Origin of the sequence: Streptomyces sp. SA15 (genome assembly GCF_002291145.1) — a bacterium.
Lineage (GTDB): Bacteria > Actinomycetota > Actinomycetes > Streptomycetales > Streptomycetaceae > Streptomyces.
Window position 1 is genome coordinate 1 of record NZ_NTGE01000042.1, and the last position, 115,343, is coordinate 115,343.

Consider the following 115,343-nt stretch of genomic DNA (forward strand, 5'->3'; position numbering starts at 1 on the left):
CCTCGCGCTGGTCCGGGCCGGCCGCGAGCGCGACGACGGCGACCTGCCGCGGCACCGACCAGCGCGCCCCGTGCGCCAGGTCGTGCACCGCCTCTGCGGACACCGGACCCTCACCCAGCAACAGGTCGAGCAGCCGCCTGCGCCGCCGCTCCAACTCGTCCGTGCTGCGCAGCCGGGCCTCCGCGTACCCGGCCGCCGCGGCCTCCGCCACCTCGTGCACCGTCCGGAACGCGAGCTCGCCCAGCGCGGCCACCACCGCCGAGTCCAGCCCGAGTTCCTCCGCCGTACGGCCCATCAGCCGCCAGGCGTGCAGCCCGCCGATGCGCAGCGCGGACTGCAACGCGTCCAGACCGCGGCCCTCCAGCGCCTCGCCGCGCCCGAGTTCGTAGTACGTCGCGAAGATCGCCTCACCCCGGCCGCGGGGGTCGGCGATGTGGTCGACGAACAGGGTCAGCGCCTGCACGACGCCGGCTCTGAGGTTCCTGCCGTAGGTCCCGTCGGCCGGCCGGGCGTACTCCGGCACCTGCCGGCGGACCTCCTGCTCCACCTCGTCGGCGACGGTCTCGAGCTGGGCGTACAGCAGTTCGGCGAGATCGGGCGGTAACGGTACGGCTCCGGGGTCGGCCGGCACGCCGTGCGGGGTGGGCACAGCCATCGCGGACACTCCTTTCAGCCGGAAGCGGCTCACCCGCGGGCTGTTTCCCGTGGGGCTCGTGGGGCGTCCTGTGTTGGACGGACGGCCCCCGCGCTCCGTTCCGTGCCCCGACGGCTCCGACATCACTCGGGCAGCCCCAGCGCACGGGCGAGCATCGGCCACGATGCCGCGAACTCCGGCTTCCAGTACGCCCAGTCGTGTCCTCCTCCCTGGTAGAAGTGCGTGGTGACGGGGACGCCGAGGCGCCGCAGCGCGCCGGCGAAGCCCTGGGCGGAGGGCCACAGGACGCTCTCCAGGACGCCGGGCAGCGGATCACCGCCGCTCCCCAGTCCGCTGCCGTTGGACACATACAGGGCGGTGCCGCGCAGCCCTGCGGCGCGGGCGCGCGGGTTGAAGTCGCGCCACGTCAGCAGGTTGAGGATCGGATGACCCCAGAGGGAGGCGGGCGACAGGTTCTCGCGGGCCACGATGGCATCCATGACGGCCGGGACGCCGGGTGCGGTGGTGTCGAGGATGCCGCTGTAGGAGGCGGCGGCGGTGAACGCGCCGGGGTGCCGGGCCGCGTGCGCCATGGCCCCGTAGCCACCGGTCGAGACACCGGCGACGGCCCGCACCCCGGAGGCCCGGTAGTCGCGGCGGAGCAACGCCGGGACCTCCTCCAACTGGAAGGTCTCGTAGTCGGATCCGTCGCGCCAGGCGGTCGGTATGCCGGTGGGGCCCGCGTCCGGCATCGCCACGATCAGATCGCGGCCCTCGGTGAAGGCCTCGATGTCCGTCTCCCGGGTCCACGACGTGTAGTCGTCGTGGGCGCCGTGCAACAGGTACAGCACGGGATAGGTCCGCCCCGGCTGCGTGTCGAAACCCGACGGCAGGATCAGCCGCACCGGCGCGCCGCGGCCCAACGCGGTGGAGGACACGGACACGTCCACGGTGCGCGGCCCGAGCCGGGTCGCGGCCCCGGCCCGGCCGGTGGCGGCCCCGGCGCCGAACAGGACGGCCAGACCGGCGACGGCCGCGGCCTTGGCGACGGTGCGCCGGGGGAGATCGGTGCTGCGGTGGGGCATGGCGGCTCCTCGGTCTCGGTTCAGCGGGCCTGCTCGGTGAGCGCTCGCCGCAGATGTACGGCGATCTCGTCGACGTGCGGCGGGTCGAGGAGCGACAGATGGTGCCCGGGCACCGGCACGACCTCCAGGCGCGGGCACACCTCGTCCCAGCCGAGCGCCTCGTCGTCCCGCTCGTACGCCGGGTCGCGCACGGTGTGCGGCGCGGGTTCGGTCGCCCGGAACAGCACCACCCTGCCGCCGTAGTCACCGGGCCGGTGGGCTTCGCCGATCCGCATGTCCAGGTAGGAGGCGCGCTGGTGCTCCAGCGCGGCGGGCGGAACGTCGGCGACCTCGCGCAGGGCCCGCAGCACGGCGTCGATACGGTCGCCGTCGTCCTCCATCGCCACCAGGTCGTCGTACGGCAGCTCCAGCCGGGCGCCGTACGTGTCGGCGACGTGCCGGGCGAAGCCCGCGAAGTGGGCACGGATCCTGTCGGCCGGAGTACGGCCGGGCTGCGGGAGGGGCCGCACGGAGTCGATGAGCACGACCAGCTCCACGTCCCGCCCGGCGGCCGTCAGTTGCCGCGCGGTCTCCTGGGCGACGAAGCCGCCGAAGGACCAACCGCCCAGCAGACAGGGCCCGTCGGGGTGGACGGCGGCGACGGCCTCGGCGTAGCGGCGGGCCTTTTCCGGCACGGTCCGCGCCTCTTCCACGCGCTCCAGTCCGTACACCGGCCGGTCGTCCCCCAGACGCTCCGCCAGCGCCCGGTAGACGTCGGACGATCCGCCGGCTGCGTGGGCGAGGAAGAGCGGAGGCCGGGAGCCGGTGGCGCGCAGCGTCCGCAGCGGCGAGTCCTCGTCCGAGGTCTTCGCGCTGACCGCCCGTTGGATGCGGGTGGCCGCGTCGGCGACGGTGGCCGCGCCGAGCAGGTCACGCAGGGGCAACTCGATCCCGAACTCGCGCTCCAGGGCCGTACGGACGCGGACGGCCATCAGCGAGTCCAGGCCGAGGTCGGCCGGCGCGGTGTCGGCGGTGACGCGGGTCGGCGGATGGCCGGTGACGCTGCTGATGTGGTGGCTCAGGCGGGCCAGGACGGAGGTGGCATCCGCCGTCAGGTCCGTCAGGTCCGCCGGGTCCGTCCGATCCGCCGGCCCGGTCCATCTGTCACGGGTCGCGGTGGCCGCACGGCCGTCCGTCCACCAGTGCCTCAGGTGCCGCCAGCGCGGCCCGGGCAGGTCGATGACCCGGCCGGACGGGAGCGGCAGGCGCCCGCCCGCGGCGTACAGCGTGCCCAGCCGTTGGACGAACGCGGCGGCTCCGTCCGCGTCGCGGCCCAGCGTGCCGAGGGCGAGCGCGTCGGGGACGGTGTCGGCGACGGCCCGCGTCAGGACCGGGTGGGGCGAGATCTCGACGAAGGCGGAGTGCCCGTCGGACGCGGCCGCGGCGATCGCCCGGTCCAGACGCACGGGCCGCCGCAGGTTGGCGGCCCAGTGGGCGGCGTCGAACACGCAGTCGCCGCGCGGATCGTCCAGGACGGTGGAGTAGACGGGAACCTGCGGCGGCCGACCCCGTATGCCGGACAGCGCCTCGGTCAGTTCCGGCAGCAGCGCGTCGACCTGCGGCGAGTGCCCGGCGCCCACCACCCGCATGGCCCGCGCGGGCCGGCCCTGTTCCGTCAGCCGTCGTACCAGCCGGTTCACCGCGGCCTCCTCACCGGTGACGACCTTCTGCCGGGGCGAGGAGTGAACGGCGACGTGCACCCCGGGGAAGTCCCGTGGCAGGGCGTCCAGTTCGGCGTCCTCCACGTCGACGACGGCCATGGCGCCACCGCTCAGCCCGCTCAGCAGCCGTGCCCGTACGGCGACGACCCGGGCCGCGTCGGCCACGTCCAGCGCGCCCGCGCACACGGCGGCGGCCACCTCGCCCATGGAATGACCGATCACGGCCGCGGGCTCCACACCATGGGTACGCCACAGCTCGGCGAGCGCCAACTGGAGCCCGAACAGGACCGGTTGGGCGACCTCCAGACGGTCGAGGTGGTCACCGGAGGCCAGATGGTCGTACAGGGACAGGCCGCACTCGGCGGCCAGCTGCGGGTCCAGCTTCTCCACGGCGGCGGCGAACACCGGCTCCTCGGCCAGCAGCCGCCGACCCATGCCGGTCCACTGGCTGCCGTACCCGGAGAAGACCCATACCGGACCACGCCCCACCACGTCGCGATCGCCCGTGACGACCCGCGCGTGCGGGCGCCGATCCGCCAACGCCACCAAGCCGTCGGCGAGTTCGTCCCGGTCGCGGGCCGTGATGGCGGCGCGCACGGGTCCCCGGCCGGTGCGCCCGGCGAGCGTGCGCGCCACGTCGGCGAGGCTGGCGGCGCTCCCCTCTGGGGTTCGGAGCCAGTCGGCGAGCCGGGCCGCGGTGTCGCGAAGGCGTTCGGCGTCGCGGTCGCAGAGCAGGTGCAGTCGGGCGGCGGGCTCCTCGGCGGCAGGGGGCGAGAGCGTCGCGGGCCGCCATTCCTCCAGTACCGCGTGGGCGTTGGTGCCGCCGAACCCGAAGCCGGATACCCCGGCGACGGCCGTACCGCCGTAGCGGGGCCACGGCTCCGGCTCGGTCACCACCCGCAGCGGTGCGTCACCCAGCGAGCTGCCGTCGGCGCAGTGCAGGGAGGCCGGGATGCGGTCGTGGTGGAGGGCGAGCACCGTCTTCACCAGGCCGGCGATGCCCGCGGCGGACTCCAGATGGCCGAGGTTGCCCTTGACGGAGCCGAGCAGCAGCGGCTGGTCGGGGTCGCGGCCCGTCCCGAGCACGGCATCGAGCGCGCCCGCCTCGATCGGGTCGCCGAGCGGGGTGCCGGTGCCGTGCGCCTCCACGTAGTCGACGGACGCCGGAGCGAGCCCGGCCCGCGTGCAGGCGGTCCGCAACACGGCCTGCTGGGCGGCCGGGTTGGGTGCCATCAGGCCGCTCGAGCGGCCGTCGGAGTTGACGGCGGTGGCGCGGATGACCGCCAGCACTTGGTCGCCGTCCCGCTCGGCGTCGGACAGCCGCTTCAGCAGCACGGCCGCGCACCCCTCGCCGCGGCCGATGCCGTCGGCCGCCGCCGAGAACGGCTTGCATCGCCCGTCCGGCGCGAGCGCCCCCGCCCGCTCGAACGCCGCGGTGACGGTGGGGGAGAGCAGCAGGTTGACCCCGGCGGCGATCGCCGCGTCGCTCTCGCCCGTGCGCAGACTGACGCAGGCGTGGTGCACGGCGACCAGCGAGGAGGAACAGGCGGTGTCGACGGCCATGCTCGGCCCATGGGTGTCCAGGACGTACGCCAGACGCCCGGCGGCGACACTGAGCGCCGCACCCGCAGGCGCCCACGGATCGACGGCGGCCGGATCGGCCCCGGTGAGCTGCCCGTACTCCGGGGCCGAGATCCCCACGAAGACACCGGTGTTGGTGCCGGCCAGGGACGCGGCCGGCACGGCGGCGTGGTCGAGTGCCTCGTGGACGACCTCCAGGAGCATCCGCTGCTGAGGGTCCATCACCGCGGCCTCGCGCGGGGTGATGTGGAAGAAGTCCGCGTCGAACCCGGCGACGTCGTCGAGGTAACCGCCGTACGAGGGCAGGCCCGCCGGCGGGAACGCGGCGAAGTCTCTCCACCGGTCCTCGGGAACCCGCCGGATCGCGTCGACGCCCTCGCTCAACAGCCGCCAGTAGTCGGCCGGTCCGTGCACCCCGCCGGGCAGCCGGCAGCCGACTGCGATGACCGCGACGGGCTCGCCGGGCGATGCCGGGGCGTTCGCCGTGGGAGAGGCGATCTCCTCCGCCCGGCCGCACAGACGCGCCACCAGCGCGTCCCCGGTGGGCGTCTCCCACAGCAGGGTCGACGGCAGTTCGCGGCCGAGGGCGTGCGAGAGCTCCCCGGCCAGGGCGACCGCGTCCCGCGAGGACATGCCGATGTCGGCGAGCGGCCGGTCCATCGGCACGGACTCGGGCGCCATGTCGTTCCAGGCGGCCACCCGCTCGACGATCAGGCGACGCAGCGCGGCCTCGTCGGCGGCCTTCATCCCGCGACCCTCGACCACTCGCCGGGCCGCGCGTAGGCGCCCTCGAGGTAGCGCTCACGCGTCAACGCCCGTGACACCTTGCCACTGGAGGTACGCGGCACGGTCCCCGGCGGCACGAGCACGACATCGGCCGGCCGCAGCCCGTGCCGGGCGGAGACGGCCCCGCGCACCGCGCGCACCAGCTCCGGCACGTCGATCTCGGCCAGGTTCATGGACCGCGCGTGCTCGGCCACGACCACCACCCGCTCGCCCGCCGTGCCCGGTACGGCGAAGGCGGCGAGCCGGTCGCGGCGCACGGCCGGGTGCGCGTCCTGGGCCGTGGCCTCGACGTCCTGCGGATAGTGGTTGCGCCCGTCGACGACGATCAGGTCCTTCAGCCGCCCGGTGACGACCAACTGCCCCTCCAGCACGGTCCCCAGGTCGCCCGTGCGCAGCCACCGGCCCGGCCCGGCCGCGGCGTCGGCGAGCTCGGCGCCGAAGACGTGACGTGTGTCCCCGTCCCGATTCCGGTAGCCGCGCCCGACGTTGGGGCCCTGCACCCAGATCTCACCGACCTCCCCCTCCGACAGGACGGCCCGCGTCACCGGGTCGGTGATGCGCAGCCGTTGGCCCGCCGGCGTGCCGCAGCCGGCGAGCAGCACGGCCCTGGGGTCGTCGGGGCGGGTGGGCAGCGCCTTTCCGGCGGCGAGGGCGTCACGGTCGAGCGCGAACCGGCGTAACGGCTCACCCGGCCGGGCGGCACTGACGAAGACGGTGGCCTCGGCGAGCCCGTACGACGGGCAATGCGTCTCGGGAGCGAGCCGCCGGTCGGCGAAGACGGCGTGGAAGCGGTCGACGGTACCGGGGCGGACCGGCTCACTGCCGTTGATCAGCGCGGCCACCCCGTCCAGCCGCAGCTCCGCCTTCTGCTCGGCGGTGACGGCGGAGGCGCAGTAGTCGTAGGCGAAGTTGGGTGCGGCACTCACCGCGCGCGGATGCGCCGCGAGCAACCGCAGCCAGCGCACGGGCTGGTGCAGGAACGCGGCCGGGTCCATCAGCACCGACGGCAGCCCTCGTACGACGGGAGCGGCGACGCTCAGCACGAGCCCCATGTCGTGGTAGAGCGGCAGCCAGCCGACGCAGGTCACGGGGTGGGCGTCGGCACCGTAGGCGGTCAGCGCCTGCCGGGCGTTGGCGACGACGTTGCCGTGCGTGATCTCCACGCCCGCCGGGGCCCGGGTGGAGCCGGAGGTGTACTGCAAGTAGGCGACCGCCCCCTCGTCGGCCGCGACCGGCTGCAGCTCCCCGGCGGCGGAGTCGGGCACCTGGTCCACCGCGACGACGCGTACCGGCGCGGGGGCGCAGAAGTCCCGTACCTCCTCCAGGAGACGGCTCGTGGTCACGACGACCGCGGGCGTCGCGTCGGCCAGCACGCCCGCGAGCCGGTCGGCATGGCCGGGCAGATTCGGCGGATACAGCGGTACGGCGACCTGACCGGCCGCCAGCGCCGCCAGGAACCCGGCGATGTACTCCGTGCCCTGCGGACACAGCAGTGCCACCCGCGCACCGGGCTCGGCCTCCTCGGTGAGCCGGGCGGTCAGCGCCCGTACGCGCAGGTCCAGGCGCCGCCAGCTCAGGGTGCGGTGGACGCCGCGCGAGTGCGGGGCGGGGTGGTCGACGAAGGTGAACGCCCGGCGGTCGGGGGTGGTGTCGGCCCAGTGCCGCACGTACTCCGGCAGGGTTCGGAACGCGGGCGCGAGCGGGGGGCGGCGGCTGTCCATCAGGGGGTGGCTCCTCACGTCGAGGGCAGACGGGCAGATGAGCAAGGGATCAGAGCGGGATGTTGCCGTGGCGCCGCTGCGGCATCGGCGCGCGTTTGCCGTGCAGCGCGCGCAGGGCACGGCAGACCTCGGCGCGGGTCTCACGCGGCGCGATGACGGCGTCGACGTATCCGCGTTCGGCGGCGAGGTAGGGCTTGCCGTGGGTGTCCTCGTACGCGGCGACTAGGCGGGCGCGCAGCGCCTCGGGATCGGCGGACGCGGCGAGCTCGCGCCGGTGCAGGACGCCCACCGCGCCCTCGGCGCCCATGACGGCGATACGGGCGGTGGGCCAGGCGAGGTTGACGTCGGCGCCCAGGTGCTTGGAGCCCATCACCGCGTACCCGCCGCCGTACGCCTTGCGCACCACCACCGTCACCTTGGGCACGGTCGCCTCGGCGTAGGCGTACAGCAGTTTCGCGCCGCGCCGGATGATGCCGCCGCGCTCCTGGCGGACGCCGGAGAGATAGCCCGGGACGTCGGCGAAGGTCAGCAGCGGGATGCCGAACGCGTCGCAGAACCGTACGAACCGCGCGGCCTTCTCCGAGGCGTCGATGTCGAGGACGCCGGCGGCGTGCAGCGGCTGGTTGGCGACGACTGCGACCGAGCGGCCCTCCACCCGGGCGAGGGCGCAGACGATGTTCGGCGCGAACAACTCCTGTACTTCGAGGAGCTCTCCGTCGTCGACGACCGCCCGCAGGATGTCGCGCATGTCGTAGGCCTGTCCCAGCCGGTCGGGCACGACCTCGTCCAGCGGCTCGCCGGAAGGCACGGCCCCGGGCGCGTACTCCGGAGGCCGCTCGAGGTTGTTGGGGGGCAGATACGACAGCAGGTCCCGTACGGTGTCGAGGGCGTCCTCCTCGTCGGTGGCGAGGAAGTGGGCGTTGCCGTTGACGGAGTTGCTGGTGCGCGCGCCGCCCAGGTCCTCGGCGGTGGTGCGCTCGCCGGTGACCGTCTCGATGACGTCGGGCCCGGTGACGAACATGTGCGAGGCGCCGTCCACCATCACGGTGAAGTCGGTGATCGCCGGCGAGTACGCGGCCCCGCCCGCACACGGACCCAGGACCACCGATATCTGCGGGATCACCCCGGACGCCTGCACATTGCGGCGGACCAACTCGGCGTAGAGGGCGAGCGAGGCGACGCCCTCCTGGATGCGGGCGCCGCCGGAGTCGTTGAGCCCGATGACCGGGCAGCCGGTCTTCAGGGCCAGGTCCATCAGGGCGACGGTCTTCTCACCGAAGGCCTCGCCCATGCTCCCGCCGAAGACGGTGGAGTCCTGGGCGAACACGCAGACCGGGCGGCCGTCGACCGTGGCGTGCCCGGTGACCACTCCGTCGCCGTAGGGGCGGCGGGCCCCGTCGCCGGCGTGCCGGGCCCGGACGAACTGGCCCGTCTCGGTGAAGGACCCGGCGTCCACCAGCCGTTCGATTTGCTCGCGGGCACCGAACTCACCCCGTCTTCTCGGCCCGCCCGGAGCCACCGCCAACGCCCGACGGCGTTCCAGATCGGCGATGCGGTCGCCGGTGCGGTCGGTGCTGCTGGTCACCTCTGTCGTCACAGCCACCTCCGAAGTCGCCTTCGAATATGGCAGCGACCGGGTAGAGGACCGGGTGGATCGGTGTGGCGTTTGCCTGAGGTGAGTGCTGCCGGGCGAGGGTTCGTCCGAGTGTGACAAGCGAGTGGCGGTCGAAAGTTTCGACGTCATGAGCGAATGTCGTTGCCGCTCGCCCACTCGAATCAACTGGAAGCGACCTGTGCGCTGAGCGTTGACGGTGCGAAAGGCCGGTCGTAACGTCTTCCGCACTCTTCGAGGAAGAGTCCGAAAGTTTCGACCTGTCATGACCTCGACAATCACTACAGGAAGGGGACGACATGGTCACCCGCACGTCCATCGGCGCCCTCGGCATGGCCGGGTTACTCGCCGCATCCGGTGTCATCGCCCTGTCGGGAACGGCCGACGCCGCGAGCACCCTGGGATCCGCCGCGGCCGGCAAGGGCCGTTACTTCGGCACCGCCGTCGCCGCGAACCACTTGGGCGAGGCCCCGTACGTCTCCACGCTCGACACCGAGTTCAACTCGGCGACGCCCGAGAACGAGATGAAGTGGGACGCCGTGGAGCGCACCCGCAACTCCTTCACCTTCGGCGCCGCCGACCAGATCGTCAGCCATGCGCAGAGCAAGGGCATGAAGGTGCGCGGGCACACCCTGGTCTGGCACTCCCAGCTGCCCAGCTGGGTCGGCACGCTGGGCACCGCCGACCTCAGAACGGCGATGAACAACCACATCACCAAGGTCATGCAGCACTACAAGGGGAAGATCCACTCCTGGGACGTCGTCAACGAGGCCTTCCAGGACGGCAGCAGCGGCGCCCGGCGCAGCTCCCCGTTCCAGGACAAGCTGGGCAACGGCTTCATCGAGGAGGCGTTCCGCACCGCACGCGCCGCCGACCCGGCCGCCAAGCTCTGCTACAACGACTACAACACCGACGGCGTCAACGCGAAGAGCAATGCCGTCTACAACATGGTCAGGGACTTCAAGGCACGCGGCGTACCGATCGACTGCGTCGGCTTCCAGTCCCACTTCAACAGCGCCTCCCCGGTGCCGGGCGACTACCAGGCCAACCTGCAGCGCTTCGCCGACCTCGGCGTCGACGTGCAGATCACCGAGCTGGACATCGAGGGCTCAGGCACGGCCCAGGCGGGCAGCTACAGCAACGTCGTGAAGGCCTGCCTGGCGGTCTCGCGCTGCACCGGCATCACCGTCTGGGGCGTCACCGACAAGTACTCCTGGCGCGCGAGCGGAACACCGCTGCTGTTCGACGGCAACTACAACAAGAAGCCCGCCTACACCGCCGTACTCACGGCACTCGGCGGCAGCAGCCCGGGCGGTGGCGGCGGTACGGCCGCCTGCACCGTCTCCTACAGCAAGCAGGAGGAGTGGAGCGACCGCTTCAACGGCAAGGTGACCGTCACCGCGGGCGGCTCGGCGATCGGCGACTGGACGACGACGGTCACGGTGACGTCCCCGCAGAAGATCTCCGCCACCTGGAACGGCACTCCCACCTGGGACAGCAGCGGCAACGTCATGACGATGAAGCCGAACGGCAACGGCAGCCTGGCGGCCGGGGCGTCGACCAGCTTCGGCTTCACGGTCATGAAGAACGGCAACAACGCGGCCCCGGTGCTCGGCTCCTGCACGGCATCCTGACAGCCGCAGCGCCGTACGGCCTGGCGGGGCGGCCGCCTCGCCAGGCCGTACGGTGTGACACGTCAGTGCCAGCCCGTCGCCACCAGCTCATGGCCGTCGCACGCGAGCAGGGCGCGCGAGACACGGCCGCTGAGGTTGTTGCCGATCATCGTGTAGGCGTAGCTGACGCCCGAGTCGACGGTCTCGGAGACCCATCCGTCGGGGCGCTGCGCACCGGAGTCCGACCGTTCCAGAACGGCCGCGCAGTTGGGCCGGGAGTTCTCGATCCGGGCGAAGGACCCGCACTTGCTGGAGTAGAAGTACTTCAGGGCCATGCCCTCGGCGTACCGCGTGGGGCCCACCTGCCCGAAGGTGCCCGCGCAGCTGGAGATGGTGGGGTACTGCCCCTCCATTCCGTAAGCCCCGTAGTTGCCGCCCGAGTGCGGTGCGGCCTGAGCGGAGACCGGGGTGAGCGCCATCACGGCGGCGGCGCCCCCCGCGGCCAGCAACGTTGTCAGCGATCGGCGGCTCATGAGCCCTCTTTCCCTTGTGGTTTCCCTTGTCGGCGATGCGGTGATCGAGCGATGGCGGCCGGCTGCACCGGCACTGCCCGCATCGCGACACTAGGAGACCTGGCCGCCGATCGGTGCCTGACAAATGTCAGGGTGAGTCGCTCAACAAGAGCCCCGTGCACAGCCGCCGTTCAGACGAGGTGGGCGAAGACCACCAGGTTCTCCGTGTAGTCCTTGGCCGAGTGGTCGTAGTCACCGGCACAGGTGATGAGCCGGACCTGGGCCCGCGGAGTGTCGGCGTAGACGCGCCGGTCGGGAAAGTGCTTCTTGTCGAACGTCTCCACGCTGTCGACCACGAATCTCGCCGTGCGCCGGTCCGCCCTCGTGACGCGGAAGGTGTCCCCCTCCTCGAGTTCACCGAGCTCGGCGAAGACGGCCGGGGACGTCGCGGTGTCGACGTGCCCGGCGATGATCGCCGTGCCCCTCTCGCCGGGGGAGGCCCCCTCGGCATGCCAGCCGACGAGGTTGACGTCGTCGGCCGGCGGGGCTTCGAGCTGCCCCGTCCGGCCGATGGCGAGGGGCGTGAAGGGGGCGTTGACCGAGATCTTCGGGATGATCAGACGAAGGGGCTTCGCCCGCGGCAGATGCTGTCCCGAAGAGCGCCCGGCAGCCGAGGCCGACGGGCCGGCCTGTGTCGTACGCGGCGGACGGGAGGCGTCGGAAGCCGCGGTGGACGGCGCGGCGGAGAGTGCGGCGGACGGCGTGCCGGAGGACGGGTCATGTCCGCCGAACAGGGTCACGGCCAGGAACAGGGCGGCCACGGCGCACAGCACCGTCACCCCCGTACGGGATCCCCGGCCGGTCGGCGCCGGGTCGTCGGCGGTGGGGGAGTCGGTGGGGGAGGAAGGGCCAGCTGCCATCGGACACCACCTCTCTCGGTCACGGCAGCACAGGGGACGGGGCACGCGGAAGGCCGGCCGGGCCGCCACACGGCACAGGAGTGGCGGCCCCGGCCGCTATCGCGTCCGGCACCGCTCAGGCCGCGGTTCCGGCGGACTTGTTGCGGCGCACCGCGTACAGACCGGTGCCGGCGACCGCCAGCACCGCCAGCCCGGCCCCGGTCATGGTCGGCGTGTCGAGCGCGCCGCCTCCGGTGTGCACTCCGCCGCGGGGCTTGTGGTGGTCGCCGCCGTAGGAGTCGGAGTCGTGTGTGTCCTCCTTGGAGCCCTTGAAGTGGTCGGACCCGTGCTCGGAGTCCTTGAAGCCGTCCGAGCCGTACTCGTGGCCCTTGGAGCGGTCGGAACCGCCCTCGGAGTCCTTGAAGCCGTCCGAGTCGTGCCGGCCGTCCTGGTAGGTGTCCGAGTCGTGCTTGGGGTCCTTCGAGCCACCCCACTCCTCGTCGTCGTTGACCGCGGTCAGTGCGCCGCCACCGGTGTGCATGCCGCCCCGCGGCGTGTCGTGCCTGCTGTCCTTGTCGTGCTCTTTGCTGTAGGAAGATTTCTCGTGGTCCCGCTCACCGTCGTCGGCATATGCGCCGGGTGTGGTGATCGCGAGGACGGCGGAAGCCGCCGCTGCGGCCAGGAGCATGCGGGTAGGGCGCATGTGACATTCCTTCCGCCTCGGCCGGGCAGCTGGCGCTTTGTCAGCTGAGGAGACCCGACCTCGACGTGATCCACCGTCAACCAGCCGTGGTGATCTCACCACTCAAGGCGCTCACTCGGGGGACCCGCCGCCTCCCGCCGCCCTGACCGGATCCGAACATCTGCTCGCCATGGTCAGCGGCGGAGCGCGTCCTGTGTGGGGCGCGCGAACTCGGGCAGCCGCTTCAGGATGAACGCTCCGAAATCCGTCGCAAACATGCCACAACAAGTCCGTGAGGAGCTGACCCGGAGGCTGCGCAAGAACAAGCGTGCCTTCCGCAAGGAGGACGTGCAGGTCGTCGAGCGGCCCCTGCTCAAGCGCGCGGTGGGTGCCTCCGCGCTCGGCAACTGCATGGAATGGTTCGACTTCGGCGTCTACAGCTATCTCGCCGCCACCATCGGGAAGGTCTTCTTCCCCGGCGCGTCACCGGCGGCCCAGGTCATCTCCTCCTTCGCGACCTTCGCCGCGGCCTTCGTCGTCCGCCCGCTCGGCGGCATGGTCTTCGGGCACCTCGGGGACCGCCTCGGCAGGCAGAAGGTTCTGGCCACCACCATGATCATGATGGCGATCGGCACCTTCGCCATCGGACTGATCCCCGGCTACGGCACCCTCGGCGTCGCCGCCCCGATCCTGCTGCTGGTCGCCCGTTTGGTCCAGGGCTTCTCCACCGGCGGTGAGTACGGCGGCGCCACGACCTTCGTCGCCGAGTACTCCCCGGACCGCCGCCGGGGCTACCTCTCCAGCTGGCTCGACTTCGGGACCTTCACCGGTTACGCCCTAGGCTCCGCGCTGGTCACCCTGCTGAACCTGATGCTCACCGACGCCGAGATGCTCTCGTGGGGCTGGCGCGTCCCCTTCCTGATCGCCGGCCCGCTCGGCGTCATCGGTCTGTACATGCGGCTCAGGCTGGAGGAGTCTCCCGCCTTCCAGCAGCAGCTGGACGAGCACGAGAAGAGCCTCGCCCAGGAGTCGGCGGGCACCGAGTTCAGGACCATCCTCAAGGACCACTGGCGACCGCTGCTCATCTGCATGGGCCTGGTGCTGCTGTACAACGTTCCCAACTACATGGTCACCGGCTTCCTGCCGACGTACCAGACGGAGACGCTGGGCCGCTCCAGCAGCTCCGCCGACGTCCTGGTGCTGATCGGCATGGTGTGGATCGTGCTGCTGATCACCTTCATCGGGCGGCTCAGCGACCGGGTCGGCCGGCGACCGGTGTACGGCGTCGCGGCCGCCGCGATGATCGCCCTCGCCGTTCCGTCCTTCCAATTGATCAAGATGGAGGGAACCTGGGCACCGATCGCCGGAGTGCTGATCCTGTCCACCCTGCTGGCCTGCTTCGCCGCCCCGAGCGCCGCCACCCTGCCCGCCCTGTTCCCGACCGCCGTCCGCTACGCGGCCATGGGCATCGGCTTCAACTTCGCCGTCGCCGCGTTCGGCGGCACCACACCGCTGGTCACCGAGGCGCTGGTGCACGTCACCGGCAACGACTTGATGCCCGCCTTCTACCTGATGGCGGCCGGTGCCATCGGCCTGGTGACGGTGAAGTTCCTGCCGGAGAACGCGCAGGTACCGCTCAACGGCTCGCAGCCGATGGTCGGCTCGGAGGAGGAGCAGCGGGAGCTGATCACCACGTCCACGGACCTGTACCGCGTCGCGCGGCACCACTCCGGCGTCCGTTGACCGCTCACGTCAGGACCACTTCCCAGGTGTCCACGGCGTAGTGGACGCTCATGCCGGCCCGCGCGTACAGCTCGGGAGCCCCGGTCGCGTTGGAGGTGTCCACGCCGAGCCCCACGGTGTCCCGCCCCCGGGCGGCGAAGGCCGCGAAGGCCTGCCGCAGCAGGAACCCGCCGAGCCCCCGGCCACGGGCCTCGCGCAGTACGCCGATGCTGCGGATCCATCCCATGGCCTCGCGGTCGTCGCGGGAGAGCAGGAAGCCGGCATCCCCGAGGTCGTCGGCAGCGACGATCCACACCAGGGACCAGTCGAGCCCGTCCGCGTCGATGTCGTGCAGCCACTGGTGGTAGAAGCGCGGCTGGAAGTCGAAGTGCTCGGCGAAGCAGGCCTGGTACAACTCGTGGACACGTTTCCGGTCCGCCTCGGCGGTGCACGACCGCACCCGCACACCAGCCGGCGCCTCGGGCGGCAGGTTCTCCGCGGCCCGAAGGTCCCGCCGCAGCACGTGGTAGCGCCGTACGACGGACCAGCCCCGCGCGCGGATCAGCTCGGTGTCGAGCGTGGGTGCCACGTTGAGGTGCAGATGCACCACGGCCCTCTCGGCGCCGTTGTCCCGCGCCTTCTGGAGCGCCCTGGCCTCCATCGCCTCCAGCAGGTGCTCCCCGGCCGGCTGGTGGTCGGGCAGCACATAGTGGTCGACGTCGATGCGTTCACCTTGCGACTCGTCCCACAGCAGCCCGTAGGCCACCAGCAGCTCCCCGTCGAAGGCCAGCCAGGAGTCGCGTCCGAGATCGATGTCGGGATGCTTCAGATCGGCCTCGATGGTGTGCAGGTCGGTCTCGGCCCGGCCGATCTCGATCCGGTCGACCTCGTTGAGCAGATCGGTAATGGCGGTTGCGTCGGCGAGTCCGGCAGGGCGGACGAGATAGGGCATGGGCGCCAGGATCGGGGGGAAGGCCGGCTACCGCAATGAGTTTAATCCGCTCTCACCGGCTGAGGGAGCGGCGACTTGGGCACGGTAGAAAGGACCCATGCCGGAGCGCGAGATCCCCGCGGGGGCCATGGACGACGTCGATGCGGTCACCCGCGCGGTCCTGACCGCCTCGCGGCTGCTGGTGGCCGTTTCCGCACGGTCGCTGGCCGAGGTGGAGGAGCGGGTGACGCTGCCGCAGTTCCGGATGCTGGTGGTGCTGTCCACCCGGGGAGCCACCAAGCTGGTCGCACTCGCCGATCTGCTCCAGGTCGCCCCGTCCACCGCGATGCGCATGGTCGACTGGCTGATCGCGGCAGGACTCGCCGACCGGCACACCAACCCCGACAACCGCCGGGAGACGCTCCTGCAGCTCACCGACGAGGGGCGGCGCGCCGTCGAGAACGTCACCGCCCGGCGGCGCGCCGAACTCGCCGCGATCGTCGAGCGCCTCGCACCGGGGCAGCGGGCCGTGCTCATCGAGGCGCTCACCGCCTTCAACGAAGCCGGGGGAGAGCCCCTCGCCCCGGCGCTGGACGACTCCGAAACACACCCCCTGGGCTGGACGGTGGGCGCCGCGGTCGCCCGCGACGCCTGACAGGATCAGCCGGCCGACGGTGAGGGCGCCGGTGTCGGGGCCGCGGTGTTGATGTTCAGGTCGGGGCGCGGCTTGAGGACGAGCATCGGCGATCCCGGCTGCGGCGGAGGCGGTGTGAGCTCGGCCTTGGGCAGCTTCGGCGGGTTGGTCTGCTGGAAGTTGACGTTCTCGTGATTGACCAGGCCGGTCTTCTCCAACACGGTGATGTGGTCCAGCACCGTGTCGTTGGCCAGATCGGCCAGCTGACGCACCATGGTGTTCCGGGTGTTGGCGCGGATCTTGGCGACCGTCGGGAAGATCTGACCGTGGGTCACCCGCATGATGGTGACCGCGGTGGAGTCGAACTCCTTGCCGGTGCTGCCGTCGACGGTCGCCACGAACTGCTGCTGCTGCGGGCTCGCCTGATTGGGGATCGTGACGCCGAGCTCGGTCGAGATCTTGCGGCACAACTCGTCGAGCCCGGCGTGCCCGACGATCAGGTGCTTGCCCGCCTCCTTCATGGCGTCGGTCGTTCCGCGCTCCATCACCATCTCGCCCAGCGGGTACTCCCACAGCCCGGCCGCACGCACCTTCACCACGAAGTCACGGTCCGCCTCGGTGAGCGGCCCGTAACGGGTGTTGGCGATGATGCGTTCCTGGCCGCTGGTCGTGTTCTCCACCCCGAGCATGGCAGGGTAGGCGAGGGCCGTGAGGGTCAAACCCAGCGCACCGAACACGAAGACGCTCCCCAGCTTGTTGCGGGAGATGGGCATCGGACCTCCTGACGTGAGCGGTTCTTACGGCAGGAAGTACGGATGGAGCGGCCTGATCCATCATTGCGCTGGGTAAATTTTGCACGCTGCTCTGTGTTGTGTGTCACATGGGGCCAGTGGTGCGCGCACGCGGTCACGCCGGCGCACGCCGCCCCCAGCGGTACGGCCCCGACCGCGGCGCCTGTCCAGGCCGCCGCGCACTCGGTGCCCGCCCCGCCGACCTGGTCGGTACGTCCCTTCGCGCTGGACCAAGTCGCCCTCGGTGAGGGCGAGTTCGGCGACAAGCGCCACCTGATTGGCCGTTTCGTGCGGGCGGTGCCCGTCCTCGCCGACAGCTGGCTGTCCGAGGGGCTGTTCACGCGCGAGGAACGGGAGGGTGCCGTCCGACGGAGCGTGCGCGATGTCTTGACGTGTACTTGACGTGGTGGCTTTATGGGAGCGCTCCCACGCTTCACTTCTGATGCCTGAGTTTCTTGGCGCTCACTCCCTGGAGTCGCAGTGAGAAGAACGAGAAGAAAGAGCCCCTTATCCCACCTGCTGGCCGGACTGGCGACCCTGCTCGGGCTCGCCGTCCTCGGCGTTCTCTCCCCGGCCATGGCCCACGCCCAGTCGCCCGGCGCCCTCGCCACCGGCCTCCACATCGACAACGGCCGCCTCGTCGAAGGCAACGGCAACGACTTCGTGATGCGCGGCGTCAACCACGCCCACACCTGGTACCCGGGCGAGACACAGTCGCTGGCCGACATCAAGGCGCTGGGCGCCAACACCGTCCGCGTGGTGCTCTCCAACGGTCACCGGTGGACCAAGAACAGCGCCGAAGACGTGGCAGGAGTCGTCGACGACTGCAAGGCCAACCGCCTCATCTGCGTACTGGAGGTGCACGACACCACCGGCTACGGCGAGGAGGCGGCGGCCGCCACGCTCGACCAGGCGGCCGATTACTGGATCGGCCTGAAGGACGTGCTCACCGGCGAAGAGAACTACGTCATCGTCAACATCGGCAACGAACCCTGGGGCAACACCAACCCCGCCGGCTGGACCGACCCCACGATCGCCGCCGTCAAGAAGCTGCGCAACGCCGGATTCGAGCACACGATCATGGTGGACGCGCCCAACTGGGGCCAGGACTGGCAAGGCGTCATGCGCGCCAACGCCCAGTCCGTCTACGACGCCGACCCCACCGGCAACCTGATCTTCTCGATCCACATGTACAGCGTCTTCGACACCGCCCAGGAGATCAACGACTACCTGAAGGCCTTCGTCGACGCCAAACTGCCCCTCCTCATCGGTGAGTTCGGCGGGCCCCCCGACCAGTGGGGCGACCCGGACGAGGACACCATGATGGCCGCCGCCGAGCAGCTCAAGCTCGGCTACCTCGCCTGGTCCTGGAGCGGCAACACCGACCCGATCCTGGACCTGTCGATCGGCTTCGACCCGGGCCGGCTCAGCTCCTGGGGCCAGCGCATCTTCAACGGCGCCAACGGCATCGCCCAGACCTCCAAGGAAGCCACCGTCTACGGCGGCGGCAACCCCGGCGACACCCAGGCCCCGACCGCTCCCGGCACCCCGACAGTTTCCGCGGTGACGGCCACTTCCGCCACCCTCGGCTGGACCGCCGCCACCGACAACGTCGGCGTCACCGGCTACGACGTCGTCCGCGTGAGCGGGGGCACCGAGACCAAGGTCGCGGCGTCCACCACCAACTCCGTCACCGTGACCGGCCTCGCCGCCGACACGGCGTACACCTTCGCCGTCTACGCCCGCGACGCGGCCGGCAACCGCTCGCCCCGCTCGGCCACGGTGAACGTCAGCACCGGCAGTGCCCCGAGCGGGACCTGCTCCGTCGGCTACCGAGCCACCAACGAGTGGCCGGGCGGCTTCCAGGGCGAGATCACCCTCCGCAACACCGGCACCACCGCCCTCAACGGCTGGACGCTCGCCTTCACCTTCGCCAATGGCCAGACCATCACCAACATGTGGGGCGGAACCCACACCCAGAACGCCGGCACAGTGAACGTCACCCCCGCCTCCTACACCACCACGATCCCCGCAGGAGGCTCGGTCACCGTCGGCTTCATCGCCGGCAAGGGCGCCACGAACACGGCCCCGACCACCTTCACTCTCAACGGCGCTGCCTGCACCACCACCTGACCCGGCCCGACCGGCCCCGCCCTCCAGGAGCGAGGGCGGGGCCTCGGTCCCTCCCGGGACACCTCCTGCGTGATCAAAACAGCGAGGCATTAGCATATGAGCGCCACCTAGCTCGAAAGTGAAGAACTGTGACTGTCAACGAGGACTCGTTCACCAACTGGAAGAACCGCGAGGAGATCGCGGAGTCGATGATCCCGATCATCGGGAGGCTGCACCGGGAGCGGGACGTCACCGTGCTGCTGCACAGCCGGTCCCTGGTGAACAAGTCGGTGGTGAGCATCCTCAAGACCCACCGGTTCGCCCGGCAGATCGCCGGAGAGGAACTCTCGGTCACCGAGACCCTGCCGTTCCTGCAGGCCCTCACCACGCTCGACCTCGGCCCGTCGCAGATCGACATCGGCATGCTCGCCGCGACGTACCGCACCGACGACCGCGGTCTGCCGGTGCCGGAGTTCACCGCCGAGGCCGTCGCCGGTGCCACGGGCGCGAACAAGATCGACCGCCGCGAGCCGCGTGACGTCGTCCTCTACGGCTTCGGCCGCATCGGCCGCCTCGTCGCCCGCCTGCTGATAGAGAAGTCCGGCTCCGGCAACGGCCTGCGGCTGCGTGCCATCGTGGTCCGTGGCGGCGGCGGCCGGGCCGCCGATGATCTCGTGAAGCGCGCCTCGCTGCTGCGCCGGGACTCCATCCACGGCCAGTTCCAGGGCACGATCACCGTCGACGAGGCGAACAGCAAGATCATCGCCAACGGCAACGAGATCAAGGTGATCTACGCCGACGACCCGACGTCGGTGGACTACACGGCGTACGGCATCAAGGACGCCATCCTCATCGACAACACCGGCAAGTGGCGCGACCGCGAGGGCCTGTCGAACCACTTGCGCCCCGGCATCGACAAGGTCGTCCTGACCGCGCCGGGCAAGGGCGACGTCCCCAACATCGTGCACGGCGTCAACCACGACACCATCAAGCCCGGCGAGCAGATCCTGTCCTGCGCGTCCTGCACCACCAACGCGATCGTCCCGCCGCTGAAGGCGATGGCCGACGAGTACGGCGTGCTGCGCGGCCACGTGGAGACCGTCCACTCGTTCACCAACGACCAGAACCTGCTGGACAACTACCACAAGGCCGACCGCCGGGGCCGTTCCGCGCCGCTCAACATGGTCATCACCGAGACGGGTGCCGCCTCCGCCGTCGCCAAGGCGCTGCCCGACCTCAAGGCGCCGATCAGCGGCAGCTCGATCCGCGTCCCTGTGCCGGACGTCTCGATCGCGATCCTCAACCTGCGGCTCGCCCGGGAGACCACCCGCGAGGAGGTCCTCGACCACCTCCGCGAGGTGTCCCTGACCTCGCCGCTCAAGCGCCAGATCGACTTCACCACCGCCCCCGACGCGGTCTCGAGCGACTTCATCGGCTCGCGCCACGCCTCGATCATCGACGCGGGCGCCACCAAGGTGGAGGGCGACAACGCGATCCTCTACCTCTGGTACGACAACGAGTTCGGCTACTCCTGCCAGGTCATCCGCGTCGTCCAGTACGTCTCTGGGGTGGAGTACCCGACGTATCCGGCGCCGGTGGTCTGATCGCGGCTGCAGGATCCGCGGATCAGTGCGCAAATGCAGGTACGAGATGCGCAACTAGATGCACAATTCCGGAACTTGGTGCGCACTGACTCCGCTCCGTAACTACCTCTTGTCGATCCTTTGTGATCTTTAGGTGCGTCGCGATGCTGAAGCTCCATACCGTCGAGGCATGGCGACTCAGAGTTCGACCCTGGCTCGCCGGGGGCACAGCGCCCCTACCGCGTCGTTCAGCGCTCACCGCCGAGGACTTCAGCACTTCGCTGTCAGCCTCGGCTTCCAGGCAGCTCAGTGAAGTCGGGCGAGAGCGTCTGGATTCGCGCAGTGCGCGAGTGGCTGGCCTTGCAGGAATCTTGCTACTTCCGAGGCCACGATGGAGGCGGCGTTGAAGGCGGTCTGTTTGCTGGCGCCGGCCAAATGGGGCGTCATGACGATGTTGGGGGTCGTCAGCAGGCGTGAGTTGGCGGGGATCGGCTCACGGGGGAAGACGTCGAAGGCGGCGCCGAAGAGCTTTCCGGCGTCCAGGGCGTCGCACACGGCGTCGTAGTCGACAAGGGATCCGCGGGCACAGTTGACCAGCACGCCGCCCGCAGGCATCAGGTCGATCAGCTGCCGGGAGATCAAGCCCTCGGTCTGCGGAGTCGCGCGGGCATGGACGGTGACGAACGTGGAGCGCCGCATGAGGTCCGCCAGGTCGGTGACCTCGGCCGGTGCCACGTCGTCCGGGCTGACAAAGGGGTCGGCGACGAGCACGTGTGCGCCGAATCCGCGCAGGATCCGGGCGACCCGGGACCCGATGGCGCCGTATCCCACGATGCCGACGGTGCTGCCCTCGAGCTCTGGCCCGACCTTGTCGAACATGTAGTAGTCACCTCGCCAGGTGCCTGCGGCGAGGTCCGCGTGGGTGGCGGGGACGCGTCGGGCCGCGGCCATCATCAGGGCGACCGTGTGCTCGGCGGTGGCGGTGGCGTTGCGCCCGGGGGCGAAGGAGACCGCGACGCCGTGCCGGGTGGCTGCTTCGAGGTTGGCGTTGACGGGGCCGCCGCGGCTGACGCAGAACAGGCGCAGATCGGGGCTGGCTTTGAGGATCCGTTCGGTGAGCGGTGCCATCTGGGTGACGCAGATGTCGACTCCGCTGAGGGCCTCGATGAGCTGGTCCTCGGTGCCCGATGCCTCCCGTACCTCGGCTACCTCCCCGAAGGGCTCGACCGGCCAGGGCAGGGTGAGTTCGCGGAAGGTCGCGCCGGGTGCGGCCGGCTGGAGCCTGTCGGTGAGCAGGGAGTTGAGGACGAAGTGGTCACCGGCGGCGAGGATGGTGGTCACTTGAGTGCTCCTGGTGTCACGGGGCGGTTCAGTGTCAGCAACGACGGCACGCCGTTGCTCAGGACGAGTTCGTTCAGGGCGCAGTTGGCCAAGAAGGGGAAGGTCCGGCGGTACTGGCGCAGAGGCAGGCCGAGTATGCGGCAGAGCGCGAGCCGGATCGCGGTGGAGTGGCCCACGACGAGGACGCGGCCTTCGCGGTGATCGGCCTGGAGGTCGGTGAGGAACTCCAGATAGCGGTCGCCGGCGGCCAGGGGGTTCTCTCCCTTGGGGAAGTGGTTCGTCACCGGGTCGGTCTGGAAGGCTGAAAGGTGGTCGGGAAACCGCTGTTGCATCTCCGCGCGCGTGAGGCCCTCGGCGATACCGAAGTCGAGTTCGCGCAGCCGTTCGTCCACGCTCACGGGCAGCCCGGTGCTCACCGCGCTGTCGCGTGCGGTTTCTTGTGCTCGCGTGAGTGGGGAGGCGAAGATCGCGGTCAGGTCCGCCTGTTCCGCCCAGTCCGCGAGCGCGCGTGATTGTGCGTGGCCGCGCTCGGTGAGCGCGATGTCGGTGCTGCCGGCATACCGGTTTTCGGCGTGCCACAGGGTCTCCCCGTGTCGGACGAAGATGACATGGAGGCTCAATGTGCCGTCCTTTCTCGTGCGTGGGTCGCGACGACGCCGGGGAGCCAGCCGCGTTGGACAAGCAGATCGAGCAGCCGGAAGTAGCCCTCGTCGTGAGGGTCTTTCTCTGAACGGTGTGGCTCGAGGGTCCGGTCGAGTCGCACCATCGCGGCGGCGACGCTGTCCAGCGGGGCACGGCTCGATGCGGCCAGCACTGCCATGCCGAGCGCGGGTTGCGCGTTGCTCGGAAGGCTCACCGGGCGTTGCAGTACATCGGCGCGCAACTGGTTCCACAGGGGGTTGCGGGTGGCGCCGCCGGTGAGGACGATCGCTCCGTCGGTCGGGGCGCCGAGCAGGTCCACGTAGTCGAAGCAAAGCCGTTCGACGTAGGCGGCGCCCTGCAGCAGTGCGGCGAAGGACTCGGCGCGGGAGGCCGGTTCGCGGCTGCCGAACGCGCGGGCGTCCGGGGCGACGAAGGGGAACCGTTCGCCCGGGGAGACCAGTGGGTAGCGCAGCAGGTCGGTGGGCAGTAGTGCCGCGGCCTCGCGGGTGAGCCGGTCCAGGTCGGCGTCCGCGAATTCGCGTGCGACCAGGCCGGCTCCGACACTGGAGGCTCCGCCGGGCAGCCAGTGACCAGAGGGCGATCGGTGGGAGTAGACGACCCCGTGCGGATCATGGACGAGGTCTTTGGTGACGCCTTTGAGTACGAGGGTGGTGCCCATGACCGAGTTCCAGCTTCCTACGGCGGTCGCACCGGAGCCCAGTTGTGCCGCGCAGCCGTCGGTCATCCCGGCGACGACGGCGGTGCCTTCGGTGAGCCCGGTCTCGGCGGCGGCCGCGGCGCAGACCTGACCGATGACCGTGCCGGGCAGTACCAGGTCGGGCAGCATCGCGCGGGGGATCTCCAACGCGGCGAGAACGGGCTCGGGCCATGTCACCTGTGCGGCGTCGGCGCCGGTCTTGAGCGCATTGCTGGTGTCGGTGGGTACCTCGTGCCCGACGAGCTTGCGGTTGATGACGTCGTTCTGATGCGCCAGTTCGCACCCGTGATCCAGGTTCTCGCCGGCAGGCTGCGATCTCCGGACGGCTCAGCCGCGATCTGCCCGTCCTGGAAGCGGAAGATGTCGAAGACGGCCATCCCGGGGGTGCCGGGGACCAGGACGCCCCTGGAGTGCAGGAGCACCAGGTCGCCCTCGGACAGGGCCCGCCGGACCTCGAGCGTGGCGTCCGGGAACTGCTCTCGCATGCCGGCGCCGAAGGCCTTCATGGCCTCGGGGCCGTCGGCAGCGAGGGGGTTGTGCCGGATGTAGTCCGGCCGTACGTGGCGGTCGTGTCCCGCATGACGGGCACACTGGAACAGAACTTCAAGAGCGCCCTGCGCCAGAGCAAGGCCGGCGGTGTCGACCGCATCGCCCGCACACCAGACTTCACCGCCAAACTCCGCCAGGCCGTTGTCTCTCAAAGCCGGTATCACGTTGAACGCTAACCACGCTCGGGAGCCCACCTTTACAGGTCGGCACCTCGCCGCGGAGCAAGCTCGGAACTCTTGTGCAGGGATCCACGCGCTCCTGGCCCGGGTTCTGCACTAACCAGACCGCCCTGGCACCCCCAGACGCCGGTCTCACGCAGCGTGACGATCCGGAGTGCGCGCCCTTCACTAGTTGCGCATTTGCCTCGGACAACCGATCCGGAACCGTTGCGCACGTCTGCTGGAACCGCAGGTCACAGCTCCGGCGTTGCGCACGAACTCGCGCACCTGACACGGCGACTGCCTGATCAGGCGGGCTCACAGCTCGGGCGCGCGGACCCGTCGGGGCCGCGCGCCGCTCAGCGCACTGTCTCCGAGGGCGGCGTCAGTGGTGGTGGCCGTGCCGGCCGAGGGTCTCCACGGGGGTCGCGCCGGGGCGGGTCCACTGCGGCACGGGGCGGCTGGTCGGGCCCCAGGTGGCGTTCCCGTCCGCGTCCGAGCGCCAGTACCAACACGGGCGGCGCCCCTCGGGCCAGCCTTTGGGGTTGTCCTCCCACGCCTCGCCGCGGCCGTAGGGCGTCATGTCGAGCAGGCCGAGGGGCCCGTTGACCGGCTCGTTGCCACGGCCCGTCGTGGAGTAGGTGAGGAACACGCGGTCGCCGTCGCGCAGGAAACAGGTGATGTAACCCATCTCTCCGCCGACCGGCGCGTCCACGTCGCGCACCGAGTACCAGGGCTGGGTGTAGCCCATGAACTCGACGTAGGAGGCCACCTCGTCCCAACGGCCCGTGGTCAGGATGGCGAACGAGACGCCGCGGGCGTTGAGGTAGACGGCGTCCTTCATGTGCCAGGCCGTGGTGGTGCAGCCCTCGCACTGCCCCTGGTGGGGCGCGCCGTCGTACCACATGTGCTTGTAGACCACGAGCTCGTCGCGGCCCTGGAACAGGTCCAGGAACGGGACCGGGCCGTCGGGTCCGACGACCTCGACCGTCCCGTCGAGCTCCACCATCGGCAGCCGGCGGCGGGCCGCGGCGAGGGCGTCGCCCTCGCGGGTGTGGGCCTTCTCGCGGACCAGAAGCTCGTCACGGGCGGTCTGCCAGGTGGCCAGGTCGACGACCGGCGGGCGGCCGGGCAGCGCGGTGGTCGGGTCACTCGGCGTGGTCGTCATGGTGTCCTCCGTGGTGTCTCGTGCCGGCAGCGTCGTACGGCGTCCTACGACGGTCACCAGAACAGACTCGCGCCCCTGCCGAAACTCATCGCGGCAGGGGCGCCCTCGGTCGAGCTGCTAGGCGATGTGGTGGACGAGCTGGCTGGTCAGCTCGTAACGGGCCCCGACGACGGCCAGCCGGCCGGCGGCCACCTTCGCGGCCAGGTCGGGCTCCGCGGCGAGCCGGGAGCGGACGGCTCGTATGTTGGCGTCGATCGTCGCGTCGACGCGAGCGTCGCCCTCCTTCGTGTGGTCGATGGCCGGACCGATCTGGTCGGCCAGATACTGGATGTGGTCGGGCAGCCGCTCGCCGGACTCCTTGGCATCGACGGCGGCGCGCACCGCGCCGCACGACTGGTGCCCGAGCACCATGACCAGGGGGATGCCGAGTTCGAGCACGCCGTACGCGACGCTGCCGAGCACGGCCTCGTCCAGTACCTCGCCTGCGGTGCGTACGGTGAGGAGGTCACCGAGGCCCTGGTCGAAGACGAGCTCGGGCGGCACACGGGAGTCGACGCATCCGAGGACGACGGCGAAGGGATGCTGACCCGACGTCAGGCTCTCTCGAACCGTGGGTGTTTCGTCCGGGTGCTGCTCTCGGTACGTGCGCCAGCGAAGGTTGCCGGCCGTCAGTTCCCGCAGGACTTCCGCGGGCGTGGTGGGCCGCCTCCGGCCGGCGTGTGGGGACGGCGCGCCGGGGGAGGCGGCGGCGGGCGTCGCACCGAGGGCGACCCCGGTACCCAGGGCCGCGGCCCCGGTCAGCCCGGCGCGCAGGAGAGCACGACGGGCGGGTGCGGTCGGCTCGTGGCCGACGGCTCTATGAGGGGTGACGTCAGAGTTCACGGCGAGGAATGTATGCCCGGAGCCGTGTCCGGTCCCGCAGGTTACTGAATCATGGACAGGCATGGAAAATTCGTGAACGAATACGGGGACGCCGTTGGTGTTCTCCGGTACCTTCCTTGACCTTTCCCAGGGGGACGGACCTCTCCGACGGCCATCCCGTGCCTGCGAATTGGTGGGTTCGAGGCGGAGGCGTGTGGATCTCGTGGAAATCGCCCCTGGGGCGGCGGCATATGGGGCATCGGGTGCGGGCCCGGAGAGGCGTCAGCCCACAATGGGGCTTGCAGTCGTATCTGTCGCGCACTGATTAAGTGAACTATGAATCTATTCGGCCGAAGTGCCTTCTCCCGCCACCAAACACCGCCCGTGGCTCCGAAACCCACGCCTGGCTCGTCGGCTTCCGCCTCCGCCGTCCTGCCGGATCCGACGCTGGAAGCACTGACCGGAGAATGGTTAATCGATCCCGCACACAGCCGGATCGGTTTCTCCGTCCGGCATGCCATGGTGACGACAGTGCGCGGTTCCTTCGCGGAATATGAAAGCCGCCTCTACTTCGACGGCCGCAACCCGGCTCGCTCACGTGCCGAAATCGTGCTGTCCACCGCCAGTGTCGACACAGGTGTGGAACAACGCGACGCCCACTTGGTCGGCCGTGACTTCCTGGACGCCGCGTCCTACCCGCGCATGCGGTTCGCCAGCACCGCCGTACAGCTCGCGAGCCCTGACGTGTACCGCATGACCGGTGACCTCACCATCAAAGCCACCACACGTCCCGTCGTACTGGAGCTCACTTACATAGGGCACGTCACGGATCCGTTCGGCTACGAACGGGTCGGCTTCGACGGCACCACCACCGTCAACCGCACCGAATGGGGCCTGACATACAACAGTAAGCTGGCCGAAGGCGGTGCGATGGTGAGCGAGAAGGTGCGCCTCCAGCTCGATATCGCCGCCATCCGCGCCCTCCCTGCCGGCTGACGGCGAGCTTCAGAGCGGAGCCCCGCCGAATCCGATCTGTTCCGCGAGTTCCCACACGGCCTCCGTGTCGCTCGCGATGAATGACGCCGGGGAGCCGAGCAGCCGTTCGTACCAGGCCAGTGCCGCTGCGTAGTCGTTGACGGGGATACCTGCGAACAGATCGCGGCCATCCGCTCATGCTATCGAGGAGGGGTCGTCCCCGTGACGGGCCCGTCTTGGTCGATCCTACGAACATGACACTCGCCGGGTTACAGCCCACGGCATCTGTTAGGAAACTTTCCTAACGATGTCAGGTGCAGACCAACCTGGCTGGCAAGCCCCCACCGCACTTGGAGTGCCCGTGATGCGCATGCCTGCGGCGGCAGCCCCCGCCGCCGCACCCGGACTCGACGACCCGGCGAAGAAGGAGATCGCCATGAAGCTGGTCGCGGACGCCGTCGTCACCCTAAAGGATCAAATTGCTTCTTATACTCAAAGGGACACAAACCTCCCGGAGTGGTCCATGTCCCGCAAGCGCCCCCCAGACGACGGTGACGAACTGCTGGCCAGACTCGGGGCGCTGACCGCTCAGGCACGCGAGCGGGCGGAGCTGCAGCGCTCTCTGGTCGAGCTCGCCGTCGCCCTGCAACGGGGCATGCTTCCCGGGGACATGCCGGTCGCCCCCGGGTTCCACTTGGCCGTCCAGTACTCACCCGCGTTTCAGGGACTCAATGTGGGGGGTGACTGGTACGACGCCTTCACGATGCCCGATGGCCGCATCGGGCTGTCCATCGGCGACGTCCAGGGCCACAACATCGAGGCCGCCGCCTTCATGGGGCAGGTCCGGGTCGCACTGCGTGCGCTCGCCTCCGTGACGAGCGAGCCGGGTGAGCTCCTGTGCAGAACGAACGACCTGCTCGTGTCCCTCGGCACCGACCTGTTCGCGACCTGCACGTTCATGCGGCTCGACCCGTCCACCGGAGTGCTGGAAAGCGCGCGGGCCGGACACATCCCGTGCGTCTGGGCCACCGCGGACGGGAAGTCCGGCATCGCCGAGGACGAAGGGGGACCGCCGCTGGGTGTCGAGAAGGGGCAGGACTACCCGGTGACCCGGTACCGGCTCGGCACCGGGGGAGTGTTCGTCCTGGTGACGGACGGCGTGGTGGAGGGGCCCTCACTGAGCGCCGACGAGGGGCTCGACGAGGTGGCGAGGCTCGCCGGAGTCGCCGCTGCGGCGGGCATGGACGCGGACTCGCTCGCCGCGGCCGTGATCAAGGGCGCCGAGCGTGTGGGTCATGAGGACGACGCAGCCGTCCTGGTCATCGGCCACGACGGACCCGGCGTACGGCGGTAGGGCGACACCCCACGCCTTTCGCCTCGCCGACCCGGCGGCGCCGGTATCTGATGGCTGCTGTGGTGAGTATTGAGGATCTGCGTCGACCGGCCGTCTACGCCCTTCAGACGCTGGCAGTCGCCGCCTGCTATTTCGCGGTGGGGCGGCTGGGCCTCGTGCGGCAGCTCGTGGTCCAGGGCGCCGTGGTCACACCCATTTGGCCGCCCACGGGCCTCGCGGTGGCCTGCCTGTTGATCTTCGGGCTGCGTTGCCTGCCCGGCATCGCCCTCGGTGTCCTTCTGGTGGTCATGTCCATCACCTCGCTCCGGCCCGCTGTGATCGGCACGGTGGCGGGCAACACCGCCGCTCCCGTCTGCGCGTATCTCCTGCTGTGCAGGGTGGGTTTCCGTACGGACCTCAGCCGGCTGCGGGACGGGGTCGCACTGGTGTTCCTGGGGGCCCTGGCCAGCATGCTGATCAGCGCGTCGGTCGGCGTGAGCCTCCTCGTCCTCATGGGCAAGCTGGCCGGGCACGCCTTCTGGCCCGTCTGGCTGGCCTGGTGGGTGGGCGATGCGATGGGCGTCCTGCTCGTCACCCCGTTGCTCCTGCTGCTCCACACGGCACGCTGGCCTCCGTCCATGTCCCGATGGAAGGAAGCCTCAGCGCTGGCCCTCATCGCCTGCGGACTCGTTCCGCTGGCCACGTACAGCCGCGTCAGCCTGCTGTTCCTGGTCTATCCGCTGCTGATCTTGGCTGCGCTGCGTTTCCAGCTGTGGGGCAGCATCCTGTGCGCCCTCCTCGCCTCCACGACGGCCACGATCGCGGCGACGGACGAGGCCGGCCCGTTCGAGCAGCTGACCCGTGTAGAAGTGATGATCGAGCTCCAGGCCTTCAACGGCTCCATGGCCCTGACCGCGCTGCTGCTGTCCGCAGTCATCACCGAGCAGCGCAACACCAGACGCTCGGTGGAACGGGCGTGCCAGGACCTGGTCGAGGTCCTGGAACACCTCACCGCCGGAGACTCCCCCCACCCCCGACCACCGAAGGACGTCGACGGCCCACGCAGCGAGCCGGAAGGGCAGTGAGCGGCTCCGAGCCTCGGCGTGCAGAGCCTGTGCCACATCACCGGTCGCCCGGCCGGGACACAGGCTCTCAGTCCGGCAGCGCCTTCCTCAGCCCGGCGTCCAGGCTCTCGGCCAGCGCCGCATCGCTCGGCGGGTCCTCGCTGAACAGAGGCCCGAGCTGTGCGGTGAACGTCTGCGTGAAGGCACCGTAGAGCGGCGTGCGGGGGCGGGAGACGGCCTGCTGGAGGGCCGGGAGCAGGATCCGGCGGGCGTAGTCGGGGCGGCCCGCCCCGTCGCGCGGCATACGGTCGGCGCCCTCGCCGGCGGGGGAGGAGGAAGCGGGCGTGTCGGCCATCGCACACTGGACGCCGTCGTCCACGTACGCCGACGTGCGCGTGGCGGCGAAGCCGGCGTCCAGCAGGCAGCGCTCGCTCTCCCGGCCGGTGAGGAACGCGATCAGCTCGGCGGCCTTGTCCGCCCGCTGCGAAGCCCCGGTCACCGCGAGGTTCTGGCCGCCCAGCACGGCCCGTCCGGGCAGCGGGGCCACCCGGAGCTGCTTGTCGGTGAAGGACTGGTACAGGGTGCGGTAGGCGTACGGCCAGTGCCGCAGGAACGTGGTGCGGCCGTCGGCGAAGTCGCCCAAGGAGGCGGCCTCGTCGGAACCGTCGGCGTCCGGGAGGGTGTACGACTCGTCGGTGCGGCGGCGAAGTTCGGCGATCCCTGCCGTCAAGTCGTCGACGGTGGCGTCGTAGTGGCCGTCCTCGTCGGTGAGGGAGAAGTCCTCCACCGCCGACGCGAACGCCTCGACGGCGTTGACCGTGCGGCCCTCGTAGGCGTCGAGCTGGGTGGTCCAGCCTCTCTCGTAGCCTTTGGGCTTGGGGTCGTTGAGCGTGTTGATCAGGCTCTCCAGCCGCCCCCACCCGATTCCGCCGCTCAGGTCGGTCTGCTGGATGCCCGCCTGACGCAGGTGGTCGGTCCGGTAGTAGAGCAGCCCGACGTCGCTGTTGAACGGCACCGCGTACACCCTGTCGTCCCACCGCGCCGTACCGGCCACGGACTCGATGACATCACCGTCGATCATCGTCTCGGGCAGCGGCCGGATCAGGTGGGCGGCGGCGAACTCCGGTACCCAGGTCACGTCGAGGTTGACCACGTCGTAGTCGGCGCTGCCGGACTGCAGCGCCCCGAGCAGCTGGCTGCGCTGTTCGTCGGCGCTGCCGGGCAGTTCGACCAGGCGGGCGTGGTAGCCGCTGTCGTCCTGCTCCTGGCGCGCGTTCCAGGAGTCGATGAGCTGCTGCCGGACACCGTTCTGGCCGGTCACGTCCCGGCCGCTGGCGACCACGATGGTGCCGGGCTCGTCGGCGGAGGGCGCCGGTGCCGCCCCGTTTCCGCCGCCACCGCAGGCGGCCACCAGGAGCAGGGTCAGCAGCGTCGCGAACCGTCGGGTCATCAGTCCTCCCCCGTGCCGGTGCGGGCGACCTCGTCGTGCAGAGCGGCACCGAGGTCCTCGTCGGCGTCCACGCAGCGGCCGCCGCTCGCCGCGGAGATCGCGGTGTCCGGCTTGTCCTCGTCGCAGCCGTCGCCCGCCAGCGACACCATCGTCACCGGCACCTGTGCCGAACGGGCCCGTGCCAGTACGGAGTTCAGGTCGCCGCCGGTCAACCGGCCCGCGTCCTCGTCGTCGGTGATGTACACGATCAGCTGAGGGCGCTCGTCGCCGGCACCGCGCCGTTCCATGTCGTCGAGCGCGGCGAGCAGGGCCGCGCGGGGGTCGGCCTCGGCGTTGCGCACCCGGGCGTTCCGGTCGATGACCTGCTCGGCGTCCCTGCGGGCGTGGTGGCCGAAGGGCAGCAGGGTCGCGTACGGCGGTCGGTCGCCCGTGCCCGACACGGCCCACACGGCGTACTCGTCCCCGTCGCCGAGTCCGCCCAGCGATTGTTTGAGCAGACCGGGGCCGCCGCTGGGTCCCTCCCACAGACCGGCCATCGAACCCGAGTTGTCGAGCAGGAAGAGGACCCGGCCGGGCCCGTTGGCGCCGCGGTACTTCGCCAGTGCGCCTTCCATCGCGTCCCGGCCGGCGGGCTCGACGAGCCCGTCGGGCGCGGGCAGCACCCCGGCGGCGATCTCGTTCGTGTCCAGCAGTGACCGGCTGCCGCTGCCGCTGGTCTCGCGGAAGCCGGCCCGGGCGAAGACCTCCCGGCCACGCTCACCGGCGAGCCAGGTGCGGAAGCCGTCGGCCGCACGGTCGCGCGCGGAAGCGTCGCGCTCGGCGCCCTGCCAGCGGACCCGGACGAAGACGGGCTCCAAGCCGGGCACGTTGCCCGGGTACTGGGCGATCCGCGGTTCGCGCCGGGCGCTGTCGCAGCCGACGCCGCTCTTCATCAGGAACTCGGGGACGAGGGCGGCGGCGCGCTGGTCCACGGCGTCGTCGTCGGGCAGCGTGCACAGCAGCTCGGTCGAGGTGGGGGAGGGCGGCCCCGGTGCGATCCGGTGTTCCGCGTGGCCGGGGACGGGCGCTCCGGTGCCGTACAGGCCGATCGTGGCGAGCAGCCCCGTGTCCGTGAACTCCGGGTCGGGGCGATGCACTTCGGCGTTCTCGTGCCGCTCGCGCAAGCTGTCGATCATCCGGATCAGCGAAGGTCCGACGCGCTCGCTCCGGGATGTGACGGCGAGCTCCTCGGGCACGGCGAGCACGATGGGGGAGTAGGCCAGGGGCACGTCCTCCGGGTGCAGGGTGGCGACGGCGTCCGTGTCCTGCCGGTCGGTGACCCGGGCGACGTCCGCGCGGGAGGCGGGAATCCACACGTCCGGCTGCGGGCCGACGTCGCGCTGCGGGTTGGTGCGCTCGTCGGGCGGCTCCTGCCAGGAGGCGGACCGCTTGCGCAGCGCGGTGACCGCGTCGGCGGCGCCCGCGCTGTAGACGGTCAGGCCGCTGCGGCGGCAGCCCTCGCCGGTGGTGTTCTCGTCCGACGTCAGATACGCGTCGGCGGCGGCGCGGACGGTCCGCTCCAGGTCGGGATCGGTCAGGACACGTAACTCCAGGGGAGGCGCGCAGGAGGAGTCGTCGCCGACGAGGGCGACAACGCCGTACGAGCCGAGACCCAGGGTGGCGAGGACGAGCAGGACGGCGGGGGCCGTGGCCCGGCGGCGGGGGCGCTGCGCGGGGCGGCGGACGAGGCCGAGCCGCCGGGGGCGCCCAAGTCGTGCGCCGACGGCTTCGGCGCAGGTGTGGAGGAGGGTGAGCGGGGCCGGAGGTATGGCCCGCTTCCGCCACCCGTCTCCGGCCGGTTTCCTGACGGCACGGCGGGTGCCCGGCTGCTCCCCGCCGTTGGGTGACACCGGCACCAGCGGTTCGGCCGTGTCCTTCGGCCCGCCGGTCGCCGGCCGGGCCGCACGCGCGGACAGCAGTACGTCCTCCGTCGGTTCCGTCCGGCTCTGCGGCTCCCAGGGCTCGCCGCGTACGGTCCGGTGACCGGCCGCAGCCATCCGCTCCCGCTGTCTGTCCGCGAGGTCCTGGAACCACGCCTCCTCGTCGGTGTCGAGGAGGCGTAGCAGCTCCTCGGTGAACGGGGTCGGCGTCCGCGGATCGCCCGCGTCGGTGCGGTGGTTGGCCTGCACGCTCATCAGCAGCAGCACGCGCCGCTTGTCGCGGAAGGTCTCCCACAGCCAGGCGGCGTTGCCCGCGAAGCAGCAGTCGAGGATCACCACGATGCGCCGGGCGGGACTGGTGGCGAGCACCGTCAGCACGGTGGTGAACATCTCCGCGCCGGGGAAGACGGCGTGCCCGCCCGCGACGACACTCGCGTTGCGCATCTGCAGGAACAGCTCGTCGCCCGCGCTGGGGATCGCGCCGTGCCCGGCGAAGTACAACAGCAGCAGCCCCTCGGCCTCGCCGGCGGCGGTGCGCAGGGCCCGGCTGAAGTCGTCCAGGGACGGCGACCGGGAGACGGTGATCTCCTGCTCCCCGAACACGCGCCCCCGCTGCAGCACGTCGCGGAGCCGGTTCACGTTGTGCTTGACGGCGGGCAGGTCGCCGGGCACGCCGTGCGGCGGCTCCGTGAGGTCGTACTCGGACACCCCGACCAGCAGCGCCCGGTTCACCAGCCCACGCGGGTCGAAACCGGTCACCGGGCTACCTGTCGTCGGGGTCCACAGTGTCGACGCGAGCCTCGGGAGGCTCGCCGTCCTCCACCTCGCTGCGATTGGCCCGCCAGGCCTCCACGGCCCGTTTGACCTGGTCCAGCAGCTCCCTGAAGACGACGGACGCGGCGCCGCCGGTCAGCGCCACGACGATCTCCATACCGACGCCCATCGGGGCCCCGGTCTCGTCCCCCCGGCTCCGTTCGTGAATCTGCAGCCTGCCCGAGCGGACCAGTTCGTCGAGTGGTTTCTCCCGCTCCAGCCACTTGCGCAGGGCGCCGACATCGCTCTCGGTGGCGTCCCCCTCCAACCGAACCCGGATGCCACGGCCCGCCACTTCGTCCCCCTCAGCCATAACTCACCATCATGGCACCGAGGTTGCGAACAGGGGAGGGTCTGGAAGCCGCCCTCGGCGCACTCTTACGGCCGCGCGCGGGCGCCCGCACCGGCTCGTCGGTCAGGCCCGCAGGGGATTGGCGCGTGCCGCCGCCAGCAGATACCAGGCGGTGGCCCCCGCGTGCCGGTACGGGTAGTAGCCGAACCCGAAACCGGTGTCGAGCGGGCTGCTCGCCGAGACGACTCCGGATTTCTCGGCCACCGCCCCGCCACCGAGGGTCTGGCCGCCGCCGAGCAGATCCTGGGCCCGCTCGATGGAGGCGATCAGCCGCCGGGCGCGTGCCTCGTCACCGCGGGTGTGCCGGTCCCGCAGGGCGAGCGCGAGGTGCGCCGTTCCTTCGAACCACACGCCGTTGCGGTCGGGCTTGGGCTGGAACTCGGCGATCGGGGCGTCCTCGTTCGCCAGGAGACTGGCGGAACTGAAGGTGACCCCTTCGTACGACTGGCCCGCGGGCACGGTGCTGTTGCGTCGGTCCGCCGTGTCCAGGACGGCCAGCTCGGTCGCGGCCCACTCCAGCGACCGGGAATGGGCGGGGGAGGCGAGGGCGAGATGGGTCCAGGTCTGGGTGTCCTCGGGGATCGGCGACTTGTTGATCGTCACGCCGTCGTTGGTACCGGTGTAGAAGAAGCCCCCGTCCGGCTCCCACATGTTCTTGACGAAGGCTTCGGCACGCGCGCGCCGCTCCCGCCACAGCCGGTCCCCGGTGAGCCGGGCGAGCCGTCCGAAGAGGCAGATCAAGTCGGTGTTGTGCTCGGTCGAGGTGAACGGCAGCTTCTCGTCGGCGCCGCTGACCCCGAACTTGTAGCCGCCGAGGGGTTCTTCGGTACGGCCGACGCGCTCGATCCACTCGCCGATCCGTACGGCGCCGGTGAGGAAGCGGCGTTCCCCGGTCCGGCGGGCGAGTGCGCTCAGCGCGATGCCGGCCCAGGCCATGTCACCCACGGCGGTGCCGGTGAAGCCGAACTGGGTGCCGACGTTGGCCGTGCCGTCCGCTCGCACGAAGCCGTACGGCTGCGGCGAACCGTCGAAGAAGGTGTACGGCCCGACGTTGTAGGCCTGACGCAGCCTGCCGTCGTCGTACACCGGGTCATGGGCCTGGGCGTAGAGCAGCGCGTCACCGAGCGCCGTGCCCCGGGACCGGCCCTCGTCGGTGCGGGAGGCGAGACAGGCCAGGATCACGAGGGCGTTGTCGTAGGTGAACGCCGTGCTGAACAGGCCGGCCTGGTCGGTGTAGCTCTGGGCGAGCCGGACGGTGCCGTGATCCGGATAGGCGTCCATGGCCGCGGCGAGGAAGGCATACGCCCGGCTCGGAGCCGAGGCTGTGCCGGCGGACGGGCGTTCCACAGCCCGCGCCATGCCGGAGCCGGCCGCGGCAAGGGCCGCGGCGCCGACACCGAGTCCGGTCCCGATGAGCGCACGGCGGCTGAACACCGGGCCTTGGCTGCCGGTCATGGGTCTCCTTGGAAGTCGCGGGTCACGGTGCGCGGCGTGGACACATGACGAGGGTGAGAGCGCTCTCATGCATGCGCGCTCATTGTGCTGTGGGGTGGAGTCCGGGTCAACGTACGGGGCATGAGCGTCAGTTGAGGAGTGAGGGGAGAGAGGAATTAAGGAGGAAGCTCGGGAGGGGTCCCGCAGGCGTGGCCGAACAATGCGGGCACCACACCCGTTCCGCGCCGGGGGAGATCAGGATGAGTGACCCCACGTCCGCTGTGCCCGCCGTACCCGCCATGCCGGAGTTCCCGCCTCCGCCGGTCAGGACGCACGACCCGCTGGCCGTCGCCCTCGGCAACGCCTCCTTGCTCGGGGTCGGTTACCTGATGCTGCGCCGGCGCAGGCTCGCCGTCGCGGCCGTTGCCGTCACCGTCGTACTCGTGTCGAGGCTCGCCTCGACCGCCTCGTCGTCGTACGAGATCGCCGTGATCGTGTGGTGGGCGGCCGTCGTCGCCCACGGCTGGTTCCTGGCGCGCAGAGGCGCCGTCCGGGGCACCGCGCGCGGTCAGCGCCTGGTCGCGCTCGGCATCACGCTGGTCGTGCTGCTGACCGTGGGGCTCGTGCGATTCGACGCCTCCAGGATCCAGCGGAGCGTCACCGAGGCCCGCGAAAGCGGCGACTGCGCACAGGTGGTGAGCGCCCAGGACAGGGTGTGGTTCGGACACCGCATCGCCGACGCCCCGCTGACCGCCCGCGGCGACGAGACCGTAGAGGCGTGCGACCGGCTGCGGACGGCCCGCGCCGAGCTGGCCACCGCGCTGAGCGGGGACACCGATGCCCTGGAGGCGGGCTTCGACACACTCGCCTCGGTTCTCGCGGAACCCGGCAACGACAAGACGGTCCAGGCGACCTTGGACGGATTCCTCGGCACCCTGCCCGCCAAGGACCCCTGCGACACGGTCACCGTCACCGACTGGCTCCGCGACCGGGAGCGGACCCACGACGTACTGGACCGGTCCGCCGACACGATCAGGCGGACCGAGCCCGCCGCGCTCGTCGGATGCGGTGACGACCTCATGGCGGACAGCAGCTGGGAATCGGCCCGGACGCACTACGAGCGGCTGCTCGACCAGTACCCCGGCGGCGACCTCGCGGACAAGGCCCGCAAGGGAGCCAGGAAGGCCACGCTGAGCATCGAGCTGGCAGGCGTCCGCGAACTGCTCGCGGGCGGGACCGACACCCAGCCCGAGTACTGCTCCAAGCCGGCGAAGTACAGCGGCGCCAAGCCCATGGGCAAGGGCACCAACCGCGCGCTGTTCTACGGCGACAACGACGCGTACGGCGAGGACTACACCGGCAGACTCCCCGGCTCCTGGAAGGCCAACGACCCCGCCAACGCCGTCCTGGTGGTCTGCATGGAACTGGAGGACTTCGGAACCTCCGTCGAGACGTGCCCGTACCGGGACAGGGACTCCGGTGCCCTCACGTACGTGAGCTTCCACAAGATCGCGATCCCGGTGAAGGTCTACGAGCTGCGCACCGGCAAGCTGGTCACCAACCGCAAGATTCAGATCAGTGGCTCGAGCTGCCCCGCGGTCATCTCGTACTTCACCTACGGCGACTCCGGCACCCCGCCGACGAACAGGTACGTCACGGAGTCCAAGTCCGATGTGCGCAACGCGTTCCGGTCGCTGGTCGTCCGGTGAGCGGCGACGCGGGCCGTCTCGCCCCCGGAACAGTTGTACGGCCGCTCCGCCGTGCCGGGCGGAGGCGCGGGCTCGACGACCTGCTGACCAGGCTCCTGACGGCCTCGCCGAGCGGTGGATCGAGAACATCCCGTGAAGGCGCCGTACGCGGTTCCGCTCGGCCAGTAGGTTCGGCCGGGGTGATCCGGAGCAACGACTGAGGGGAAACGGGTACGCCAGGGTACGACGGTCGGTGAGCGCTACCGGCTGACGCAAGGCCCTTCACGGGGGGAATGGGCGAGGTGTGGCTCGCCCGTGACCTGCTGCTGCCGAGGGACGTGGTCCTCAAGCGGCTGCACACGACCGACGCCGGCCCCGCCGTCCGACCGGCACGCGGCCGGACAGGCCCCGTCCCCCGCCCGTCACCAGGAGCCACCCTCTGACGGACACCGCCCCGCCCCGCCGTGCCCGTCCCGTCCCGTCCCGAGGCTTCCTGGTCGGAGCGGTGGCGGCCGTCCTCGCGCTGACCCTCGCCGTCCTGCTGGTCGTCGAGCTCATGGCGGGCGGTGGTCGGGAGACGGACAGGACGGTCGGGAAGGGCGGGGCGCGGGCGTCCGACTCCGCGGCGACGCCACCGGTGTCGGTGAAGGCGGAGGCCGTGTTCGGCGACCACCGCACCGCCGGCCTCTGCGCCCTGGCCGGCCCCGCCGTGCTGAGACGCTTCGGTGAGGCGGACCTCGACCGGGACTACGGCAACTTCGACCGCTGTGACGTCATCGTGGAGACGGGCGACGAAGGCTCCGTGGACGTGAAGTTCTGGTACGACAGCACCGGGCCCTCGGAGCTGGCGACGCCGAAGAAGACCGTGGGAGGCGTGAGCGTGTGGGACGAGGCGGACGACAGTGACGCCTGCGTCAAGGGCCTGCAGGCGGCCGGCGATCCCGACGTCACCGTCATGGTCGTCGCGACAGTGGACGGCGACGAGACCGACGCGCCGCTGTGCGAGATCGCCGAGACCGCCACCGGCCATGCCGCAGAGGTGCTCAACCAGGGCCGGCTTCCCCGGCGTTCGCCCGACCTGCCGGCGGACTCACTGATCCACCAGGACGCGTGCACCCTGCTCGGCGCGGACGCGCTCGAGGCCGTCCCCGGCATCGACGCCAAGGACCCGGACATCGGCTTCGGCAACTGGGACTGCGAGTGGCAGAGCACCACCAGCGACCTGTACGTCGAGCTGCGCTTCGACCGCGACCAGCCGCCGACGGCGGCCGAGGGAGGCCTGACCAGGATCGACGGCCGCACAGCCGTGGTCGAGCCGGACGTGGAGGACGCGAACACCTGCCGTATCCGGGTCGTCCACCGTTCCTACGTCCAGGACAGTTCGACCATGGTCGAGACCCTGAACCTCACGGTCGGCGGCGACCCGTCCGCCCGGCTGCTGCGCCGCCTGGCCACCCAGCTGGCCACGGCCGCCTCGGCCGGGCCCCCGCCGGGTAGACAGCGGACCGATGGAGGAGGGCCCGTGCCATTCGTACACCTGCCCGAGGACGCCATTCCCGGCGAGTCAGCCCTTGGGCAAGAACTCCAGCACCGCCGTACCAGTCGACGTCGGCCCCGCCCCCTCCTCGGGGCCGTCGTCCTGGCCGCCGCTGTTTCCACAGCCGGTGAGAACCACCATCAGGCCACAGACGGTGAGAACCACCATCAGGGCCGGCACCACCGTGACGCCGCCCCGGCCCTTGTCCGCGCTCATGCGTCAACCCCTCAACTCGTACGCCCACCGACGCCGTTGAGCCCCTGCGAGTGGGCACGCCCCTTTATACGGGCTCGTTTTGGGGAGGGGTCCCGGAGCAGACGCGGACCCTGGGGAGTGCGCGTACGCGCCCCAGAGTCCCACGAACCGAGGAGACCAGCGATGCCCCTCTCCGCCAGCCTCGCGCGCGGTGTCGCCCCCACCACGCCCGGCACCCTGCACGCCCGCACCGTCACCGGGGACCTCAGCGCCCCGCCCCGGCAGGGCCTGACGGTCCGCTTCGGGCGCGGCGAGAAGCCGGACGTGGACCTGGGCGTCGGCGTGGACGACCTGCGGGTGAGCCGACGTCACGGGGAGCTGACGTACCTCCAGGGGCACTGGTGGCTGCGCAACACAGGGCAGCAGCTCGTACGGCTGCCGCGCGGCCGGATGATGCACATGACCACCGAGCCGATCCCGCTCGCCACCGGCTACACGCCGCTGTTCGTGAAGGGCTCGGGCTACCGGGAACACCTCGTCGAGCTGTACGTGACGGGCCACGACGACCAGGGCCCGGTGTCACGCCGGCGTGCCGAGACCGTACGGCCGGAGATCTGGGCGCTCGATGACGACGAAAGGCTGCTGCTGGTCGTGCTCGGCCAGCGGTACCTGCTGTACGAGGAGGACCCGCGACCCCTGACGTACGCCATGGCCGCCAAGCAGCTCGCCTACCTCCGCCCGGACGACAACTGGAACGAGCGCAAGGTCGAGTACCGGATCGAGGCCGTACGCCGCCGCCTGGACCGCACCGGCTTCCGGTACCAGCTGATGCACGACAAGTCGCAGGGCCGCCCCGCCGACAACGGCCTGTTGCACAACCTGCTCAAGGGGTTGGTGGAGTCCACGACGCTCGTACCACCGGACCTGGACCTGATGGAGGACGACACCGCCTGGCCGGACCCCGGGCCGTGAAGGGGACGCCGGAGGCCTGGCCCACTGCGACGACCTGTTCCACGCACTGGGAGGATGGCACGGACCGCATCAGAAGAGAGGGGGATGAGCATGGCCGTGCTCGTCCTGTCCGGTGTCCTCGCGATCGTCGTCGGAGGGTGCGTGTGCGTCGTATGGGCGGCGCGGGGCGGCCCGCGCTGGGCGCGCACGGTGGCCGCTGCCACCCTGACGGCGGGCGAGCTGGTGCGCCGGGCCGGGAGCAGGGGCCGGAACTCGGGCTCCAGCTCGGGATCGGACGACTAGAGCCAGAGTCCTGACTGGGGCTCAGCTTCCTCCGGTGCCCAGTTGTGCGCGTAGTTCCGCGGCGGCGGGGGCAGCGAGGTCCCTGACCATGGCGCAGAGCTCGTCCACGGGCCGCTGCCCGCCGACGTGCAGGCGCAGCATCTCGGCGGCCGTCTCGGCGTTCTGGCCGCTGTACCGGCGGTATTCGACGAAGACCGTGCAGGTGTCGTCGCCGTTGCCCTCCGGTACGACGAAGGCGTCGTATCCGCTGAGTCTGACGAGGTCGCCATCGTCCGTGGTTTTGGGCTGGTCGCGGAAGAAGCCGACCTCCGTCTCCAGGTCGTCGACGTCGCTCGACCACTCGCAACTCCAGTTCGCGACGCCGACCTCCTCCGGCTCGGCCTTGAGACCGGGAACGACGTTCAGCGCTTTGGCGTCGACCAGCTCGCAGGCGTTCCCCCAGGCCAGCGAGTTGTCCGGGTACGGCGGGGAACGCCGGGGGAGCGGGCCCCGGTTCAGGACGTCGGCCGCACTCTGGCCGGCCACGTCGGCGACCGTGCACAGCGTCGCGCTGCCGCCGAGCACAGTGCCGTCACCCACGTTGACGCGGACCCCGACGACGGTGCCGTCGGGCGACGTCAGCAGCAGCGCGCACTCGTCGCTGTCCGGCGGCTCCTCGATGACGCCGATGTTCCCGATGGTTCTGGAGGGCTGCGACGACTCGGGTGGTGAGCCCGGGAGGAGTTGGATCGACACGTCGATGCGGGTCTTGTCGTCGGGGCGGACGAGTGTGTCGCAGCGGTCGAAGTTCCCGTAGTCCAGGTCGATTTCGGCCTTGCCGAACCGGCCGAGAGCGTCGGTGTCGGACAGGGCGCACAGGTCGGCGGTGTGCGGATCGCCGATCAGGGCCGCCTGCTTGGCGCCCGAGGCGCCCTCCTCGAGCCGGCTCCGGCCGGACTCCTGGGTGGCTTTGTCGTTGTCGCCGTCGCCGGGGATGACGACGAGCCCCAGGGCCAGTAGGACGGCGGCGCCGAGCGCCGCGGCGAGCAGTGGCCGGCGCCATCGCGGGCGCCCGGCGGACTCGCCCTCCGTGGCATCCGACTCGGGCCCGGCGATGGCCTCCAGGAGCCGCCTGACCTCGGCCGCGTCGGGGCGTTGCCGAGGATCGCGTTGCAGCATGGCGGTGAGCACGGGGGCCAGGGGGCCTACGGCGGCGGTGTCGATCTCGACGACGCCCTGCTCGGCCTTCCAGTACCTGAGGCGCTCTCTGTCCTCCGTGTCGCCTTTCTGCCGGTGGCCACCGTCCTTCTCGGTCTCGCCGCCGCGCGGTGGCGAGCCGGTGACCAGCGCGTGGAGGGTGGTGGCCAGGCAGAACACGTCCGAGGCCGGCTGGGGGACGTTGCCCCGGGCCAGTTCGGGGGCGGCGTAGTCCGGGGTGAAGCTGAACGGGCCGTTGGCCGTGATGGTCTCGGTGCCGCCGACCCGGTAGGCGGCGCCGAAGTCCAGCAGTTTCGCGGTACCGCGTCGGGAGAGGCCGATGTTGGCGGGCTTGACGTCGCAGTGGACGATGCCGGCTTCGTGCAAGGCGGCGAGGGCGTCGGCGAGTTGGGCACCGACGTGGGCCGCCCGGAGCGGAGACATCGGCGGCTGCCGGTCCAGGCCGCCGCCGGGCACGTACTCCGTGATGAACCAGTACGTGTCCGTTCCGTCCCCGTCCCCGTCGCCGTTTCCGTTCCCGTCCTGCGGCACGGTCACGACGTCGTACAGGGTCACGACGTGGGGGTGGTCGCGGAACTTGGCCATGGCACGCGGCTCGCCCAGCAGTCGCCGTACCGCGGTCTCGCGGTCGCCCTCGATCCGCTCCGGTTTCAGGGCGACGTCCTGCCCCACCACCGTGTCGTGGGCCAGCCACACGCTGCCGCTTCGTCCTGTGCCGATGACCTCTTTGAGGACATAGCGGTCGGCGAGTTCCTCTCCGGAACGCACAGTTTCCCCCTCACCCGGGTCCCGAACACGCTCGGCGACGTGCCCGCGCGCGTGGAACGAAACTACTGCGTGTGGCGATCAATACGCAGTGTCTCCCCTGAGCCTGCATCAGACGTCCTCATGCGTAGAGGCTGTGTGGGGTCGGTGAGACACCTGCGCTTCGCCCGCTGATGGCGTCGGGCCTCCGACCGCCTACCAGCGCAGCGGAAGGGTGGCGAGGTAGTTGTCGAGGAGGCCGGAGATGATCCGGTGGTCCTTGATTGAGGGGTGCCAGTCGCAGCCGAGGCGATCCAGGGCGGGATCGTCGTAGTACCAGTGGCGGACCCGGCTGTCGCCGCGCCGGTTGCGTTCCTGAACGATCCGCCGCGTGGTCCGGGCGAACGCGGTGGTGTGGGAGACGTGGGTGGCGCTGACGACGATGAACGTCCTGGGACCGTACAGGGCGCGCAGTTTGGCGACGAAGCCCTGGTAGGCGGTCTCGTAGGCGGCAACCAGGCCCTCCTCCGTGGTCCAACGCTCGCCCGGGTTCAGCGGGGTCGAGAAGTCGTTGATGCCCAGGCCGACCACGACGACCTGCGGTCGCCAGGTGTGCGGTGTCCGCCAGACGTCGCCGTCGACGTTCAGTAAGGCCCGGTCGTAGTAAGTGCGAAAGTCGGCATCGGGGCTGCTGCCGTTGTAGTTGCGGACCATGCCGAGGCCGGAGTAGGCGTTGATCTGGTAGTCGGCGCCCAGGCTCCGGGCGGTGAGGGCGCCGAAGGCGAGGTCGGCGTTGCTGTTCCGGTTGACTCCTCCGTTGCTCGAACAGTCGCGTGTTCCGGAGGTATTGCCGTAGCCGGCGGTGAAGGAGTCACCGATGAACTCGATCTGCCTGCTCCGCGGCCGGGGTCTGGCCAGGATCGCGCCGCCGGAGGCCGCGGCGAACCCGCCGAACCGGCCTGCGGCCCACGGGCTTTCCGTGCGTTTGACGAGCCGCACGGTGTGCTCGGTGTCGGGGAGGTCGTCGATCCAGGAGGTGCTCTGGCCCGGGGTCACCAGTGTCGCGAGGGTTGTTCCGTCGACCTGCACGTCGTAGTCGTTGTCGGAGTCGTCGAGGACGATGCCGACACCGGTACCGCGGAAGCGCCCCTCGAAGTAGACGCCGGGCCAGGTGTACTGCGCAGACCCAGGGACGGTCTCCTTGATCCGGCCCGCCGTGTGGAACCGGGGCCGCGCGCCGGATGCCTGCGAGGGGGAGGGGCCTGCGGTGACGAGGCCCGTGGCGGCGGCCGTGACGAAAGTCCTTCGGGACACATGACGAGGCGTCTGCATGGGGCCATCCTTTGGGGTGGTGGACGGTCGAGCAGGAAGCGGGAGAGAGTCCAGCGGGCGGTGGGAGCGCTCCCAAGTCCGGGCACTGTCGAAGGTGACCGCCACAGTGGCCGTCGTCAACCCCGCGGGAAAGCACTTTCACGTGGCCGAGGGGCAGCGCGTAGGCCGTCGACAAACATGACGGCGGGCGGAGTCCTGCTGGGCAAGGGCGTCGACGCCCTTGCGTACGCGAGCTCATACGATCGGGTGGAGTTGCCTGACCGAGGGACTGTCAGCCTTCCTCCTGGGCCTTTCTCCGCTCATGGTGTGATCATGAAAACTCCGCGATTGCACTGTGTGCACCGAACCCTCGCGCACTCGGCTGCTGCAGCTGTCATCAGCCTCGCAGTGGCTCTGACCTCGGCCTCAACCGTCGCAGCCCAAACCGCTCCAACGTCTGACTCTGGCGGAGCTGACTCTAGTTGCGAAGTGACTCACAAGCAGAAGCTGGGCCTCCAACCCATGCTTTGGGCTATCGTGTTCGGGCCCGAGGACTCAGTGGATCAGCAACATTGCAAATCTCACGCTGAAGGCCATGCTCAGAGCGAGGGCGAGGCTCGACACGAGGGCCAAGCTCGGCACGAGGGCCAAGCTCGGCACGAGGGCCAACCTCGGGTGGAGGGGCCAGCTCGGGTGGAGAGGCCGGCTCAGCTGGAGGACTAGGCCTGAAGATCGCATGCGGTGCGGCGATGCCGGTGATCGAGTTGTTGATCCGACTCAGCTCGGCGCTGACCTCTTCCCCAGGGGTCCAAGATCATCGGCAACGGCCGCCACTGAGGCCGGGCGATCGCAGCGCGCATGCCGCACGCGTGCATGATCCCGGCCGCCGTGTGGCGGACGACTGGTGGGAGCTCGCCACCGGCTACCGGCTACCGGCTGTCGGACTGGAGCGCCTCGGAAGGCGTTCGTCCGCCACTCGCGTCGGTGCGCCGACGTCCCGCGGGCATCCTTGGAGCTGCGGCCTGCCCGCCGAAGCGATCGACACGGTCGGCGCCCACCTGGCGGTGCAAGGACACACACGCCGACACGGAGCAGCGCATGACGAGCGAGCGCGTCCCCGTGCGGAACGTCGCCCAGTTGGTCATCCACCGGCCCTCCCACCTCGACCACGCGCCGGTGCGTGAATGCGTGGCGATCGGCGCGCCCGTGGAAGCCGCCCGCTGAGCACCGTGTCCGCTCCGGGCCCCCGCCCCTCTCCCGCCGCCTGCGCTTCCCGTGTCCCTGATCCGACGCCGAACCGGCGGTCCTTCGTGCGGACAGTCGCTTCCGTACCGCCTCTTGTGTGAACGCCCCGCAAGGCATGCCGGATTTACGCATTTCATCTGCTTAGCATGCAGGCTCCGCGCCCCCGGGGAACGGTGTCGCCACACAACCGCCAGGGGCGCGGACCGCGCCTGTCGGCCAGGGCTCGTTGTCGGCATGCGCTGGTGCGACTGCCCGGGGGCGACTCGCTCGTGGTGCGGTTCGTCCATCGATCCGCCCACCCGTACGAGAGGACACCAGATGGCGCTGACGTGCCGTCACAGACCACCGTCCGAGCATGCCTTCTCTCCGCACGACGCCGTGTTGCGCATCGCCGCCCCGCACATCGCCCGCCGTCGCTTCCTGACCGTCACCGCGGCGGCTGCCGCCCTGGCCTTCACCACGAACCTGCCGGCTCGTGGCGCGGTCGCCGCACCGGTGCGCGGCGCGGCGCGGATCCCCACCGACCCGTTCACCCTCGGTGTGGGCTCCGGGGACCCGCTGCCGGACTCGGTGGTGCTGTGGACGCGGCTCGCTCCGGAGCCGTTCGAGGCGGATGGCGGCTTGGGCGAGCAGCGTGTCCTCGTCCAGTGGGAGGTGTCCATGGACGAGTTGTTCGCCATCGTCGTGCAGCGGGGCACCGCCCTGGCCCATCCCGAGTACGGCCACAGCGTGCACGTCGACGTCAAAGGCCTCGATCCGGGCAGCTCGTACTACTACCGGTTCCGGACCGGCCCCTGGATCAGTCCCACGGGACGCACCCGCACCGCACCCGCCGAGGGCGCCGACACCACGCGCCTGAAGCTGGCCGCCGTCGCCTGCCAGGCCTACCAGGACGGCTACTACACCGTGCACCGGCACCTCGCGGGGGAGGACGTCGACGTGGTGTTCCACCTCGGCGACTACCTCTACGAGTACGCCGTGGACTCCGCGGGCGGAGCCCGCCAGTACGCAGCCGGCACCCTGCCCGACGTGTTCAACCGCGAGACGATGACCCTTGCGGACTACCGGATGCGCTACGCGCTCTACAAGAGCGACCCGGACCTGCGCGCCGTCCACGCCGCCCACCCGTTCGTCGTCGCCTGGGACGACCACGAGACCGAGAACAACTACGCGGACGACAGCAGCGAGAACGCCGAACCGCCCGAGCAGTTCCTGCTGCGGCGCGCCGCCGCCTACCGCGCCTACTGGGAGAACCAGCCGCTGCGCGTGGCGCAGCGGCCCCAGGGCCCCGACGCGCGGCTGTACCGCCGGCTCCACTGGGGCACGCTCGCCCAGTTCGACATCCTCGACACCCGCCAGTACCGCTCCGACCAGGCCTACGGCGACAGGCCGCACGTCCCGGGGCCGGAGTCCGACGATCCGGCGCGCTCCATGACCGGGGACGCGCAGGAGCGCTGGCTGATCGACGGATGGAGGGCATCCACCGCGGTGTGGAACGTGATGCCCCAGCAGGTGTGCTTCTCGCAGCGGAAGTTCGACCTGAATGCCGAGGCGAAGGTCTCCATGGACGCCTGGGACGGCTACCGCGCCTCCCGCGACCGGATCGTCGCGGGAGCGAAGGCGGCCGGTGTCGACAACTGGATGGTCCTCACCGGCGACGTCCACGTCGGGTACGCCTTCGACATCAAGGACGACTTCGACGACCCGCGATCCAGAACCCTGGGCACGGAGTTGACCTGCACCTCCGTCGCCAGCGGCAGCGACGGCGCCGAGAAGCCCGCCAACTGGGACATCTACATGCAGGCCAACCCCCACCTGCAGTTCTACAACGGCCAACGCGGCTACGTCCGCGTCGAACTCGGACGGCAGACGGCCCGCGCCGACTTCAGGACCGTCTCCACCGTCACCACGCCCGGTGCGCCCATCACCACCGCCGCGTCCTTCGTCACCGAGGCGGGCGCCCCGGGTCTGAAATCCGCCTGAGAAGCCCGGGAGCGGCTCGCCGGTCGCCAGGTGCCCTTCGCCGTACTGCACATGGCAGCCCCGAAGTCCCCCAAAGCGCGAAAGACCTTCGCCTCGGACATCGTTCCGGGCCTTACCGGCAAGGCCGCCTATGACTTCGCCACAGTCTCACCCGCACCAAGAAAGAGGTACACCGCATGGTCGGCAGACATGCCGCGGGCAGGCGCCACGCCGCCCTGACCGCGCTCGGCACCCTCGTCCTCACCGGGATCCCCGCGGCCGCGGCGGCCCAGCCGCCACCGGCGCCAGGACCCCCGCCCTCCGCCGCCCAGACCCTCGGCGCCGACAAACCGTCGGCCCAGGTGCTGCGGGCCATGGAACGCGACCTGAGGCTGACGCCGTCGCAGGCGGTCACCCGGTTGGTCAACGAGGCCGAGGCGAGCACCCGTGCGGGCCGCCTCCGCAACGCGCTGGGCGGGCACTTCGCCGGAGCCTGGGTGCGCGGGGCGACCTCCGCCGAGCTCACCGTCGCAACCACCGACGCGGCGGACGTGCCCACCATCCGCGCCCAGGGCGCGAAGGCAGCGGTCGTCAAGACGCCGTTGAGCACCCTGAAGTCCGTCAAGAAGAAGCTGGACGCGGCCGCCGTACGCGTCAGGACCCGCGACACGCCGGTCTGGTACGTCGACGTGCCGACGAACCGGGTCGTCGTCGAGGCGACGAAGCGGTCGGCCGCCACCGCCTTCATCAAAGCCGCCGGCCTCAAGGGCCGAGGCGTGGCCGTCCGGATCTCGGCGAACCGGCCCCGGCTGCTGGAGGACATCGTCGGCGGCGACGCCTACTACATCAACGGCTCCGCCCGCTGCTCCGTCGGCTTCTCCGTCACCAAGGACCAACAGCAGGGCTTCGCCACCGCGGGCCACTGCGGCAGGGCCGGTGCCAGGACCACGGGCTTCAACATGGCCGACCAGGGCACGTTCCAGGCGTCCACGTTCCCCGGCAAGGACATGGCCTGGGTGGGCGTCAACAGCAACTGGACCGCCACGGCCGACATCAAGGGGGAGGGCGGCCAAAGGACACAGGTCGCCGGCTCGGCCCAGGCGCTCGTCGGGGCGTCGGTCTGCCGCTCCGGCTCCACCACCGGGTGGCGCTGCGGCACCATCGAACAGCACGACACGAGTGTCAGCTACAACCAGGGCACCGTCGACGGCCTGACCCAGACCACGGTGTGCGCCGAACCGGGCGACTCCGGTGGCCCGTTCGTCGCGGGCGCCCAGGCTCAGGGCGTCACCTCCGGCGGCTCGGGTGACTGCACCACCGGCGGGACCACGTACTACCAGCCGGTCAACCCGATTCTCAGCGACTTCGGTCTCATCCTGACGACCGCGTCCGCCCAGACCGACACGCCCGCTCCGCAGGACAACGGGGCGGCCAACGCGTGGGCCGCCGGCCGGGTCTACGAGGTCGGGGCGACGGTGACCCACGCGGGTGTGCGCTACCAGTGCCTGCAGACCCACCAGGCACAGGGCGCGTGGTCGCCGAACGGCACTCCTGCCCTGTGGCAGCGGATGTAGGAGTCGTACGGCTCTTCGGGTGCGGGGGCGCCGCTCCCGCACCGTCCGCTGCCGTTCTCCTGCTACTGCGCCTACTCTTCCGCGAGGAACGCGTACGCGGTGGACACGAACGGGTCGCCGGCGCGGAAACGGCGGGTGCACAGCGCTGCCAGGGCCGTGCCGGTGTCGGGCCGGAAGCCCAGGAACGCCTGCTGGCCGAGGGTGGCCCCGCCGTGGAAGTACATCGGCCCGGCCTCGGTGGGATGCCGGAACCACGCCACGGTGTGCACGTGCCGGTGCCCCAGACCGCGTCGGAGCACCGGCGTGCGGACGGACCGCAGCGCACCTGCCACGGGTGAGCCGGACGGGTCGAGGTGGGCTTCGAGGAAGGTGAGCAGGTCGTGCGGGGTGGCACGGACGGCCCCCGCCGCCTGGAAACCGCCGGCGTCGAAGGCGGGGACGGGTGTGCGGCCGTCCTTGCCGTGTCCTGCGGCATCGATGTGCGGGCCATGGGCCCGCAGGGCTATGTCGCTCAGGGCGAGCGGACGCAGGACGTGCTCGGTGAGCAGGTCCCCCCACGCTCTGCCGCTCACTGCCGCGACGGCATGACCGAGCACGGCGACCCCGAAGTTGGAGTACCGCCACCGGGTGCCGGGCCGGTGCCTCGGGCGGTGCCGCAGGAAGGCGTCGATCACTCGCGCCGGTGGGTAGCGGGCGTAGGGGTTGGTGCGCCAGGCGGGCAGGGCGCGGGCGACGAAGCCGGCCGGCACAGTGGGCAGTCCGGACGTGTGGGTGATGAGGTGGGCGAGCGTCACCGGCGCCGCGTCGGTCCGCCGGGCCGGGTCCAGGCAGGCGATGGCCGGCTCGCCCCCGGACAGCAGGCCGCGCCGGATCAGCTGGGCCAGCAGCAGTCCGGTGAACGTCTTCGAGGCCGACCCGAGTTCGTAGCGCAGGTCCTGACGGGGGGTCGGCGGGGGCGGGGCGGTGCCACCGCAGTGGATCGCGCGGCGGCCGTGCCGGGAGACGGCGAAGACCACGTCGGGCGCGTCGGCGGAGTCGACGGCCGCCTCCAGCCGCTGGTGCAGTTCCTCGGCGTCCGTGCCGGTGGCTGCCGAGGGGGCGCTGGGCGTACTGGCGCCGTCGGTGCCAAGGGAGTCCTCCCCGTCGTGCGGGTCGCCCGGCCAGGGCGTGGTGCGGCCGGTCATGAGGAGGCGTGCGCCAGTTCGGTGAGGGCGCGGGACGTGGCCAGTACGGAGGCGAAGGCGGCGACCAGCGTCGGGTGGTAGAGGATGTCGAACACCTCCTCGGGATCGCCCTCGGGCATGGTCCGTACGGCGGGCATGGCACCGTCGGGCTGCTGTGCGGCGGCGAAGCCCTCCCAGGCCCGCTCGTCGAGGGTGGGGCGGGGCAGACAGGCGTCGACGACGAGGAGTTCGCCGAGCAGGTCCCAGCGCTTCAGGTCCAGCCAGTCGTCGATCCAGACCGGCAGCCACGTGGCCAGGTAGTCGGCGATGTCCGGCGGCAGGCCGTCGGGGTGCTCTCCCCAGTCGGTGAGGTGGAACACCGCGTGGGTGACGTCGTAGGCGATGTGCCCGGAGACAGTCCAGGGCTCGGGCGTGCGGCCCAGCCAGGTCGCGCCGACGAGGTCCGCCTCGGGCGGGCGGGACGTGAGGCCGAAGCGGCGCTGGAACGCGGCCAGCCCGAGGCGTCGGGTCGGGTACAGCTCGAGGGACGCCCAGCTGTTCAGCCCGTGGTAGAGGACGGTGGCACGCTCCACCTCGGGCTCGCTGTACCCGAGTTCCCTGTACGGGAGGTACACCTCGAACGGGATGGGCGAGAGCGGCTCGATGCGCTGGCCCCGTACCAGCATGCGGCCGCCGTCCAGCGTGTGCCGCCACGTGTGGTCCAGCAGCCGACGCGCCAGTTCGGCCTGCCGCGATCCGGCCACCCCCTCGCGGAACAGGACCCTGCAGATCAGGGCCAGTTCGCCGACCGGTTTGAACCGCTCCAGGAAGCCCACGTCCGGATCGACGTCGGGTTGCAGGCGGAATCCGTCGCGATGGGCCCACAGCCACTCCAGGGCGCGGACGCCGACGGTGTGTATCAGACGGGTGTCGGTCATCCGGGCACTCCTTGTTCCCCGTACCGGTTCTGGGTGGCGCCTGCGTCCGGCCAGAGGCCGGCCGAGTCCTCGTCGCCGGTGAGGCGCTCGACGGTCAGTGCCGCCGCGAAGGCGGCCATCAGGGTGGAGTGATAGCAGTGGTGGAAGTCCGGCTCGGGGGCCGCGCCCACGTCCTCCTCGGGGAGCGCGCCCGAGTCGTACCGCGCCCGCGCGATCCGTGCCCAGGCGTCCTGAAGTATCACGGAGTCGGGCGGGCCCGGGAGGCTCCCGGCCACGACCAGCAGTTCGCAGCCGAGGTCCCACATCCCGGCGTCCAGGCAGGTGTCGAGCCACGGTGGCAGCCAGTCGGCCAGATAGGCGGCCAAGCCGGCGGGGACGCCCTCGGTGGTGCGGCCCCAGTCGGTGAGGTGGAAGACGACGTGGGTGAGTGCGTACCCGGAGGGGCGCTCGAACGTCCATGGTTCCGGGCGGCCGCCGAGCCAGGTGCGCCGCAGCGCCTGCGCGGACTGCTCCGGTCGGTGGATGCCGCTGCGCCGCTCGGCTCGCAGAACGCCGAGCCGGCGGGTGGGTTCCTGTTCGGTGCTCCGCCAGCCGCGGGTGCGGGCCACCGTGGCGGCGGCGGCCTCGTACCCGGCGTGCCGGAGCCCGGCAGCGGCGAAGACGGAGTACACCTCCAGGGGGTACGTCGCGAAGGGCTCCAGCCTCTGCAGGTGCAGGAACAGCTGGCCCCGGCCGGTCTGCTGCCAGGCGAACCTCAAAAGGTCGGACACGCACGCGTGCACCGGGTCCGACGGCGCGGTGTGCAGACGTATGCTCGCGCATGTCTGAGCCAGTTCCCCGAGCGGTTTCCAGGTGAGGTCGACCTGGCCGTCGGCGGTGAGCGCGTCGTCCCCCAGCGCGAAGTCGCCGCGGTGCGCTGACAGCCAGGCGAGCGCGGTGGTCTCCACCTCCCGGATCTTCTGGACGTCCACAGCGGTCATACGACCGCTCCGGCCCATCGCATCGCCCATGCCGCCTCCACCTGGAGGGCGACGCGCGGGTCGTTGCCGCCCATCAGCTCCACGAAGTCCAGCCCGGCCTCCAGACCCAGTTCGTCAGGCACCCCGTCCAGCAGGGTCAGCCAGCGTCCGGCCCCGGCGGCCTGCTGCCAGTCCCTGCGGCGCACCGCCCGTACGAAGCCCCGGGCGACGTCGACCGGGCGGCGCCGGGCCGCGCGGGCCACCGCGCAGTCCTCGCCGGGCACCGCCAGAGGAGCCAGGACGGCGAGTTGGCGCGTCAGGAACTGCCAGGTCGCCCCCTCGAGCCAGTCGGCGTCGGGTGCCGCACCCTCGTCACCCGCGGGCGAGCCGGTCAGGGGCGCATCGAGCCGCCGTAGCGTGCGACGCATGGCCCAGTGGCTCCACACGACGGTGGGGGCCGCGTTCGCACGGGGCGGGAATGCCTCCACGCTCTGCCGGAACACACTGAGTGCCTCCGGGGCGGGCGGGGTGTGGGAGAGGACGTGCGGCAGCAGCAGGTCTGCTCCCATCACGCGTACGGCCGCGACGCCGAGGCCTCCCGCGAGGCCGTCCACCGCGCCGGTGCCGGACACCTGGACGTGGTCTCCGCCGCGGAGGGCGGAGACCACGTCGGACGCCAGGTCCTGCACCGCGCCCTGCAAGAGGGCAGAAGTGCCTGACTGCTCCATTCGGCTGCTCCCGTCGGCTCGTTCAGCCCTTCTTGGGGCGGGGGGTCGGCGGCGACAGCAGCAGTGTGGTGTCTGCGGAGAGGATTGCCAGAGCGGCGCATTCCCGGCTGTCGCGGTAGACGCCGTCAGGCTCTGCGGGGTCGAGTGCCGCCTCGACGTCGACGCTCCGTATACCGGTGAGTTCCTCGATCGCCTTGTCCGTGGAAGGCATACGACCATCTCCTCGGGGTTTGCCATCAGCCTTCGACTTCAGATCATCACATCGACACAGAACGCGCAAACTGCCACATGGATCACAATAGATAACTTATTCAACATTTGTGACATTTGCTGCATGGTGCGGGCAACCGGTCGACGGACGTGCAAGGGAGGGCTGGGCCGAGCCCCGGCCAGGGGCGGTGGCAAGGGCAGAAGGGGTTCCGCAACTCCCGGCCACTCGAGTGGAATTGATGCTTCATCAGCCTGGATGCCGCTGAAGAGATCATCAGAGAGACGCCCCGGACTTAAGGCCCGGGGCGTCTCTCGTACTCACTGGATGGGGGAGTCGGGCGGGGGGAGTCGGATGATGCGCTCCCGGTCGACGGAGTCGACACCGTCCACCGCCTCCAGGGCCGGTATCCGGTCCTCCGCGACGGTGCCGGAGAGCGTGCCGAGGATCGGCTGCTCGCCCGTGACCGTCAGCCCGGCCCGCCGCAAGGCCTCGACCACCTCCGCGAACCGGTCGGGGTCGACCGCGAGGACGACCCCGACCGGCGCGGACCGGGACGACTCGCTCACGGCGCCTGGAGCAGGCCCGCGCCTACGTCCCTTACGGGCTGCGGCAGCGGGAACGCACCGGCCTTCAGACTGGCCATGAGATCGGCCGCGGAAGCGTTGGGGTTCGCCTGGGCGAGCAGTGCGAGGACACCTGCGACGTGCGGCGTGGCCATGCTGGTGCCGCTCAGGTTCTGGTACCCGCCGCCAGGGGCAGCCGAGCGCACGTCCCTGCCGGGCGCGGCGATGTTGATCTCGCCGCCCTGGCCGTTGATGCCGCCGTTGGAGAAGACCGACGTCGTGATCGCCCTGTCGAGCGCGGCCACCGCGAGGATGGAGGGGCAGTTGGCGGGTCGGCCGACGGGCTGGATGCTCGGGGGCCGCACACTCTCGTTGCCCGCAGCGGCGACGATCACCGTGCCGCGCTCGAGCGCGCGCTGGGCCAGAATCTCGTACGTCTGCGGGAAGAGCTCACCCGGTCGGACCTGACCGCCGAGCGACATGGAGATCACCCGTGCGCCGCGGGAGACGGCCCAGGCCATGCCCGCCAGGATCTGGCCGTCGCTGCCGGTGCCCGCGTTGCTGAGCACCTTCACCGCGAGGATGCGGGCGTCGCAGGCCACGCCGTAGCGGGGTCCCTGCTGAGGGTTGGCCGGGCCGGCGGCGGTGCCGATGCAGTGCGTGCCGTGGCCGTTGACATCCTCGACGCTCTCGCCGGGCACGAAGGAGACCGTTGCCTCGATGCGCCCGACCAGGTCCGGGTGGTCGGTGTCCACGCCGGTGTCCAGGACGGCGATCTTCACATCGCGTCCGGTCAGGCTCGACAGGCTGGCCCGGATCGCCTGCAGGCCCCAGGTCCACTTCTGCTCGTCCCATGCCGGTCCCTGGGCGGCGGCGATTTCGGCCCTGGTGTGGCGGTCGACCACGTTCTCGTCGCTGCGGTAGGCCGGGAAGAACTCGGTCGGCGCCTGCTGCGGGGCGGTGATCGGCGAGGCGTAGACCAGGCGCTCCGGCTCGGCCGCGATGATCGTGTTCTCCGCCTCTGCCGTGGTCACCAGCGCGTGGCGCTGCTCGGGCCGTACTTCGACGACGGCGGCGGCGAGGTCTTCGAAGAGCACCGAGACGTCGGGGCGCTCAAGGAGTTCGGAGACGTTCGCGGCCTCGGTTCCGCGGACACGTTCCACGGGCGCGATGTCGGCGGAGGAGCGCAGTGCGTTCAGTCCGCTCTCCTGGTTACTCGGGTCGAGCAGGACCACGTACCGACCGGTGTACTCCGTTCCCTGGCCCGTGACGGGGCCATTGGGCCGAAAGGGCTGCTCGCCGAAGGCGCGTCTGTCCATGGGTCCGTTCGCCATTGAATTTCCCGCTTTCTTTTGCGCTTCCCGCGCGTCGGTTCATGGCGTGTCAGGTGCCAAGGGTGGTGGGGCGCGCGGTTCAGCCGTGTGTCGACGCGTGGTGCCGCCGCCTGGCAAGGCTGTCCCCTGCCAAGCCGTTCGGCATTGCCCCCTCACTCACCGTCGCACCGGGTACGAAGGCCCGCAACCCAGCGCCGCTACCCGTGGGAGGCGCTCCGACCTCCGCGGGAAGGGAAGGCCGCAGTGCCTCTGCGTGCGGGTGACGCTCCGTCACTCGGGGCGCGACGTCGGCGACATCAGGCACCCACACCTCGCCGCCGCGTCGGGGACCGTCGGAGCCGACGCAGTCGCCCTCCCGTGCGGTGGTGGTCGGCCGGGATGTCGGCCTGCGACGTGGAGTCGTCGGACGAGGAGCGATCTGACGGGCTGGGGTCGGACGGGGTGGAGGGCGCGCTCGTGGCGTCGGTCGGTGTGTTGCTCGCCGCGTCGGTCGCGGTCTCAGCCCCGCACGCGGTCAGCAGGGTGACAGCTAGGATGCCGCCGACGAAATGGGGGGCTTGTTTCCGTATAACGACTCCGGAGTGGTTCGCGGACGGTCGGGTGTCTGCTCGCCACAGATGTCTACCGGAACCGTCCGGGACCCCTCCCCGCGCCTTACCCGCACGCTCGTCGACGCCGGGGGCCGGACCGTCGGATGAGCAGAAGCCGGCCGAGGAGCAGGAGCCGGCCGAGGAGCAGAGGCGCTCCTGGGTGGCGCGTCACCCAGACCCTGCCCCGGTGATCCGCGGGCCCCTCGGCCCCAGCGGTCGGCGGCGGTGGCCGCTGCCAGGTCACGCCACACCGCCGACGCCACACCGCCGACGCCGGGCCGCGCACAGTGAGCGCCCGGCCCGGCTTCGGCGGCCGAGCGGTGAGTGACGGTTACGCGGCGAACCGGCCCGCGTATGCGGCGAGGCAGTAGTCCCAGCCACGAGGGGACTCCACACCGCCGCGCACCGCGGGCGCTCCGGCACCGTGGCGCTCGAAGTGGCGGTGTTCGAGCTCCACTCGGGTACGTCCCTCGCCCTCGGCGACGAAGCGCACCTCCACCTCGCTGGCGTGCGCCGGGTCCGGGTCGTACTGCCACTCGCCGTCCAGGTGCCAGGCCAGCACGAGACGGTCGGGCGGCTCGTACGCGAGCACCCGTCCGGTGTCGCACTCGGAGCCGTCGACCCCGACCTCGTACCAGCGTCCGCCGGCCTTGGGCTCGACGACGAAGTCGGCCATGTCGACCTTGCCGATGTGGTACTCCCTCGGCCACCAGCTGCCGAACTGCTCGGTGAACACCTGGAACGCTCGCTCCGGCGTGGCGGCGACTGTGATCGTCTTGCGCACCGCGTCCTGCGTCTGTGTGGGCTCGCTCATGATTTCGGTCCTTCCACGGGCTTGGGTGGTTGTGTCGCGTCCTGCTCCGTATCCGCTTCGGCGTCCTGCTCCACGGCCGCCGCGAACGCGGCCAGCGCGTGGTCCCACATCCGGTCCAGGTACTCGCGCATCGCGGCGATCGCGGCGGGCTGGACGCGGTACACCCGCCGAGTGCCCTCCGGCTGATCGGCCACCAGCCCGGCCTCCTTGAGCACCTTCAGATGCTGGGAGACCGCCGGGCGGCTGACGGGCAGCAGGTCGGCCAGCTCGCGCACCGGCTTCGGGGCCGCCACGAGGCTCTCGAAGATCGCGCGCCGGGTCGGGTCGCCCAAGGCTTCCAGCGCGCGCCCGCCATCCATTCGGTAAGTCTCCACTAACGGTAAGCTAACACTTACGAATGCCCACGTCGCCGGTTCTGACGAGGGTTTCCGAACAGATGTACCCGAACAGCTCCCTGGCCGGTTCGACGCGACCGCTGCGCAGCCCGGCGGTCAGTGTGCGGCCCCGATCGGTGAGGGACACCAGCTTGGCGCGCCGATCGGCCGGATGGGCTGCGCGGGCCGCCAGGCCGTCGGTCTCCAGCGCGTGCAGCAGTCCGGTGACACTGCGCGGGATGACGCCCAGCCGTGCGGCCGGCGCCCGCTGGGTCATCGGCCCGTCGTGGAACAGCGTCCACAGCGGCGCGGTCAGCGCCCGGGTCAGGCCGTGTTCGGCGACTCCGCGCTGCGCCATCGCGCCGAGCAGTTCGGCGAGCTCGAAGAGCCGGTCCAGTGAGACGCTGTCGGAAGCGGCCTCCTCAGGAACCCGCTGTCGCAGAGGACGGTGACCAGCCATGACCACTCGGACCAGGCCGCCTGGCCGACCTCATCCGCTCTTCGCCCGCTTCTACGCCAAGGTCGCCGGCCCCGCCCTCGACAAGGCCGGCATCACCCAGCACCGCAGTCGCCTGCTGTCCGGTCTGACCGGCGAAGTCATCGAGATCGGCGCGGGCAACGGGCTGAACTTTCCGCACTACCCGCCGCAGGTGACGCGTGTACTGGCCGTCGAACCGGAGCCGCGCCTGCGCGCGCTGGCCGAGCAGGTCGCCGACACCGCCCCCGTGCCGGTGGAGGTGACCGACGGGGTCGCTGAGCAACTGCCGGCCGAGGACGCCTCGTTCGACGCGGTCGTCGTCTGCCTGACCCTCTGCTCGGTGGCCGACGCGCACGCCGCGCTCACTGAGATCCACCGTGTTCTACGGCCCGGCGGGCAACTCCGCTTCTTCGAGCACGTACGCGCCGACTCACCCGCCATGCGCCGCGTCCAGCGCGCCCTGGACGCCACCGTCTGGCCCCTGCTGATGGGTGGCTGCCACACCGGCCGCGACACCCGATCCGCCATTGCCGCAGCCGGGTTCACCATCACCTCGATGGAGAAGTTCGCCTTCCCCGAGACCCGCCTGCCTTCCCCGGCGGCCACCCACATCCTCGGCACGGCCGAGCTCCGCCGACCGGAGGGCACACGATGACCACTCCCGAGCACGAGACTGTGCCCTCGGACCATTCCCCGTCCTGCGGTGTATGGCCTGCCCCGGCTCGTCGGGAGCGTGCAGAACACGGATGTGCCCTGCTGGGTGCGCTGCGCCTGGTTCCTGGCGACCAGCCCTTCGAGAGTGGTGCGCACCACGGTTGTGGCGATCTCCGCCGCCGAGCGCGGTTCGCTCCGCTCGGTGAGGTGACGTCGGACCAGGTCGACCAGCGTGGGCTGTGCCGTCTTCGCTGCTTCGAACCTTGCCTTCCCGCTTCTCGCCGGCCGACTTCCCGACCACGACTCGACGGGGCAACTCGCCCAGCTGCAGGCGGAGTTCACACGTCTGCAGTGGGTTGGGGTCAATTCTTCGGTACGACGGTGATGACGACGTTGCCGATCTTCTGCCCGGTCTCGACATACCGGTAGGCGTCGACGATCTGCTCCAACGGGTAGCGTCGGTCGATGACCGGCCTGAACTCCCCTGACTCGATCAGGTCCCGGAAGTACCGCACCATGTCCTGGTCCTGCCTCGGAAAGGGAAACTTCACCTTCCTGCCGTGGAAGAGGGCCGTGATGAGCGGCAGGAGCAGGTTCTGCCACCCGGGGCCCAGCTCCGAGGACAAGTACAGCCCGCCGGGTTTCAACAGCCGTCTGCAGCGGCCGAACGTGCTCTTGCCGACCGTGTCGAACACCGCGTCGTAGCTCTGCTCGTCCCTGGTGAAGTCCTGGGCCGTGTAGTCGACGACCCGGTCCGCGCCCAGGCCCTTCACCAGCTCCAAGTGCGCCGTGCCGCACACCGCGGTCACGGTGGCCCCGCAGTGCTTCAGGAGCTGCACGGCCGCCGAGCCGATGGCGCCGGTCGCGCCGTGGACGAGGACGTCCTGTCCGCCCCGGACGCCGGCCTTCTTGATGAACGCCAGAGCGTAGTGCGCGCCTTCGGTACCGGGAGCGGCTTCCTCGAAGGTCACGCCCGTCGGCATGGTCGCGATGGCGCCGTCCTGCGGAACCGACAGGTACTCGGCGTGGGTGCCGAATGCGCCCTCGTTGTACCCGAAGACCCGTTCGCCGACCGTGAAGGACGTGACGCCTGAGCCGACCGCTTCCACCACCCCCGCGTACTCGGTGCCCAGCACGGTACGCCGTGGTCGGGCAAGGCCGGTGAACGCGCGCATGAAGAAGGGGCTGGCTGCCCGGTAGGCGCAGTCTGTCCGGTTGACCGTCGTCGCGTGCACCCTGACGAGAACGTCACGGTCCCCGATCGCGGGCTGGTCCACCTCGGCGATCTGGACCATGTCCGGCGGCCCGTACCGGTTGTGCACCGCTGCCTTCATGGGCGAAGCCTAGCGGCGGTGTTCTGGTGCCGGGGCACTAGCGTGTGGGGAAATGACAGGGAAGTGTCAGGTCTGCGGGGGTCTGATCGAGCGCGGTGGCGGGCCGGGGCGGACCGCGTCGTACTGCTCGCAGGCGTGCCGTCAGCGCGCCTATCGGGAGCGGCGGCGGCCGGCCGTGGTTGCCGTCAGGGAGTTGATTTCCGATATCGGGGACCGGCTGGAGCGGCTGCGACTGGAACCCGGGCCCGCGTTCCACGCCGATGCCGAGGGCCTTTCGACTCGGTTCGCGCAGCTACGGCGCCTCGCGCGTCAGGCCCGTCAGGACCCCGCTCGGCAGACGGTCGCCACGGCAGCCGGTACTGGCGAGACGGAAAGCGTCACACCCGCCGACGTGACGAATCCCGGTGTCACGGATTCCGGTGTGACGCGCTTCCTGGGCAAGCAGAACCGGCGTCCGACTCCTTATGAACCGGTGCCGGGCATGGACTCCGGCGGCGGGCCGCCGCCACCGCGTCTGCCGTGGCTGCAGCCGTTTCCGGACGACCAGTTGCCCGAGACCCCCACACCCCGGCACGAGCCCGACGAACAGGCCATGGCGAGCGAGACCCTCGAACTGGTCTTCCCGCCCGTCGGCGGCGCCGGTCCCAGCTGCCCCCCGCCCACCCGGATGAGCCGACCGGTGGCCGACGCACAGGCACGGCGACCCTTCGACGCCGCCGGTGCTTCGGCGGCCGGAAAGCGGCGCTGAACCTGTGGGGAACATGAGAACATGTGTGATCTCTGGTGCGCCTGGGCAGACGCCGCCGTTATGAGCACCCCCCATCGGAGCACGGTAGACGAGGCCACGGAGCAGCAGAGCCTGGGCGTGCGAGCGGCGCTGCCGCTCGTCCCCTCGCAGGCGGAACGGCTCAGAGGCGGCGGGCGGGGCTTTTCGTCGGCACTGCGCGGTGGGCGGGTGGCGGGGCTGGACGGATTGCGGACGGTCGCCGTGGTGTTGGTGATCGTGTATCACGTGGAGCCGGACCTGGTGCCCGGAGGTTCGGTGGCCGTGGACGTCTTCTTCACGCTCAGCGGTTTCGTCATCACCCGGCTGCTGGTCGCCGAGTACGCCCGTACCGGTCGCATCGGCCTGTGGTCGTTCTACCGGCGGCGGTGGCTGCGGCTGGTGCCGGCCATGCTGGTGATGTGCGCTGTCACCGCCTTGCTGTCCGTGGCGCTCCCGCTGCCGCTGTTCGACGGGGCGTGGTTGGCGGCGGCGCTGGCCGCGGCCTCGGTGGTCAATCTCGTACGGGCCGGGGAGTCCGGGCCGTACTCGGATCTCACCGCGCCGCTCAGCCACACATGGTCCCTGGGGGTGGAGGAGCAGTTCTATCTGGCCTGGCCGCTCCTGCTGCTGGTGCTGCTACGGCATGCGACGGCGCGGACGGTGCTGGGCTGGGTCGCGGCGCTGTGCCTCCTGCCGGTGCTCTGGCGGACGGTGCTCTGGGACCCCACGGCGGCGCACCGCATCTACAACGGCCCCGACACCCGCGCCGACCAGCTCCTCGTCGGGGCCCTGCTCGCCGTCGTCCTGGCCCGACTGCGCGCCGACGACCCCCGACTGGCGCTGCTGCGCCGATGGGCGGGACGGCTCTGCCTGCCCGCGCTCGCGCTGCTGGGGCTGATCGCCTGGCAGATCCCGATCACCGAAGCGGGCGGGTGGAATCCTGTGTGGTACACGGTCGGATTTCTGGCCGCCGCCGTACTGTCGGCCACGGTGGTGGCAGCGCTGGACCTGTGCCCCCGGTCGTGGCCTTCCCGGCTGCTGTCGCTGTCCGCGCCGGCATGGGTGGGACGCAACCTCAGCTACGGGATGTACCTCTGGCACTACCCCGTCATCCGGCTGCTCTCCGACCTCGGTGTGGACGGCGGCTGGCTGCTCCCCGCGGGCGTCGCGGCGACGGTCGCGGCGGCCCTCGCCTCGTACGTCCTCGTCGAACGGCCTTTCCTACGACGCGCCCGGTTCCCAGTGCGCCGACTGGAGCCCGTTGACGCTGCAGCACGTTCACCAGCTCTGTGACGAGGGCCTCGTCCGTCCCACGCGCTACGCGGGGGCTATGCCATGACTGCGGGGGCTGTTGCCGTGAAGGCGTCCGCGTGCTCCGCAGACCACTTGGCGAAGGTGCGGGCCCGGTGGCCGGTGACCTTCTCGACGGTGTCGAGGACCGTGCGGCCCACCTCCGGGGTGTTGCCGTACGCCTCGAGCAGGAAGCCGATGACGTCCTCGGGGTGGCCCGCCGCCCGCCATTGCGCGACGGCCTGCTCCTCGGTCAGCTCGACCAAGGAGATGTCCCGGCCGCGGGCGGCGGCGATCGTCGCCACCTTGTCGCCGACGGTCAGCAGCTCGGGGCCGGTGATCACGTACTCCTGGCCCGCATGGCCCTCCTCGGTGAGCGCGACCGCGGCGACGGCTCCGATGTCGCCCTCGTGGACCATGGCGCTCAGCCGGGAGACGAACGGCTCGCGGACTTCGTCCGAGGCCACGATCCCGTCCGCCCACTCCAGGGCGTTGGCCATGAACTCGACCGGCATGAGCACGGTCCAGTCCACACCGTCGGCGGCACGCACGGCGTCCTCCAGCAGGGACGGCCCGCCGCCGTGCAGCACGGTGACCCGGCGTACGCCTGCCGCGCGGGCCGGCTCCAGGATGCGCGGGCCTGTCTCCAGCGGGGCGAAGTAGGCCCCGCCAAAGGTGATCAGATGGAGGCCGGTGACGCCCTCCAAGGCCGGGATCATGCTGTCGGGGGCGGTCAGGTCACCCTGAACGACCTCGACGCCGGCCGGGAGGGTGGCCCTCGCCGCATCCCGGGTGAGGGCGCGGACCGCGTGGCCGCGGGCGAGCAGTTCGGCGACGACCTGGCGGCCGACGGTTCCGGTGGCACCGGTGACAAGGATCTTCTGCGTTTGCGTCATGGCACGACCGTAGGAAGCCTTGCGGTCGGTTTCTGTCCGCAAGGCTCGGGGGGGAGGCGGCGATCACCTTGAGGCGACCGTTCTGGCCATGGGGCCGTGCCAAGTGATGGGGGAAAATCCGAGAGCGGCGGCCCGTCAGCGACACCGGCGGGCGTTGAGCCGGGCGGCCTGGCGCGTCAGGTGGGCGCGCTCGGCGAGGTTGGGTGCCTTGTGGGCCGCCTCGGCGTACAGCCGTGCCGCCGTCGCCAGGTCGCCGTCGCGCTCGTGGAGGTACGCCGCCACCGCGGCGTGGCGGGGCAGTGAGTCGTCCAGCGCCGCGAGAGCCGCCAGGCCGGCGCGCGGTCCGTCGGCCTCACCGACGGCGACAGCGCGGTTGAGCCGGACGACCGGGCTGTCGGTCAGACGCGCGAGCTCGTCGTACCACTCGACGATCTGCACCCAGTCGGTCTCCTCGGCGGCGGGCGCGTCGGCGTGGAGTGCCGCGATGGCGGCCTGTGCCTGGAACTCGCCCAGCCGGTCGCGGACGAGGGCGCCCTGCAGGATCTCGACGCCCTCGGCGATCAAGCCGGTGTCCCACCGGCCGCGGTCTTGCTCGGCGAGCGGCACCAGGCTGCCGTCGGGCGCGGTCCGGGCGGCGCGCCGGGCGTGGTGGAGCAGCATGAGGGCGAGCAGTCCCGCGACCTCGGGGTGGTCGATCGCGGCCGCGAGCTGCCGGGTGAGCCGGATGGCCTCGGCGGCGAGGTCGACGTCGCCGGAGTAGCCCTCGTTGAAGACCAGATAGAGGACGCGCAGCACGGTGGCGACGTCGCCGGGCTGGTCGAACCGCACGCCGGAGACGGTGCGTTTGGCCCGGCTGATGCGCTGCGCCATGGTCGTCTCGGGCACCAGGTAGGCCTGGGCGATCTGGCGGGTGGTCAGCCCGCCGACGGCGCGCAGTGTGAGCGCGACCGCGGACGACGGCGTCAGCGACGGGTGGGCGCACAGGAAGTACAGCTGGAGCGTGTCGTCCACCGCGGGCGCGGGCCCGGGCTCCGGCTCCTCGTCGACGAGGTCCTCACGCCGGCGGCGGGCGGCGTCCGCCCGGGTCGCGTCGAGGAACTTGCGCCAGGCCACGGTGATCAGCCAGCCCTTCGCATCCCGCGGCGGGTCGGCCGGCCAGACGCGGACCGCCTCGACGAGCGCGTCCTGCACGGCGTCCTCGGCCGCCGCGAAGTCGGCTCCGCGGCGGACGAGGATGGCGAGCACGCTCGGGGTGAGGCTGCGGAGCAGGGCCTCGTCCATCGGTGACGTCACTCCGTGATGGTGGGCGACACGCCGTAGAACGGGCGAAGCTCCAGCCACTCGTGGATCGGCTTCCCGCCCGCCCCAGGAGCGGCCGACAGTTCCCCGGCCAGCTCGATGGCGCGCTCGTAAGTGTCGACGTCGATCACCATCCAGCCGGCGATGAGGTCCTTGGTCTCGGCGAACGGACCGTCGGTGACCGGCGGGCGCCCCTCACCGTCGTACCGGACCCACGTCCCCTTGGGGGCGAGCGCCTGACCGTCGACGAACTCGCCGGTCTTCTCCAGCCGGGCCGCGAAGTCGTTCATGTACTGCACGTGCGCCGAGATCTCCTCCGGCGCCCACTGGTCCATGGGCACGTCGTTGACCGCAGCCGGGGCGCCTCGGTAGTGCTTGAGCAGCAAGTACTTGGCCATCGTGTCTCTCCTCGGTGCTGTGCGACCCATTGTGGTCGCGTTCATCGCGGGGACGGAGCCGGTCACGGGTTCTCGACATCGCCGTCCGAACTTTCTTGGCTCTAGTGGATGAACCTGGGTGAGCCGTCTCGCGGTGACGGGTCCATGGCGTGGCGCGAGGGCGTCGCTGTGCGTGTCGTCCTGGCGCGTCGTGGTGTGCTCGGAGAGATGAGTCGTTCGGGGTGGAGGGCATGCGCAGAAGGTAGCTGGTGACACGTGAACGGGCCTTGGCCGCACTGGCCCCGAGGGCTTCGGCTGAATCGGGACCGGTGACGGCTGCGGTGCGGCCAGATGTGCTGTTCCAGCGCTGAGTCGCTGGTCAAAGCCGCTCGAACCGGAACGGGGCCAGGACTTCGCCCAGGTCCTCGCCGAGCGCCTCGGCCGCGACCAGGTCGCCGGCGTGCACACTCAGGGTCGCACCGCTGTGCGAGACGGCGAAGTGGAAGTTGGGCAGGTCGACGGCCCGTCCCAGGACCGGTAGGCCGTCGCCGGGAATGGGCCGTTCACCCACCCGAACGCTTTCCACGGTCGCGGCTCGGATCCCGGGGTACAGCGCACGACCCGCCTCGAGCACTCTTGTCACTGCCGATCGCTCAACGCTGATCTCACCGGTGCCGGACACATACGCGGCACTGTCGGTCTCACGGGTGTGCAGAAGGAGCCGTCCGGCGCCGTCCGGGCGTAGGTGGACGTTCGGGGCATGGATGACACGCGACACCGCGACCGCGACCGGCGAGGTGTAGATGAGCACACCGCGGGTGTTGCGCATCGGCAGAACCAGGCCGGCGAGCTCGGCGATCCTGGCAGCCTGCGGCCCCGCACAATTGACGACCGCGTCGGCGGAGAGCTGCCGCCTCGAGGCGAGCCGAACAGCGCGCACCAGACCGGCGGTCGACTCCAGGCCGGTGACAGGGTCGTTCAGTACCATCTCGGCACCACGGGAGACCGCGCTTGAGAGCAGGTGGCCGATGAGGCGGGTCGGTTCGATCCAGCCCTCGCGCGGGAAGTAGGCGATCCCGTCCGCCGGCAGCCCGGCCGGGTCGATGTCGGGTTCGAGGCGCAGTGCCTCCGCCCGGCTGAGCCAACGCGCCTCGTATCCGTAGTCCAGTACGCCGGCGACCTTCTTGCGCAGTTCCTCGCGCTCGGTGTCGTCGTCGGCCCACTCCAGGTTGCCGCCTTCGTGGTACCAGTCGCCGCCGGGTGTTTCGGCCGCCAGTTTCCGGTGGGCTCGCATGCCGGCGACACTGAGATCGTGGTAGGGCCGCGGTTGCTTACCGCAGGAGTTGGTCCACGAGAACGTCGCACCGGAGGTGCCGCCCGCCGGCGCACCGGCGTCCACGACGGTGACGCGCGCACCCCGCCGCGTCAGTGAGGCAGCCACCGCCGCGCCGTAGACGCCGGCGCCGATGACGACTACGTGCTCGACCACGCTGATCTGCCTCCCTTGTCGCACCACGCAGAGCGAATTCTCGTGTCGGCCACCCCCACCGGGATGCAACGGGTTACAAGCCGAGCACGCACGGTCGCGTGCGGTCAACAGCCCGGCGGTCGGTCCTGCGTCCCCGGCGGTGCCCTCCGGCAGGGCGGGAACCGGGAGGAACCCCCTTGACGTTGAGCAGTAGGCGAAGGAAATCAGGGGGTTCCCATGGCGTACGGATCGCACTACGGCCCTGGATCCGGGTACGGACCGCACGGCGTGTCCCGCCCCGCGCCGGCACCGCGTGGCGAGCGGGCCAAAGACGCGGCTGTCCTGGTCGCGGGCTGGGTCGCCCTGCTGTGGGCGCTTGAGGTCATCGACACCATGAGCGGCCACTCCCTGGATACCCTCGGTATCACCCCGCGCGAGGTCGGCGAGCTGCGTGACATCGTGCCCGCCGCCTTCATGCACTTCGGCTTCGACCATCTCGCAGCGAACAGCGTGCCGTTGCTGGTCCTTGGCTTCCTCACCGCTCTGTCCGGCGTCCGCCGCTTTCTCGCCGTCGTCACCGTGATCATCATCGCCAGCGGCCTGGGCGTCTGGCTCACGGCACCCGAATACTCCGTGACCGCGGGCGCGTCCGGCGTCGTCTTCGGCCTCTTCGGATACCTGCTGATCCGGGGCTTTGTGGATCGCCGCGCCGGTGACGTACTCGTAGGCCTCCTCGTCGGCGCGGTCTACGGCTCGATCCTGTGGGGCGTACTGCCCACGACGGCCGGAGTCAGCTGGCAGGGGCATCTCTTCGGCCTGATCGGCGGAGTGGCCGCGGCCTTCGCGTTCCGGCGGCCTCGCGGCGTTTGACTGAGGTCAGTGTGGAGGGAGTGTGGCTCCGCCACGCCCGGCTGACAGGTCCCGTCCAGGCGCTGTGAAGTGCAGGCCTTCGAGCTCCCGCCCGTCAGCCGTCTTTGAGCATACGTGGCCTGCTACTTTTCAGGCCGAGTTCCTGCCGGTGCCGTAGCACGCACAAGTGCGCGCCGGGAGGCGGGACTCACCGCACCTCCTCCCGGCCCAGCAGAGGTCGGACGTGCCGCACGAGCAGTTGTCCGCTCAGTTCGCTCAGTCGCGTACCCCCGTCCTTGGAGGGACCCGCCAAAACTCGCATACGCGATCAACGATGGCCTGTCCGGCCGGTCGAGAGTGACAACCGGCCCGTCCGGTTACCGTGCGTGAGAGGTCTTACGAACCGTGACTCACGTCTCTGATGCCCGTATCCTCGTCAATGCCAGGTAATTCCGAAATGTGGATTATCTCCCGAATGAGTGAGGCGGAGCGTGGCTCGGTCCGACGCGGAACCGATACCGGCGGGGCGTGTGGCAGGTGGCACGGGGCCCGCCCGTCTGCGTGAGCGCTTCCTGCAGGGTGAGGCGGTCGAGGCGGGTGTGCGAACGTCGATCCTGCATTCCTGGCAGCGCAGCCGGTCCTTGGGGCTGTCGCCGGACCAGTCCGACCTTCCCTTCCGGGGGGACTTCGATCCGGACGAGCGGATCATCCGCGCAGCCGTGCCCGTGCTCGACCGGCTGCAGTACAGGTTCGCCGGCAGCGCGATGAACATCTCCGTCGCCGATGCGAGCGGGACGGTTCTCCTGCGTCGTTTCGGAGAGGCGTCACTGGCCAGAAGTCTCCCGGCGATCCAGAGCGTCCCGGGATTCGTGTTCGCCGAGCAGTCCGCCGGCACCAACGGCATCGGTCTCGCGCTGGCGGAGCGGCAGCTCATCAGGGTCTACGGTGCCGAGCACTTCGCCGAGCGTTCCCAGGGCAGCGCCTGCCGCGCGCTTCCCGTCCGGGATCTGCTCAGCGGCCGCATCGAGGGAGTCCTGTGCTTCGGCTATCCGCGCAGCGCCGAGGACGCGGCACTGGACACCGTGATACGCAAGGCCGCCGAGGCCATCGAGCGGCGACTGCTGGGGCAGAGTTCCGCGCGTGAGCGCGCGCTGCTGCGGTCGTACCTGGACGCCGGAGCCGAAGCCGCCGCAGGCCTTCACCACAGCGTCGGGGTGGACGCACTGGCCTTCGAACTGCACCCCGGTGACCGGGCGATCCTCATGGAGCAGGCCGCAGAGCTGATCTCCCTCGCACAGCGGGCCGCCGTCGACGTGTCCCTGTCCGGCGGTCGGCGGGTCACGCTCCTGAGCCGTCCGATGACGAGTGCCTCCGGAGTGGAAGGCTTCGCCATCGAGGCCGTCCTCCCCGGCCCCTCACCGCGCGAGCCGTTCGCCATCCCGCACCAGGTCGAACAGTCACCAGGCCGTCCCGCCGAGTTCGCCGTCCTGCTGGCCGCCCCGCCGTCCGGGCACCTTCCCGACGCCGCACCCGGCCCGGCCGCCGTAGACGGCGAGGGCGTCACGACCGCCGGCGTCGACGGCGCGAAGGACGATCACCTCGGCTCCCCGGCCAGGGGCCTCGTGCTGGTGGGGGAGCCGCACGTGGGGACGTACGCCCTGGCCGCGCGACGCCGCCTGGAGCTGCTGTCCGAGGCCGGTGCCCGCATAGGCACCACCCTGGATGTGCGCCGCACCGCCCAGGAACTCGCCGAGGCCGCGGTGCCGCGACTGGCCGACTTCGTCACCATCGACCTGCCCGAGGCCGTACTGCGCGGCGAGGAGCCCGCCGATCCCCGCACCGACCTGCGCCGTACGGTGGCCCACGGCATCCGCGACGACTGTCCCTTCAGCCCGGTCGGCAAGCAGGTCGAGTACGGCCCGGCCTCGCCCCAGCTGCGATGCCTGGCCGGCGGACAGGCAGTGCTGGAACCGGACCTGAAGGCTGCCGCGGGCTGGCTCGCGCAGGACCCCGAGCACTCCGAACAGCTGCTGAGCCACGTCCACTCCCTCATCGCGGTCCCCCTGGTCGCGCGCGGTGTCGTACTGGGCGTCGCCGCCTTCTACCGCGCGAAGGACCCCGCCTCCTTCGGAGACGACGACCGCTCGCTGGCCCAGGAACTCGCCGCCCGCGCCGCACTGTCCATCGACAACGCCCGGCGCTACACCCGCGAACGCACCATGGTCCTGGCTCTGCAGCGCAGCCTGCTCCCGCACGGTCTGCCCGACCAGGACGCCGTAGAGGTCGCCCATCGCTACCTGCCCGCCGAATCCGACGTCGGTGGAGACTGGTACGACGTCATCCCGCTCTCCGGTACCCGCATCGGCCTCTTCGTCGGCGACGTCGTGGGCCACGGCATGCTCTCCGCCGCCACGATGGGCCGACTGCGCACCGCCGCACGGAGCTTCGCCGAACTCGACTTCCCCCCGGACGAAGTGCTCACCCACCTCGACAACCTCGTGGGGCGCCTGGACCGGGAGGACCCCGTCTCCGACGGCGGCGGCATCATCGGCGCGACGTGTCTGTACGCCGTCTACGACCCGACCTCGCAGCAGTGCACCATGGCCCGCGCCGGCCACCCCCCGCCCGCCTTGGTCCATCCCGACGGCGACGTCTCGTTCCCCGACCTGCCCGCCGGGCCGCCTCTCGGACTCGGGGGCCTGCCCTTCGAGGCCGCCGAGATGCCCCTGCCCGAGGACAGTCAACTGGTCCTCTACACCGACGGACTCATCGAGGACCGCCACCGCGACGTCGACGTGGTCCTCGACCAGCTGCGCGCAGCCCTGGCCCACCCGGAACGCAGTCCCGAAGAGACCTGCCAGGCGGTCCTGGACACCGTGGCACCCGCCCATCCCTGCGACGACATCGCCCTGCTCGTCGCCCGCACCCACGCCCTCGACCCCCATCGGATCGCCACCTGGGACCTGCCCGCCGACCCGGCGCGCGTCAGCGAAGTCCGCGCCGGCGCCATGCGACAGCTGTCCGACTGGGGACTCGACGAGGCCGCGTTCGCCGCGGAGCTGATGCTCAGCGAGCTGGTCACCAACGCCATCCGCCACGGTGCCGGGCCCATCCGGGTGCGGCTGCTCCACGAGCGCACCCTGATCTGCGAGGTCTCCGACACCAGCAACACCGCCCCGCACCTGCGCCGGGCGGCCACCACCGACGAGGGCGGCCGCGGTCTGTTCCTCGTCGCGCAGCTGGCGCGGAGCTGGGGCACCCGCTACACCCCGGAGGGCAAGGTCATCTGGGCCGAATGCGGGCTCGACGGCGCGTGAGGGCCCGAGCGCGCCGCTGAGGCGGGCGCGACCGTCCGGACACGCGAGAAACGGGTCGGCTGACCCAATCGGCGGTCACTGACCCGTTGGGATCACAAGAGACGATAAATGTCTGAGATATGGCTATATGCCCGGCTAGTATCGCTCATGACAGTCGGGAAGCACGCGCCAGGCCGATCACCGGAGATGTCCGTGGAACCTCTTGTCCGCGTCCGCGGGCTCACCAAGCGGTTCGGCGGGACCCTCGCGCTGGCCGGGGTCGACCTGGACGTCCACACCGGCAGCGTTCTCGCCCTCCTCGGTCCCAACGGTGCCGGAAAGTCCACGCTCATCAAGGTGCTCGCCGGCGTCCACCACGCCGACGCAGGACAGATCACGGTGGACGGGCACCCGCTCGGGAGTCATGCCGCTTCCCGCAGTATGTCCTTCATCCACCAGGATCTCGGTCTGGTGGAGTGGATGACGGTCGCCGAGAACATCGCCCTGAGCGCCGGGTATCCGCGACGCGCCGGACTGATCTCCTGGCGGCGGGCCCGAGAGCGCTGCACGGAGGCCCTGCGGATCGTGGCCGGACATCTGGATCCCGACGCGACCGTAGCCCGACTCGCCCCGGCCGAGCGTTCCTTGGTCGCCATCGCCCGAGCCCTGGCGGCACGGGCGAAGCTGATCGTCCTCGACGAGCCGACCGCCCGCCTCCCCGCCGCGGACTGCGCCCGGCTGTTCCGCGTCCTGCACGACCTGCGCGACCGGGGGCACAGCATCCTCTACGTCAGCCACCGTCTGGACGAGGTCTACGAGGTCGCCGACTCCTTCGCCGTCCTGCGCGACGGCCACCTCGTCAGCCAAGGCGCGCTGGCGGGCTACAGCCCTGCCCGCTTGGTGCGCGACATCATCGGCGAGGAAATGACCGACCACCGCCCCGCCACGGCCCCGGTCGGCGGACCTGCCGTCCTCACCCTGGACGGCGTACGGACCGCCGGCGTCGGACCGGTCAGCCTGGAGCTCAGAGCCGGGGAAGCCGTGGGCCTGGTCGGTCTCTCGGGCGCCGGACACAGGGACCTGGGCCGAGCCCTCGCGGGTGCCCGGCCCTTCCTCGGCGGACGGACCCTTCTCGGCGGCCGCCCGTACAGGCCCCGTACGGTCGCCGACGCCGTCGGACTCGGTGTCGCGTTCGTGCCCGGCGACAGAGTGCAGGAGGGCTGCCTCGCCGAGCTGACCGTGCGGGAGAACCTTCTGGCCAACCCCCGCGCGGGAGGCATGCCGGCACCGCGCTGGATCAGCCCCCGCCGCGAACGCGCCGAGGCCGCCACCCTGATGGAACGGTTCTCGGTGCGCCCCCGCGACAGCGAGGCCCCCATCGCCGCCCTGTCCGGCGGAAACCAGCAGAAGGTCATGATCGGTCGATGGCTCCGGGCGGGCCTGCGCCTGCTGATCCTCGAGGAGCCGACCGCGAGTGTGGACGTCGGCGGCAAGACCGCCGTCTACCGACTGCTCGACGAGGCATTGGCCGCGGGACTCGCGGTCCTGCTCATCTCCACCGACTTCGAAGAGGTCGTGGACGTGTGCCGACGTGCCCTGGTCTTCGTCCGCGGGTCCGTGACGGCCGAGCTGAGCGGTCCGGCCCTCACCGTCGCCGGGCTCACCCGGGCGGCATCGGCCATGCCCCGCTCCGAAACCACAACGGACACGTGACCGCCTCGCCCCCGCCCTCCTCGCCCCGGCCGCGACCACATCGGCCGGGCCGGCTGAGCCGACTCGGCCGACGGGGCGGGCCGAGGTTCCCGGCCCGACTGCGCGGCCCGGGCGGGCACCTCATCGGCGCTTACGGCCTTCTGGCCCTCACCGCCCTGCTCTTCCTGATCTTCTCCCTCACCCTGCCGCGCACCTTTCCCACCCTGGACACCGTCGACTCGATCCTGTTCAACCAGTCGATCCCGGCCGTCCTCGCGCTCGCCGCCATGGTCCCCATCGTGACCGGAGCGTTCGACCTCTCCATCGGCTACGGCCTCGGCCTGGCGCACGTCATGGTGGTGCAGCTCGTCGTCAACGAGGGGTGGCCCTGGCCGCTCGCCTGCCTCGCGGTGATCGTGGGAGGGGTTGTCGTGGGCGTCCTCAACGGTGTCATCGTCGCGTTCGGCCGGATCGACTCCTTCATCGCCACTCTCGGGACCGGCAGCATGCTGAACGCCGTGACCGGCTGGGTCACCGACGGCGGCCGGATCGTCCCCGGCCCGCAAGGACTCCCGGCCGCCTTCACCGAGATCTACGACTCCACGTTCCTCGGCCTCCCCGTCCCAGCCTTCTACGTGCTCGTGCTCGCGGTCGCCCTCTGGCTGGTGCTGGAGCGGCTGCCGCTCGGCCGGTACCTGTACGTCCTCGGGTCGAACCCGCGCGCCGCCGACCTCGTCGGCATCCCGATCCGCAGGTACACGGTCTACGCCTTCGCCGCATCGGGTCTGATCGTCGGCTTCGCCGGAGTGCTGCTCGCGGCCCAGCAGCAGATCGGCAACCCGAGTGTCGGCCTCGACTATCTGCTGCCCGCGTTCGTCGGCGCCCTCCTCGGATCCACCGCGATCAAACCTGGCCGCCCCAACGCGATGGGCACTCTCGTCGCCGTAGCCGTCCTCGCCGTCGGTCTCACCGGCATCGGCCAGATGGGCGCTGATTTCTGGACGGTCCCGTTGTTCCACGGCGGCACCCTGCTCCTCGCCGTCGGCCTGGCCGGCTACTCCGCGCGCCGTCTGCGCACCGGCGTCGTCGCGGCCCGCGATGCGCCTGCCGCACCGCCGCCGTCCTCGCCGACGCAGGACGGTGGCGCAGCGGGCACTCCTCCATGATCCACGCCACGAGCACCACCTCAGTGCCCCCAGCCGCATCCTCCCGCTCATCTCCGCGAGGAGCCCTCGTGCACTGCAACCGCAAAGCCGCCCCCGGCGTCGGCAAGGCTCGGTCCGCCGCCACCGCCCTGCTGGTTGCGGCAACCGTCCTCGCCGGCTGCGAACGCGGCACGTCGACCGGCCCGGAGGGCTCCACCACGGGCCCGAGCGGCTGCCCCTCGGTCACCGCCAGGGCCCACGCCGCCGTCAGACAGGCGGAGAAGACGGACGCCCCCTGGAACGGACCGACCAGCGGCCCGCGGGCGGCGTCCGGCAAGACCATCGTCTACGTCGCCCAGACCATGACCAATCCCGGAGTGGCGGGCGCCGCGAAAGGCGTGAGGGAAGCCGCGCGGGTCATCGGCTGGGACGTCCGGGTGATCGACGGTGGCGGTACCCCCGCCGGAATCCAGGCGGCAATGAGCGAGGCCGTGGCCCTCAGGCCCTCGGGCATCGTCATCGGCGGATTCGACCCCCACTCGACCTCGCGGCAGGTCGCGCGGGCCAACGCGGCACGCATCCCGCTCATCGGCTGGCATGCGATCGCGTCCCCCGGCCCCAGTCGGCAGCCCCAGCTCTTCACCAACATCACCACCAAGGTCGAGGACGTGGCCGCGGTCAGCGCACAGTGGGTGATCTCCAGCTCCAACGGCAATGCCGGGGCCGTGGTCTTCACCGATGCCTCGATCCCCTTCGCCAAGAACAAGTCCGAAATGATCAGGAAGGAACTCGCCACCTGCTCGGGCGTGCAGCTGCTGGCGTACGTGAACATCCCGGTCCCGGACGCGAGCAGCCGTACGCCCCGGGAGGTCTCCTCGCTCCTGTCCCGCTTCCAGGACCGGTGGACCCACTCCGTCGCCATCAACGACCTGTACTTCGCCGATGCCGCCCCGGCCCTCCGCGCGGCGCGCAAGGAAGGTTCCGGCCCGCCCTTCAACATCGGCGCGGGAGACGGCGACCCCTCTGCCTTCCAGCGCATCAACAGCAAGCAGTACCAGGCGGCCACCGTGCCCGAACCGCTCTCCCTGCAGGGCTGGCAGATCGTCGACGAGTTCAACCGCGCCTTCTCCGGCCGCCCCGCCAGTGGATATGTGGCCCCCGTCCACATCAGTACGGCCGACAACAGCGAGGGTGCGACGTCCTGGGACCCGGCGGGCTACCGGGAGGCGTACCGGAAGATCTGGGGCACCTGACAGCGGCGTCGGGATCAGCTTGACTCACCCGGCGTACTCGGTGAGCAGGAGCGCGATGTCGTCCGCCCTGTCGGGGGACCGGCAGGCATCCCGCAGCAGCCCGTCGGCCAGATCCTCCAGGCGGCCGCTGCCCATGCGGGACAGTGAGGCCCGTAGCCGGTCGATGCCGGAACCGATGTCCGAGTCGCGCCTCTCGACCAGCCCGTCCGTGTACAGGGCGAGGACCGATCCGGGCGCGAGGCGCAGCTCCGACTCCGGATAGTCGGGCCTTGCCTCGACGCCGAGCGGAGGACCACCCGGCACATCCAGGATCTCGGCGTGTCCGTCGGGCAGGCGCAGCAGGGGCGGGCAGTGGCCCGCGCGGACGAGGCGCACGACCCCCGAGCGGGGATGGAGGCGGGCGTAGCAGCAGCTGGCGAGCAGCGTGGGGTCGAGGTCGAGATGGAGCCGGTTGGTGTCGGCGACGACGTCGGCCGGCCGGTGGCCGGCGGTGACGAAGGCCCGCATCGCGCTGCGCAGCTGGCCCATGGCGGCCGCGGCGGCGACGTTGTGTCCCTCTACGTCCCCGACGATCAGCGCGACCTCTTCGCCGACGGGGATGACGTCGTACCAGTCGCCGCCGATGTCCATCCCCCTGGTGCCCGGAAGATAGCGTCCCGTGACCCCAAGACCCGGCAGCGTGGGCAGCCGGTGCGGCAGCAGTGCGTTCTGCAGGCCGCGGGCGAGGGCGAATTCGGCGTCGTAGAGCCTGGCGCGTTCCAGGGCCTGGGCGATCAGGCCGCCCAGCGCGGTGAGGACGCCGCGCTCCTCGTCGGGGAACCTGTGGACGTCGTCGAAGCCGAGCATGCAGGCGCCGACCGGGCGGTTGGAGGCGATCAGCGGCAGGAACGCCCAGGACTTGGAATGTCCGACCAGGGTTCCGGGGTACGTCTTGAGGAGCTCCTCCCGGGACTCGACGAACAGGGGTGCACCGGAGGCCAGCGCATCCGTCACGGGCAGCCGGGCATACAGCGGGGTGCCTTCGAACCGGGCGAGAAAGCGCTTCGAGTAGCCGCGCTGCGCGAGCAGGCGCAGGCGCCGCTCCTCCACGACGGCGATCGCCAGCTTCTGGCCGCCGAAAGCGGGCAGCAACTGCTCGGCGACGGCGTCGAACACCTCCTGCGCGGTGACCGCCTCGGTGAGAGCGCTGCCCAACTGAAGCACCCGGTACAGGGAACCCAGGCGCGGGGCCGCGGGCGGAGGCGACAAGGAAACGGGCGGACCTTCCTGCGGGACGGGCTCCCCGGGCCCGGTCCCGGCAGGCACCGGCTGCCTGACGGGCGCCGCCCAGCCCGTCATGCCCTGCCCACCCGGATGCAGGGAGAAGACGAGCCACTCGTCGGGCGGGCGGCGGACCAGGAAGGAGACCGGCTGCTGGGAGACCACGGCGGCCCGGTAGCGGTCCTCGTACACGGGATCGGCCAGCCAGGGCAGCACGTCCCAGGGGCGCCTGCCGAGCAGTTCGTCCTGGCGGACCCGGAGCAGACTCTCCAGACTGTGGTTGGCGTAGGTGACACGTCCGTCCAGGGACAGCGCGAAGAAGCCGTCCGCGAGCCGTTCGAGCGCCGCCACGGCAGCCATGCCGCCTCCGGAGTCGAGCACGGCGCCGACCAGATGGGACGGCGCCCGCGGGTCGTGCGGGTGCTCGGGCACCCGGCCCCACAGCTCGACGGTGCGGAGCCCGCCACCGCCGTCCCGGATGCGCACGCAGTGCGCGAGCACGTGCCCCTCTTCGACCGCGGCGCGGGCGGCGGACCGGAAAGCTGGCAGATCCGCGGGCTCGATCCTGGCCGTCAGGGTGGCCGCCCGCCCGTCGAACTCACTGGGCGGGATGTCGAAGATCGCGCAGAGCTCGTCGTCGGCCGTGAGGGCTCCGGTGTCGAGGACCCAGTCGAACAGGCCCACCCGTATCACCGGAGCGGACGGCACCGGGACCACCACTGGAGCCGTCCGCTCGTCCCACTCGGTGAGCAGCCGACGGGCGCTCAGCCCGGCGAGGGCGGTGCCCAGACGGTCGGCCGCGGAGCGCAGCTGCCGGCGCTGCGCCCTCGACAGCCCCGTCCGGTCGGGCCCGGGCGTCCACAGCACCGCGATCGTTCCGAAGGTCCGCCCGCCCGCTCTGACGGGCACCGAGGCAGAACCGAACGGGTAGGGCACGGCGACCGAGAGCTGGGGGAAGCGCCGCATCGTCTCCTCCGCGTCGGCCAGATGGACCATGCGCCCTGAGCGGTACGCCTCCGCGACCGGGATACGGCTGTGCACCGGGATCCGACGCCACCCGCCCAACAGGGAGGGCGGTGTCCCGCACGCGGCGGCCAGCACGAGCGACTGACGGTCGCGGGAGAGCAGGAACACACTTCCGGCATGCGATCCGGTCACCTCCACCGCACTGACCACGGCGCTGACCAGCGCGTCGTCACGCTCGGGCGTTTCGCCGACACTCACGGCGCCGAACGGGTACGAGCTCGATGCCACACCGTTGGCCGACACGCTGCCCTCGATCATCCATGGAGGATTTGTTCCATTTTAGGGTGTCTTGCGGCAGGGGAGACCGGCCCGCCGATGGCGGGCCGTCCGCCGGGCTACTTCTCTGCCGCAGCCCGGTCCGGGGGCGGGCGGGGGCTTGTGCTGTCGAACCGGTTCGCCGGAACCTAGCACCGCCGGAAAAGGGCCGGCAATGCCTCCGACACGGATTCAACGGCGGTTTCCCGGAAGTGTGCGCAAGGTGTTGACAGCCACCCCGGCCACTCCTAACTTCCCTCCAGGCGAACCGGTTCGACAGTCGGCTCGCTCTCGAACCGGTTCGACGAAGGAGTGCCGTGAACATCGGTGAGATCGCCAAGCGGGCCGGTGTCTCGCGGAGCACCGTGTCCTACGCCCTCAGCGGCAAGCGCTCGGTCTCGGAGGAGACCCGTCGCAAGATCCAACAGGTCATCGACGAACTGGGCTACCGGCCCAACGCGAGCGCCCGTGCCCTGGCCAACGGCCGGACCAGCACCCTTGGTCTGGTCTTCCCGCCGGCCGGCAACCACTACACCGGAATGCAGCTGGACTTCATCGGCAGCGTGGTGGAGGCCGCGGCCGCCTACGACTACGACGTCCTGCTCTCGCCGAGCGGCATGGACAGCGACCGCTCGTTCCAGCGGCTGCTGGGCGAACGGCGGGTCGACGGCGCGATCCTGATGGAGATCAGGCTCCAGGACGACCGGGTCGACCACCTCGTCGCCGAGAAGTTCCCCGCCGTCTGCATCGGCCGCACCGCGCACCCGGACGGTGACTGGTGGGTCGGGCTGGATCACACCGCGCTGGTGGAGCGTTGCGTCCACCACCTCGCGGACCTGGGGCATCGCAGGATCGCCTTCGTGAACCGGCCCGAGCACCTGCTGCGGGCCGGCTACGAGTCGGCGCACCGCGGCCTCGACGGCTTCACCAAGGCCGCGGCCGAGCGCGGGCTCGCCGTACGCACGTACTGCTGCGGCGACGACGCTCCCTCGGGGCAGGCGTGCCTCGAACGGATCCTGCACGACGACCCGGCCACCACGGCGCTGGTCACCCTGAACGAGGCCGCGCTCGGCGGTCTGTACCGGGGTCTGGCTGTGGCGGGCCGCCATGTACCGCGCGATTTCTCCATCACGGGGGTCGTGGCCGGCCGGTGGGCGGAGACGGTGACCCCGCAGCTCACCGCGGCGGACGTACCGGCGGAGCAGATGGGGCGCCTCGCCGTCGAACTGCTCGTCGAGCGGCTCGACCACCCCGACGCGGCCCCCCGTCACCACCTCCTCGCACCGCCCATCTCCCTCCGTGCCAGCACCGGGCCCGCGCACCCCGGCCCCGCCGCTTGATCCCCTCGCACACCAGCAGCCGCTTCTCCTTCACCGGCCCGCTCGGCCGGCCACCTCCCGCCCGCTACTGCGGCATGCCCTTCTTCGGCATGCCTTGCCGAGATCAAAAAGGACCGCACCATGAACAGATCCACCGGACGGCGGCTCACCGCCGCGACGCTGACCGTCGTCGCCCTCGCCACCGGCACCACCGCATGCTCGTCCGACGGCAGCTCGTCGGCGAAGGGCGAGGACAGCGGCACCTACACCATCTGGGACCCCTACCCGCAGTTCGCCAAGGACTCGGCGTGGGCCAAGCTGCTGGACGGCTGCGGCAGCGAGGCCGGCGTGAAGATCGAGCGGACCGCCTTCGACACCAGCGACCTGACCAACAAGGCACTCCTCGCGGCACAGCAGGACAACTCGCCGGACGTGCTCATCGTCGACAACCCCGTGGTGTCGACCCTGGCGGAGGCCGGAGTCCTCACCACCACGGACGACACCGAGCTGGACACCTCCAAGGCCGACCCCAACCTGCTCGCGGCCGGCCAGTCGGGCGGGAAGACGTACGGCACCCCGATCGGCGCCAACACCCTCGCGCTCTACTACAACAAGGACGTCCTCAAGGCCGCGGGCGTCGACGTCGCCTCGATCAAGGACTGGAAGTCGCTGACGGCGGCGCTGGAGAAGGTGAAGAAGGCCGGTAAGAAGGGCATCACCTTCTCCGCAATCGGCACCGAGGAGGGCAGCTTCCAGTTCCTGCCGTGGTTCTGGGGCTCCGGCGCGAAGCTCACCGAACTCGACTCCGCCCAAGGCGCCTCGGCGCTGTCGCTGTGGACCGACTGGCTGGGGAAGGGCTACGCCCCCAACTCGGTCATCAACAACACCCAGACCACCAGCTGGCAGGAGTTCGCCAGCGGCGACTACGCCTTCGCCGAGAACGGCACCTGGCAGCTCGCGAACGCCGAGAAGGCCGGCTTCGACTACGGCGTCCTGCCCATACCGGCCTCCGGCGGGGGCAACGCGGCGGCCCCGACCGGCGGCGAGTTCGTCACCGTCCCCGTCCAGGGCGACACCGGCCGCTACACCACCGCACAGAAGCTGGTGACCTGCCTGACCAGCACCGAGAACCTCTACGCCACCGACACCACCCTGTCCTACGTGGCCCCCACCGCCGAGGTCCAGGACAAGCAGACAGCGTCCAACGCCGAGTTGAAGCCCTGGGTCGCGGCGGTCAAGGCGGCCAAGGGACGCACCAGCGACGACCTCGGCACCAAGTACCCCAAGATCTCCGAGCAGATGTGGAAGGCGGTCCAGTCCGCTCTCAGCGGGGCCAAGTCACCGAAGGACGCGCTCGCTTCGGCGCAGAGCGCGGTCAAGTGACGTGGGTCCGATGAAGCAGACGACACACCCGCCCGAACGCCGGCCCGCGCTCGACCGGAAGGGGGCGGCCGCCACCGCCCCGCTCCCGGCCCGCCCCGAGCCGAGGCGCCGCCCCACCTCCCAGCAGTGGGCGGCCTGGGCCTTCCTCACCCCGGTCACCCTTTACCTCATCCTCTTCTACGCCTATCCGCTGTACCGCAACCTCGACCTGAGCCTGCGCAATTACACCGTCCGTTCCTTCGTCCAGGGCGACGCGCCCTTCACCGGCCTCGCCAACTACCGGACCGTCTTCGACGACCCGACCTTCGGCCCGGCGCTGGTGCACACCGTGGTGTTCACCGCCGTCTGCCTGTTCTTCCAGTACGCCATCGGCCTGGCCCTGGCGGTCTTCTTCAACCAGCACTTCCGGCTCTCCGCGACCCTGCGCGCCCTGTTCCTCGTACCGTGGCTGCTGCCGCTGATCGTGTCGGCCTCCACCTGGTCGTGGATGCTCAACAGCGAATCGGGCGTCGTCAACGCCTTGTTGGGTGCCATCGGCATCGACTCGGTGGAGTGGCTCACCTCACCGTCGTGGTCACTCACCTCGGTGATCATCGCCAACATCTGGATCGGCGTCCCGTTCAACCTGGTCGTGCTCCACAGCGGCCTCCAGTCGATCCCCAGCAGCCTCTACGAAGCGGCCGCACTCGACGGTGCGAACGCCTGGCGACGCTTCTGGCACATCACCTTCCCGCTGCTGCGACCGGTCTCCGCCATCACCCTGCTGCTGGGCCTGGTCTACACGCTCAAGGTCTTCGACATCATCTGGATCATGACCAAGGGCGGCCCGGCCGACTCGTCCACCACCTTCGCCACCTGGTCCTACCGGCTCGGCTTCGGCAACCTGCTGCCCGCCTTCGGCCCCGGCGCGGCCGTCGGGAACCTGCTCGTCGTCGCCGCTGTCGTCTTCGGGCTGGTGTATCTGAGGGTCCAGCGAAAGCAGGCACTGTCGTGACCGGGACCGCCATGAACGCCTTGAACCGACGCAACCGTACGTGGTGGAAGACGGCCACGGGCCTCCTGCTCACCGCGGCCATGCTCTTCCCGGTCTACTGGATGCTCAACGTGTCCTTCACCCGCGACCAGGACATGCGCAAGAGCCCGCCGGACCTGTTCCCCGCGCACGGCACGCTGGAGGGCTACCGGGCAGTGCTGGACCAGCAGTTGCCCTACCTCGGTACCAGCCTCGTCATCGGCCTGGGCACCGTCGTCCTCACCGTGGCACTGTCCGCACCCGCCGGCTACGCGCTGGCCAAACTGCGCCCGCGCGGCGGCGGTGCGCTCAGCTTCCTCTTCCTGGTCGCCCAGATGATCCCCGGCATCATCATGGCGATGGGCTTCTACGCCATCTACCTCAGCCTCGGACTGCTCCAGTCGGTGCCCGGCCTGATCGTCGCCGACTCCACACTGGCCGTCCCCTTCGCGGTATTGATCTTCACCGCGTTCATGTCCGGCATCCCCGACGAACTGCTGCAGGCAGCGAAGACGGACGGAGCCGGGCCCCTGCGCACGTTCACCTCGATCGTGCTGCCCATGAGCCGCAACGCCGTCGTCACCGTGTCACTGTTCGCGTTCCTGTGGTCCTGGTCCGACTTCGTCTTCGCCAGCACTCTCGCGGGCGGCGGCGCACACGAGCCGATCACCCTCGGCATCTACCAGTACATCGGCAACAACAACCAGGAGTGGAACGCCATCATGGCCACCGCCGTCGTGGCCTCGCTGCCCGCCGCGGTGATCCTCGTCCTCGCCCAGCGCTACGTGGCCGCCGGCGTGACCGCCGGGGCTGTGAAGGACTGACGGACCCCTGAGAGCCTGTGTCACATCCCCTGCCGAAGAAACGAGTAGCCCTTCCATGACCGCCGCCCGACCCGGCCCGGCCTTCTCCCTCCACGACATCCCGTTCAGCACGCACGGTTCCTGGTTCGACATCTCCCCGGTCCTGGCGGAGAAGACGTACGCCGAAGACCTCCACCTGGTCTCCCACCAGAACGGCATGCACGCCGTCCTGCGCTTCGTACCGCTCGACGCCACGACGGGCGTCCGTGCCGAGACCCGAGTCTCGGCGACACCGAGTCTGCTCACCTGGAACCACGAGAGCGGGCGCATCGACCTCGCCTACGAGGCGCCGGACACCGTACGCCTGCGCGGGGCAGGGCCGGGCCTGCGCATCGGCGCGGCGGCACGGACCCTGACGCCGTTCACGGGCACGTACTTCTTCCGTGACCCGGCGGACGGAGGGTATGTGTTCACCTCGTACGAGACCGGGCGCCGCTACCGGGTCACCGCCCTGTCGGGCGTCGTGCGCGACACCGCCGGCAGCCAGGCCCTGGGCAGTGCCGACCGCGGCCTGACGATCACCGCGGACGCCGACGGAACCTGGGAGGCCGCCATCGAGGAGTTCCACAGCGGACGCCGCCCCTACATCGCCGGGACGACGTTCGGCGAGGTCGTGGCCGCGGCGGAGCGGGCCTTCGCCGGCTTCGCCGACGCGGTGGCCCCCTGGCGGTCCTCCCGTACACCGGCCGCCGAACTCGCCGCGTATGTCCTGTGGTCGGCGACGGTCGACCCGGCAGGTCTCGTCACCCGGCCGGCGGTGCTGATGTCCAAGCACTGGATGGACAAGGTATGGAGCTGGGACCACTGCTTCAACGCCCTCGCCCTGGCGCCGGGAGCGCCCGCGCTGGCCTGGGACCAGTTCTCGCTGCCGTTCGACCACCAGGACGAGAGCGGGGCCCTGCCCGACTCGGTGACCCACTCGGAGGTCCTGCACAACTTCGTCAAACCCCCCATCCACGGCTGGACCCTCTCCCACCTGCGCAGCCGCCTGCCCGAACCCCTCGACCGCACCGAACTCGCCGACACCTACGACCGGTTGAGACGCTGGACGGACTTCTGGCTCACCGTGCGCCGCGCACCGGACGCCGCCCTGCCCCACTACCAGCACGGCAACGACAGCGGCTGGGACAACGCCACGAGCTTCGACCCCGAACGCGCCGTCGTCACCGCCGACCTGGCCGCGTTCCTCGTCCTCCAACTGCGCGAACTCGCCGCCCTGGCAACGCAACTCGGTCGCACCGACGACGCCCGGGGCTGGACGCGCACCGCGGAGGCGACCCAGGCGGCCATGCTCGACGAGCTGTGGACGGGGGAGCGGTTCGTCGCCCGAGGCGCCGACAGCGGGGAGACATGGGGCAGCTCCAGCCTGCTCGACCTGATGCCCATCGCGTTGGGCGAGCACCTGCCCGAGAACATCGCAAAGACCCTGGCCGCCCGGATCGAGGCCCACCTGACCCCGTACGGACTGGCCACCGAACTGCCCACCTCACCGCACTACCGCCCCGACGGCTACTGGCGCGGCCCGATCTGGGCGCCCGCCACCGTCCTCGTCGAGGACGGCCTGCGCCGCGCCGGCCACCACCGCCTCGCCGACGAGATCAGCACCCGCTTCCTGGCCCTGTGCGAAACCCACGGCTTCGCCGAGAACTTCGACGCTCTCACCGGCACCGGCCTGCGCGACCGCGCCTACACCTGGACCGCCAGCGGGTACCTTCTCCTCGCCGAGGCGTACGAACTCCGGCACGCAGCACCTGCCGTACGGACCGGACAATGAGAGACGACGTGGACGCGGTGGCCTCGCCCACTCAGTCGTGAGTCTGCCCACCAATCGGGTGCCGGAGCCGCTGGACGCCGTGGCCCCTGCACGTCGTGGCGGGCCGGGTGCCCAACCCACAGGAGCTGTTACGGATGCGTTCCAAACTCTTGACGCGCAGCGTCTGACTGCGTAGACATGACAGCGCAGTCATAAGGCTGAGATCATCGGAGATCCAGCAAGCGGCCAGCAGGAGATGCCATGACGCGACCGGTAGGACGGGGCGGGAGTTCCGCCGCGCCGCGCAGTGTGGATGTGGCCCGGCTGGCGGGGGTGTCGCAGAAGACGGTGTCGCGGGTCTTCAACGACGAGCAGTACGTCTCCGCCGAAGTGCGCCGACGCGTGCTCGAAGCCGCTGAAGAGCTGGGCTACCGGCTGAACAACGCAGCCCGGGCGCTGGCCTCCGGACGGACGCGTTCCATCGGCGTGGTGACACTGGGGACGGCCTTGTACGGGCCCGCCTCGCTGCTCATGGGCATCGAACGGGCCGCCCGGGACACGGGATACGCGCTCCGTGTCGTCAACACGCTGGAAGGCGACCCGGGCGGTATAGCCGGTGCCGTGGAGTCACTGCTCGAACAGGGCGTGGACGGCATCGTCATCTCCGAGCCGATCGACGAGGGCATCGACGAGCCAGAGGTCTCCATCCATGTCGACGTACCGGTCCTCGTCCTCGGTGCGCCACCGGCCTTCGCCGGGCCCCGGGTGGTGACCGCAGGCGTCGGCGCCGACCTGCTCGCACGGGCCGCCACCGAGCATCTGCTCGAGCTGGGACACGTGACGGTTCATCATCTGGCCGGTCCGCGGCGGTGGTTCGCCGCCAGGGATCGGCTGGAAGGATGGCGAGCGGCGCTGGCGGCACACGGCAGAACCGAACCGCCTGTCGTCGAGGGCGACTGGTCGGCCTCGTCGGGGTACGCGGCAGGCCGCGAACTGGCTGCTGACCGCGACGTGACCGCGGTGTTCGCCGCGAACGACGACATGGCCATCGGTCTGGTCCGTGCGCTGACCGAAGCCGGCCGGCGCGTGCCGGACGACGTGAGCGTCGTCGGTTTCGACGACATCCCGGTCGCCGCCTACGTCAACCCTCCCTTGACCACGGTGCGTCAGCCCTTCGACGCCGTGGCGCAGACGGGACTCAAGCTCCTCGTGCATGCCATCGAGAACCCGCAGGCAGAACCCTTACTGGCGAGCGACCCACCGGTCGAACTCGTCGTCCGCACCTCGACCGCGCCCCCGCCGACCCTCCGCCCCGGCCGACCCCGGGACGTGGGCGACGCGTGACCTCCCGCCCCTGTGGCAGCCCACACGAACCTCCTGACTCAGACCTTGGCCCACCAACCCGCCGCTGATCAGCGCAGACCGGCCCGAGACACACCGCTCGTGGCCGGGCCGTGACCCCGGGGCAGATCGCCGCACCAGCCACTGCTCGGTTCGTTCCGTTCTGTTCCCACCGACCGTGCCCCCGGCCCCCCGTTCGCCCCGGACGACCCCGGGACCCCCGGGACGCTGGTGGCGCTCTATCAGCGGCCCCTTAGCCGGGGTTGCCGCACCGCTCTCTGCTCCGTCCCGCACCCGTACGGCAGCCGCCCCGCATCGGGCCGGCTCGTGTGGCGTGCGCCGGTCGCAGTCCGCGAGGACGTGCACCCGAACGTGCCGACCTCGATGCCCCAGGTGCCTCAGCCCCACTGCCTCAGTAGTCGCAGCAAGGCTTCTCCTCATCCCTGACCGGTGCGCCATCGCCAGGCGCGCCGTCGTCTTCGCCCATCGGCGGGAGCTCACCATGCCCAGATCCTTCACCAGCCACGCCCACATAGGCCGTCGGACCCTTCTCACCACCGCGGGAGCCGTGTCACTGAGCACCGCGCTGTCCGCATGCGGCGGCAGTGGCGGCACCGGCGATTCGTCCGCTTCCGCCAAGCCGGTCAGTCAGGCCGACATCGACAAGGCGATGAAGACGCCGACCGAGCTGACGTTCTGGACGTGGGTCCCGGACATCCAGCAGGAGGTCGCGCTCTTCCAGAAGAAGTACCCGGCCATCAAGGTCAAGGTCGTCAACGCCGGCCAGGGCGTCGCGCACTACACCAAGCTGCGCACGGCGCTGAAAGCCAGCAAGGGCGCGCCGGACGTGGTGCAGATCGAGTACCAGGCCATCCCGACGTTCACGATCACGGACAGCCTGCTGGACCTGCGGCCGTACGGCGCCGCCGAGTTGAAGGACACGTTCGTCGACTGGACGTGGGGGCAGGTCAGCGGCCCGAACGGCGAGGTCTGGGCGATCCCTCAGGACACCGGCCCGATGGGCATGCTGTACCGGCAGGACATCTTCGACGAGTACGGGATCGAACCGCCGAAGACCTGGGACGAGTTCGCCGCCGCGGCCCGTAAGCTGCACAAGGCCAACCCGAGGATCTACCTGACCAACCTCGCGGGGAACGAGGCCGCCGCCTGGCACGGCCTGCTGTGGCAGGCGGGTGCCGAGCCGTACGCGGCCTCCGGCAAGGGCAACGTCTCCGTCAACGTCAACGACGAGACGTCCAGGAAGCTGGCGGCGTACTGGGGCGGGCTCGCACAGGACGGAGTCATCAGCGCCGACCCGGACTTCACCGACGCCTGGTACGCCGGCCTCAACCAGGGCAAGTACGCCACCTGGCTCACCGCGGCGTGGGGGCCGGTCTTCCTCTCCGGTTCGGCCAAGTCGACCGCGGGTAAGTGGCGGGCGGCCCCGCTGCCGCAGTGGGACGCCGCCAAGCCGAGCTCGGGCAACTGGGGCGGTTCGACGAGCGCGGTCGTCAAAGCGACCGAGAACCCGATCGCGGCGGCGCAGTTCGCGCAGTTCCTCAACAGCGACCCCGCCAGCGCGAAGCTGTTCGCCACCAAGCAGTCCTTCTTCCCGGCGACGAAGTCGCTGCTCGCGGACCCCGGCTTCGTCGGTGACGCGCCCGCCTTCTACGGCGGTCAGAAGGTCAACCAGGTGTTCGCGGACGTCAGCGAGACGGTCAGTCCCGACTTCCAGTGGCCGCCGTTCCTCGACCAGGTGGTGACGGACTGGACCGAGACCGTCGGCAAGTCCCTCGCCAAGAAGACCGACACCGTCGGTGCGCTCGACCAGTGGCAGAAGCGGATCACGACATACGCCAAGAGCCAGGGCTTCACCGTCAAGGGTGCCCAATGACGAATCAGCTGCTCCGTGGCGGGCGCCGCCGTCCGGGCGGTGCGGCAGGACCGCTCTTCGTCGCACCGTTCATGGTGCTCTTCCTCCTGCTCTTCCTCGCCCCGCTCGGCTATGCCGCCTACATCAGCCTGTTCCAGGAGAGGCTCATCGGCGGGACGGCGTTCGTGGGCCTCGACAACTATGTGACGGCCCTCAAGGACCCGCTGCTGCGGGAAGGCGTGCTGCGGGTCGCGATGTTCTTCGTGGTCCAGGTCCCTGTGATGCTGGTCCTGGCGCTGCTCTTCGCGCTCGCCCTCGACAGCGGCCTGCTGCGCCTCGCGCGCGTGATCCGGCTGGGCATCTTCGTCCCGTACGCCGTCCCGAGCGTGGTCGCCACGCTCATGTGGGGCTACCTCTACGGGCCGGACTTCGGCCCCTTCGCCCAACTGAGCGAGAAGCTGGACCTGCCGGCTCCGCACTTCCTCAGCGACGGCTGGATGCTCGGCAGCCTGGCGAACATCGTGACCTGGGAGTTCGTCGGCTACAACATGATCATCCTGTACGCCGCACTGCGGACCGTCCCCGACGAGCTGTACGAGGCGGCCGCGCTGGACGGGGCGGGTTCGTGGCGGATCGCCTGGTCGATCAAGATTCCCGCACTGCGGCCGGCGCTGATGCTCACGCTGCTGTTCTCCGTGATCGGCAGCTTCCAGCTGTTCAACGAGCCGAAACTGCTGCAGAGCATCGCCCCGGACGTCATCGACAGTTCGTACACCGCCAACCTCTACGCCTACACGCTCGCCTTCACCGGCCAGCAGGTCAATTACGCGGCGGCGGTCTCCTTCCTCCTGGGACTGGTCATCGTGATCGTCTCCTACGCCGTCCTGCTCACCGCGAACCGCAGGAGGACCGCGTGACCACCTCCGTGGCTCCCACCTCCACGCCCCCGAGCGCCCCGACGACCGGACGGCCACGCACGGCACGCAACAACCGGCGCCGCCCGTCGTCGTCGCGTCGCCGCAGCACCCCGCTGACGATCGTCATGCTGGCCGTCCTGGCCTACTTCCTCCTGCCGCTGCTGTGGCTGCTCGTCGCCACCACCAAGAGCACCCAGGATCTGATCAACACGTTCGGGCTGTGGTTCTCCCGCGCTCCGCAACTACTGACGAACATCCGCCAGACCCTCACCCACGACGACGGAATCTTCCTGCACTGGCTGCTCAACACCGTCCTGTACTCGGTCGGCAGCGCGCTCGGGGCCGCGCTGCTGGCGGCCGCGGCGGGGTACGGGTTCGCTAGGTTCCGGTTCCGCGGCGACAACGCCGCCTTCAACCTCGTACTCGGCGCCATCATGGTCCCCACCACCGCCCTGGCCATCCCCACCTATCTGCTCTTCGCGAAGGTGGAGCTGGTCAACACCCCCTGGGCCATCGTCCTGCCCTCGCTCGTCAGCCCCTTCGGCCTGTACCTCATGCGCGTCTACGCACAGGACGCCGTCCCCGACAGCCTGCTGGAGGCCGCCCGCATGGACGGCGCGGGGGAGGCACGGATCTTCTTCCGGATCGCGCTGCGGCTGCTGGCACCGGGCCTGGTCACCGTCGTGCTCTTCACCCTCGTGGCGACCTGGAACAACTACTTCCTGCCGCTGATCATGCTCAACGACCCGAGCCTGTACCCCATCACGGTCGGGCTCTCCTCCTGGGCCGCCCAGGCCCAGAACGGCGGAGCCAGCGCCAGCAGCGACATGCTCGCGCTCGTCGTGACCGGATCCCTGCTCTCGATCATCCCGCTCGTCATCGCCTTCCTCCTGCTCCAGCGGTACTGGCAGAGCGGCCTGGCCACCGGCGGCGTCAAGCAGTAACACCCCCACTTGATCTCCTCTTGCTCTTCTCCGGAGGTTCCTTCATGGCGGTTCTGCCCGCCCGCGTCCTCTTCGGCGCCGCGTACTACCACGAGTACACGCCCGCCTACGATCCCGAGTCGGAGCCCGACGAACGGCTGAAGACCGACCTCGATCTGATGGCCCAGGCCAACTTCACCGTGATCCGGGTCGGCGAGTCGGTCTGGTCGACCTGGGAGCCCGAGAACGGACGGTTCGACCTCGACTGGCTCCAGCCGGTGCTCGACGGCGCCCACGAACGCGGCATCTCCGTCATCCTCGGCACGCCCACGTACGCCGTACCCCCGTGGCTTGCCCGCCAGTACCCGGAGATCACGGCAGAGCACGCCACCGGACAGCGCCTCGGCTGGGGCGCCCGCCAGGAGGCCGACTTCACCCACCCCGCGTTCCGGTTCCACGCCGAGCGGGTGATCCGCAAGATGGCCGCCCGGTACGCCGACCACCCGGCGGTCATCGGATGGCAGGTGGACAACGAGCCGGGCCTGCACCTCTTCCACAACCACGGTGTCTTCCAGCGCTTCGTCGACCACCTGCGCGAGAAGTACGGCGACGTCGAGACCCTCAACCGCGAATGGGGCCTGGTGTATTGGTCCCATCGCCTCTCCACCTGGGCCGACCTGTGGACGCCGGACGGCAACGAGCAGCCCCAGTACGACGTCGCCTGGCGGGAGTTCCAGGCCCGGCAGGTCACGGAGTTCATCGGCTGGCAGGCCGACATCGTCCGCGAGTACGCCCGGCCCGAGCACTTCGTCACCACCTGCATCTCCTACACCCGCCGCGGGGTGGAGGACGACGAGATGACCGACCGCCTCGACATCGCCTCGGGCAACCCGTACTACGACATGCAGGACGGCCTCGCGCTGCCCGACCCGACGCCCGAGGACCACGAGCAGATCTGGAAGACCACCGGCGTCTGGGCGATGTACCAGACCGCGGACTGGATGTTCTCCTCGCGTCAGGAGCCGTTCCTGGTCACCGAGACCAACGCGAACTCCATCGGTTTCCCGTGGGACAACCGCCCCGGATACGACGGCCAGTGGCGGCAGACCGCCTGGGCGCATGTCGCGCGCGGGGCGCGGATGATCGAGTACTGGCAGTGGCAGACGCTGCGGTTCGGCGCGGAGACCTACTGGGGCGGGGTCCTGCCGCACAGCGGCCGGCCGGGCCGTACGTTTGCCGAAATCGCCCGCCTGGGTGAGGAGTTCGAGGCCGCCGGACCGCTCGTCGCAGGCCTCGAACCGGACGCCGACATCGCGATGGTCTACTCGATGCCGAGCAAGTGGCTGATGCAGAAGTACCCCCCGCTCCCGACCCCCGACGGCGACCCTGACGCCGCCGCCTACCACCGGTTCTTCGACCCCTTCTACCGCGGTGCCTTCGACGCCGGCCGCCAGGTGCGGATCATCCACGCCCGGCAGCTGCACGACCCGCGTGGCATGGGGGTCCCCCCGGCCGAAGGCTGGGGGAGGGAGGGCATGACCCCCGAGGAGACCGTACGACGCCACCCCGTCCTCGTCGCCCCCGCCCTGTACGTCGTCGACGACACGACGGTCGACTGGCTGGAGGCCTACGCCCGAGCGGGCGGCCACCTCGTCCTCGGTCCGCGCACCGCGTACGCCGACCACGAGGCCCGGGCACGCCACGAGCCGGCACCGGGACGGCTGGTCGAGGCCGCGGGCGTCCACTACGACGAGTTCAGCAATCTCCTCCACGACGTCCCGCTCCGTGCCGTACCCGGCGGCCCGCTCCAGCTGCCGGCGAACGCGACCGCGACCCGCTGGATCGACGGCCTCACGGTCACCGACGCCGAGGTGCTCGTCACGTACGACCACCCGCACTTCGGCCGCTGGCCCGCGGTCACCACCCGCCGCCACGGCGCCGGCCGCGTCACCTGCGTCGGCACCGTCCCCGGCCGCGACCTCGCCCAGTCGCTGGCCGCCTGGATGGCACCGGAGCCCCGCAGGTCGTGGCGGGACCTCCCGGCGTCCGTCACCGCGACGACCGGCACGTCTCCCGACGGTCGCCGCGTCCACATCGTCCACAACTGGAGCTGGGAGCCCGCGAGCGTCCCCGCCCCGATGGACCTCTCCGACGCCCTCAACGGCACATCCGTCCCCGCGGGCACTGGGCTGGACCTCGGCGCCTGGGACGTACGCGTGCTCGTTCAGTCGAACACCTGAGCATCCGAGCTTCATCAAAGGAGGAACCATGCAGAGAAGAAAGCTGGGGAAGGCGCTGGGAACCTTCGTCGCGACGTCCGCGATGCTGGCCATACCCGCGTCCGGTGCGCAGGCGTACAACCCGACGGGCGGAATCCTCTACCAGCTCGGAAGCGAACCTTGCCTCAAGGGTCGGGGCAACTGCGCGATCTACCCGAAGTCGGCGCAGCTGCCGAGCGGACGTCTGGTCGCGTCGTTCGAGAAGTCCACGGTCGTGCCGGAGACGGGCAGCGCCGACAAGCAGACGCTCCCGGTCCACAAGAGCGACGACCACGGGACGACATGGCAGCCGCTGTCGGAGGTCAAGGCTCCGGCGTACCTCTCCAGTGACGCCAAGTACGCGAAGTACACGAGCAACTGGACGAACCCGTACCTCTACACGCTTCCGCAGGACGTCGGGAATCTGAAGCAGGGCACGCTGCTCCTCGCGAGTGTCGTGTCGGGCGACGACTACTACTACAAGGAGCACAAGGCGGCCGCCCCGAACTGGACGCCGTCCAACGACGGAGACCGCAAGGACCTGGCGATCGCCCTGTACTCCAGCACCGACGAAGGTGCGACGTGGAAGGTCGTCAACGTCATCGCGACCGGCGGCTGGCAGGGCGGCAGCGCGGGCGCGGTCGGGCAGAACATCGCGGGCGCGAACACGAACAAGCAGGTGGATCCCCTCTGGGAGCCGTACCTGATGGTCCACAAGGGCAAGCTGGTCTGCTACTACTCGGACGAGAACGACTACCTCGGCTTCGACCCGGCCACCGGCGTCCCCATGCTGGACCCCGCGAACGACACCGCCCCGGATTCCCATGGCCAGATCCTCGTCCACAAGACCTGGGACGGCCGCAGCGCGAACTGGAGCAATCCCGTCGTCGACGTCGCCGGCCTGACCCAGGACATGGGCGGCGGCAAGACGGAGATCGGCGGAGGGCGGCCCGGCATGACGAATGTCGTCCGGACGACGGACGGCAAATGGATGCTCCCCTTCGAGTTCTGGGGCGGCGGGGCCAACACCAGGTACGTGATCGCGGACAGCCCGTTGGAGTTCTACCGAGGGTCCCGCACAGGCACGGACATCGCTTCTTTGCCGGTCGACTCCGGTTCCCGCCCTCTCACGAGCGGCGGCAGTCCGGTCGTCATCAGGCTTCCCGGAGGGCGCCTGGTCTACAACGCCGCAGGCAGCGGCAGCGTCTGGGTCAACGAGAGCGGACGCAGCGACGGCGTCTGGAAGGAGTACCAGACGACCTCGCGGGCCGGCTACAGCCGCAACCTGCAGTATGTCGAGGGCACCGGCCGCATCGCGATACTCAACAACCAGGGCACGTCTACGCTCGCCTACGCCGAGGTCGATCTCGGCCACTCGGACGGCGCCTACTACCAGCTGGTCAACCGCAAGACCGACCAGGTGATCGGCACCGGGAACAACACCAACGACGCGAACCTCGGAAACGGAGACGTTCCCGACGTCGTCCTGGAGGACCCCGGTTCGGCGTCGAACCCGGACACCCAGTTCTGGCACGTGGTGGCCGAGCCGAACGGCGGCAAGACTCTGCTGAACAAGTCGGGCGGCCGCGCGGCAGCCATCTGGACCGGCAACGCGACGGTCGGCCAGCGGATCGGCCAGTGGGTCGACAACAGCGCCACGGGCAGCTGGAACCTCATCAAGACCGAGGACGGCTTCTACAGATTGCAGTCGGTCAAGAACACGAACCTGTACCTGACCGGTGCCTCCGATGATGCGCCGCTCACCTTGCAGAACGCGGTCGGGGACGGCTCGCAGGACTGGGAGCTCGTCGAATAGGCCCCGGCCTCTGAGCTTGTCGGGGGACGAGCCGGCCCCCGACAAGCTCAGTTCCCCAGCGGCGTAACGCGTTCATGTGCGGGACGTGGCAGACGGGCCGGTCAGCTGCTCGGTCGGTTGCCGCGTACCGCGGTGGAGGTGGGTGAGGCGAGCCGTCCGAGGCGTCAGGACCGGTCTCGGTGGTTCCGTCGGGGTGGACGACCGCGACCTGGTTGATGCCGTTCTGTGCTGCTGACGCCACGTTCTGGTCAATGGACTGGTGGCCGATGGGCGGGGCGGTAGTAGGACGCGACGGCTGGCTGGCCCGTGTGGTTGGGGCCGGCGTGCGGGTCGGCGCCCAGGTAGGTGAAGGGCAGGCTGATGCGGCGCCCGCCCCGCAGGCTGAGGCGGTGGTCGCGGGCCGAGTAGTGGAAGCCGGCAGCGCGCAGTGCTGCCAGGACTGGGCGGGAGGCGTCGCTGCCGTCGGGTCGCCGCAGCGTCGAGGGGTCGAGATGGGCGACCAGTAGGCCGGTGCCGGTGAGCCAGGAGGCGGCCCGCTCCAGCAGGGCGAGCCGGTCACTGATGCAGTGCAACCCGTGGACGCAGGTGATCAGGTCGTAGCGGCGCCCTGGGGACCAGAGGCCGAGGTCCGCGGTGATGAGTTCGAGGCCGTCGGGCAGCGCTGTCGGCAACAGCGGGCCGACCAGGTCCACGCCGGTGATCGCGGCGTGTGGGAGCAGTTGCGCCGCTGCGCGCAGGGCGAGCGCCTCTCCGCTGCACATGTCCAGCCAAGACGGAGCGGGTCCGCGGCTGTTCAAGAATTCGGCGGGGTCGAAGCCGAGTTCGCGACTGTAGCTGTTGACTCCTGTCAGGACCCGTTCGCGGTTCATGATGCTGTTGGCCACCAATGAGCGGGGAGCCCGCCGGTCGCCCCGGCGAGCTCCCCTGGATGCCGTCAGCTGGTGTCAGTGGTGAGGAACGTAGCTGCGGCAGTAGTTGCGGTAGTCGACACCGTTCTTGCCGAAGGCGTCCCCGATGACCTTGTCGCCGGTGTTCTTGCCGACGATGCCGTCCGCCTTGAGGTTCCGAATGCCCTGGTACCAGGCGACCCAGTCATGCGTGCTCTGACCGAAGACGCCGTCCTCGGTCAGGACGTTCTTGGACGAGTTGTACCAGCTGCGGTAGACGCTGTTGACCGCGACCTGGACGCACCAGACCCCGTGGCCCTTGTCGCCCTTCTGGAGCACCGCGGGCACGGCGGCCGAGACATCGCCCTTCGTCTCCTCGCCCGTCGTACGCAGCTGGGCACGGTCGTCGTGGGCCACGATGCGGGAGCCGGTGGCGGAGGTGTCGTCGGCGGCTGCCAGGGCCGGTCCGCCGCCGAGTGCGGTGGCGGCGAGGGCGATGGTGGCTGCGCCGAGGGTGAGGCGTCGGGAGGTATTCATGCGCGTTCCCCGTTCTGTGAGTCGAGTGCTGGGTGTCGCCGCCGTACGACGTGGTGTGGTGTGCACCGCACCGGGCGGCTCGAACGTTCTCGACGATGCGGGGTGCACCGCCTCCGGGTCCACCGGCCCCGCTCACATGAGGGCATCGTGGGACACCATGCCCCTGACCTGCGCGTCCCACCCTTTCGGTGACGTAGCGGTGAGAAGGTGGGACACCGCGGTCTCTGATCCCTGAGCTCGGTGACCACGGTGAGCTCGACTGGTCTCGGTGCGCGATCGACTCGGTGAGCATGCGGGCGCTGAAGGGGGCGAGCTGACGGGCCCGAATCTGTACGACAGCCGGGCGCTGCGGCCGCTGGTGTGCGGCGTCTCGCCGCAAGGGCGAACACGGCCTCGCATGCGTCGGCATCGCCTCAGCCCTCAGATGTCTTCCGGCAGGTTCCCTCGTCAGGTGAGTGGCGTGGCCTCGGCCTGCCGCGCGGTCAGGGCTGAGGTCCGGGCCTGACTCACCACGTCACTTCTCCTGCATCCAGGCGAGCGTGATGTGCATGTCGCTGAATCGCCAGCCCGCCGGGGTCCGCACGGCAGTGCACGCCGTTCGCAGACCGCTTGTCCGATGGGGCGCTTCGCCGTTCCGGTAGAAGTACACGAGCTGGTTCGCTGTGGCCTTCGCGCGGTCACCATCCACATGCACCAGCACGTCACCGTGCACGTGTTGCGTGTGTTCTCCCTCGACCTGGCTTCGCTTCAGGTGGGCGGTCACCTCATCGAGGCCGTGCAGCTCGACCCGCGGCGAGCGCACCACGATGTCGTCGTGATAAACGGTGGCAGCGTCCTCGTGGCGGCATTCGTCCAGCAGGTTGGCCAGGCGGGCGAACAGGTCGGCGATCTCGGCTCGGTCGGTGGTCCGGGCGGCAGCGGGCACGACGACTCCTTTGATGGTTGCTCCAACATTGGCAAGACCAACACTATGCACAGAGTGTTGGTCTTGCCAACACTCATAGCGCTAGAGTGGTCGCCATGGAGGAAACCCCCGAGCGTTTGGCAGCGAAGCCGAGTTGGCTGATCACCCAGCTGGCCGTGCATGCCCGCCGACTGGTGTTCGACGGCTTCACCGCTGCCGGGGCGCGCGGGTATCACTACCGCATCCTGGCGGCACTGCACGAGTTCGGGCCCGCGAGCCAGGCGGAGCTCGGCCGCCGGTGCCGCATCGACCGCAGCGACGTAGTGGCGGCCGTCAGCGAACTGGTCGAGCAGGGCTTCGTCGATCGGTCGCCGGACCCGGACCATGGACGGCGCAACAGAGTGACGCTCACCAAGGGCGGTGTCCGGCAGCTGCAGCGCATGGACGGGGTCCTCGATCAGGTGCAGGACGACCTGCTCAAACCGCTGTCGGCCGAGGACCGGCAGACTCTGACCCGCCTGCTCAGCCGAGTTCTTGCCCAGCACGAACCGGAATGACTGCCGTTCTCGCTCGACCCCGGATGGGCTCCGAGACAGCTTGCTGACGGTGCATCCGGATCCAGATGGCCTCGGCCCGCAGCGTAGCCGCGATGACGCCAAGTGAGACCAGCTCTGAAGCGACTCACACGCGGGAAGCCGGCATCACAGGGGACCGCGATGTCGCGCCCGGTGCGTAGGGAGAAGGCGCTCGCGGTGCTTGAGGCGGTGGATGCGGGGGAGCGGAAGTACGGTGGGCGGGGCCCGACTCGGCCTGCGCGGTCACGACCTGCTGGTCTACGCCCGCGTCCGGCCCAGGCCCGCCCCCGGCTCGCCGGGTGCGGGCCGGCTGCTTCGGCTGGCGCCGTCGCAGATGACGGCCCTGCGCCAGTTCGTCAGCCTCGTCGACCAGTTGAAGGTGCCGCCCGCGGACGGGCTGGCGGACCAGGTGCCGGCGGCGCGGCTTGATCGTGGGGTCAAGCGGTGGTTGTAGCTGTATTTGACGGAAGAGTAGGTGGAGTCGGTTACGTACGGGTTCTGGCTGCACCGGATGACCGGGTCCGCCAGGGAAGCCAACCGCTTCGCCGGCGACTACGGCACACCGGCACAGATGTCATCAGCGCTGTACGTCCTTCCCCAAGATTAAATCCACAGCTAATAATTTGGCTAAAAGCAGGGATAATTTCTGCTAGAATGTGGGTTGGAGGTGGCGTATGCCGGACCGGCCGAATCAGGATGAGCTGTTCGCAGCGGTGGACGAACTGCTGGCGGGTGAGCCGGAGTTGCCGGCGCCGGGGGAGAGGGCCCGGCTGCGTGAGGCGGCGGGCGTTACGCAGGCCCGGCTGGCTCAGGTGCTGCGGACGACGACGCAGACGGTGAAGAACTGGGAGAACGGCAGGTCCGAGCCACGCACGCCACGCCGTGAGGCGTATCTGCGGCTGCTGGAAGGCTGGGCGGCGAAGCACCCGGCCGAACCGGCCACCGAGCCCGTACCAAAGACCTTCACCGGGCCCACGCCCGCACCGGAGCAGCCTGCGTCCGGCGGCAGGAGTGCTGACGATGCGGCGTCTGGGCCCGGGAGCTCCGCGCGCCTCCACCGGCCTGCTTCTGCTGCGCCCCGTCCGGCGGGGGCGGTGAGGCCGGCGTCGACGTCACGGCGTCCGTCGCGGGCGAAGGCGGCCGCGCCCGCGGTCGATGCCCGATTCCCGCACGGGCCTCTCGCCGTGCTGGACGGGGACGGCACCGCGTACTGCCTGGGCGGAGTGCTGCTGGAGTGCCCGGCTACGACGATGGCGCAGTTGGTGGAGTGGGTGCTGAAGGAGTCGGGGATCGGTGCGGCGCGGCTGCACCGGCATGGCAAGGACTCCGACCCACTGATCGTGCTGACCGCCTCGGCCGCCGCCCGGTTCGGTCTGCCGGAGCAGCTGGAGGACCGCCGGGGCCTGCGCCTGGCGGAGGACCACCCGGTCGTCAGGCAACTGGCCAAGGCGAAGTGGAAGCTGACTCAGCGTGGGTTCGGCCCGTGGCCGCGGATCTACCGGCCCGCGCGGAGCGGCCAACGGCAGTGCGTGCAACTGGCGATCCTGCCGTGGGACGCCCTGGACACCCGCGCCTGGGGCGACGCCGCCCAGCTGCACCCCGCCGACCTCGCCCGCGTCCTCGGCGTGTTCGCGACCCGGGTGCTCACCCCGCGCGGCTCCACCGCGGTGACCGGCCTGGAGCTGATGACCACACTGCGACCGCCGACCCGGCCGGTCAAGGACGAGGCGACCGGCGAGTGGGTCTCTGGCCCCCACCCCGGGGCGCTGACGAAGCCGGTGGACCCGGCGCCTCCGGAGGCCCCGCCCGAGCATCCGGTCGCGCAGGGCTGGGAGCGCGGGTTCCTCGATGAGGAGGCCTACCAGTGGGTGCGCGACCCGCAGCTGCTCATCGATGAGGAGTGCCTGCTGCCCTACGCGGTGGGCATCGACATCAACACCGCCTTCCTCGCGGCTGCCGCCCGCCTCACCGTCGGCCTGTCGGAACCGGTGCACCACACCGCGCCCGTGTTCGACAAGAAGGCCCCCGGCACGTGGCTCGTGGACCTCTCCCACATCGAGCCGGACCCGCGCCTGCCCAACCCCTTCACTCCCAGCGGACAGCGTCCCGAGGGGCCCGGCTGGTACACCACCCCCACCCTCGCCTACGCGGAGGAACTCGGCTGCGAAGTGCGCCCGATCGAGGCGTACCTGCGTGAGGAGACGGGTGCGTATCTGGATCCGTGGCACGACCGGCTCAAGGACGCCTACCTCACCACCACCGCCGACATGGGCATCCCCGCCGACAAGGACACCAACCCGGTGGCGTTCCTGGACGCGATGGCGCTGCACAAGACATGTGCGGCCGCCGACGAGACCCACCTCGACGGCCTGCGCGCGGCACTCGCCGAACTGCCCGCAGGCCGCGCCGACATGAGCGACGAGGACCTGGCCGCCTTGGTGCGCCGGCACCGGCAGGGCGCGATGGTGCTGGCGGCGGTCAAGTCGACGGTCAAGGGCGGCATCGGCAAGCTCCGTGAACGGCCCCAGGGCCGTCACTACCGTGACGGGGAGCGCTGGCCCGCCCTGGAGCGCCCCACCTGGCGGCCCGACATCCGCGCCGCGGTCATCGCCAAGGCCCGGGTGAACATGCACCGCAAGATGGCCAAGCTCGCCGCCCTGACCGGCCAGTACCCCCTCGCGGTCCTCTCGGACTGCGTCGTCTACGCCAGCCGTGGCCCCTCCCCACTGGACTTCCTGCCGTCCAACGGCGACGGCACCCCCGTCTACGGCACCTTCCGCCTCGGCGCGAACCCCGGCTTCTGCAAGATCGAGGGTGTCCAGGAGATGGCCTGGGCCGTCGACCTGATGGAGCAGGGCTACAACCCCGCCCGCCACATCAAGGGCGGCGACGCCGTCCTGGACGAAGGGGAGTAGGCCATGGTGCGCCGTATCCGCCCGGAAGGCGCCGACGTCGACGACGCCCTCATCAACGAGGCCGTCGACCGCGCCGGCGAGGAAGTCTTCACCCGCCAGCCGCCCAAGACCCTCAAGGGCCGCATCAACTTCCTGCTGGGGAAGCTGAAGACGACCAAGGCGGTCGCCCAGGAACTGGGTATCACCCAGCGCTCCGTGGAGCGCTACCGCACCGGCGAGCGCAAGCACCCGCCCAAGGCGATCGCCGATCGGATCGAGGCAGCCGTGCGCGCCCGCTGGCAGCCGAAGGTCCGTGACCGGCGCCGTCGGCAGGCCGCCGCTGCGACCGGGATCACCGTGGAAGCCCGCGCCCGCTTCGGCTATACCGCGCCCATCGGCACCACCGACGACGGCCGCATGCGCCGTATCACCGTCCACCTGCCCGCCGAGTACGCCCGGCGTCTCTTCGACGCCCAGCGGGGCGTCGGCGCGCAGAGCCCCAATGAGGTCATCGCCGAAGGCCTCCAGGAGGTGTACTTCAAGGACCACGGACGCCGCGCCGACCAGCTTGAGGTCGAATTCACCAACATCGACTACATCGACGTCGCCTTCTGAGCTGAGCCGACGTCGGCCTGCGGTCGCCACCTCCATGAGCCGAAGCGCGATAGTTGTCACATAGGCAGGCTTGTTGTCACCGGCCGGACTGCAAGCCCATATGACGGCCTAGCTCCAGCAGCGGTTCGCTATTGGGATGTGAGGGCATCTTCGGGGTGCCGGCCAGCATCGCCTCGTAGGCTTTGCGCAGTCGCTGTAGCCGGTGCTGGCCGAACCCTGGAAGTACAGGGCCCCGATGGGCTCGTACAGCGCGAGCACGCCGTCGGTGCCCCCGGCCTCGGCGCGCTCGAGCCACAGCCGGCCCAGATTCTCGGGCTTGTGCGCCTTTCGCGACCGTGGTCGGTGACCGCCGGCTTCTAGGCCTGCGACGGGTTCTGGGAGAACATGTACTTGTGGATGCGCCACCCGTCCGGGGTGCGACGCAGCACGAACAGCTCGCGGAAGTAGGCCTGGGTGCGAGTGCCGTCGGCCACGGCAATCACCGTGACGGGCTGCTCGGATCGGACGATCGCGATCTCGTCGTAGACCTCGGTCGAGACCACCTCCACGTTGACCTCCATCCCGATGGCGGCGAAGGTGCTGGCGTAGAAGGAGTCAACGGCGTCGCGGCCGCGCAGGCTGGGCAAGTTCTCGGGGATGATCTCGGCCTCGTCGGCGTAGAGCCGCAAGATCGTGTCAGTGTCCTTGATCTGCAGCGCTTGCATGTACGCCTCGACTACGCCGACCGCGTCGGCGGTGCTGTTGTTGTTCGTCATGTGGTGCTCCTCTGATATTGGTTGGCAACCAACACAACACGTGCCGGTGACGTGCCAACTTTTCCGTTTGTGTGAGCCGGTCAGTACGCGACGTGGACGAGGCGGCGGGTGAGCTCGCCCCGCTGCAACTCGTCGACGAGAGCGACGGCGTAGTCCTCGGTGCTGATGTGGCTGTTGCCCTCGCCGTCGCTGAGCAGTTGGTGATCGCCTGTCCGGTACGCGCCCGTGCGCTCGCCGGGCTCGACCATCGCGGGCGGGGAGAGGTAGGTCCATTCCAGGTCGTCGGCGTTGTCCCGGACAAGCTCGAACAGCGCCACCTGGGCGCGAACCGGCGGCAGGGCGTCCTCGGGGAACCCGGGGGTGTCGACGACCCGTACACCGGGGGAGACCTCCAGGATGCCCGCGCCGCCCACCACCACCAGGCGACGCACCCCGGCCTTGCGTACGCCGTCCAGTACGCCGCGGCCCACCTCCAGCAGCGACTCGGTGGCCTCGATGCCGCCGCGTGGCGGTGACACCGCCAGGACCACCGCGTCGTGGCCGGCCGCCAGGCGCGCGACGGTGTCGGCGTCGCTCGCGTCCGCCGCGAGGGTGCCGTCCTTCCCTCTGCGCGTGACACCCGTCACCTCATGGCCCCGCTCGCCCGCCTCGGCAGCGATCCGGCTGCCGATCATCCCGGTGGCTCCGAACAGCAAGATGCGCATCCCACGACCTCCTTGTAGTCATCGCGTGTGCCGCGCACACGCCGTCACCGAGAAGGTATCAATGGGATACTAGTTACTTCAAAGATACTGAAGTACCCTTCGGATATGATGAAAGAAGCTGCCGACGACTCCGAGATCTGCTGCCCGTCCCGGCTGGTCCTCGACCGCATCGGTGACAAGTGGTCGGTGCTGATCGTGCTGAACCTGGGCGACGGCCCCAAGCGGTTCAGCGAACTACGCGGGACGCTTCATCACGTGACACCCAAGGTCCTCACCTACACACTGCGGGGGATGGAACGCGACGGCCTGCTCACCCGCACGGTCTTCGCCGAGGTCCCGCCCCGCGTGGAGTACGAGCTGACCCCGCTGGGCCACTCCTTGCGGCCCGTCATGGAGCCGATCACCACCTGGGCCGAGGAGCACGTCGACGAGGTCCTGTCCTTGCGCAAGGCCCACGACGCCCGCTCCGCGGACGAGTTCACGGGTTGATCACCGAGTAGCCCGACTGCGAGATACGGCCCGCCATGCACGAGACCATGGTGCCGTGGTCGATGACCGTGCATGGCGGGCGGTGCCGCTGGTCCCGGCGCCAGGTGAAGTGGCGCATCGGATCGCCCGACAGCGCCGGCTCGTGTACGAATTCCTGTACCGAGCAGGACGCTGCGTCTCCATCAGCCCGCCACGAGACCCTCCACCGCCTCGTCCAGCCCTCGCGCAGATCAAGTCCGAGCCGGCCCGCGCTGATGGATACCGACACGAACAGGTCCTCCCGGCTGCACAGATGCGACCAGACGGCCACCGGGTCAGCACCTTCTACTACCCTCTCCGGCCCAGCGCGTCTCCCTGCCATGGCCTTATGGAACCGTTCCAGACAGTCACGGGCTTTCGGTCTTCGCTACTTAACGTCCTTCCGGATCGGGCGCGGTGCAGTCGATTGCTCCGGCGAGTTGTTGGGCGTGTGCGTCGAGCAGCGGCTTGAGGGCTCGGTAGTAGGGGTGGTCGTCGGCAGTTTTGAGCCAGTGGCAGATGTTGTGCCGTTGTCGGCTCCAGGTGGAGCGGAGTTCGGGATCGTGGGCGATGTGTGGGCAGGGCGCGAACTCGAGTTCGCCTTCGGTGACGCGGGTCCAGATGTAGACGCTGACGGCGAGGCGTTTGCGGTCATCGCTGATGGATGTCCGATGTCCCGGAAGGATCGGCAGATGGGTGGCCATGCGCTGCCAGATGTCTGGTTCGAGGGTCCAGGAGCTCAGGGCTTCGCGGCGTTGCTGGTAGTCGATCAGGGGTCCTTCGTGGAGTTCGTCCGTGATGGCGTCGAGCGCCAGCTCGAAGTCGTGGAGTTTGCCGTGTGCGCGGAGGTACTGGTTCAGCTTGTTGCCGTAGCCGATGGCCTTGCCGGGGGTGCTGATGCCGAGGAACTGGGCGGCCTCGTTGATGTTGCCGCCTCGCGCGCGTCGGACGAGGAAGACGGACGCGCTGCGTCGGAGCATCTTGGGAGCGACGTCGGGGAAGGCCTGCAGGTGGCGGTCGGCCAGGGGCTGGGGCAGGGCGGCGGGGATGTGCTCGGGGCGGTAGCGGATGCCGGTGGCGGGGAGGCGGTAGCCGCCCCCACGGCGGTCGCGGCGGAAGGAGTGCACGACGGTGTCGGCGGCGAGTTGGAACCGCTCGGAGCACGCGCTGCGGTGCTTTCTGAAGGCCTGGTCCCAGACCACATGTCGCGAGGGCGTGACGCCGGTGAGAGTGCGGTTCTCCTCCGGCGCGAGAGGGACGAGCGCTTCGCGTAGGTCCTCGGCAGCCAGGATGCGGTCGGTGACCTGGAGCATCCCGGCGCAGGCCCGCGCGTCGACGGGCGCCTTGCTGGAGTGGTAGAGACGGCCGTCGGTTTCCTCGAGGATCGCCAGGTGCCGGTCGATGGCCGCGGCGAGTGACCTGGTGGTTCCGGCGGGCCGGATGCGAGGCCACGAGATCATGACCAGGCCGGCTAGCAGGATGAGTTCGGTGAAGTACTGGTGCGCCTCCTGCTCGGGGCAGTTCGTGCCGAACATGTTGACGATCTTGTGTTGAAGGGTGAGCAGGGCGGGCCCGGGGCGGTGGCCGCCAGGGGCGTCGTGTCCGAGGGGGGCTCCGCAGGGAGCCCCGGGCCGGATCTTTCCCCTGTCCTGTTCCTGGGTGGACCGGCAATGGGCGGGGTGTATCCCGGTGACGGCGGGTCGCGCGATCAGCTGGGACCGGTTGCTGGCGTTGATCGGTTCCTTGCAGCTGGGGCAGAGATGTTCCAGGAAGACGTCGTGGCGGGTGCAGGCGAAGACGACGGGCAGGCGCCAGAGGTTCTGCCACGGGCCGCCGTGCTCGTTCTGGATGGGGGAGCCGTCGCCGGTGAGGCAGACGGGGCAGTAGCGACAAGTGGTGGCGAACAGCCAGTCGGAGGTGTGGATCGTGAGGGTGCGGCCTGCCCGGATGCCGTCCAGGCTGCGGCCCAGGGGCGGGTAGCGGGAGGCGAGGGGTTCCAGCGTCATCGCGACGGCTTCGTCGGGAGTGAGCCTGGTCGCGGTGGCGAAGCCGCTGGCCTGCGACGGGGTCAGGAACGTGGACAACGCGGCCCGGGCGACGTGGGGTCGGTCGGTCATGCCGGTGAGCCGGGCCAGCTCGATGGGAGACACGCGCAGGCGGTGGGAGAGCCGCAGGACGAAACCGGCCAGCGACTCTCCGTCCAGGGGGTCGAGGCTGCGGCCGAAGGACCGCAGCCTGGTGCTCATGTCAGTCACCGGCGGCCGGCCTCTCGCCGCGGTCGTCGAGGACCGTGTTGCGTCCGCGCTTGCGGGGAGACTCCGGCTGCGGCGAGGTCACGTCCTGCGGGATCTCGGGGATCTCTCCGGCTCCCTCATCGAGATCGTTGAGGTTGCCCAGATGGATCGTGGTCCTCGCGAGCAGTTCCTTGGTGAGCCGTTCCTCGCGGGTGGTGATCGCTTCGGCGCAGCCGTCCTCGATAAGCCGCCGCAGCAGGCCGACGACTCCGCGGGTGCGGTCGAAGAGGTACTCGGGCATCTCCCCGGTGGTCAGCATGCCCGTGAAAGAGCGCAGGAGCCGCAGCTGTTCCTCGATCCCGGCCAGGTGGTCGAGGAAGGCGGTGATGCCGGCCAGCGTGGAGTAGTCGAACGGATCGAGATCGACCATGTCGAACCGGCGCCCGGTCTGCGTGGCGGCCATGGCCTCGTGATTTTTGCCGTTCTTGACGTCGGGGAAGACCCACTGGCCGGTGCGCGGGTCGACGTATGCGCCGCGCAGGAGTCCTGAGCCGGGGATGTCCACGCCGATCAGGACGAGGGTGACGTTGAGGTCCATCAGCTCGCGGATCAGGTCGAGGGTGTCCTGGTCGTCCTCGCGGTGCAGCCGAAGCCGGGTCACGTCGTCGATCAGCAAGGCGCTGGTGTGGTGGTCCCGGATCGCGTCCCGCACTGCCCTGACCAGATCGTCCAGCGTGCCGGGATGGGGATCGCCGTAGACGTTCAGGATCGCCTTGCACAATCCCTTGGGTGTCGCGCGGACCGGCAAACGGCAGTAGGCCACCGGCACGAAGACGTCCCGGGTGCCGGGAGTGCGGCCGGGCAGCAGCTGGTGGTGGATATTGCGCCGGACGTCCTCGAAGGAAGCAGCCGCATCGCACGCGGTCTCCGTCTTGCCCTGGAACCCGCCGCCGTTGATCATCAGGCCGTCGCGGGTGCCGGGCATGAACTTCATCGCGTTGTTCTGCAGCCGCCCGCGCATCAGGTTCGCGACCCGCATGCTCATCGGTGTTTCCTGCAGGCGCATGTTGACGTGCGTCGCCGTGCGGTGCAGGTCGTGCAGAGCCCGCCGCCGGGGACTCAGGTACTGGTGCTCAGCCAATGTCAGATGCGGCGCGGGCACGAAGGTGTCCCGGATCTTCCGCCATTGCTGCCAGCCCTCCCAGCGGGTGCGGTCCGGCGGAGGACCGGCGCGCAGGAACGGGACGACCGCGTGCTCATCCGGCGTCGTCTGGTCCACCACGGTCCTCCTCCAGGTCGTCCTCCTCGGGCAGAACGAACACGTTGCGGGTGCGGAAGCTGTGTCCCAGCTGCGGCGGCGGGGCCGGCTCAGGCCCGGCGGCCTCCCGTCTGCGGCGTCGCTCAGCGGCGACCGCGTCTTGGGTCTGGCGGGCCCGGCCCGGCCAGTTCAGTACCTTCGCCTGCTGACCTTGCTCTTCCGGTCCGGCTGCGGGCTTCGCGACCTCGGCGGACGGACCCGGCGGCCGGTCGGCCTGCGCGGCGTCGGCCTGGTGTGCCTCGCGGGAGTGCTCGACGCGCTGGGACTTCTTCAGCTGGTTCGGCCACTTGCTGACCGGGATGACGGAGCCGATCAGCTCCAGCAGCACGGGCAGCAGTTCGGTGTCCGACTTCGGCTTCAGGCCGGCCGCGTCGGCCTTTCTGAGCAGGTCACTGGCCCGTGTATCCCCGAAGGCTGGCATCTGCCCGGCCTGCGGCATGCCCGTCCAGGGCAGCGGGTGCCAGGCATGGCTGATCGGATCCTGGAAGAACACCTGGCGCCGGTCGCGCGGGTCGCGGCGGATGAGCCACTGGCCCTTGTGTCTGCCGCCCCGTGTCGACAGCTCGCCGCGGTAGTCGCGCAGGACGTCGGGGTCGTCGTACCAAAGTCCGCGGATCTTCACCCCGCGGCGCTTGTCGATGCGGACGTAGTGGGCGGGCAGCAGCTCGTAGAACAACTCGGGGGAGGGGACGTCCATCGCGAAGCCGGTCTGCGCGAACGACGCTGCGAACAGCGAGTTCGGACTGTGCGAGCCGTCCGGATCCCAACTCGGGGCATATTCCCCGAGTTTGCGCTTTTGCCAGACGGCGACGATCCATGTGGCGATCGTGTGCTCGAGCTGGTCAGCCGTCAGCACCGCGTCGGCGGCCGGATCGGCTCCGCGGTCGGCGACGTCGATGCCGGTGTAGCCGATCAGGTGCTCGAACAGCAATTGCCGGATCACGCCGAACGCGCGTTCGACGGCGGCCTTGTCCTGTGGCCGCAGGACTCGCGCGGGCAGGATGTTGCAGCCGAGCACTCGCTGTACTTCGACCAGGTGGTGGTTGCGGTAGACCGATCCGTGGTCGGTCGTCACCGTCTCCGGTGTGAAGAACGGCAGTCCGGCCACCTGGTGCCCGGCGAACTCGGCCACCACCGCGGCGGGGATGCCCGGGTAAGGCCACTCCAGGTCCTCGCCCCAGTCCGCCCGCATCGGCAGCGGCATCGTCACGTCCCGCAGCACCATCGCGACGTCCACGGATGTGTCGGACACCAGTGTCAGCCGGAAGGCGACCAGCGAGTGCGTGCAGACGTCCAGGGCCAGGGTGAGGTGCATCTTCACCGGATCACCGAAGACGTGCTCGCGGACCATGACCGGCAGCACCGTGGTGTCCAGCGCGACGACCTGGCCCGGCCGGTGCACCAGGACGTGCCCGTCCTTCTCCGGCAGATCGGCCGACCGGGCGTAGCGCTGCCGGGCGCCGCCGGGGCCGAACCACTCCTTCCAGAGGCGGCGCAGGGTGTCGTAGCCGGGCACCTTCGTCTCCGGCCCGAACTCCTCGCGGACGTACTGGCGGATCATGCGGTCCTTGGTCCGCATCGACACCTTCGCCATCCGCTGCGTCTCCTGGCGGACCGCGAGGACGGCCTCCCGTACCTCCTCGGACACCGTCCGCGTGCCGCCGCTCTGGCGCAGCCAGCGGTCGTCCGCGCAGCCGACCAGCCCGAACCGGCGGCGGGCGTTCTCCCAGCGGATCAGCGTGCGGTAGCCGACCGAGCCCAGGCCCAGCAGCTTCGCGTGATGCGGATCCATGGCCGCCAGCTCTGCCACCTTCGCGAGCCGCCGCTCGGTCAGCGTGGTCGTCGCCGGGTCGTACTCGGGCTTCGGCTCGTCCGGGCCCGGACGCAGCGGATCACCGGAGCGGAACCCGGTCGCCACCTCCAGCAGATGGGCCATCCGCAACTGGGCGAGCTCAAGCCGGCCCTCCCTCAGATCCTGAGCCGCCTTGCGCTGCCGCCCCCGGTCGGCCCCCTCCGCCGACGTCTGCGACGACGAACGGCACTGCAGATGGTTCACCAGAAACCGCAGGCTCACCCGCTCCCGCGTGCCGTCGTCTCTCACCAGCTGGACCCGGCCCAGATGCGGCTCACGCCGCTCAACCGTCCACTCCGTCCCGTCCAGGACCAGCCCGGCACCCGGTGAAAGGTCCAGCACCGCCGCCGTGTTCACCGGCCCGTCTCCCCGGCCGGGACGACGATCGACCGGTCCTGAAGCGGGCTGGCCAGGTCAACTCCCAGCCGCCGGGACCACAGCAGGTGCAGCAGCTGTGCCCGGGCGACCGGCTCACAGCCTGTCGCCGCCGCAAGCTCCCCGAACCTCCGCCCGCCCGCGGCCCCGGAGAGCAGCACCGGCCGCAGGCCCAGCGGATCGGACCGCAGGACCCGCCGCGACGCCAGCGCGTCCAGCCCCGCGAAAGCGTGCTCACGCCAGCGGGCGGCAACCGTGTAGTGCCAGCCGCAGGCGACAGCGACCTCGGCGGCCGCCGCGAACGACTCCCAGTCCGACTCCTTGATCAGGGCCTCGGGGCGTACGTCGATCAGCCAGACGCCGTGACGGGTCACCGCGAGGTAGTCCGGGGTGTGGCTGCGGTCTTTCTCTCCGGTCCCGAAGGAGATTTTCAACGGCTGCGAGACCACGTCGACGACGTCACCGGCGAAGTCCAGGGCCAGCAGTACCCGGCCCTCCTCCATGCTCTCCGCACCATGGTGACGGCCGGTACTGGACAGGAACTGCAGCCCAGGCCGGTGCCGTTGGTCCCGGCGCCAAGTGAAGTGGCGCATCGGATCGCTCGACAGCACCGGCGCGTGTACGAGGTCCTGTACCAAGCAGGACTCCTCGCTCCCGTCGACCCGCCACGAGACTGTCCACCGCCTCGTCCAGCCGTCGCGCAGATCGAGTCCGAGTCGACCCGCATCGACGTTCACCGACACGAAAAGGTCTTCCCAGCTGCACTGATGCGACCACACGGCCACCGTGTCAGTGGTTTCCACTACCCTTTGCAGCCCAGCGCGTGTACCGGCCATGACCTCATGGAATCGCCTCAGAGAGCCAGAGGCTCCTGATCTTCGTTTCTGGTGACAGAAAGGCTGCTGAATGAGCACGTGTGACAAGCCGTGTGCCTTGTTTGTGACAACCAGGCTGCTTCGACCGTTCCCATTCGCCAGCTCATCCGGCTCTGCCGGTGACAACTCCTGAGCTTCGGCTCATCCATTTGTCCGCCTCCACCGCGTCGGCGAGGAGGCGGCTTTCGGGGCGGCGCGCAGTGGGGCCCGCCTGTTGGGCACCTTGCTGCTCCACGCCGGGCAGTCAAGGCCCGCGGCCACTTCCCCAACGAGCAAGCCGCACTGAAATGCGTTACATGGCGATCATGTCCCTCGACCCCACCGGCAAGGGACAAGCCCGCGGGACCAGCCCCCTGGAAGACCGCGCTCAACGCCTTCGACATCACCTTCGACGGCCGACTCAGCGCAGCACACCACTAACCTCAACAACCCTGGTTACACCGTTGATTGGACAGTCCCGGCCGAGACGTGTGTCTCATTTCTGGAGGTCGTTCCAGGGGGCGGGTCGGGTCGTCAGGATTTGGAGGTGGGCCGTGTCCAGGCTTCGAGGTGGCTCAGGGCCGCGGTGAAGTTGCCGAGCATCGGGCGCAGGTGGTCCTGATCGAGCACGACTAGGCCGTCGGTGTGCGCGCCGCCGGGGACCATGACGTAGCGGTGCAGGTCGGCGCGTCCCGCGTTGGTGACCATGCGGTGGTAGACGTCACCGAAGGCGGCCGACGGGGTGAGGGCGTCGAGGCTGCCCTGGATGCTGATGAGCGGACGCCGGATGCTTCCGCTGAGCGCGATCCGTTTCAGCGCCTTGTGCACCGCGCGCGGGCGGGACGCGAAGTCGTAATCGGTGTCGCAGCCGGCCCCGGTGCCTTCGGGGCAGAGCGGGGTGCCCGCCTGGGCGGGCCCGTCGTAGTCGGGATCGAGCTCCTCGCGGACCACCCGCTGAAGGAGGTCCCACTGATTCTTGTGGTGCCATTCCCACTGGCGCTCGGAGCCTTCGGGATAGCCGGCGGCGAGCATGGCGGCGTGGGCGGAGCGGTCGCCCTCCTTGGCGCGGGGATAGGCGCGCAGGGCCGGGGGGAGGGTGGCGAGCAGACCTCCGTCGGCGGTGAAGGTGAGGGCGTTCCAGTCGAGGCCGCCGGTGTAGAGGCCGGGCCGGTGTTCGAGCTGCCAGCGGACGAGGTAGCCGCCCGCGGAGAGGCCGGCGGCGTAGGTGAAGCGCGGGGTGCGGCCGTAGTGCTGGTCCGTCACTTGCCTGGCGGCGACGGTGAGTTCGGTGACCCTGCGGTGCCATTCCATGACGGCGTCGCCGGGGCGGTCCCCGTCCTTGTAGATCTCGGGGCCGGTGTTCCCCTTGTCGGTGGCCGCGTAGGCGTAGCCCTTGGCGAGGACCTGGTCGCTGATGATTCGGTCGTTGGCGTACTGCTCGCGCAGCCCAGGCGGCCCTGCGACCACGAGCCCGCCGTTCCAGTGGTCGGGCAGCCGGATGACGAACTGGCTGTCGTGGTTCCAGCCGTGGTTGGTGTTGGTTCTGGAGTTGTCGGGGAAGTAGCCGTCGATCTGGACGCCGGGGACTCCGGACGGGGTCGTGGTCCCGGGGGCTTCCAGGCCCGCCCAGTCGGCGGGATCGGTGTGCCCGGTGAGCTTCGTGCCCGTGGTGGTCAGATCGGCGAGGCGGGCGGAGAGGGTGTACTCGGCGCCGGGGACTCGTACGTCGGCGGGGCCGGTCCGGGCGGCCGCCGGGACGGCCAGGACGGTTGCCATCAGCAGGGGTGCTATAGCCAAAGAGCGTAGGTGCATGGGTCCTCATCTCGTGCGTGGCGACACCGAGAAATCTAGGAACCACAGGTCATCGGGGGTAAGTACGAAAGGGCAGGGGTGGCCGGGACCGGAGGGCACATGACCTTCGGCCACACTTCGCAACTTCGCCGACCGACTGGTGCGGTGCGCCGCCGCGCCCGCGTACGCTGCGGAGACCGTGTGTGCGCATGGGATTCCCGAGGAGGTCCGATGCCACGTCCCGTGCCCTGGATAGCCGCCGTTCTGTACGGGGTGGTGCTCACAGGTGGCCTCTACTACGCCGCGATCGGACCAGGCTTCGACGCGCGCACGGCCGCGTTCACGGTGCTGCTGTGCGCGCTGGCGGCCCTGGACGGGCGGGGGTGGCGGATCCCGGCGGGCACCGTGTTCGCCCTCAGGGCCGCGCTGCTCTGTGCGGTGGCGGCTCTCGACGCCTCCGGGCTCTCGCGGGTGCTGTTCGTGCTGATCCCGTTCCTGGGGTTCTTCGCGTTCGGGCCGGCCGTCGGGATCGCGCTGGGCGCGGGCTGTGTGGTTCTGCTGGCGGGTGCGTTCACCTTGTGGGTGCCGGGCTGGGAGGTACGCGCCGAGTACATCTCGGATCTGCTGATGTTCGCCCTGGGAGTCGTACTGGTGCTGGCGACGGCGGCGGTGGCCGTTCGGGAGCAGCAGGCCCGCGACCGGCTCGAGGGCACCCTCGCACAGGTGGCTCAGCTGTCGGCGGCCCGCGAGCGCAATCGGCTGGCCCGCGAGATCCACGACAGCCTCGGACACCATCTGACCGCGATCGGCATCCAGTTGGAGAAGGCCGAAGCGTTCACCGCGCTCGATCCGGCAGGCTCCGCGCAGGCCGTGTCACACGCCCGCTGGTCGGCGAACCGGGCCTTGGAGGAGGTACGGGCCTCCGTGCGTACCCTGGGCCCCGAGGCGGAGTCCGAGCCGATCGGCCTCTCCTGGGCGCTGGCCGACCTCGTCCATCACCTCGACGGCGGCGGCCGCCGGATCTCCCTGGATGTGTCGGGCACCGAGCGGCGGCCGCTGCTGGTGCTGTACCGGGCGGCGCAGGAGGGCCTCACCAACGCCTGCCGGCATTCCGGCGCAACCCAGATCGGTGTGACGGTCCGCTACGACGACCAGGGCGCGCGCCTGTGCGTCACGGACAACGGCAGCGGGCTGGGCGGGGCCGAGGAGGGCTTCGGCCTGACCGGGCTGCGGGAGCGGGTCAAGCTGGCCTCCGGGACGGTGGACCTGCGCAGTTCGGAGCGGGGCACCACCCTGCGGGTGGAGGTGCCGTGGTGAACGGGCCCCCGGTGCAGGAGGAGCCGGACGTACGGGTCCTCGTGGTCGACGACCAGGACCTCGTCCGCGAGGGCATCGCCGCATTGCTCGGCATCCAGCCCGGCATCGACGTGGTGGGCAGCGCGCGCGACGGTGCCGAGGCCGTGGAGGAGGCCCAGCGGTGCCGCCCCGACGTGGTGCTGATGGACATCCGGATGCCCGGCATCGACGGCGTGGCCGCCACGGCGCTGCTCCGCCGCAGACTGCCCCAGTGCCGGATCGTGATGCTGACGACCTTCAACGACGACGAGTACGTGGGCCGGGCGCTGAAGGCAGGGGCAGTCGGCTATCTGCTCAAGAACCTGCCCGCGGCGGAACTCGCCCAGGCGGTCCGTCTGGTGCACGCGGGTGTCGCTCAGTTCGATCAGGGGGTCGTCGCCGCGCTGGCGGCCGGCGTCCCCGCGCCCGACGTGTTGACGCCCCGGGAGACGGAGGTGCTCCGGCTCATCTCCGCGGGCGCCACCAACAAGGAGATCGCCGCCCGGCTCTACCTGAGCGAGGGCACCGTCAAGAACCACATCTCCCGCGTGCTGAGCCGATTGGGTCTGCGCGACCGGACCCAGGCCGCGCTGTACGCCCGCGAGAACAGGCTGATCTGAGCCGCTTCGCCTGAGCCTCTTCGGCGGAGGACGGCATCTCTGTCGACGGGCACTTCTTGCCGCGAACGCCAGTCCTCCTCCTCATCGTCGTCCGGGGCATCCCGGCCGCCGAGCGGGGTCCGCAGTAGCAGAGCGGCTGCCTGCTTCACCTCGTCGTCGGTGTACGTGTCTTCGTGCGCTCCGCTGTAGCCGGCAAGCTCATGCAGCAGCCCTGGACCGGTCAGCGCGCCCAGGAAGAGGCCCACCTCGGTGCCGGGCCGGGCCCATGACCCGTACGTGGCGCACTGCGGGCACATCCGCTCGACCACCGCCCGCAGCGGCAACTCGCGGGAGACGATGTGGTCGGCACGTATCCGGGAACAGTGCTCCGTAGCGGGCAGCTCGGCTGTTTTGCCCGCGGCCGACCAGACCCTGATCGGAGATGCCTCGAAGGGCCCCAACGGCACCTACGGCGTCAGCGAACCGTACGTCAAAACGACCTCCTCCATGTCGGCTCTCGAGCCTGACCACGACCACGGACACGGCCGCCGCGATGCACTCGCCCCCAGGCTCCGTTACACCGGTGCCGGCGGCGACGCGGCCGCTCGCGGCATCCCTCAAGGCGCGGGCACCAGAGGACGGTGCAGGGCGATCCGGCTCACGGATGCGGAGGTGAGTCGGCTCGACGTGCTCGCATGATCCACGGTCACCCCCTGTGTTCGAGTTGACACACAGGGGCATGCAGCGTACTGGGCATAAGGGACTATTCCCCCGGGGTTCGGTCGGTGGTGCATCCACCGCCTGTCGGCTCCCCCTCTCTTCTCCCCTGGAGCGGCAATGACCGTGCAGCAGCACGCGACGACCCAGACAGTTCTGGTGTACGAGGACGATCCCGGAGCTCCTCTGCAGGAAAATGTGCCGGTGCGACACCCGGTGCCCCAGCTCGACACACAGCCCTTTCCGACGGCCATCGCCGAGGCCGCGCCGCAGCCGGACAGCGCCGGGCCGGGCACGCCGGCCTTCCGCTACTGGGTGGCGGCCGACGCGCTGAGCACGGGTTGCCAGACCTGGGGTCCGCTGGTTCCCACGGGAACTCAATGGGTCCCGTCGGTCGGACGTGTTCTGACCGTGCATCTCGACGAGGGAGTCGACCTCAACGCCTTCTACGACCGGCGAGGCCTGAAGTTCTTCCACCAGAGGGTGGAAGGAGTGGACGTCTTCTCGGGCCAGAGGGGTCGCGTCCGGCGCGCTTGGCGGCGTCCCGCAGCGCCTGGCGCTGGGCCCGGGCGTCCTCGATGGTGTACGGGTTGGCGTAGATGCCGCTGGCGTAACGGCCCGCGAGTTCCAGGCCGTAACTGCCGCCGCCTGCCTGGAAGATGACCGGCTGGCCCTGCTCGGACGGGGGATGGGCAGCGGGCCGCGGGAGGCGGCGTGGTTGCCGTGCAGGTTGACCGGCTGGATGTTGTCCATGTCGGCGAACCGCTTGTTCTCGACGTCGAGAAGCCAGGCGTCCTTCTCCCAGCTGCCCCACAGTGCCTGGACGATCTGGATGACCTCGTGGGCACGCTCGTACTTCTCCGCGCGCGGCGGGATCGTCGCGCCGAAGTTCGCCGCGGCGGCGGGGTCGGAGGTGGTCACCGCGTTCCAGCCGGCCCGGCCGTGGCTGATCACGTCCAGGGCCTTGAACTGGCGGGCGAGACTGTAGGGCTCGGTGAACGTGGTGGAGGCGGTGGTGACCAGGCCGATCCGCTCGGTCTCGCGCGCGAGGACGGTCAGGATCAGCATCGGATCGATCATGTGGTGCGGGGAGTGGTGGTCGAGGTCGACGTCCAGGACCGGGGTGTCCGCGATGAACAGCAGCTGGATCTTGCCGCGCTCGGCGGCCTGCGCGTAACGCACGAACTGGTCCATGTCCGTGTAGCTGTCCAGGTTCGCACCCGGTAGCCGTCAGGCCCCGGGTGCGGCCCCGTATCCGCCGCTGAACTGCATGCCCAGGATCATCTGTCGGCTTGTCATGGTTACTGCTCCAGACCAGGCTATGAAAACGGAGAGCACCTCCGTATATTTTCTTGGAATGCGGAGGCATCCTCCGAATTGTCAAAAGCCGTGCGGCGCCGGGCCCGGCCGGCCGAGTGGCGGCCCGGGCCCGGCGCTGGATGGTTCCTGCGGGCGGAGGAACTACGGCCTGTCGAGGACTCCCGGGGTGTCATGCAGGACCACGCTCCGCTGCAGCGGAACCCGCCCCGTGCGGAGCGTGTTCACCGGTGCCGCAGGGTCAGCCACGCCGAAGGAGATGCCGAACAGCAGCTTGAGCTCCGCGGCGACACCCAGGAACTCGCGGACGGTGTCGGCGTAGACGCCGAGTACGGTCTGCGGGATGCCGGCCAGCCCGCGGGCCGCCAGCGAGAGCAGGAAGTTCTGCGCGTACATGCCGATGTCGCCGGCCGTCCGCACCCCGTCGCCGAGCGCCGGCATGAACAGGAAAGCGGCATGGGGAGCACCGTAGAACTCCAGGTTCTCGCGGACCGCCGCCCTCCTGCCGTCCCGGTCCCAGCGCTCCACGCCTCGGGCCCGGTAGACACTCGCGCCCAGGGCCTGCGACCGCTCGAGGTAGAGGCCCTCGCCGTAGCCATCGGTGAAATCCGGGGAGGTCCGTCCCTCCTCCTCGGCCCGGAGCAGCTCCTTGCCCAGGGCGTCCCGCGCCGCACCCGAGACGACGTGCACCGTCCACGGCTGGGTGTTGCTGTTCGAGGGGGCGGTCTGTGCGTCTTCCAGCACGCCGCGGATGTCCGCAGGGGACAGGGCGGTGGGCAGGAACCGCCGGGGGGAGCGTCGGGAGCGTGCGATGTCGGTGAAGGGTGATGCGGTGCCGGGCAAGGCGGTTCCTCTCCATGGCGCGCAGTCACCGCCACGGCGGCCGCGGCGCAGCGCGGTACGGCAGGCCACGCAAGGAGGCAGCCGGCGTAAGGCCCGGGTGCGGACGCACCCTTGCGGGTACCAGCAGGCTTGCGGATGCTCGCAGGCAGCGGCACGCCGAGACTGCAGGCTGCAGCTCGGCGGACTGTGCGCTCTTCGTGTTCGTCTTGTGTGTTCGTGGGTTCGTGGCGTGCCGACGCCGCCGCCCTCGTGCCGTTGCGTGCACGAGAGCCACGTCGGGTGACTCAGCGGTGGGCGGCCCGGTTCATCTCGACGACGTCCTCCAGGGTGGCCGTGGCCGGGAGGGTGGCGAAGCGTTCTGGCACGCTGTCGCGGATGCGGGCGTCCTTGACGCGGTCGGCCGCGGCCAGGGCCGCCGGCAGCTCGTCCAGGGTCAGCTCGGTGCAGTAGGCGGGGCTGTTCGGCTGCTGGCGCCAGGAGTCGGCCAGCGTGCCGGCGTCGTAGGGGTCGAAGCCGGTGTCGTCCACGAGCCGCATGGCCACACGCCGCGCCTCCTCGGAGTCGCCGGCGACGGGGATGGCGAGGCGGCCAGGAGTTCCTGCCGGAACGCCCCGGGTCCGCTGGGTTTCGGCCAGGGCGGCGTTCCACGCCTTGACCACGGGGCGCCCCAGCTGCTCGGCGTTCCACACGCTCTCGACCTCGCCGTTGTCCACGGCCTCGATCTGCCCGCTGAGGTGCGGATAGTAGTTCGAGGTGTCGATGACCACCGTCTCGGCGGGGACCGAGGCGAACAGGCCGGCCAGCTTCCCCGCCACCCCGAAGGGGATGGACAGGACGATGACGTCCCGGCCCTGGACGGCGTCGGCGAGTTCCACCGCGCGGGCCCCGGACTCCAGCACCTCCGCCCGGACGGCCTCGGGGCCGCGGGCGTCGGCCACCTGGACGTCGTGCCCGGCCGTGCTGAGCTTGGCAGCGAGGTTCCCGCCGATGGCGCCGGCGCCTATGACAGTAATTTTCATGATTTGTTCCTTGGGAGGTTGTGCCGCCCCTGAGGGCAGCGCGATGTGATGGCTGGGTGGTGGTGCCGCCTGGCGTTGCGGGGGTCGGGGCGGGGTGTTCTGGCGTTTTACGCCTGGGTGTCCCGCTGGCGGTAGCCGCTCGCGATGAGCGTGCGGAGCCGGTCGAGGGACTCCTCCTCGGTGCCGGCGCCCTTGATCCAGGCGACGGAACAGGCCGCGAGGAACAGGTCGTGCCCCCGCACCGACGCCCGCACGCGCCCCGCGAGCTGCGCGGCTCGCACGTACTGATCGGTGGCGGAGATGAGGATGTCGCAGGGAATCGTGAGCGGGTTGTCCGGCTCCTGCGCCCGGGCCGCGGCCATGAGCGGGTCCGGCAGCCCGCTGAAGGCGCTGAAGTACTCCTCCATCGCTCGCAGCCACTGCTCCAGCGCCTCGGCCGGGTCGCCGAGCTGATCGATGTCCGCCTGGCGGGCCACCAGCTCCTCGGAGCGCGTCTGCAGCACAGCCGCCAGGAGCGCCTCCCGGGTGGGGAAGTGCCGGTACAGGGTGCCGGGCCCGACGCCCGCCTCCTTGGCCACCGCCTCAAGGGAGGTGCCGACCCCGTGCTGCAGGAAGTGACGCTGCGCGGTCTCCAGGAGGGCCGCGCGGTTGCGCTGGACGTCCGCGCGGGGCTTGCGTCCCCGCTGTTCAGTGGCGCTCATGCGCCCTCCCGCCTCCGGTGATCCTGCGGTCGCATCAAAACGGATGCTGCCTCCGAACGCATTCGAGAGTAAAGCGGAGGCAGCGTCCGGTCAAACCGGCGGCCCGATCACGGAGCCCGGACAGCGCAGAGGGCCGACATGTCTGGCCGCCGAGCCCAGGGCAAGAGCCGTGCGGAGGTGGGCGGGCGCGGTGCCGCGCTGCCGGTCCCGACGACTTGCGGCGCCCTGGACCGTGGCCCGCATGCATCACCGGCGCCCCTGACAGCGCGGCCGGCCCCGGACGGCACGTAGCCAGACGGTCGGCCGTCTCCAGCACGCGACGGCGGTCTCCGCGGAGAGGCCGTGCTCGTCCCTGCCGTTGAGCACGAAGCTCACAGTGGTCTGCGAGCCCCCGGCCTCTCGCGCCACATCCTTGCCCGGGCCGCCGTCGCGGAGTGGACGCAGGGCGCCACCCCAGTCACAGCAGTCGCCGCCCTCAACGATCTGACATCTCTCGCCGTCCTGGCCAGTTGCCGCATCCAGCACATCGCGATTCCGGACGACCTGGCGCTCATCGGCGTCGACGACCTCCCCATGAGCTCGCTCGCCGTACCGGCCCTCACCACCATCGGGATGGACCTCACTGCAGCAGCCGACAATCTCGCCTCAAGGGTCCTTTTCGATGGTCGGCGCTCCGCCCCCGAATGCGCCGAGTCGACCCGGCGCGGGCGACCTTCGCCGGGCACATAGCCGCTCCTGGTGAGCGGCCCGCGTTGCCGCGGCTGATCCTCTCCCTGGACATCTCGGATCCGGCCGGGGCGGCATTCCATCAGGGGACGGGTCCTGGGCAGCTTGGACCGTGCGTGCCAGCAGTCAGACACGTTCGCGCGGCCGGACAGCGGCGATCATCGGCAGGCCAGGCGGCCGGTGCGGCTCGTTGACGATCACATCGTCCCACCACCCACGTGCGCCCTCATGTGGTGAAAGCCGGACCGTCCGACGATGGCAGCGTACGTCGTTGGAGGTGGTGCCTGCAGAGACGATCCGCGAGGTGCGCCCCTTCCCCGGGCTTTACCTCGGCGCCGCCGAGACCTGGTCCCTGGGCGAGCGCACAGCTGTGGAAGGAGGCTCGAATGTGCCCTGCCCCGAGCTGAGCCCGTCCAGCAGGAGGTCACCGAGCTCGGAGAAGGCGTCGCCGGCGGTCAGGCCGGTCCTCTCCAGGAGGACCCCCGACTGAACCGCGTCGATGGTGACCGCCACGACCTGGGCTGCGAAATGCCCGTTGAGCGCACGGAAAGCGCCGCTCTGCACGCCCTCCTCGATCAGCTCGTGGACCCGGCGCGCCGCTGCGGCGGAGTTCGTGCGGTAGATCTGCGCCGTCGGCTCGTAGCCCACCATGTCGTCGTAGAAGGCGTGGGAATGCCGGCGCATGGCCGTGCCGACGCCGGCGAGGTAGACCCGGATGCGCTGCCTGGGGTC

The 115,343-nt window shown here is 70.5% G+C and carries 94 protein-coding genes and 5 pseudogenes (1 of these 99 running past the window's edge); 45 read left to right on the top strand and 54 right to left on the bottom strand.

The window, feature by feature from the left end:
* From CLM62_RS07545 to CLM62_RS07565, 5 genes and pseudogenes are all read right to left on the bottom strand, one after another.
* Positions 1-655, bottom strand: a pseudogene (locus CLM62_RS07545) (PucR family transcriptional regulator); the annotation flags it as partial.
* 122 nt (positions 656-777) lie between these two features.
* Positions 778-1,719, bottom strand: a complete 942-nt coding sequence (locus CLM62_RS07550) for an alpha/beta hydrolase family protein (RefSeq protein ID WP_095749078.1) — start codon at positions 1,717-1,719, stop codon at positions 778-780.
* A 20-nt stretch (positions 1,720-1,739) separates the two neighbouring features.
* The gene (locus CLM62_RS07555) at positions 1,740-5,747 is read right to left on the bottom strand and encodes a type I polyketide synthase (protein ID WP_095749079.1); all 4,008 of its coding nucleotides are present in this window, start codon (positions 5,745-5,747) and stop codon (positions 1,740-1,742) included.
* Positions 5,744-7,507, bottom strand: coding sequence for a fatty acyl-AMP ligase (locus tag CLM62_RS07560; RefSeq protein WP_095749080.1), 1,764 nt, complete (start codon positions 7,505-7,507; stop codon positions 5,744-5,746). The genes CLM62_RS07555 and CLM62_RS07560 overlap by 4 nt, the downstream gene beginning before the upstream one ends.
* Positions 7,508-7,556: 49 nt before the next feature.
* Complete coding sequence (locus tag CLM62_RS07565) at positions 7,557-9,110, bottom strand: acyl-CoA carboxylase subunit beta (RefSeq protein WP_373559118.1); 1,554 nt, start codon at positions 9,108-9,110, stop codon at positions 7,557-7,559.
* Between the two features lie 308 nt (positions 9,111-9,418).
* Here CLM62_RS07565 and CLM62_RS07570 point away from each other — a divergent pair, with 308 nt between their 5' ends.
* Positions 9,419-10,753, top strand: coding sequence for an endo-1,4-beta-xylanase (locus CLM62_RS07570; RefSeq protein WP_095749081.1), 1,335 nt, complete (start codon positions 9,419-9,421; stop codon positions 10,751-10,753).
* Between the two features lie 62 nt (positions 10,754-10,815).
* On the opposite strand, the gene CLM62_RS07575 is transcribed toward CLM62_RS07570, so the two are convergent.
* From CLM62_RS07575 to CLM62_RS07585, 3 genes are all read right to left on the bottom strand, one after another.
* The gene (locus CLM62_RS07575) at positions 10,816-11,265 is read right to left on the bottom strand and encodes a hypothetical protein (RefSeq protein ID WP_257003710.1); all 450 of its coding nucleotides are present in this window, start codon (positions 11,263-11,265) and stop codon (positions 10,816-10,818) included.
* Between the two features lie 170 nt (positions 11,266-11,435).
* The gene (locus CLM62_RS07580) at positions 11,436-12,164 is read right to left on the bottom strand and encodes a class F sortase (protein WP_095749082.1); all 729 of its coding nucleotides are present in this window, start codon (positions 12,162-12,164) and stop codon (positions 11,436-11,438) included.
* A gap of 115 nt (positions 12,165-12,279) precedes the next feature.
* On the bottom strand, positions 12,280-12,846 hold the full coding sequence (locus CLM62_RS07585) for a hypothetical protein (protein WP_095749083.1): 567 nt from the start codon (positions 12,844-12,846) through the stop codon (positions 12,280-12,282).
* Between the two features lie 228 nt (positions 12,847-13,074).
* Here CLM62_RS07585 and CLM62_RS07590 point away from each other — a divergent pair, with 228 nt between their 5' ends.
* Positions 13,075-14,568 carry an MFS transporter gene (locus CLM62_RS07590; protein ID WP_095749176.1) on the top strand — a complete coding sequence of 498 codons (1,494 nt, stop codon included), beginning with the start codon at positions 13,075-13,077 and terminating at the stop codon, positions 14,566-14,568.
* 4 nt (positions 14,569-14,572) lie between these two features.
* On the opposite strand, the gene CLM62_RS07595 is transcribed toward CLM62_RS07590, so the two are convergent.
* Entirely contained in the window at positions 14,573-15,499 is a 927-nt protein-coding gene (locus CLM62_RS07595; RefSeq protein ID WP_095749084.1) for a GNAT family N-acetyltransferase, read from the bottom strand.
* A gap of 97 nt (positions 15,500-15,596) precedes the next feature.
* On the opposite strand from CLM62_RS07595, the gene CLM62_RS07600 reads away from it, so the two are divergent.
* Positions 15,597-16,133: a MarR family winged helix-turn-helix transcriptional regulator gene (locus tag CLM62_RS07600; protein WP_095749085.1), complete on the top strand. Its 537-nt coding sequence runs from the start codon at positions 15,597-15,599 to the stop codon at positions 16,131-16,133.
* Positions 16,134-16,138: 5 nt separating this feature from the next.
* Here CLM62_RS07600 and CLM62_RS07605 read toward each other — a convergent pair whose 3' ends face one another.
* Positions 16,139-16,885, bottom strand: coding sequence for a DUF4142 domain-containing protein (locus tag CLM62_RS07605; RefSeq protein ID WP_179381993.1), 747 nt, complete (start codon positions 16,883-16,885; stop codon positions 16,139-16,141).
* A gap of 96 nt (positions 16,886-16,981) precedes the next feature.
* On the opposite strand from CLM62_RS07605, the gene CLM62_RS07610 reads away from it, so the two are divergent.
* From CLM62_RS07610 to CLM62_RS07620, 3 genes are all read left to right on the top strand, one after another.
* Positions 16,982-17,305, top strand: a complete 324-nt coding sequence (locus tag CLM62_RS07610; RefSeq protein WP_095749086.1) for a hypothetical protein — start codon at positions 16,982-16,984, stop codon at positions 17,303-17,305.
* 78 nt (positions 17,306-17,383) lie between these two features.
* The gene (locus CLM62_RS07615; protein WP_095749087.1) at positions 17,384-19,036 is read left to right on the top strand and encodes a cellulase family glycosylhydrolase; all 1,653 of its coding nucleotides are present in this window, start codon (positions 17,384-17,386) and stop codon (positions 19,034-19,036) included.
* Positions 19,037-19,164: 128 nt separating this feature from the next.
* Positions 19,165-20,619: a glyceraldehyde-3-phosphate dehydrogenase gene (locus tag CLM62_RS07620; protein ID WP_095749088.1), complete on the top strand. Its 1,455-nt coding sequence runs from the start codon at positions 19,165-19,167 to the stop codon at positions 20,617-20,619.
* A 285-nt stretch (positions 20,620-20,904) separates the two neighbouring features.
* Here CLM62_RS07620 and CLM62_RS07625 read toward each other — a convergent pair whose 3' ends face one another.
* From CLM62_RS07625 to CLM62_RS51170, 4 genes and pseudogenes are all read right to left on the bottom strand, one after another.
* Positions 20,905-21,939 carry a 2-hydroxyacid dehydrogenase gene (locus CLM62_RS07625; protein WP_095749089.1) on the bottom strand — a complete coding sequence of 345 codons (1,035 nt, stop codon included), beginning with the start codon at positions 21,937-21,939 and terminating at the stop codon, positions 20,905-20,907.
* Positions 21,936-22,559 carry a histidine phosphatase family protein gene (locus CLM62_RS07630; protein WP_095749090.1) on the bottom strand — a complete coding sequence of 208 codons (624 nt, stop codon included), beginning with the start codon at positions 22,557-22,559 and terminating at the stop codon, positions 21,936-21,938. The genes CLM62_RS07625 and CLM62_RS07630 overlap by 4 nt, the downstream gene beginning before the upstream one ends.
* Positions 22,556-23,575, bottom strand: coding sequence for an FGGY-family carbohydrate kinase (locus CLM62_RS07635; RefSeq protein WP_306457892.1), 1,020 nt, complete (start codon positions 23,573-23,575; stop codon positions 22,556-22,558). The genes CLM62_RS07630 and CLM62_RS07635 overlap by 4 nt, the downstream gene beginning before the upstream one ends.
* A pseudogene (locus CLM62_RS51170) lies at positions 23,473-23,850 on the bottom strand (nuclear transport factor 2 family protein); the annotation flags it as partial. The pseudogene CLM62_RS51170 and the gene CLM62_RS07635, both read right to left, overlap by 103 nt.
* Here CLM62_RS51170 and CLM62_RS51175 point away from each other — a divergent pair.
* Positions 23,773-24,024, top strand: a complete 252-nt coding sequence (locus tag CLM62_RS51175; RefSeq protein WP_257003730.1) for a hypothetical protein — start codon at positions 23,773-23,775, stop codon at positions 24,022-24,024. The pseudogene CLM62_RS51170 and the gene CLM62_RS51175 overlap by 78 nt on opposite strands.
* 367 nt (positions 24,025-24,391) lie before the next feature.
* Here CLM62_RS51175 and CLM62_RS07645 read toward each other — a convergent pair whose 3' ends face one another.
* Together CLM62_RS07645 and CLM62_RS07650 are read right to left on the bottom strand one after the other, a co-directional pair.
* Positions 24,392-25,174, bottom strand: coding sequence for a DUF899 domain-containing protein (locus CLM62_RS07645; RefSeq protein ID WP_095749178.1), 783 nt, complete (start codon positions 25,172-25,174; stop codon positions 24,392-24,394).
* 117 nt (positions 25,175-25,291) lie between these two features.
* Positions 25,292-26,056 (bottom strand): carbonic anhydrase, encoded by a 765-nt coding sequence (locus tag CLM62_RS07650; protein WP_257003711.1) that lies wholly within the window; start codon positions 26,054-26,056, stop codon positions 25,292-25,294.
* 315 nt (positions 26,057-26,371) lie between these two features.
* On the opposite strand from CLM62_RS07650, the gene CLM62_RS07655 reads away from it, so the two are divergent.
* The 3 genes from CLM62_RS07655 to CLM62_RS07670 all read left to right on the top strand — a co-directional run bounded on the left by CLM62_RS07655 (position 26,372) and on the right by CLM62_RS07670 (position 29,428).
* Positions 26,372-27,031 (top strand): YceI family protein, encoded by a 660-nt coding sequence (locus CLM62_RS07655; RefSeq protein WP_095749094.1) that lies wholly within the window; start codon positions 26,372-26,374, stop codon positions 27,029-27,031.
* A 502-nt stretch (positions 27,032-27,533) separates the two neighbouring features.
* Positions 27,534-28,364 (top strand): PP2C family protein-serine/threonine phosphatase, encoded by an 831-nt coding sequence (locus tag CLM62_RS07665; RefSeq protein ID WP_095749095.1) that lies wholly within the window; start codon positions 27,534-27,536, stop codon positions 28,362-28,364.
* 59 nt (positions 28,365-28,423) lie between these two features.
* Entirely contained in the window at positions 28,424-29,428 is a 1,005-nt protein-coding gene (locus CLM62_RS07670) for an MASE1 domain-containing protein (protein WP_095749096.1), read from the top strand.
* A gap of 67 nt (positions 29,429-29,495) precedes the next feature.
* Here the strand turns inward: CLM62_RS07670 and CLM62_RS07675 are convergent, their stop codons facing one another.
* The 4 genes from CLM62_RS07675 to CLM62_RS07690 all read right to left on the bottom strand — a co-directional run bounded on the left by CLM62_RS07675 (position 29,496) and on the right by CLM62_RS07690 (position 35,396).
* Positions 29,496-30,857 (bottom strand): extracellular solute-binding protein, encoded by a 1,362-nt coding sequence (locus tag CLM62_RS07675; RefSeq protein WP_095749097.1) that lies wholly within the window; start codon positions 30,855-30,857, stop codon positions 29,496-29,498.
* On the bottom strand, positions 30,857-33,535 hold the full coding sequence (locus CLM62_RS07680) for a caspase family protein (RefSeq protein ID WP_095749098.1): 2,679 nt from the start codon (positions 33,533-33,535) through the stop codon (positions 30,857-30,859). Before CLM62_RS07680 ends, CLM62_RS07675 begins: the two co-directional genes overlap by 1 nt.
* 4 nt (positions 33,536-33,539) lie before the next feature.
* Positions 33,540-33,902 carry a hypothetical protein gene (locus tag CLM62_RS07685; RefSeq protein WP_095749099.1) on the bottom strand — a complete coding sequence of 121 codons (363 nt, stop codon included), beginning with the start codon at positions 33,900-33,902 and terminating at the stop codon, positions 33,540-33,542.
* A 102-nt stretch (positions 33,903-34,004) separates the two neighbouring features.
* Positions 34,005-35,396, bottom strand: coding sequence for a Tat pathway signal sequence domain protein (locus CLM62_RS07690; RefSeq protein WP_095749100.1), 1,392 nt, complete (start codon positions 35,394-35,396; stop codon positions 34,005-34,007).
* A gap of 239 nt (positions 35,397-35,635) precedes the next feature.
* Between CLM62_RS07690 and CLM62_RS07695 the strand changes: the two genes are divergently transcribed.
* The 3 genes from CLM62_RS07695 (at position 35,636) to CLM62_RS07705 (ending at position 40,049) form a co-directional block, all read left to right on the top strand.
* Positions 35,636-37,084 (top strand): hypothetical protein, encoded by a 1,449-nt coding sequence (locus CLM62_RS07695; RefSeq protein WP_143658971.1) that lies wholly within the window; start codon positions 35,636-35,638, stop codon positions 37,082-37,084.
* A gap of 1,894 nt (positions 37,085-38,978) precedes the next feature.
* Positions 38,979-39,767, top strand: a complete 789-nt coding sequence (locus tag CLM62_RS07700) for an FHA domain-containing protein (protein ID WP_095749179.1) — start codon at positions 38,979-38,981, stop codon at positions 39,765-39,767.
* A 90-nt stretch (positions 39,768-39,857) separates the two neighbouring features.
* Positions 39,858-40,049, top strand: a complete 192-nt coding sequence (locus CLM62_RS07705) for a hypothetical protein (protein WP_095749180.1) — start codon at positions 39,858-39,860, stop codon at positions 40,047-40,049.
* A 21-nt stretch (positions 40,050-40,070) separates the two neighbouring features.
* Here the strand turns inward: CLM62_RS07705 and CLM62_RS07710 are convergent, their stop codons facing one another.
* Positions 40,071-42,014 carry a serine/threonine-protein kinase gene (locus CLM62_RS07710; protein WP_095749102.1) on the bottom strand — a complete coding sequence of 648 codons (1,944 nt, stop codon included), beginning with the start codon at positions 42,012-42,014 and terminating at the stop codon, positions 40,071-40,073.
* Between the two features lie 192 nt (positions 42,015-42,206).
* The gene (locus CLM62_RS07715; protein ID WP_095749103.1) at positions 42,207-43,322 is read right to left on the bottom strand and encodes an SGNH/GDSL hydrolase family protein; all 1,116 of its coding nucleotides are present in this window, start codon (positions 43,320-43,322) and stop codon (positions 42,207-42,209) included.
* Positions 43,323-44,399: 1,077 nt separating this feature from the next.
* Between CLM62_RS07715 and CLM62_RS51180 the strand changes: the two genes are divergently transcribed.
* The 3 genes from CLM62_RS51180 to CLM62_RS07730 all read left to right on the top strand — a co-directional run bounded on the left by CLM62_RS51180 (position 44,400) and on the right by CLM62_RS07730 (position 48,082).
* Positions 44,400-44,525, top strand: a complete 126-nt coding sequence (locus CLM62_RS51180) for a hypothetical protein (RefSeq protein WP_257003712.1) — start codon at positions 44,400-44,402, stop codon at positions 44,523-44,525.
* Between the two features lie 339 nt (positions 44,526-44,864).
* Positions 44,865-46,529, top strand: coding sequence for an alkaline phosphatase (locus CLM62_RS07725; protein ID WP_095749105.1), 1,665 nt, complete (start codon positions 44,865-44,867; stop codon positions 46,527-46,529).
* Positions 46,530-46,705: 176 nt separating this feature from the next.
* Entirely contained in the window at positions 46,706-48,082 is a 1,377-nt protein-coding gene (locus CLM62_RS07730; protein ID WP_095749106.1) for an alpha-lytic protease prodomain-containing protein, read from the top strand.
* A 71-nt stretch (positions 48,083-48,153) separates the two neighbouring features.
* Here the strand turns inward: CLM62_RS07730 and CLM62_RS07735 are convergent, their stop codons facing one another.
* The 10 genes from CLM62_RS07735 to CLM62_RS07780 all read right to left on the bottom strand — a co-directional run bounded on the left by CLM62_RS07735 (position 48,154) and on the right by CLM62_RS07780 (position 56,216).
* Positions 48,154-49,266 (bottom strand): serine hydrolase, encoded by a 1,113-nt coding sequence (locus CLM62_RS07735; RefSeq protein ID WP_095749107.1) that lies wholly within the window; start codon positions 49,264-49,266, stop codon positions 48,154-48,156.
* Positions 49,263-50,183 carry a hypothetical protein gene (locus CLM62_RS07740; protein WP_095749108.1) on the bottom strand — a complete coding sequence of 307 codons (921 nt, stop codon included), beginning with the start codon at positions 50,181-50,183 and terminating at the stop codon, positions 49,263-49,265. Before CLM62_RS07740 ends, CLM62_RS07735 begins: the two co-directional genes overlap by 4 nt.
* Positions 50,180-51,163 (bottom strand): hypothetical protein, encoded by a 984-nt coding sequence (locus CLM62_RS07745; protein ID WP_257003713.1) that lies wholly within the window; start codon positions 51,161-51,163, stop codon positions 50,180-50,182. Before CLM62_RS07745 ends, CLM62_RS07740 begins: the two co-directional genes overlap by 4 nt.
* Positions 51,160-51,870 carry a hypothetical protein gene (locus tag CLM62_RS07750; protein ID WP_095749109.1) on the bottom strand — a complete coding sequence of 237 codons (711 nt, stop codon included), beginning with the start codon at positions 51,868-51,870 and terminating at the stop codon, positions 51,160-51,162. The genes CLM62_RS07745 and CLM62_RS07750 overlap by 4 nt, the downstream gene beginning before the upstream one ends.
* A 22-nt stretch (positions 51,871-51,892) precedes the next feature.
* Positions 51,893-52,081 (bottom strand): hypothetical protein, encoded by a 189-nt coding sequence (locus CLM62_RS07755; RefSeq protein ID WP_095749110.1) that lies wholly within the window; start codon positions 52,079-52,081, stop codon positions 51,893-51,895.
* Positions 52,082-52,398: 317 nt separating this feature from the next.
* Positions 52,399-52,647 carry a hypothetical protein gene (locus CLM62_RS07760; protein ID WP_095749111.1) on the bottom strand — a complete coding sequence of 83 codons (249 nt, stop codon included), beginning with the start codon at positions 52,645-52,647 and terminating at the stop codon, positions 52,399-52,401.
* Positions 52,644-53,963, bottom strand: coding sequence for a S8 family serine peptidase (locus CLM62_RS07765; protein WP_257003714.1), 1,320 nt, complete (start codon positions 53,961-53,963; stop codon positions 52,644-52,646). Before CLM62_RS07765 ends, CLM62_RS07760 begins: the two co-directional genes overlap by 4 nt.
* A 936-nt stretch (positions 53,964-54,899) precedes the next feature.
* Entirely contained in the window at positions 54,900-55,382 is a 483-nt protein-coding gene (locus CLM62_RS07770) for an SRPBCC family protein (protein ID WP_095749113.1), read from the bottom strand.
* On the bottom strand, positions 55,379-55,741 hold the full coding sequence (locus tag CLM62_RS07775) for a helix-turn-helix transcriptional regulator (protein ID WP_095749114.1): 363 nt from the start codon (positions 55,739-55,741) through the stop codon (positions 55,379-55,381). Before CLM62_RS07775 ends, CLM62_RS07770 begins: the two co-directional genes overlap by 4 nt.
* Before the next feature lie 25 nt (positions 55,742-55,766).
* Positions 55,767-56,216 carry a MarR family winged helix-turn-helix transcriptional regulator gene (locus tag CLM62_RS07780; protein ID WP_095749115.1) on the bottom strand — a complete coding sequence of 150 codons (450 nt, stop codon included), beginning with the start codon at positions 56,214-56,216 and terminating at the stop codon, positions 55,767-55,769.
* On the opposite strand from CLM62_RS07780, the gene CLM62_RS07785 reads away from it, so the two are divergent.
* On the top strand, positions 56,215-56,889 hold the full coding sequence (locus CLM62_RS07785; RefSeq protein ID WP_095749116.1) for a class I SAM-dependent methyltransferase: 675 nt from the start codon (positions 56,215-56,217) through the stop codon (positions 56,887-56,889). The genes CLM62_RS07780 and CLM62_RS07785 overlap by 2 nt on opposite strands.
* Before the next feature lie 361 nt (positions 56,890-57,250).
* On the opposite strand, the gene CLM62_RS07795 is transcribed toward CLM62_RS07785, so the two are convergent.
* Positions 57,251-58,222 (bottom strand): NAD(P)-dependent alcohol dehydrogenase, encoded by a 972-nt coding sequence (locus CLM62_RS07795; RefSeq protein ID WP_179381996.1) that lies wholly within the window; start codon positions 58,220-58,222, stop codon positions 57,251-57,253.
* A 52-nt stretch (positions 58,223-58,274) separates the two neighbouring features.
* On the opposite strand from CLM62_RS07795, the gene CLM62_RS07800 reads away from it, so the two are divergent.
* Both CLM62_RS07800 and CLM62_RS07805 read left to right on the top strand, forming a co-directional pair.
* Positions 58,275-58,970, top strand: coding sequence for a hypothetical protein (locus CLM62_RS07800; protein WP_143658972.1), 696 nt, complete (start codon positions 58,275-58,277; stop codon positions 58,968-58,970).
* 60 nt (positions 58,971-59,030) lie between these two features.
* Positions 59,031-60,281, top strand: coding sequence for an acyltransferase (locus CLM62_RS07805; protein ID WP_095749119.1), 1,251 nt, complete (start codon positions 59,031-59,033; stop codon positions 60,279-60,281).
* 35 nt (positions 60,282-60,316) lie between these two features.
* On the opposite strand, the gene CLM62_RS07810 is transcribed toward CLM62_RS07805, so the two are convergent.
* The 4 genes from CLM62_RS07810 to CLM62_RS07825 form a co-directional block, all read right to left on the bottom strand.
* Positions 60,317-61,174, bottom strand: coding sequence for an NAD(P)H-binding protein (locus tag CLM62_RS07810; protein ID WP_095749120.1), 858 nt, complete (start codon positions 61,172-61,174; stop codon positions 60,317-60,319).
* A 135-nt stretch (positions 61,175-61,309) separates the two neighbouring features.
* The gene (locus CLM62_RS07815) at positions 61,310-62,455 is read right to left on the bottom strand and encodes an RNA polymerase sigma factor (protein ID WP_095749121.1); all 1,146 of its coding nucleotides are present in this window, start codon (positions 62,453-62,455) and stop codon (positions 61,310-61,312) included.
* 8 nt (positions 62,456-62,463) lie between these two features.
* Positions 62,464-62,871 carry a YciI family protein gene (locus CLM62_RS07820; protein WP_095749122.1) on the bottom strand — a complete coding sequence of 136 codons (408 nt, stop codon included), beginning with the start codon at positions 62,869-62,871 and terminating at the stop codon, positions 62,464-62,466.
* A 358-nt stretch (positions 62,872-63,229) separates the two neighbouring features.
* Positions 63,230-64,339: an FAD-binding oxidoreductase gene (locus CLM62_RS07825; RefSeq protein ID WP_095749123.1), complete on the bottom strand. Its 1,110-nt coding sequence runs from the start codon at positions 64,337-64,339 to the stop codon at positions 63,230-63,232.
* Positions 64,340-64,555: 216 nt separating this feature from the next.
* Here CLM62_RS07825 and CLM62_RS07830 point away from each other — a divergent pair, with 216 nt between their 5' ends.
* The 5 genes from CLM62_RS07830 (at position 64,556) to CLM62_RS07850 (ending at position 72,553) form a co-directional block, all read left to right on the top strand.
* Entirely contained in the window at positions 64,556-65,188 is a 633-nt protein-coding gene (locus CLM62_RS07830; RefSeq protein ID WP_095749124.1) for a rhomboid family intramembrane serine protease, read from the top strand.
* 470 nt (positions 65,189-65,658) lie between these two features.
* Entirely contained in the window at positions 65,659-68,484 is a 2,826-nt protein-coding gene (locus CLM62_RS07835; protein ID WP_095749125.1) for a SpoIIE family protein phosphatase, read from the top strand.
* 186 nt (positions 68,485-68,670) lie between these two features.
* Positions 68,671-70,176: a sugar ABC transporter ATP-binding protein gene (locus CLM62_RS07840; protein ID WP_095749126.1), complete on the top strand. Its 1,506-nt coding sequence runs from the start codon at positions 68,671-68,673 to the stop codon at positions 70,174-70,176.
* Positions 70,173-71,321: an ABC transporter permease gene (locus tag CLM62_RS07845; protein WP_095749127.1), complete on the top strand. Its 1,149-nt coding sequence runs from the start codon at positions 70,173-70,175 to the stop codon at positions 71,319-71,321. Before CLM62_RS07840 ends, CLM62_RS07845 begins: the two co-directional genes overlap by 4 nt.
* Before the next feature lie 68 nt (positions 71,322-71,389).
* A complete protein-coding gene (locus CLM62_RS07850; RefSeq protein ID WP_257003717.1) occupies positions 71,390-72,553 on the top strand; it encodes a substrate-binding domain-containing protein in 1,164 nt (387 codons plus the stop codon).
* 24 nt (positions 72,554-72,577) lie between these two features.
* Here the strand turns inward: CLM62_RS07850 and CLM62_RS07855 are convergent, their stop codons facing one another.
* The gene (locus tag CLM62_RS07855) at positions 72,578-75,097 is read right to left on the bottom strand and encodes a SpoIIE family protein phosphatase (protein WP_095749129.1); all 2,520 of its coding nucleotides are present in this window, start codon (positions 75,095-75,097) and stop codon (positions 72,578-72,580) included.
* 314 nt (positions 75,098-75,411) lie between these two features.
* Between CLM62_RS07855 and CLM62_RS07860 the strand changes: the two genes are divergently transcribed.
* The 11 genes from CLM62_RS07860 to CLM62_RS07910 all read left to right on the top strand — a co-directional run bounded on the left by CLM62_RS07860 (position 75,412) and on the right by CLM62_RS07910 (position 90,552).
* Positions 75,412-76,434, top strand: coding sequence for a LacI family DNA-binding transcriptional regulator (locus CLM62_RS07860; RefSeq protein WP_095749130.1), 1,023 nt, complete (start codon positions 75,412-75,414; stop codon positions 76,432-76,434).
* Between the two features lie 120 nt (positions 76,435-76,554).
* The gene (locus CLM62_RS07865; RefSeq protein WP_095749131.1) at positions 76,555-77,796 is read left to right on the top strand and encodes an extracellular solute-binding protein; all 1,242 of its coding nucleotides are present in this window, start codon (positions 76,555-76,557) and stop codon (positions 77,794-77,796) included.
* Between the two features lie 10 nt (positions 77,797-77,806).
* A complete protein-coding gene (locus tag CLM62_RS07870) occupies positions 77,807-78,790 on the top strand; it encodes a carbohydrate ABC transporter permease (protein WP_095749181.1) in 984 nt (327 codons plus the stop codon).
* An 11-nt stretch (positions 78,791-78,801) separates the two neighbouring features.
* Positions 78,802-79,632: a carbohydrate ABC transporter permease gene (locus CLM62_RS07875; protein ID WP_179381997.1), complete on the top strand. Its 831-nt coding sequence runs from the start codon at positions 78,802-78,804 to the stop codon at positions 79,630-79,632.
* Positions 79,633-79,687: 55 nt separating this feature from the next.
* The gene (locus tag CLM62_RS07880; RefSeq protein ID WP_095749132.1) at positions 79,688-81,445 is read left to right on the top strand and encodes an amylo-alpha-1,6-glucosidase; all 1,758 of its coding nucleotides are present in this window, start codon (positions 79,688-79,690) and stop codon (positions 81,443-81,445) included.
* A 240-nt stretch (positions 81,446-81,685) separates the two neighbouring features.
* Positions 81,686-82,768 carry a LacI family DNA-binding transcriptional regulator gene (locus CLM62_RS07885; RefSeq protein WP_095749133.1) on the top strand — a complete coding sequence of 361 codons (1,083 nt, stop codon included), beginning with the start codon at positions 81,686-81,688 and terminating at the stop codon, positions 82,766-82,768.
* Positions 82,769-83,267: 499 nt separating this feature from the next.
* On the top strand, positions 83,268-84,659 hold the full coding sequence (locus CLM62_RS07890; RefSeq protein ID WP_095749134.1) for an ABC transporter substrate-binding protein: 1,392 nt from the start codon (positions 83,268-83,270) through the stop codon (positions 84,657-84,659).
* On the top strand, positions 84,656-85,555 hold the full coding sequence (locus CLM62_RS07895; RefSeq protein ID WP_095749135.1) for a carbohydrate ABC transporter permease: 900 nt from the start codon (positions 84,656-84,658) through the stop codon (positions 85,553-85,555). Before CLM62_RS07890 ends, CLM62_RS07895 begins: the two co-directional genes overlap by 4 nt.
* Positions 85,552-86,499 carry a carbohydrate ABC transporter permease gene (locus CLM62_RS07900; RefSeq protein WP_373559120.1) on the top strand — a complete coding sequence of 316 codons (948 nt, stop codon included), beginning with the start codon at positions 85,552-85,554 and terminating at the stop codon, positions 86,497-86,499. Before CLM62_RS07895 ends, CLM62_RS07900 begins: the two co-directional genes overlap by 4 nt.
* A 44-nt stretch (positions 86,500-86,543) precedes the next feature.
* Positions 86,544-88,718 carry a beta-galactosidase gene (locus tag CLM62_RS07905; RefSeq protein WP_095749184.1) on the top strand — a complete coding sequence of 725 codons (2,175 nt, stop codon included), beginning with the start codon at positions 86,544-86,546 and terminating at the stop codon, positions 88,716-88,718.
* 28 nt (positions 88,719-88,746) lie between these two features.
* Positions 88,747-90,552: an RICIN domain-containing protein gene (locus CLM62_RS07910; RefSeq protein ID WP_095749136.1), complete on the top strand. Its 1,806-nt coding sequence runs from the start codon at positions 88,747-88,749 to the stop codon at positions 90,550-90,552.
* A gap of 248 nt (positions 90,553-90,800) precedes the next feature.
* Here the strand turns inward: CLM62_RS07910 and CLM62_RS07915 are convergent, their stop codons facing one another.
* Together CLM62_RS07915 and CLM62_RS07920 are read right to left on the bottom strand one after the other, a co-directional pair.
* The gene (locus tag CLM62_RS07915; RefSeq protein ID WP_257003718.1) at positions 90,801-91,436 is read right to left on the bottom strand and encodes a class I SAM-dependent methyltransferase; all 636 of its coding nucleotides are present in this window, start codon (positions 91,434-91,436) and stop codon (positions 90,801-90,803) included.
* A 60-nt stretch (positions 91,437-91,496) separates the two neighbouring features.
* Positions 91,497-91,976, bottom strand: a complete 480-nt coding sequence (locus CLM62_RS07920; RefSeq protein ID WP_095749138.1) for a peptidoglycan-binding protein — start codon at positions 91,974-91,976, stop codon at positions 91,497-91,499.
* 218 nt (positions 91,977-92,194) lie between these two features.
* Between CLM62_RS07920 and CLM62_RS52945 the strand changes: the two are divergent.
* Positions 92,195-92,382, top strand: a pseudogene (locus CLM62_RS52945) (IS5/IS1182 family transposase); the annotation flags it as partial.
* Positions 92,383-92,490: 108 nt separating this feature from the next.
* Here CLM62_RS52945 and CLM62_RS07925 read toward each other — a convergent pair.
* On the bottom strand, positions 92,491-92,901 hold the full coding sequence (locus CLM62_RS07925) for a nuclear transport factor 2 family protein (RefSeq protein ID WP_095749139.1): 411 nt from the start codon (positions 92,899-92,901) through the stop codon (positions 92,491-92,493).
* A gap of 95 nt (positions 92,902-92,996) precedes the next feature.
* Between CLM62_RS07925 and CLM62_RS07930 the strand changes: the two genes are divergently transcribed.
* From CLM62_RS07930 to CLM62_RS07945, 4 genes are all read left to right on the top strand, one after another.
* The gene (locus CLM62_RS07930) at positions 92,997-93,437 is read left to right on the top strand and encodes a MarR family winged helix-turn-helix transcriptional regulator (RefSeq protein ID WP_095749140.1); all 441 of its coding nucleotides are present in this window, start codon (positions 92,997-92,999) and stop codon (positions 93,435-93,437) included.
* A gap of 232 nt (positions 93,438-93,669) precedes the next feature.
* Positions 93,670-93,909: a DUF6417 family protein gene (locus CLM62_RS51195; protein WP_257003719.1), complete on the top strand. Its 240-nt coding sequence runs from the start codon at positions 93,670-93,672 to the stop codon at positions 93,907-93,909.
* A gap of 220 nt (positions 93,910-94,129) precedes the next feature.
* Positions 94,130-96,370, top strand: coding sequence for a DNA-binding transcriptional regulator (locus tag CLM62_RS07940; protein ID WP_095749141.1), 2,241 nt, complete (start codon positions 94,130-94,132; stop codon positions 96,368-96,370).
* 3 nt (positions 96,371-96,373) lie between these two features.
* A complete protein-coding gene (locus tag CLM62_RS07945; protein ID WP_095749142.1) occupies positions 96,374-96,964 on the top strand; it encodes a DNA-binding protein in 591 nt (196 codons plus the stop codon).
* Between the two features lie 356 nt (positions 96,965-97,320).
* Here the strand turns inward: CLM62_RS07945 and CLM62_RS07950 are convergent, their stop codons facing one another.
* A complete protein-coding gene (locus tag CLM62_RS07950; RefSeq protein WP_095749143.1) occupies positions 97,321-97,719 on the bottom strand; it encodes a nuclear transport factor 2 family protein in 399 nt (132 codons plus the stop codon).
* Between the two features lie 80 nt (positions 97,720-97,799).
* Positions 97,800-98,423: an NAD(P)-dependent oxidoreductase gene (locus CLM62_RS07955; RefSeq protein ID WP_095749144.1), complete on the bottom strand. Its 624-nt coding sequence runs from the start codon at positions 98,421-98,423 to the stop codon at positions 97,800-97,802.
* A gap of 105 nt (positions 98,424-98,528) precedes the next feature.
* Between CLM62_RS07955 and CLM62_RS07960 the strand changes: the two genes are divergently transcribed.
* Positions 98,529-98,912: a helix-turn-helix domain-containing protein gene (locus tag CLM62_RS07960; protein ID WP_218835567.1), complete on the top strand. Its 384-nt coding sequence runs from the start codon at positions 98,529-98,531 to the stop codon at positions 98,910-98,912.
* On the opposite strand, the gene CLM62_RS51200 is transcribed toward CLM62_RS07960, so the two are convergent.
* The 5 genes from CLM62_RS51200 to CLM62_RS07985 all read right to left on the bottom strand — a co-directional run bounded on the left by CLM62_RS51200 (position 98,902) and on the right by CLM62_RS07985 (position 105,347).
* Positions 98,902-99,222, bottom strand: coding sequence for a hypothetical protein (locus tag CLM62_RS51200; protein WP_257003720.1), 321 nt, complete (start codon positions 99,220-99,222; stop codon positions 98,902-98,904). The genes CLM62_RS07960 and CLM62_RS51200 overlap by 11 nt on opposite strands.
* Positions 99,223-99,322: 100 nt before the next feature.
* Entirely contained in the window at positions 99,323-101,176 is a 1,854-nt protein-coding gene (locus CLM62_RS07970) for a TniQ family protein (RefSeq protein WP_095749145.1), read from the bottom strand.
* Between the two features lies 1 nt (position 101,177).
* The gene (locus tag CLM62_RS07975; protein WP_095749146.1) at positions 101,178-102,443 is read right to left on the bottom strand and encodes an AAA family ATPase; all 1,266 of its coding nucleotides are present in this window, start codon (positions 102,441-102,443) and stop codon (positions 101,178-101,180) included.
* Positions 102,421-104,691: a DDE-type integrase/transposase/recombinase gene (locus CLM62_RS07980; protein WP_095749147.1), complete on the bottom strand. Its 2,271-nt coding sequence runs from the start codon at positions 104,689-104,691 to the stop codon at positions 102,421-102,423. The genes CLM62_RS07975 and CLM62_RS07980 overlap by 23 nt, the downstream gene beginning before the upstream one ends.
* Positions 104,688-105,347, bottom strand: a complete 660-nt coding sequence (locus CLM62_RS07985) for a TnsA-like heteromeric transposase endonuclease subunit (RefSeq protein ID WP_257003721.1) — start codon at positions 105,345-105,347, stop codon at positions 104,688-104,690. Before CLM62_RS07985 ends, CLM62_RS07980 begins: the two co-directional genes overlap by 4 nt.
* Positions 105,348-105,818: 471 nt before the next feature.
* On the opposite strand from CLM62_RS07985, the pseudogene CLM62_RS51205 reads away from it, so the two are divergent.
* A pseudogene (locus tag CLM62_RS51205) lies at positions 105,819-106,004 on the top strand (IS256 family transposase); the annotation flags it as partial.
* 93 nt (positions 106,005-106,097) lie between these two features.
* Here CLM62_RS51205 and CLM62_RS07995 read toward each other — a convergent pair.
* Positions 106,098-107,339 carry a tannase/feruloyl esterase family alpha/beta hydrolase gene (locus CLM62_RS07995; RefSeq protein ID WP_257003722.1) on the bottom strand — a complete coding sequence of 414 codons (1,242 nt, stop codon included), beginning with the start codon at positions 107,337-107,339 and terminating at the stop codon, positions 106,098-106,100.
* A 246-nt stretch (positions 107,340-107,585) separates the two neighbouring features.
* On the opposite strand from CLM62_RS07995, the gene CLM62_RS08000 reads away from it, so the two are divergent.
* A complete protein-coding gene (locus tag CLM62_RS08000) occupies positions 107,586-108,671 on the top strand; it encodes a sensor histidine kinase (RefSeq protein WP_095749149.1) in 1,086 nt (361 codons plus the stop codon).
* On the top strand, positions 108,665-109,309 hold the full coding sequence (locus CLM62_RS08005; protein ID WP_095749150.1) for a response regulator transcription factor: 645 nt from the start codon (positions 108,665-108,667) through the stop codon (positions 109,307-109,309). The genes CLM62_RS08000 and CLM62_RS08005 overlap by 7 nt, the downstream gene beginning before the upstream one ends.
* Before the next feature lie 1,132 nt (positions 109,310-110,441).
* Here CLM62_RS08005 and CLM62_RS52950 read toward each other — a convergent pair.
* The 4 genes and pseudogenes from CLM62_RS52950 to CLM62_RS08035 all read right to left on the bottom strand — a co-directional run bounded on the left by CLM62_RS52950 (position 110,442) and on the right by CLM62_RS08035 (position 113,885).
* Positions 110,442-111,199: pseudogene (locus CLM62_RS52950) on the bottom strand (LLM class flavin-dependent oxidoreductase).
* Positions 111,200-111,466: 267 nt separating this feature from the next.
* Complete coding sequence (locus CLM62_RS08025) at positions 111,467-112,165, bottom strand: nitroreductase (RefSeq protein WP_095749152.1); 699 nt, start codon at positions 112,163-112,165, stop codon at positions 111,467-111,469.
* Positions 112,166-112,449: 284 nt separating this feature from the next.
* The gene (locus CLM62_RS08030) at positions 112,450-113,184 is read right to left on the bottom strand and encodes an NADPH-dependent F420 reductase (RefSeq protein ID WP_095749153.1); all 735 of its coding nucleotides are present in this window, start codon (positions 113,182-113,184) and stop codon (positions 112,450-112,452) included.
* 107 nt (positions 113,185-113,291) lie between these two features.
* Positions 113,292-113,885: a TetR/AcrR family transcriptional regulator gene (locus CLM62_RS08035; RefSeq protein WP_095749154.1), complete on the bottom strand. Its 594-nt coding sequence runs from the start codon at positions 113,883-113,885 to the stop codon at positions 113,292-113,294.
* A gap of 342 nt (positions 113,886-114,227) precedes the next feature.
* On the opposite strand from CLM62_RS08035, the gene CLM62_RS51215 reads away from it, so the two are divergent.
* Positions 114,228-114,614 carry a substrate-binding domain-containing protein gene (locus tag CLM62_RS51215; RefSeq protein WP_095749155.1) on the top strand — a complete coding sequence of 129 codons (387 nt, stop codon included), beginning with the start codon at positions 114,228-114,230 and terminating at the stop codon, positions 114,612-114,614.
* Positions 114,615-114,935: 321 nt separating this feature from the next.
* Here CLM62_RS51215 and CLM62_RS08050 read toward each other — a convergent pair whose 3' ends face one another.
* Positions 114,936-115,343, bottom strand: partial view of a TetR/AcrR family transcriptional regulator gene (locus tag CLM62_RS08050; RefSeq protein WP_257003724.1) — the 3' portion only. It continues 285 nt past the right edge of the window; the window shows 408 of its 693 coding nt (coding positions 286-693); its start codon lies off the right edge, out of view; the stop codon is at positions 114,936-114,938.

Excerpts from the sequence above, each read along its gene's own strand:
- CLM62_RS07550 (WP_095749078.1), bottom strand. The coding sequence starts at position 1,719 with ATGCCCCACCGCAGCACCGATCTCCCCCGGCGCACCGTCGCCAAGGCC.
- CLM62_RS07555 (WP_095749079.1), bottom strand. The coding sequence starts at position 5,747 with ATGAAGGCCGCCGACGAGGCCGCGCTGCGTCGCCTGATCGTCGAGCGG.
- CLM62_RS07560 (WP_095749080.1), bottom strand. The coding sequence starts at position 7,507 with ATGGACAGCCGCCGCCCCCCGCTCGCGCCCGCGTTCCGAACCCTGCCG.
- CLM62_RS07570 (WP_095749081.1), top strand. The coding sequence starts at position 9,419 with ATGGTCACCCGCACGTCCATCGGCGCCCTCGGCATGGCCGGGTTACTC.
- CLM62_RS07575 (WP_257003710.1), bottom strand. The coding sequence starts at position 11,265 with ATGAGCCGCCGATCGCTGACAACGTTGCTGGCCGCGGGGGGCGCCGCC.
- CLM62_RS07580 (WP_095749082.1), bottom strand. The coding sequence starts at position 12,164 with ATGGCAGCTGGCCCTTCCTCCCCCACCGACTCCCCCACCGCCGACGAC.
- CLM62_RS07585 (WP_095749083.1), bottom strand. The coding sequence starts at position 12,846 with ATGCGCCCTACCCGCATGCTCCTGGCCGCAGCGGCGGCTTCCGCCGTC.
- CLM62_RS07590 (WP_095749176.1), top strand. The coding sequence starts at position 13,075 with ATGAACGCTCCGAAATCCGTCGCAAACATGCCACAACAAGTCCGTGAG.
- CLM62_RS07595 (WP_095749084.1), bottom strand. The coding sequence starts at position 15,499 with ATGCCCTATCTCGTCCGCCCTGCCGGACTCGCCGACGCAACCGCCATT.
- CLM62_RS07600 (WP_095749085.1), top strand. The coding sequence starts at position 15,597 with ATGCCGGAGCGCGAGATCCCCGCGGGGGCCATGGACGACGTCGATGCG.
- CLM62_RS07605 (WP_179381993.1), bottom strand. The coding sequence starts at position 16,885 with ATGCCCATCTCCCGCAACAAGCTGGGGAGCGTCTTCGTGTTCGGTGCG.
- CLM62_RS07645 (WP_095749178.1), bottom strand. The coding sequence starts at position 25,174 with ATGACGACCACGCCGAGTGACCCGACCACCGCGCTGCCCGGCCGCCCG.
- CLM62_RS07655 (WP_095749094.1), top strand. The coding sequence starts at position 26,372 with ATGAATCTATTCGGCCGAAGTGCCTTCTCCCGCCACCAAACACCGCCC.
- CLM62_RS07665 (WP_095749095.1), top strand. The coding sequence starts at position 27,534 with ATGTCCCGCAAGCGCCCCCCAGACGACGGTGACGAACTGCTGGCCAGA.
- CLM62_RS07675 (WP_095749097.1), bottom strand. The coding sequence starts at position 30,857 with ATGACCCGACGGTTCGCGACGCTGCTGACCCTGCTCCTGGTGGCCGCC.
- CLM62_RS07685 (WP_095749099.1), bottom strand. The coding sequence starts at position 33,902 with ATGGCTGAGGGGGACGAAGTGGCGGGCCGTGGCATCCGGGTTCGGTTG.
- CLM62_RS07690 (WP_095749100.1), bottom strand. The coding sequence starts at position 35,396 with ATGACCGGCAGCCAAGGCCCGGTGTTCAGCCGCCGTGCGCTCATCGGG.
- CLM62_RS07695 (WP_143658971.1), top strand. The coding sequence starts at position 35,636 with ATGAGTGACCCCACGTCCGCTGTGCCCGCCGTACCCGCCATGCCGGAG.
- CLM62_RS07700 (WP_095749179.1), top strand. The coding sequence starts at position 38,979 with ATGCCCCTCTCCGCCAGCCTCGCGCGCGGTGTCGCCCCCACCACGCCC.
- CLM62_RS07705 (WP_095749180.1), top strand. The coding sequence starts at position 39,858 with ATGGCCGTGCTCGTCCTGTCCGGTGTCCTCGCGATCGTCGTCGGAGGG.
- CLM62_RS07715 (WP_095749103.1), bottom strand. The coding sequence starts at position 43,322 with ATGCAGACGCCTCGTCATGTGTCCCGAAGGACTTTCGTCACGGCCGCC.
- CLM62_RS51180 (WP_257003712.1), top strand. The coding sequence starts at position 44,400 with ATGACGAGCGAGCGCGTCCCCGTGCGGAACGTCGCCCAGTTGGTCATC.
- CLM62_RS07725 (WP_095749105.1), top strand. The coding sequence starts at position 44,865 with ATGGCGCTGACGTGCCGTCACAGACCACCGTCCGAGCATGCCTTCTCT.
- CLM62_RS07730 (WP_095749106.1), top strand. The coding sequence starts at position 46,706 with ATGGTCGGCAGACATGCCGCGGGCAGGCGCCACGCCGCCCTGACCGCG.
- CLM62_RS07735 (WP_095749107.1), bottom strand. The coding sequence starts at position 49,266 with ATGACCGGCCGCACCACGCCCTGGCCGGGCGACCCGCACGACGGGGAG.
- CLM62_RS07740 (WP_095749108.1), bottom strand. The coding sequence starts at position 50,183 with ATGACCGACACCCGTCTGATACACACCGTCGGCGTCCGCGCCCTGGAG.
- CLM62_RS07745 (WP_257003713.1), bottom strand. The coding sequence starts at position 51,163 with ATGACCGCTGTGGACGTCCAGAAGATCCGGGAGGTGGAGACCACCGCG.
- CLM62_RS07750 (WP_095749109.1), bottom strand. The coding sequence starts at position 51,870 with ATGGAGCAGTCAGGCACTTCTGCCCTCTTGCAGGGCGCGGTGCAGGAC.
- CLM62_RS07755 (WP_095749110.1), bottom strand. The coding sequence starts at position 52,081 with ATGCCTTCCACGGACAAGGCGATCGAGGAACTCACCGGTATACGGAGC.
- CLM62_RS07765 (WP_257003714.1), bottom strand. The coding sequence starts at position 53,963 with ATGGACAGACGCGCCTTCGGCGAGCAGCCCTTTCGGCCCAATGGCCCC.
- CLM62_RS07770 (WP_095749113.1), bottom strand. The coding sequence starts at position 55,382 with ATGAGCGAGCCCACACAGACGCAGGACGCGGTGCGCAAGACGATCACA.
- CLM62_RS07775 (WP_095749114.1), bottom strand. The coding sequence starts at position 55,741 with ATGGATGGCGGGCGCGCGCTGGAAGCCTTGGGCGACCCGACCCGGCGC.
- CLM62_RS07785 (WP_095749116.1), top strand. The coding sequence starts at position 56,215 with ATGACCACTCGGACCAGGCCGCCTGGCCGACCTCATCCGCTCTTCGCC.
- CLM62_RS07780 (WP_095749115.1), bottom strand. The coding sequence starts at position 56,216 with ATGGCTGGTCACCGTCCTCTGCGACAGCGGGTTCCTGAGGAGGCCGCT.
- CLM62_RS07795 (WP_179381996.1), bottom strand. The coding sequence starts at position 58,222 with ATGAAGGCAGCGGTGCACAACCGGTACGGGCCGCCGGACATGGTCCAG.
- CLM62_RS07800 (WP_143658972.1), top strand. The coding sequence starts at position 58,275 with ATGACAGGGAAGTGTCAGGTCTGCGGGGGTCTGATCGAGCGCGGTGGC.
- CLM62_RS07805 (WP_095749119.1), top strand. The coding sequence starts at position 59,031 with ATGAGCACCCCCCATCGGAGCACGGTAGACGAGGCCACGGAGCAGCAG.
- CLM62_RS07810 (WP_095749120.1), bottom strand. The coding sequence starts at position 61,174 with ATGACGCAAACGCAGAAGATCCTTGTCACCGGTGCCACCGGAACCGTC.
- CLM62_RS07815 (WP_095749121.1), bottom strand. The coding sequence starts at position 62,455 with ATGGACGAGGCCCTGCTCCGCAGCCTCACCCCGAGCGTGCTCGCCATC.
- CLM62_RS07820 (WP_095749122.1), bottom strand. The coding sequence starts at position 62,871 with ATGGCCAAGTACTTGCTGCTCAAGCACTACCGAGGCGCCCCGGCTGCG.
- CLM62_RS07830 (WP_095749124.1), top strand. The coding sequence starts at position 64,556 with ATGGCGTACGGATCGCACTACGGCCCTGGATCCGGGTACGGACCGCAC.
- CLM62_RS07840 (WP_095749126.1), top strand. The coding sequence starts at position 68,671 with ATGTCCGTGGAACCTCTTGTCCGCGTCCGCGGGCTCACCAAGCGGTTC.
- CLM62_RS07855 (WP_095749129.1), bottom strand. The coding sequence starts at position 75,097 with ATGATCGAGGGCAGCGTGTCGGCCAACGGTGTGGCATCGAGCTCGTAC.
- CLM62_RS07865 (WP_095749131.1), top strand. The coding sequence starts at position 76,555 with ATGAACAGATCCACCGGACGGCGGCTCACCGCCGCGACGCTGACCGTC.
- CLM62_RS07870 (WP_095749181.1), top strand. The coding sequence starts at position 77,807 with ATGAAGCAGACGACACACCCGCCCGAACGCCGGCCCGCGCTCGACCGG.
- CLM62_RS07875 (WP_179381997.1), top strand. The coding sequence starts at position 78,802 with ATGAACGCCTTGAACCGACGCAACCGTACGTGGTGGAAGACGGCCACG.
- CLM62_RS07880 (WP_095749132.1), top strand. The coding sequence starts at position 79,688 with ATGACCGCCGCCCGACCCGGCCCGGCCTTCTCCCTCCACGACATCCCG.
- CLM62_RS07885 (WP_095749133.1), top strand. The coding sequence starts at position 81,686 with ATGACGCGACCGGTAGGACGGGGCGGGAGTTCCGCCGCGCCGCGCAGT.
- CLM62_RS07890 (WP_095749134.1), top strand. The coding sequence starts at position 83,268 with ATGCCCAGATCCTTCACCAGCCACGCCCACATAGGCCGTCGGACCCTT.
- CLM62_RS07895 (WP_095749135.1), top strand. The coding sequence starts at position 84,656 with ATGACGAATCAGCTGCTCCGTGGCGGGCGCCGCCGTCCGGGCGGTGCG.
- CLM62_RS07905 (WP_095749184.1), top strand. The coding sequence starts at position 86,544 with ATGGCGGTTCTGCCCGCCCGCGTCCTCTTCGGCGCCGCGTACTACCAC.
- CLM62_RS07910 (WP_095749136.1), top strand. The coding sequence starts at position 88,747 with ATGCAGAGAAGAAAGCTGGGGAAGGCGCTGGGAACCTTCGTCGCGACG.
- CLM62_RS07920 (WP_095749138.1), bottom strand. The coding sequence starts at position 91,976 with ATGAATACCTCCCGACGCCTCACCCTCGGCGCAGCCACCATCGCCCTC.
- CLM62_RS07930 (WP_095749140.1), top strand. The coding sequence starts at position 92,997 with ATGGAGGAAACCCCCGAGCGTTTGGCAGCGAAGCCGAGTTGGCTGATC.
- CLM62_RS07940 (WP_095749141.1), top strand. The coding sequence starts at position 94,130 with ATGCCGGACCGGCCGAATCAGGATGAGCTGTTCGCAGCGGTGGACGAA.
- CLM62_RS07945 (WP_095749142.1), top strand. The coding sequence starts at position 96,374 with ATGGTGCGCCGTATCCGCCCGGAAGGCGCCGACGTCGACGACGCCCTC.
- CLM62_RS07950 (WP_095749143.1), bottom strand. The coding sequence starts at position 97,719 with ATGACGAACAACAACAGCACCGCCGACGCGGTCGGCGTAGTCGAGGCG.
- CLM62_RS07955 (WP_095749144.1), bottom strand. The coding sequence starts at position 98,423 with ATGCGCATCTTGCTGTTCGGAGCCACCGGGATGATCGGCAGCCGGATC.
- CLM62_RS07960 (WP_218835567.1), top strand. The coding sequence starts at position 98,529 with ATGATGAAAGAAGCTGCCGACGACTCCGAGATCTGCTGCCCGTCCCGG.
- CLM62_RS07970 (WP_095749145.1), bottom strand. The coding sequence starts at position 101,176 with ATGAGCACCAGGCTGCGGTCCTTCGGCCGCAGCCTCGACCCCCTGGAC.
- CLM62_RS07995 (WP_257003722.1), bottom strand. The coding sequence starts at position 107,339 with ATGGCAACCGTCCTGGCCGTCCCGGCGGCCGCCCGGACCGGCCCCGCC.
- CLM62_RS08000 (WP_095749149.1), top strand. The coding sequence starts at position 107,586 with ATGCCACGTCCCGTGCCCTGGATAGCCGCCGTTCTGTACGGGGTGGTG.
- CLM62_RS08030 (WP_095749153.1), bottom strand. The coding sequence starts at position 113,184 with ATGAAAATTACTGTCATAGGCGCCGGCGCCATCGGCGGGAACCTCGCT.
- CLM62_RS08035 (WP_095749154.1), bottom strand. The coding sequence starts at position 113,885 with ATGAGCGCCACTGAACAGCGGGGACGCAAGCCCCGCGCGGACGTCCAG.